Source organism: Gordonia asplenii (genome assembly GCF_012933505.1).
GTDB lineage: Bacteria > Actinomycetota > Actinomycetes > Mycobacteriales > Mycobacteriaceae > Gordonia > Gordonia asplenii.
On sequence record NZ_JABBNB010000001.1, the window covers coordinates 57,672 to 173,014 of the forward strand.

Sequence of the window (115,343 nt, forward strand, 5' to 3'; positions counted from 1 at the left end):
GGCACCGGGTTGATCGCGCAGTTCGCCCCCGACGCCGACGGACGTCATATCGCGCTGCGTGCCGATCTCGACGCGATGCCCATCGTCGAAGACACCGACCTCGGGTATGCGTCACAGCGCCCCGGCTTGATGCATGCCTGCGGTCACGACGGACACACCGCCACACTGCTGGTGGTGGCGAGATGGATGGCGGCACACGAAGCCGAACTGCCTGGGCCGGTGACGCTGCTGTTTCAACCCGCCGAAGAGGGCGGGCACGGGGCTCGCGAGATGATCGACGACGGCGCACTGGCCGGGGTCGACGTCGTGTTCGGCTGGCATAACTGGCCGGGTCTGCCGGTGGGTCGGGCGATCTGTCCGGACGGACCGGTCATGGCGGCCAACGGAACGTTCGAAGTTCGGCTGACCGGACGTGGCGGTCATGCCTCGCAGCCCGAAGCGACTCGCGATCCGGTGCTGGCCGCGGCGGCCGCCGTCGTCGCACTCCAGCAAGTGGTCGCCCGACGACTCGCCCCGCACACCGCGGCCGTCGTAGCGGTCACCTGGATTGCCGCGGACTCCGCGCCGACCGTCACGCCCGACGTCGCGGCGCTCGGCGGTAGCGTTCGGGTGGGGAGTACCGCCGATCGCGACCGGGTGTTCGAGCTGATCGCCGACGTCGCGCACGGAATCGCCGCGGCGCACGGCGTCGAAGCGACGGTGGAGGTGACCGCGCGGTACGGCACGACGGTGAATCACCCGTCTGCCGCCGCCGACTATCGTCGGACGCTCGCCGGTCGTCTGGGTGAGGACTGGGCCCGCCACGACGGTTTCGCGCCGGTCATGGCTTCGGAAGACTTCAGCTACTACCTTCAGCAGATTCCGGGTGCATTCGCGCTGATCGGAGCGGGCACCGACGCAGCGCCCCTGCACAACGCGCAGTACGACTTCAACGACGATCTGATCGACCCGGTCGCGCGCCTGATGGTCGACTTGGCCGGCGCCCCGGCGCCGGACTGATCGGAACTCATCCGAACCTGACGGCCGACAACATAAACCATCAATTTAGTTAGGAGAAGTATTAAATGGATTTCACCGCGTTCGACCAATGGGAGTCGGAGGTGCGCGCCTACTGCCGCGCATTCCCGACGGTGTTCTCATCCGCCTCCAATGCGCGTCAGACCGACGAGGAGGGTCGGACCTATATCGACTTCTTCGCCGGGGCGGGGGTCCTGAACTTCGGCCACAACAACCCGCGGATGAAACGCGCCATGATCGACTTCCTCGCCGCCGACGGCGTCGCGCACAGCCTCGACATGTACACCACCACCAAACGTGACTTCATCACCCGATTCCACGACGTGATCTTGGCGCCGCGCGGTATGGACCATCGGATGCAGTTCACCGGGCCCACCGGAACCAACGCCGTCGAAGCGGCACTCAAGCTGGCACGACTGGTGACCGGACGACGCGAGATCGTCGCCTTCAGTCACGGTTTCCACGGGATGACGCTCGGGTCTCTCGCCGCCACGGCGAACGAGGCGTTTCGCAAGTGGGCGGGCGTGCCGCTGCGCGACGTCGTGCGGCTGCCCTACGAGACGGCGCCCGGCGGCAAGACGGCACTGACCGATTACGCTGCCGCGCTTGCTGATTCGTCGAGCGGCGTCACCGCTCCGGCCGCCTTCCTCGTCGAGGCGGTACAGGCCGAAGGCGGGGTCAACGTGGCGAGCGCGCAATGGCTGCGCGACGTGGCGGCACTGGCCCACGACGTCGGGGCGTTGTTCATCGTCGACGACATCCAGGCCGGTTGCGGCCGCACCGGAAGTTACTTCAGCTTCGACGGATTCGGGCTGGATCCCGATGTGATCACCCTGGCCAAGGGCCTCGGCGGATACGGCACGCCGATCGCGATGAATCTGAACAAGCCTGAGGTGGACCGGCACTGGAGCCCGGGAGCGCACACCGGCACGTTCCGCGGTCAAGGGCTGTCGCTGGTGGCCGGCGCCGCGGCACTCGACTACTTCGTCGACGACACGCTCATGAACGAGGTCGCCGCGAAGGGCGCGGTGATGGCTCAGCGGCTCTCCGCCATCGCGGCCGAACACCCCGATCGCGACTGGGAGGTCCGCGGACGCGGCATGATGCAGGCGCTCGACGTCGGCGACGGTGCACTGGCCAAGCGGGTGCAGGCGCTCGCATTCGAGAGCGGACTGCTGATCGGACCGTGCGGCCCCGACGGTCGTGTCCTCAAACTCATTCCGCCGCTGACCATCGGTGACGCCGACCTCGCCGAGGGCCTCGACATCCTCGCCGCCGCGGTCGAAGGAGCCGCCGCATGAGGCTACGCGACGACATGACCTTTCCGATCGCCGAATACGAGCGCCGGATCGGCGAACTGCGGATGCGGATGGACAACCGCGGCCTCGACGCCGTGGTCATCACCGACCCCGAGAATCTGATGTATCTCACCGACTATCAGACCACCGGCTATTCGTTCTTCCAGGCGCTCATCGTGCCGATCGACGACGAACCGGTGATGATCACCCGGGCGATGGAGGAGTCCAACGTCGTCGCTCGTACCTGGGTGGAGCGGACCCGGCCCTATCCCGACACCGGTGACGCCATCCAGGAGCTCGTGCTCGCCCTCAATCAGTCGGGGCTGGGCACCAAACGCGTCGGCTACGAACGTAATAGCTACTTCTTCCCGGCCTATCAACAGGACCGCGTGCACACGTCGTTTCAGCAGGGCCTGCTGATGGACTGTTTCGGCATCGTCGAAGCCGGGCGGGCGAGGAAGTCCGACGTCGAGATCGAGGTGATGCGCAAGGCCGCCGCAGCGGCAGAGGCCGGCATGGCCGCCGGACTGGCCGCGGCGGTGCCGGGCAACACCGAGAACGACGTCGCCGCGGCGATCTCCGCGGCGATGTTCCGGGCGGGCGGGGAGTTCCCCGCGGTGATGCCCTATGTCGCGTCCGGACCGCGCAGCATGATCGGCCATGCGACCTGGGAGGGCCGCACCATCGAGCCCGGTGAGCACGTCTTCCTCGAGGTGGGTGGTTGCTACCGCCGCTATCACACCGCGCTGATGCGGACCGCCGTCAACGGGGAACTGTCGACGTCGATGCGGCTCGCGCAGGATCGGATGAAACTCGCGCTGGCCGAACTGCGGGCGGTGATGCGACCCGGGTTGACCGTATCCGACGCCGATTCTCTGGTGCGCCGGATCATTTCGGACAACACCGTCGACGCCCGGCTGGTGACGCGGTCCGGCTACTCGATCGGTATCGCGTTCCCGCCGTCGTGGGACGAGGGCTACATCCTGAGTCTGAACCCCGGCGATGCCCATGTCCTGGAATCCGGTATGACCTTTCATGTGATCCCGTGGATGTGGGGTGTCGACGGTGACAAGACCGTCGGCATCTCCGACACCATCCGCGTCACCGACGACGGCTGCGAATCCTTCTTCACCCTCGACGAGGACTTCACCGTGCACGAGTCCACGCAGAGCGCGCTTGCGCTGACGCGCGCCGACACCGAGGAGGATGCGTTGTGAGCACCCTGATCGCCACCGACCCGACGTCGGGCGAGATCGTCCGCGAGATCCCGGCCGCCACGGCGTCGGATATCGACAGCGTCATCGCGCGTGCGGAGGCTGCCTACATTCGTTGGGGCCGTGAGACTTTCGAACGGCGAGCACAACTCCTGCGCGACGTCGCCGCCCGGCTGCGCGCCGACGTCGACGAGCACGCGATGCTGATGACGGAGGAGATGGGCAAGCCGATCGTCGAGGCCCGGGCCGAAGTGGGGAAGGCCGCCTGGGCGGCGGATCACTACGCCGACAACGCCGAGCGGTATCTCGCGTCCGACGTCATCGAATCCGATGCCACCCGCAGCTACGTGCAGTACCTGCCGCTGGGGCCGGTGCTGGGCGTCCTCCCGTGGAACGCGCCCTACTGGTTGGCGTTTCGGTTCGCCGCTCCGGCGTTGATGGCCGGGAACACCACGGTGCTCAAGCATGATCCGCATGTCCCCGGTTGTGCCGCGGCCATCGATCGCGTCTTCCGCGAGGCCGGTGCCCCCGACGGTGTGTTCACGACCCTCCCGGCCGCGACCGCCGACGTCGAGCGGGTGATCCGCGATCGGCGGATCAAGGCGGTCTCGTTCACCGGCTCTGATCGTGCCGGTGCCGCGGTGGCGTCGATCGCGGGGAGCGAGATCAAGCCGTCGGTGCTGGAGTTGGGCGGATCCGATCCGTGCATCGTCCTGCGGGACGCCGATCTGGAGGCGGCCGCCGACGTCGTGGCACTGTCGCGGATCATCAACGCGGGACAGTCGTGCATCGCGGCGAAGCGCATCATCGTCGAACGGTCGGTCCACGACGAGTTCGTCGAGTTGTTACGGAAGCGATTGGCGGCGTTGGTCGTCGGCGATCCGCGCGAGGAGGCGACCCAGGTGGGTCCGATCGCCCGCGCCGACCTGCGCGACAATCTGCATCGGCAGGTCGCCGAGTCGGTGGCCGCCGGTGCCCGCTGCCTGCTCGGCGGTGAGATCCCCACCGGCGCGGGGTTCTTCTATCCGGTGACGTTGCTGACCGACGTCCGGCTGGGGATGGCGGCATGCGCCGAGGAGACGTTCGGCCCGGTTGCCGCGGTGCTCGTCGCCGTCGATGCCGAACACGCCGTCGACCTCGCCAATGCGACTCCCTACGGGCTCGCCGCGAGTGTGTGGTCCACGGCCGAGCGCGGTGAGGCGCTCGCGCGGGAGATCGTCGCTGGGCAGGTCGCGGTGAACGGCATCGTCAAGACCGATCCGCGCCTGCCCAGTGGAGGCGTCAAACGGTCCGGATACGGACGCGAACTGGGCAAGGCGGGCATTCACGAGTTCGTGAACGCGCAGCAGGTGTGGGTCGGCCCCAAACGTGACTGATTTGCGGTCACCGACGGGAATGATTCACCCGGCGACAACGGTTGACTCCGATGTCGTGGCGTCGAAATGTCGAAGGGAAGCCCTAAGTGTCTGAGAAGAATCGTGTCGATTTCTGGTTCGATCCGCTGTGTCCGTGGTGCTGGATCACCTCGCGCTGGATCCTGGAAGCCGAGCAGGTGCGCGATATCGACGTGAATTTCCACATCATGAGTCTGTCGGTTCTCAACGAGGACAAGGACATTCCCGACAGCTACCGCGAGATGCTCGCACCCGCGATGCGTCCGGTGCGGGTGCTCGCCGCCGCGGCAGCGCAGAAGGGCGACGAGATCCTCGCCCCGCTGTACGCGGCGATGGGCACGCGAATCCACAACCAGGGCAACAAGGATTTCGACGACGTCATCGCCGGCGCGCTCGCCGACGTCGGCCTCGACGCGTCGCTGGCCGAGGCGGCCGACTCCGAGGAGTTCGACGCCGCGATCCGCACCAGCCATCACGAGGGCATGGACAAGGTCGGGCCCGACGTCGGCACCCCGACCATCCACATCAACGGCATCGCGTTCTTCGGCCCCGTGCTCTCGCGGATCCCGCGCGGTGAGGAGGCGGGCACCCTCTGGGACGGCGTCGTCGCGGTGGCCGCCAACCCGCATTTCTTCGAGCTGAAGCGGACCCGCACCGAGGATCCCGAGTTCGACTGAGCCGGTAGATCCGATAGAACCGGCCCAGGTCCGACCCTCACGGAAGGTGTCGGAGCTGGGCCGTTGCGTCGGAACTGCGGGCTACGGTCTGGTCTGCGACTCCAGACCGTTCGGCAACGCACCGGGCGGCTGCGCGGCCGGATGCGGCGTGGGGACCACGGGCATCGCGTTGCCGTTGCCGATGCCGCGCTTGAGGACGCGGGGTCGTAGCAGAATCGACCCGCCGCGGGTGCGGTCGCGCAGCGCCGCGGCACGCCAGGTGAGGACCGGATGCGACGACATCGCGTTCACGATGAATACGAACAGACCCTTCTCGCGCGTCGCCCGGTCGGCGAACTCGTCGAAGTCGACGGCGGAGAGCATGTACTTGCCCGCCGAGAGGACGCCGATGGCGCCGGGTGCGCCGGACGGCTGGGTGTAGTAGCCGAAGTTGTCGGCGGTGTACTCCTGGGTACGCGACAGCAGCGACCCGAGGAACGGCACCTGCATGATGAGTCCGGTCGTCACCTGTCGCCAATACGACGTGTGCCCGGCGGCGATGTGTCCCACCTCGTGGCCGATGATGAACCGCAGCGCCTCCGGGCTGCGCGCCTGGCCACCGATCTCGAACAGATCGGAGTACACGACGATGAACCGGCGGAACCCGTGGCCCGACGCCATCGCGTTGATGGTGCCGTTGCCGCTCATGACATACGCATCAGGCACGTACTCGAGGCCGTAGCGCGCGGCGGCGTCGACGACCATCTGATACCCCTCGGGAAACTGCGTCGGTGTCATCTGGACACCGTTGACGCGCATCGACGCGAGCGTGGTCCCACGGATGAAGACGTACAGGATCGGCAGCAGCAGCGCGGACAGATACCACCCGCTGAGGTCGCCCAGCATCACCATCAGGATGGCGAAGGCGTAGACCGCGGCCGTCAGCAGCAGAATGACGACGAGCGTCGGGATCTCCCATGGATGCCGGTGCGGACCGTCCGCGTACTTGGCCGGCGGCAACCACTGCGACGGATAACCGGGCACCTGCGGTGGTGTCGCGGTTGCGGCGGCAGGCGATCCGGCCGTGCCGGGTACGACGCCGGGTACCGAGGGGATGGGGGTGACGGTGCTGGGATCGGGCGCCGACGTCGGCTCGCCGCCGGCAGCCGCAGCACCGCCCGACGACGCCTGGTGGGGGAGCGAAGGTTGTGGGTCCACGCCTCCAAACTATAGTGACGCCATGCGTGTCTATCTGGGTGCCGACCATGCCGGTTTCGAATTGAAGAATCAGATCGCCGAACATCTGACTGCCGCGGGTCATGACGTCGTCGACTGTGGAGCGCACGAATACGACGCGCTCGACGACTACCCCGCGTTCTGCATCGCGGCTGCTCAGCGCACTGTCGCCGACCCGGGAAGCCTGGGAATCGTGTTGGGCGGCAGCGGAAACGGCGAGCAGATCGCCGCCAACAAGGTGCCCGGCGCGCGCTGTGCGTTGGCCTGGAGCGTCGAGACGGCGCAGTTGGCACGTCAGCACAACAACGCGCAACTGGTCGGCATCGGCGGACGTATGCACTCGAAAGAAGAGGCGCTGGCCATCGTCGACGCATTCGTGTCGACGCCGTGGTCGGAGGAGCCGCGGCATCAGAATCGTATCGACATCATCGGCGAGTACGAGCGCACCGGCGTCGCGCCGGCGTTGCCGGAGTAGATGCCCGAAGGGCATACCCTGCACCGCCTCGCGCGGCGGCAGCAGCGGTTGTTGGGCGGGCAGGTCGTCGCGGTCACCAGCCCCCAGGGTCGATTCGCGAACGAGGCGGCGATCCTCGACGGGATGGTGTTCGCCGGCGCGCAGGCGTGGGGTAAGCATCTGGTGCAGTCCTACCGGCCGGCCGGCTCACGTAAGCGCGCGGACGAGCGTCTGGTACACATCCATCTCGGGCTCTACGGCGCGTTCACCGAGGAACCGACGCCGATGCCCGACCCCGTCGGGCAGATCCGGATGCGGGTCGTCGGGCGCGACGTGGGGATCGATCTGCGCGGACCCAACCAGTGTGAGTTGATGACGCCCGATCAGCTCGACGCCCTCGTCGGGCGGTTGGGGCCCGACCCGCTGCGGGACGACGCCGACCCGGCCGCCGCGTTCCGGGCGATCGCCCGATCGTCGAGGCCGGTCGGCGCACTGCTGATGGATCAGAAAGTGCTCGCCGGCGTCGGGAACGTGTATCGCGCCGAGGTTCTCTTCCGAGCCGGCATCGATCCGATGCGGATGGGAAAGTCGTTGTCGCGCAATGAGTTCGATGGAATCTGGCACGACCTTCTCGACCTGATGCCGATCGGTGTGCGGCGCGGCAAGATGCACGTGGTGCGCGCCGAACACGATCGTGGCGCGCCGTCGTACGCGCCGGACCGACCCCGCACCTACGTCTACCGGCGCGCCGGTGAACCGTGCCGGATCTGCTCGACGCCGGTGCTCACGTCGGTGCTGGAGGGGCGCAACCTGTTCTGGTGCCCGACGTGCCAGGGGTAGTGCGGGGGTCACGTCTGATCGGGCTCCCGTTTGGGCATTCGCAAACTCGTTGATTGGCGGATGCCGCCGATTCGTCGTGGGGCTGGGATCCCCTGTCACGCAATGGCTTCAGTGATTAGACGTGGCGGTTCGCGACGACGAAACAGCTGGCCTGTGGCAGCAGGCGGGGGTGAATCGGGGAATGCCTTGACACTCGACTTGGCGTAATGGCAACATTATGTTGGCAAACGCAAAGTGAGTGCGGTCACACCGTGACCGACTCTCGGCGAACGGAGAGTGTCATCGGCACCGTCGAACGACAGGCGCGGATCGTCGCAATGGTTCGGGCACAGGAGTCAGTTGAGATAGGTGAACTGACCAAGACGCTCGATGTCAGCCGCGAAACGGTGCGCAAGGATCTGTACCAGCTAGACCGTGCGGGTCTGTTGACCAAAGTACGCGGTGGTGCGGTGCTGACCTCGGGAAACCATGAGACGGCCTATGTGGCGCGGCGAACCAGCCACGCGGCGGCCAAGCGGGCGATCGCGCGCGCGGCGGCCCAGTTGGTCGGGCCCGCCGACACGGTGTTCCTCGACTACGGCACAACGACGTACGCGATCGCCGAGGAGTTGGTGCAGCTCGAAGGCATCACCGTCGTGACGAATGCATTGCCAATTGCCAACTTGCTGGTGCCAAATGTTGGGATCACCGTCATCCTGCCCGGTGGCGTCGTGCGCGCGAACGAGGGTTCCGTCTACGGTCCGCTGACCGAGAACAATCTCGCGCAACTGCACATGGACTGGGGCTTCTTCGGGTGCGGCGGTGTCCATCGAACCAACGGCGTGACGAACCACGACATGTTCGAGACAGCGATCTCGAGGTTGGCGATTGCCCATTCGACCAAGGTCATTCTGGTCGCCGATCACACCAAGTTCGGAGTTGCGGCGCAGAACAAGACCGCTGAACTCAACACCTTCGATCTGGTGATCACCGATTCACAGGCGCCCGCAGACATCCTCGGGCACCTTCGCGACATCGGAGTGCCGACCGACGTCGTCGATCCGTCAACGTCGGATCCAGAACCCGCTCAAACCGAAAGAGGAGAAGATTCCCAATGAGTATCGGCGAAAGAGACTCGCGCGCAGCGATTCTCGATGCTGCCCGGTTGCGTATCGAGGCCGAGGCGCAAGCGGTGGCCGCCGTGGCCGAATCGTTGACGGGTTTTGTCGATGCTGTGGCGCTGATCACCGCGGCGTCCGGCAAGGTCGTCACCGTCGGCGTAGGGACCTCCGGTCCGATCGCAGCGCGTCTCGCGCACCTGCTCTCGACGACCGGGACTCCGGCGATGTACCTCCACCCCGGTGACGCGCTGCATGGCGGACTCGGTGCGGTGACCTCCGGCGAGGTGGTGTTGGCGGTCTCCAAGGGCGGCAACTCCGCGGAGCTCAATTCGTTTGTCTCACTGGCGAAATCACGTGGCGCACAGATCCTTGCGGTCACCGCGTCGCCGGAGGCGGCACTCGCGCGTCAATCCGACGTGGTCGCGGTGATTCCGCAGACTGACCTTGCTGATCCCGGCGGCATCGCTGCGATGGGTTCGAGCATCGCGGTCGCCGCGTGGGGTGATGCACTGGCAACCGTTCTGATGCAGATCAGTGGTTACAGCTGGTCTCAGGTACTTGCGGCACACCCGTCGGGCGCCGTCGGCGAGAAGAGTGAACTGCCGGCCGCATTGCCTACTCTGTCGGACCCGGCATGAGCGGTTCAACTCACACGCGTCTCGTCGCCGGCGTGGATTCGTCGACGCAATCGTGCACGGTGGTGCTGCGCGATGCGGTCAGCGGCGCGACGGTCGCGTCTGGGTCGAGTGCACATCCGCCGACGACACCCCCGGTCAGTGAGCAGGATCCGTCCGACTGGTGGACGGCTCTGACACGAGCCATGTCGGCGGCACTCACCTCGGGAGAGATCGATGGATCCGCAGTCGTGGCGATGTCGGTGGCCGCTCAAGCACACGGATTGGTAGTCGTCGACGAAGCCGGACAGGTCATTCGGCCGGCGAAACTGTGGAACGACACCACCTCGGCGGAACAGGCGAGTCGTCTTGTCGACCGTCTTGGTCGTGATCAATGGGTTCAGCGGTGCGGCAGTGTTCCGCCGGCCGCATTCACGATAGCCAAGCTGGCCTGGCTGGCCGAGCACGAGCCCGACGCACTCGCACGAACGGCGCAGGTGATGGTGCCGGCCGACTGGCTCACGTGGCGACTCACCGGCGCGGCGGTCACCGATGCCGGGGACGCGTCGGGAACGGGCTACTTCGATCCGGTCCGACGTCGTTGGGATTTCGGGCTGCTCGATCTCGTCGACGAGACCCGGAACTGGACGTCGATGCTGCCCAAGGTGCTGGCGCACGACGAACCCGCCGGAACGCTCACTCCGTCGACCGCACAAACCTTGGGGTTGTCGCCGGCCACGGTTGTCGGGCCGGGCACTGCCGACAATCAGGCGGCAGCATTGGGAATGGGAGTGCTCCCGGGCGATGTTGTTGTGTCCCTGGGTACTTCAGGCGTGGTCTACGCCTGCACCACAGTTCCAGTCGTCGACCTCGCGGGGAGAATCAACGGCAATGCCGATGCCGCCGGCGGCTACCTTCCGGTGTTCTGCACGTTGAATGCGGCAAAGGTCACCGACATGTTCGCGCGTCTCCTGAACGTCAGCCATCAGGAGCTGAGCGACCTCGCCCTCGCAGCACCCGCCGACGATCCGGAGCGGCCCGTGCTCGCGGCGTTCCTCGACGGTGAGCGTGTCCCCGACCGACCCTCCGCCGTCGGGACGCTGTCTGGGCTGCGGTCGGGAACCACTCGCGAGCAGGTTGCGCGGGCTGCATACGAAGGAGTGGTTGCCGGGCTCGTCGGCGGCATCGACGCGTTCACCGGGCTCGGCATCCGAGTTGACGGTCGGTTGGCCGTCACGGGTGGAGGTGCCGCGTCGCCGGCCTATCGCCAGTTGCTGGCCGACTTGGCTGGGCGCCCGGTGTACGTCGTCGACGAACCCCAGACCGCGGCGGCCGGAGCCGCAGTGCAGGCCGCGGCCATCGTGGACGGAGTCGAGGTTCATGACCTCGCCCGTCGATGGGCGCCCTCCTGGAGGGTCGCAGCGACCCCGCGCAGCGGGGCTAATCGTGACGAACTACTGGACCGGTTCAGTCGTGTCGTGTCGTGGTCGGGGCTGGAGAACTGACTGCCACGAAGCGCCGTCCCACGACGTCGAGCGTGTCAAATCCAACAATGAAAGGTCGTGCGCGACATGAGAGCGGTCATCTACGAGGAGCCGGGCGTGATGCGGGTCGGCGAGAAAGCCGATCCTACGCCGTTGGCCGGTGAGGCAGTAGTCAAGGTTGGTGCGGTGGGAATCTGCGGATCCGATCTCAATATCGCCGCGGGCCTATTTCCGCCGACCCCGTTTCCCATCACCCCTGGTCATGAATTCGCGGGCGAAATCGTCGCGCTGGGCGCGCAAGTGGATTACCTGCGGATAGGCGATCGCGTTGCAGTCGATCCATCGCTGTTCTGCGGCCATTGTCGCTGGTGCCGGGTCGGGCGAGGCAACCTCTGTGAGAACTGGGGTGCCATCGGCGACACCGTCGACGGCGCCGCGGCCGAATTCGTCGTCGTGCCCGCGCGGAATTGCCACCATATTCCGGAGTCGATGTCGTTCGCGCAGGCTGCCGCGATCGAGCCGTTGTCATGTGCCGTACACGCAACTGCGATGGCGCCGCCACGTGTCGGCGAGTCAATTCTCGTAGTCGGCGGCGGAACAATGGGCCTACTGACCGGGCAGTTGTACCTTCGTGGGGGCGCAAGACGCCTCGCGCTGGTCGAACGCAAAGCGGACCGTCGTCCGATCGGCGCCCAGGTAGGTTTCACCGACACGTTCGCGGCCATCTCAGACGCACTCAGCGTGGAACCGGCTGGATTCGACCTCGTCATCGATGCCACCGGCGTACCCGCGGCAATCGAAGAGGCATTCGGTGCAATCGCCAAGGGCGGCAGGTTCGTTCAGGTCGGCGTCGCGCCGCCGGAGGCGAGCGTTCAGATTTCGCCCTACCGCCTCTACTACGAGGAGATCACCGTCGTCGGGTCGATGGCGGTCCTCGATTCCTATGCGCCGGCGCTCGACCTGATCGCGGGCGGCTTGGTGAATGTCGATGCGTTGTTGACGCATTGCGAAGACTTGGACGATTATCCGGCCGCGTTCGAGACGCTTCGCCGGGGGGAGGGGTTGAAAATCCAGCTGACTCCCTAGCCGTGCGGTGCGGGGCGTCGAGGTACGACTCGACGCCCCGCGATGCCGCGACATAACTCCCGTACGAATCCCTGTAGCAAGGAGCGATGCGTGACTACAGACGATAATAGAGGACGCCCGAAATCGGGTGACGTCGCTTATCGGGCGATCGATGTGAAGAAGCACTATCCGGGTGTGCGAGCACTCGACGGGGTCAGTTTGGAAGGCTACGCGGGCGAAGTGCTCGCCGTGTGTGGCGCGAATGGGGCGGGTAAGTCGACATTCGCCAAACTTCTGGCCGGCGTCGAGACTCCGACGGCCGGCGAAATCCACGTGACCGGATACGACCGTCCGGTGCGCAATGCAGCTGAAGCGGAGCAGGCGGGTGTCCTGATGATGCACCAGGAGCCGCTGATCATCGACGACTTCACCGTCGGCGAGAACGTCTGGCTGTACAAACTCCGGGCCGGATCTGATATTCGACCGTGGGCCCGCAAGACGGACACCAATAGCGCGCGAACCCGTGAAGTTCTGGCGACGGTCGGGTTGTCGAATCTGCGGACGCGCGATCGAGCGGGCGAGCTGGGCCCCGGTCAGCGGCAGATGTTGTCGCTGAGTCGGGCGGAGGTGAGCGCGCACAAGATCATGATCCTGGACGAGACGACCGCGTCTACCAGTGAGGAACATTTCAAGGACATTCTGGACTTGGTCGCGCGAGAGAAGGCGGCGGGAACTGCGATTGTGTTCGTGTCGCATCGCATGAACGAAGTGTTCGCGATGTCCGATCGGATTGCCGTGTTCCGGACGGGCAGACTCGTCGGGATCAAACAGACCGCGCAGACCGACCCGGATGAGATCACCACAATGATGATCGGCCGAGCACTCAAGGCGCTCGACAGGCCGAAACCCGTTGTCGTCGATGGTAGGCCGCCGTTGGTGAAAGTCCGTCAGCTGTGGGGCGGCAGCGCCCGCGGAGTGTCCTTCGACATCGCACGTGGCGAAATCGTCGGACTCTACGGTTTGGTGGGCAGTGGCCGTTCCTCGGTGGCACGGTCGGTCACCGGCCAGCGTTCTGCGGCGAGCGGCACGATCGAGCTCAACGCAGTCGCTGAACGGTTGAGTTCGCCGGGCGATGCTTTGAAGCGTCGAATCGTCTACGTGACCGAAGACCGACGATTGGAAGGCTTCGTCAAGGATTTCGACAACGGAAAGAATATGACTCTCGCCGCCCTGCCCGCGATGTCGCCGGGCGGGATCATCCGGGTAGCGGCCGAACGACGTCGGGCCGACGAGCTCATCGGGGAATTTCAAGTGAAGGGCGGTCGTACGACGCTGACGTCGACGCTGAGCGGGGGAAATCAACAAAAAGTGGTCGTGTCGAAATGGCTGGAGACCCAGCCTGACTTCATCGTCCTCGATGAGCCGACGAAAGGGATCGATGTCGGCGCACGCGCCAATATCTACGAGATCATTCACTCCGTCGCCGCACAGGGCTGTGCGGTTCTCGTGGTGTCGAGCGAAGCCGACGAACTGTTGTCGCTGTGCCATCGAATACTCGTGATGAGAAATGGCGAGGTCGTCGGCGAGTTCGATCCGACCGAGGCCGATACCGACGACTTGATTAGAACCGCGCTGGTCGGTCCCAAATCCAGCTCAGCAAATTCTTCCGCCGCGGGTGTCGAGCCCGCCGGCAATTCCCACGGAGGTAACTGATCATGGTCGCTAGTTCAACCGAGGCCATCGACGTCAACCGACCGCCCGATGAACTCAGTCGCGGCGGTGCGGCGCTTGCCTGGCTGAAGCAGCAGTACGCACTGTATATCTTGCTCGCACTTGTGATCATCGCATCCGTGTCGAGTTCGGCCTTTCTCACCGGAACGAACTTGACGAACCTGTTTCTGCAGGTGTCGATTATCGGCGTGGTGGTGCTCGCAGAGCTGATCGTGGTACTCACCGGAGGGATCGACATCAGCGTCGGGTCGAATCTCGGACTCGCCGCAGTGCTCGCGGCCGGTATGTTCGGCGGAAGTTCGATGTTCCTGGCGCTGCTCGTGGCACTGGTCGTCGGCGGTGTGGTCGGGTTCGTCAACGGATGGCTGGTCGCCTACCGAGGTCTCGAGCCGTTCATCGTCACCCTGGGTATGCTCGCCTTGGCTCGCGGACTCGTGTACGCCTACGGCGAGGGAATCCCGATAGTGCCTGGCGCCGCGGAATCCTTCGCACGCTTCGGTCAGTCCACACTTCTCGGCGTGCCGGTGCTGGCGTTGATCTGGGTGGCGATGATTGCCGTCATCGCCGTCCTTCTCTATCGCACGGTGTGGGGTCGACGGGTATACGCGATCGGAAGCAACAAGGCCGCCGCGCAGAGCTCGGGTGTGCCCGTGAAATCGACGCTGTTGTCGGTGTATGTTCTCGCCGGATTGCTGTGCGGACTGGGCGGCTGGCTGTTCCTGGGACGCTTCGCGAGTGGTACCGCGTTGGCCGGCAATCTGATGGAACTGGAGGCCATCGCAGCAGTGGTCATCGGCGGTGCCGCACTGTCCGGTGGGCGAGGAACTGTGTTCGGAGCAGTCGTCGGCACGTTCATCTTCCAAGTGATCGCCAACTTGCTCTCGCTGCTCAATGTGTCGTCATTCCTTCAGGACGCTTTCCGGGGTGGACTGATCCTCGTCGCTGTGACCCTGGCGACCGTACAGTTCCGTCGACGTAAGAAGCAGGTGCCCAGTACCGAGAGTGCAGCGTCATGAGGCGTCGATCTGATCGGCTACGCCGGCGCGTGGCAGGCACGATCGGTGCGGTAGGTCTCGTCGCAGTTCTCAGCGCCTGCGGCAGCATCTATCCCGATCTCACGCCGACCAATCAACCATTCGGCGGTGTACGTTCAAATGTGCGCGAGGTGACGATCGGTTTCGCGCAGCAACAAGTTCAGGCCCCATATTTCGCCGCGATGAAACAACTCGCCGATGAGATCGCGCGTAAGAAGGGATTCAAGCTCCTATTCCAGAGCGCCAACAAGGATCCGGCGATTCAACTCAACCAGATGCAGGCGATGCTGGCGCAAGGCGCAAGCGTGCTGATAGTGAATGCTACGAGCGTCAAGGGGCAGGTGTGGAACATGAAGCAGATCGGTTCGCAAGTTCCAGTGATTTACGTCGACACGGCGGTCCCCGGAACCGGTACGACTGCGGTCCAATCCAATTCCTTCGCCATCGGCCAGGGTGCGGGAAAACTTGCCGCAGAACGTTTCAAGGCAATGGGCAAATCGCAGATTTCGATGGTCGTCATCACCGGCTCGCCGACCGATGAATTCGTGGGTCCGGCCAGGCGCAAGGGGTTCCTGCAGGGATTGACCGACGGCGGTGTCAAGTACACGATCGAATCGGAACAAGACGGCCTTTACCAGCAGGACACCGGTCAGGTGGCCGCGGAAACGATGCTGGCCGCGCATCCGAATGTCGATCTGGTGATGGGACTCAATGATGCGATGGTGCTTGGCGCGTACAACGTGGTATCGGGGAACCCCAAGTATAGGAATGTGTATGTCGCTGCGGCTGCCGACGGGCAACGCGAAGCGCTCGCGCTGATCAAACGTGACGGGTGCCGCGGACGCTATCTGTCGACCGGGTTGAATTCGCCGAATCTTGCCACCGAGCAAGCACTGACCATAGCGATCGACATTGCGCTGGGGCACAAGAAGCCGTCGGACTATCCGCCGAATTCCTACACCCTGGCAGTCGGCATCGGCTGCAACAACGTCGACAAGTTCTATGATCCCAACAGCGTGTTCTGACGAGCACCACCACCAGCCCAGAGCGTGGGCGCGAGACCAGCGATACCGCCTCGCTCCCGCGTCTCTGTGCCGGTCCGTGGCCGGTCGACTCCGGAGTCTGATCGAGTGACCTGACCCGTTTGACTCGTGGCGCGATTGCTCGTGGGCCACAATGGGGCGGTCCGTACAGTCCCGGCGTCGAACGCCGACCCGATCAGGCTTTGGAGTAGAGCAGTGGATCATTACGACCTCGTCGTCATCGGCTCTGGCCCGGCTGGGCAGAAGGCGGCGATCGCCGCGGCGAAACTCGGGAAGCGTGCGGCCGTCGTCGAGCGGCGCGACATGGTCGGCGGCGTGTGCATCAACACCGGCACCATCCCGTCGAAGACGATGCGCGAGGCGGTGCTCTACCTCACCGGTCTCAACCAGCGTGAACTCTACGGTCAGTCGTACCGGCTCAAGAATGAGATCACCGTCGCCGACCTTTCCGCGCGCACGATGCACGTCGTCGGCAAAGAGATCGACGTAATCCAGAACCAGTTGTCGCGCAACCGGGTCAACCTCATCCTGGGCAGCGCGACGTTCGTGAGTCCGCACGAGATCGACGTCGAGGGTGCGAGCGGGGACCTCAAGAAGGTGACCGCCGACAAGGTCGTCATCGCCGTCGGGACCAGGCCGGCGCGCCCGTCCGGTGTCGACTTCGACGGTGCCACCATCGTCGACTCCGATCAGATCCTCGGCATGGACCACGTGCCGCCGTCGATGGTGGTCGTCGGGGCGGGCGTCATCGGCATCGAGTACGCCTCGATGTTCGCGGCCCTCGGCACCAAGGTCACCGTCATCGAGAAGCGTCCGTCGATGCTCGACTTCTGCGATCGCGAGATCATCGAGGCGCTGCAGTATCAGCTGCGTGAACGCGGCGTGACCTTCCGGTTCGGTGAATCCGTGCTCAGCGTCGAACGCCATCCGTCGGGCACACTCACCGTCCTCGAATCCGGCAAGAAGATCCCCGCCGACACCGTTCTCTACTCGGCCGGGCGGCAGGGCGTGACCGACGAACTCAAGGTCGACGCCGCCGGACTCACGCCCGACTCCCGCGGCCGACTCACCGTCGACGCCGACTGCCGCACCGAGGTGGGACACATCTACGCCGTCGGCGACGTCATCGGATTTCCGGCACTGGCCGCGACGTCGATGGAGCAGGGGCGTCGAGCGGCGTACCACGCGTTCGGGGAGCCGGTCGGTCAGACGCGCGCCGAACTGCAGCCGATCGGTATCTACTCGATTCCCGAGATCAGCTACGTCGGGCGCACCGAAGACGAACTGACGAAAGACAACGTGCCGTTCGAGGTTGGCATCGCACGCTACCGCGAACTCGCCCGCGGTGCGATCATGGGCGATTCCTTCGGCATGCTCAAACTGCTCGTCCACGCCGACCGGCGAACCTTGCTCGGCGTACACGCATTCGGTTCCAACGCAACGGAATTGGTCCACATCGGGCAGACCGTGATGGGGTGCGACGGCACCGTCGACTACCTCGTCGACAGCGTTTTCAACTACCCGACGCTGGCCGAGGGGTACAAGGTGGCTGCGCTCGACGCCGTGAACAAGATGCGCGCCATCGAACGGGTCCGCGCCGAGGGACACTCGGGCGATCTGGATCTCGACGTCGGGTAGCTGAGGCGCTCAGTCGGGCTGCTGGGCAGTGGTCTCCCGGAGCACGTCGATGGTGTGCTGCGCCTGCGTCGCCGGGTTCACGATGGCCAGTCGCAGCGCGGTCTGGCCCTTCCAGCGGGTGGGCACGCACAGCAGCAGTCCCTCGCGTGCGAGTCGGCTCGACCAGCGGTTGTAGTCGTCGTCCGACCAGCCGGGACGGTCGAAAACGAGCACCGACAGTTCCGGCGCGAGCAGCAGTCGCAACCAGTCGCACTCGTCGATGGCGTGGGCGATCGCGCGCGCGGTCGCGACCGTTCGCTCGATCGCCTCGGTGTACCGATCGGTTCCGTACACCGCCAGACTGAACCACAGCGGCAGGCCCCTGGCCCGACGGCTCAGGTGAATCGCGAGGTCGGCCGGATTCCAGGCCTCCCGATCGATGAGGTCCAGGTAGCTGGCGTGCTGCGCGTGCGCCGCGCGCGCCAGGGTGACGTCACGGTAGAGCAGTGCGCAGCAGTCGTACGGCGCGAACAGCCACTTGTGCGGATCGACGACGAAGCTGTGTGCCCGCTCGATCCCGTCGAACCGGTCGCGAACCGACGGCGCCGCGAGCCCCGCACCGCCGTAGGCGCCGTCGACGTGCAGCCAGATCTGGAATTCCTCGCAGACATCGGCGAGGTCGGCGATGTCGTCGACGACGCCGCCATTGGTCGTACCCGACGACGCGACCACGGCGAAGACCTCCGGATGCTCGGCCAATGCCGCGCGCGTCGCGGTGCCGGTCAGGTGCCCGCGATCGTCCTCGTCGACGAGAACCACCTCGACGTCCATCACCCGCGCCGCCGCCGAAATGGACGAATGGGCGTCGACCGTGCACAAGATGGCTCCCGCGGCGTCGCGGCCACGCAGGTGGCGGACATGGCTGCGCGCGGCGACCAGCGCGGACAAATTGCCCATGGTGCCGCCCGACACGAAGCAGCCGCCCGCGGTCGACGGCCAGCCGAGCAGGTCGATCAGCCACCCCAACGCCTCGTTCTCGGCGAAGATCGCCCCGGCTCCCGCCTCCCAGGTGCCCGCGAAGATGTTGAAACTGCTCACCGCCGCGTCGAACGCGCGAGCCGCCTGGGTGGGAGCCGCCGGAATGTAGGCGAGATTGTAGGGGTCGTCCTGCGCCCGGGTGGCGGGCGCGAGGACGTCTTCGAAGATGCGCAGCGCCTGCGCGCTGCCCAATCCCGCGGCGGTGATCGTCGTGCCCGCGTCCGCGGCCAGTTCGGACGCGGTGCGCGCGGTGGTCTTGGGATCCGACGATCGGGTGATCCGCCGCGAGATCAGCCCGACGACGTCGGCGACGATGGGGGCTTCGTCGCCCCACACGGGGCTGACGTGAGTATCCGGGACATGCGATGTCATCGTCCTATTGTCGACCCTGTATCGGTGCGGCAGACGGCTTTTCGCTCAGTCCGCCTGCACCTGTTTGATGGGACCGGTGAACCATTTCTTCACGCTGACGTGCCAGTAGATGTACAGCGCGATGAGCACCCCGCCGACCAGCAGCGGCGTGTAGTTCACATACTTCCATTCGAAACTCGGATCCCACGGCATGCCGCCGAGGCTGGTCGGGAACATCGCGATGATCGAGGTCAGGATGATCTCGACGATGGCGACCGGGGCCATCCAGCGGTGATGGCCGCGCAGATTCCACGAACCGATCTCGAAGTCGTCACCCTGCCGCCAGCGGTAGTAGATCGGCACCGCGAAGGCGAGATACAGCCCGACGACGCCGATCGACACGACCGCGAAGAAGGCGACCGGCACCGGGGCGCCGTTGATGTCGACGGCGACCAGTGCGGGCAATGTGATGATGGCCGCGATGATCGCGGTGATCATGACGGCGTTCGCCGGCACCCGCTTCGAGTTGACGGCCGACCACAACTGGTGACCGGGGACCGCGCGGTCGCGGCTGAACGCGAACAGCATGCGCGAGGCACTCGTCTGGCAGGCCATCGTGCAGAAGAACTGCCCCGCGGTGGAGATGAACAGGACGATCACCACCCAGTTGGTGCTCATCGCCTGCGAGAAGATGGTCGCAACGCTGCCGCCGCTCTTGGACACCGCGTCGGGGTCGTTGACGGCGAACAGGAAGGCCAGCAACAGAATCCAGCCGCCGATGGCCGAGTAGAAGATCGACTGCCAGATGCCTTTCGCCGCGGCGTCGGCGGCGCTCTTGGTCTCCTCGGACAGGTGCGCGGAGGCGTCGTAGCCGGTGATCGTGTACTGCGTGAGAATCGCGGCGATCGGCAGGACGAAGATCACCCAGCCGACTCCCTTTGCGCCACCGAAGATTCCACTGTTGTTGATCGTCTGCGTGAAGACGTCGGCGAAGCTCGCATGCTGCTTGGGGACGAAGAACAGAATCAGGATCACCGCCGCCGCGCCCGCGACATGCCACCACACCGAGATGTTGTTGATGATCGCCAGCAGGTGTGCGGAGAAGATGTTCACCACCGCGGCGATGACGAGCAGTGCGATGAAGATCAGGAAGGTCCGGGTGAGGCTGTAGCCGTCGAGCCAACTCTGACTGAAGGTGCCGATGGTCAGATCGAGAAAGGTCGCGCATCCGTAGGCGACCGACGCCAGGATCGCGATCAGCCCGATGAGATTGAGCCACCCCGTGTAGAAGCCCGCCTTGGCTCCGCCGAGTTTGGCTGCCCACCAATAGATTCCGCCCGACGTCGGGTACGCCGACACCAACTCGGCCAAGCACAGGCCGATGATCAGAATGAAGACCGAGACGATCGGCCAGCCCCAGGCGATGGCCGCGGGACCGCCGTTGTTCCAGCCGAGGCCGAACGAGGTGAAACATCCGGCGAGGATCGAGATGATGGAGAACGAGATCGCGAAGTTGGAGAAGCCGGACCAGGATCGTTGAAGTTCTTGGGTGTAGCCGAGTTTCGCCAAGTGCGCTTCGTCGGCGTTCGCCGGCGCTTCGACTTGTTCATGAGCTTCGGGCAAGGTGGGACTCCTTCGCGGGCGGACCGGGGGAAGGTCGGATGAAGTGCTCGACGAATGCGACATTAGGCGGTTAAAGGTCTGTTGTCCTACCTTTGGAGATGAAAGTCGTGTAAATCTAGTGGCGGCCCGTTCGGGTTCGGCCGCCAATGGTTGGCTTCTCGGCATTAGAGAGGACTTGTATGTCTCACGATTCGGCCCGCCCCGGTGATATGTCCCGTCGTCCCGGTCCGCTGGCCCTGCCCGAACTGGAACGTCTGATCGCCGCGGGCGATGTCGACACGGTGATCGTGGCGTTCGCCGACATGCAGGGGCGGCTTACCGGTAAACGTGTGTCCGCCCGACTGTTCTCCGAAGACGTTGCGGCGCACGGCTGCGAGTGCTGCAACTACCTGCTGGCCGTCGACGTGGACATGAACACCGTCAGCGGCTACGCGGCGTCGAGCTGGGAATCGGGCTACGGCGACATGGTGATGACCCCCGACTTCTCGACGCTGCGGCTGATCCCCTGGCTGCCGGGGACCGCGCTGGTGATGGCCGATCTGTCCTGGGTCGGCGAGTCCGGTCCGGGTGACCCGGTCGCGGTGTCGCCGCGCGCCATTCTCCGCCGGCAGCTCGATCGGCTCGCCGAGCGCGGCCTGCAGGCCTTCGTCGGGACCGAACTGGAGTTCATGGTCTTCGAAGACAGCTACCGCAAGGCCTGGGCCGACGGTTACCGCGGACTCACGCCGGCGACCGACTACAACGTCGACTACGCCATCCACGCGTCGACCCGAATGGAGCCGCTGCTGCGCGACATCCGCCGCGGCATGGACGGCGCGGGTATGTACTGCGAAGGCGTCAAAGGCGAGTGCAACCTCGGCCAGCAGGAGATCGCGTTCCGCTACGACGACGCCCTGGTCACCTGCGACAACCACACCATCTACCGCAACGGCGCCAAAGAGATCGCCGACCAGCACGGCAAGAGCCTCACCTTCATGGCGAAATACGATGAGCGCGAAGGCAATAGCTGTCACATCCACATCTCGCTGCGCAGCACCGACGGTGCCGCCGTCTTTGCCGACGACGCCGCGCCGAACGGCATGTCGACGATGTTCCGCCAATTCGTCGCCGGACAGCTCGCGACGCTGCGGGAGCTCACGCTGTTCTACGCGCCGAACATCAACTCCTACAAGCGCTTCGTGGACGGAAGCTTCGCTCCGACCGCCGTCGAATGGGGACTCGACAACCGCACCTGCGCGATGCGCGTCGTCGGGCACGGGCACGGCATGCGCGTCGAATGTCGTGCACCCGGCGGAGACGTCAACCAGTACTTGGCCGTCGCAGCGCTCATCGCAGGCGGTCTGCACGGCATCGACCAGCAACTCGAGCTCGGCGAGCCGTGCGCCGGGAACGCGTACACCGCTGGTGCACAACGGCTTCCGACGACGCTCGCCGAAGCGTCGGACCTGTTCGGCGGGTCCGCGGTGGCCCAGGCGGCATTCGGCGACGACGTCGTTGCACACTATTTGAACAACGCGCGCATCGAACTGGACGCGTTCAACAGTGCAGTCACCGATTGGGAGAGGGTCCGCGGATTTGAACGACTTTGATGAGGCGGGTCCGCTCATCGGAATGACGACCTACCGGCAGCGATCGCAGACCGGCGTGTGGGACGTGAACGCGAGCTTCCTGCCCGCGGTGTACATCGACGGTCTGACGAACGCGGGTGGCACGGTGCTGCTGCTGCCGCCGCAGCCGGTGACCACCGCCGTCGTCGAGCGGGTGCTCGACAGTCTGGACGGCTTGGTCATCACCGGCGGCTCCGACATCGATCCGGCTCGCTACGGCCAGGAAGCGTTGCCGACGACGGAGAAGCCGCGGGCCGACCGGGACGCGTGGGAGTTCGCGCTGCTCGACGCGGCGCTGCGGCGCAAACTGCCGGTGCTCGGAATCTGCCGTGGCGCACAGGTATTGAACGTCGCACTCGGCGGAACCCTGATTCAGCACCTGCCCGACGCGGTGGGGCACTCGGACCATCGGATCGGCAACGCGCAGTTCGCGCAGACGCCGGTCGCGACCGTGCCCGGTACCCGCGTCGCGGAGATGATGGGGCCGTCGAGCGTTGTGCGCTGCTATCACCACCAGGCCATCGACCGGATCGGCGACGGGCTGATCGCCAGCGCCCACGATTCCGGCGACGGCCTCGTGGAAGCGGTCGAACTCGATCCGGCCCGAGCGGGAGACCAATTCGCCGTCGCGGTGCAATGGCATCCCGAAGAGACCCTCGATCACCCCGCGCTGTTCGAAGGCATCGTCGCCGCCGCGACGCGCTCGCGAGATCTCAACGACTTGCACGACCTGCAGGAAAGGGCCGCCACGTCATGACCACCACGGTGATCAACCCCGCGACCGAGGAGGTGCTGCGGACCGTCGAGTTGCTCGACGCCGCAGCCGTCGACGACGCCGTCGCGCGCGCGTCGAGTGCCCAGCGCCGCTGGGCGGCCCGGCCTCCCGCCGAACGTGCGGCGGCGCTGCGGGCGTTCGCCGTCGTCGTCGACGCGCACATCGATGAACTCGCCGCGCTGGAAGTCGCCAACTCGGGTCACCCCATCGGGCAGGCCGAGTGGGAGGCCGGGCATGTCCGCGACGTCCTGCAGTACTATTCCGCGAGCCCGGAACGGTTGAGCGGCAAGCAGATTCCCGTCGCCGGCGGACTCGACGTGACCTTCCACGAGCCACTCGGCGTGATCGGCGTGATCACGCCGTGGAACTTCCCGATGACCATCGCCGCGTGGGGTTTCGCCCCCGCGCTCGCCGCGGGGAACGCGGTGCTGCTCAAGCCCGCCGAATGGACGCCGCTGACCTCGATCCGGCTCGGTGAGCTGGCCGTGGAATCCGGACTCGATCCCGACCTGTTCCAGGTGCTGCCGGGGCGCGGATCGGTGGTCGGGGAGCGGTTCGTGACGCATCCCGACGTGGCCAAGGTCGTGTTCACCGGCTCCACCGAGGTCGGTACCCGGGTGATGGCGGGCGCGGCGGACAAGATCAAGCGGGTCACGCTGGAGTTGGGCGGCAAGAGCGCCAACATCGTGTTCGACGACTGCGATCTGGAGCGTGCCGCGGCGACCGCGCCCTACGGGGTCTTCGACAACGCCGGCCAGGACTGCTGTGCGCGGAGCCGAATCCTGGTGCAGCGCAGCGTCTTCGACAGATTCATGGAGCTGCTGGAACCGGCGGTGGCCGGGGTGGTCGTCGGCGACCCGACCGATCGCGCCACCGAGATGGGCCCGCTCGTCTCCAAACCGCACTGGGAGTCGGTGCGCGGATACGTGCCCGACGACGCTCCCGTAGCGTTCCGCGGCACCGCGCCGTCGGGCGCCGGATTCTGGTTCCCGCCAACGGTTCTCACCCCCGAGCGGGCCGACCGCACGGTCCGCGAAGAGATCTTCGGGCCGGTCGTCGCGGTGCTGCCGTTCGACGACGAGGCCGACGCCATCGGTCTCGCCAACGACACCGCATACGGATTGTCGGGGTCGATCTGGACGGAGAATCTGTCCCGGGCGATGCGGGTGTCGCGGGCCGTCGACGCCGGGAATCTCAGCGTCAACTCGCACTCGTCGGTCCGGTACAACACGCCGTTCGGCGGTTTCAAACAGTCGGGGCTGGGCCGTGAGCTGGGTCCCGACGCACCGCTGGCCTTCACCGACACCAAGAATGTGTTCTTCGCCGTCGATCCGGCGTGATCACCCGAGACATCAACGGCCACCGGCCGATTCAGCACGTTCATCTTTGACAGGAGTGGTACATGGATCTGACTCAGCGACTGGCCGGCCGCGTCGCCGTCATCACCGGCGGCGGTGGCGGCATCGGCCTGGCGACCGCCCGGCGCATGCGTGCCGAGGGAGCGACGATCGTCATCGGCGACCTCGATCCGGTCACCGGCGGTGCCGCAGCCGATGAACTCGGCGGGCTGTTCGTCCAGGTCGACGTCTCCGACGAAGATGCCGTCAACCATCTCTTCGACACCGCTGCGTCGACCTACGGGTCGGTCGACATCGCCTTCAACAACGCGGGCATCAGCCCGCCCGACGACGACCTCATCGAGAACACCGAGCTGCCCGCCTGGCAGAAGGTGCAGGACGTGAATCTGAAGTCGGTGTACCTGTGCTGCCGGGCCGCGCTGCGGCACATGGTGCCCGCACAACGCGGGTCGATCATCAATACGGCGTCGTTCGTCGCGGTGATGGGTTCGGCGACGTCGCAGATCTCCTACACGGCCTCGAAGGGCGGCGTGTTGGCGATGTCGCGGGAGCTCGGCGTCCAGTTCGCGCGGCAGGGGATCCGGGTCAACGCGTTGTGCCCCGGACCGGTGAATACGCCTCTGCTGCAAGAACTTTTCGCCAAGGACCCCGAGCGAGCCGCGCGTCGTCTGATCCACGTGCCGGTGGGCCGGTTCGCCGAGCCGGAGGAGCTGGCCGCGGCGGTCGCGTTCCTCGCCTCCGACGACGCGTCGTTCATCACCGGGTCGAGTTTCCTCGTCGACGGCGGCATCAGCTCCGCGTATGTGACGCCGCTGTAGGCCACGATGTCCGCCGACGCCGTCGATCCTCGCCCGCGCACCTCGCCGCGCGAGGCGCTGCTGCGTCCCGTGCGCCTGGGAAATGCGTTCGAGGACACGGTCGGGCGGCTGTTGGCGATGATTCGCCTGGGCGTGCTGGCGCCCGGCGAATCGTTGCCGCCCGAGCGGGAGTTGGCGGCGCGACTGGGGGTGAGCCGGGACACGGTACGTGAGGCCATCCGGTCGTTGACCGGCGCCGGCTACCTCGTGTCGCGGCGCGGACGCTACGGTGGGACCTTCCTCACCGACGAATTGCCCACGCACACAGCCGAACTCGCGGGAATCACCCGCGCGGAGATCGACGACGCGGTGCGGTTGCGGGAGATCCTCGAAGTGGGCGCGGCGCGCATGGCGGCCGGGCGGACGCTGTCGGCGGCCGAGCGAGAAGTGTTGTGGGCCAGGCTCGGCGACGTCCGGGGCTGTGACGTCGTCGACTATCGCCGACTCGACTCCCGCCTGCATCTGGCCATCGTGGAGGCGGCCGGCGTGCCCTCACTGGTCCCGCTGGTCGCCGAGAACAGACTCGTCATCAACGGCTTCCTCGACCAGATTCCCTTGCTGGAGCGCAACATCGCGCACTCGGACGAGCAGCACGAGGCCGTGGTCCTGGCCATTCTCGCCGGCGACGGCGAGGCGGCTGCGGCCGCGATGGCCGACCACGTGGCGGGGTCGGCGGTGCTGCTGCACGGGTTCCTGGATTGAGGCGGCGCGATCGCCGCGTCTGTCGCACCTCACAGCGCCCTCTCAGCAAGGGCTCCCACTGCTCTCACCTCACATCGGCACGATCGATGGGGTGAATCCCTTACAGCAACAGCGTATTTCCGTGCTCGTGGTCGGCGGTACCGGTGAGTCGGGCCCCGACGACCGGCGATCCGGAGTCTCGGGCATGCTCGCGCATGTGACCGACAATCTCGATGAGCGATTCGACGCCGTGTGGGTCGGGTACCCGGCGAGCTACGGCCCGGCGCCGTCGTGGCAGGGGATGGCCTACGAGGACAGCGTCGCCATCGGCTGCGAGAACCTCGCCGCGGCCTTCGCCGCCACCGGCGGCCGAGTGATGATGCTCGGCTATTCGCAAGGGGCGGTGGTGGTTCGGCGGTTCGTCGCTCGGCTGGCCCGGACCGAACCGGCGGCTGTGCGGCGGATAGTCGGCGTCGGCCTGGTGGCCGATCCGCACCAGCCGTCGGGCGTCGTCGAGGGTTGTCACGGGTCGGGGGTGGCCGGGCCGGATGACGCGTCGGTGTCCGGCGCCGACGCCGTGCCCGCGTACTGGGTTGGAGCCGCCGACGATGTGATCTGCAATGCCAGTGCCGACTCGCTGATCCGCGACATCGCCGATCTCACCGGCAACCTGGGCGTGAACGGGACCGCGGCACTGGGAAGCTGGGTGACGTCGATGTGGGCGACGCTGCGCCGGAACGGATTTCAGAACGCGGCCCGCACCGCGGTGTCACCCGCGCAGTGGCGGCGCGACGGACGACGGCTCGTCGTCGCCGCCCGGGAGGTGGCGGGATATCTGCCGACGGTGATCAGCTGGCGCGGTATCAGATTCGACAACGACCGGGGTGGACGGCATACCTCCTACGGCGTCGAACCGTATCGGCGGCACTCGCTGACCGACCGGGACGCGACCGGTTGCGAGATCCTCGCGCGCTGGCTACAAGTGCAGGCCACCTTCGTCGAATATGTTGTACCGGTGGACGATTCGGCCAGGGCCGCGGCTTGAGCCGATTGCGGGACGGACGGAGAAACGGCTAGGGCCAGACCTCCGCGTGGAGGTCTGGCCCTAGAGCGCTGATTCGTGGGGAATCAGTTGCCGTCGTACTGTCCGCCGACGGTGCCGCGAACGACGATCGGGGTGCCACGGGGGATGTTGTCGAACACCCACTTGCCGTTGGCGGTCGAGACGTTGATGCAGCCGTGGCTGGCATTGCTCTTGCCCTGCTGGGCGACCGACCACGGAGCGGCGTGGATGAAGATGCCGTCGTTGGACATGCGGGTCGCGTACTCGACGTAGGTGCGGTAGCCCTCAGCCGAGTCGACCGGCACGCCGTAGGTCGACGAGTCCATGTACATGTCCCGGTAGTGCTCGCGGGTGTGGTACACGCCGTTGGGCGTCGGGTGCGCATTGGTGCCCATGGAGATCGGCATGGTCTTGACGACCTCGCCGTTGTGCCACCAGGTGATGGTGTGGGTCGAGTCCTCCGCGAGTGCGATCCAGCCGGTCGACGTCTTCACGTTCGGGATGCCGGGGGTTCCGGGGGTGTCCTCGGTCGTCGGAGCCGGCTTCGGCTTCGGCGTGGGCTTGGGAGTGGTCGGCGCACCGGGAATCTCGATCGGGGGCAGCCCCGGGATCACGGTGACCGGCGCTGCGGAGGCGAGTGCGGGCAGCGATACGATCACGGCGAGAACACCGACAATGGTGGTCAGAAGTCGTGTGAACAGGCGTGTGCGGCCTGATCGTTTGTTAGTCAGCACTGAGTCGAACCCTTACGTTTCGTTTGCAAAGTCGGACTCCGCGGACGGAGCCAGGCGCCTTTCCCCACAAATGCGCCTTTCTATCGTTACACAACTGTTGCCGATGGGCCAAAGTGTTAGTGGTAATTCGCTGTAGTGAATCGCCTCGAATCGAGGTTTGTCCTGCATACGGGGCGTGACCTGGGGTAACGGTGTGAGGCAAGCCACACCTTCTTTTGGCTAGTTAACTTGTTCTCGGTGTCACCAAACCGTTGTCGAAGGCGAACACGATCGCCGCGGCGCGGTCGCGAACACCCAATTTGGCGAAGATCGCACTGATGTGGCTTTTGACCGTGACGACCGAAATGACCAGCTCGCCCGCGATCTCGTCGTTGGACAGTCCGCGGCCGAGATGAGTCAGCACCGTCGTCTCGCGGGCCGTCAACCGGGTCAACCGCGCGTTGGTGGTATCCGGTGCGCCCTGGGGCGCGTCGGCGCATCGGTAGGTGTCGAGCACGCGGGCGGTGACCGCCGGATCGAGCACCGCGTCGCCCGCGGCGACGAGTCGGACCGCGCGAATCAGCTCTTCGGCCGACGAGTCCTTCAGGACGAAGCCGGCGGTACCCGCGCGCAGCGCCTCCGACAGCAATGCGTCGTCCCGGAAGGTGGTCAGCGCGAGAACCGGCGGCGGGTTCGGCGTCGAACGCAGCAAGCGGGTCGCCTCCATGCCGCTGACGCGCTTCATCCGCAGATCCATCACCACGACGTCGGGCCGGTGCGCCGCAACCGCGTCGAGTACCTCGTCGCCGTCGCCGCACTCGGCGACGACGTCGAAGCCGTCCTTGCGGCGCAGGATCCGGCGCAGCCCCGACCGGACGAGCTCCTGGTCGTCGACCAGCAGCGTGCGGATGAAGACGTCATCCATCGCTGGTCACCCGTGCGGTGTGGCGTTGTGTCACTCCGTCACCGTAGTCGTCGTCGAACAGGGGCAGGAATGCCTCGACTCGCCAGCGACCGCCGTGTCGCCCGGCCGAGACGTGCCCGCCGAGGAGTTCGGCCCGCGAACGCATCCCGCCGAGCCCGGATCCGCCCGGGTGGCGGCGCGCGCTGTCGGGGATGTCGTTGACGATGACGACCGTGACTCCGCTGCTCGTCGGCCCGATACTCACTTCGATCACCGAACCCGGTGCGTGGCGGCTGGCGTTCGACAGGGACTCCTGCACGATGCGATAGATCGTCAGTTCGGTGGTGCTGGTCAACGGTGTGGTGAAGGCACGTGCGCTGAACGCGACCGACGTTCCCGCGCGTCGGAAGGTGCTGACCAGCGCATCGAGGTCGGCGATGCCGGGTTGCGCGGACTCCGACTCCCCGTCGGTGCGCAACAGTTCGATCGTGCGCCGGACGTCGGTCATCGCCGCCCGACCTTGAGCTTCGGCGTCTTTGAGGGCGTCCAGCGCTTCGGAGGTGTCGCCGTCCTCCTGCAGGGCCCGGCGCGCGCCGGTGACGTTGAGCAGCACGATGCTCAAGGAGTGTGCGACGACGTCGTGGATCTCGCGCGCCATCCCGGCCCGGTCGAGTACCGCCTGCGACGCGCGGGCCTGCCGCTCGCGGCGCAGCAGGAGCAGCTGAGCCTGCAACAACCGTCCCACGGCGACGCCGAAGCACAGCATCGCGGCGATCAACCAGCCCTGTTCGACCCGTCCGGTCACCACTCCGGCGCCGAGAACCCCGGACAGCACCACGGCGTCGAAGACATTGGCGCGGACCGTCGCCACCGCCGACGACATGGTGATGGAGATGACCAGAAGCAGCGGGGCGGCGTCGGCGTGAATGGGTACGACCCAGAACAGGCCCACCGTCACCGACGTCATGATGGTCAACATCGGTTTCCAGATGTGCCGCTTGTGGAGCAGTCCGCCGATCATCGGCAGCCATCCCGTCCCGGTGGCCACCGCAACGGCGAGCCACTGCAGTCCGGAGGGTGCGATCGTCTGGGACAGGTGCGCGAATCGGTCGATAGCCGCGGTGACGACAGTGATGACGTATCCGCCGTAGGCGATGAGCAGATACGACGGCGGGTACTCGTAGCCCAACAGGGCCAGGGTCCGCCGGGTCCGCATCAGAAGCCAATGCACCCGCGTATTTTATCGCTGTTCACTCGGGCGCGAATCCGACCACGGGCGGAGCCCGACTCCGTCCGGCGGCGGGCGTCGTATTCCGTCCGTGGGTCGCTGACCTGCGCGTCGTCGACGACTACCGTCGAATCATGGAGATCACGGTGATGGCAATCGTTTTGACGGTGGTGAGCCTGATTCTGATGCACGATGGATCCGGGCTCGACTGGCAGGCGCGGGCGACGCGCATTGCGATGGATCGGCGCGACGCTATTCGCGACCGGCCGCTGCATCGGCGGCGACGTTTGCATTCGACACTGGGAGGTCTGCGATGACATCGACCATCGTGCGGGCGGGGCTGTCCGGCGAACACTGGTACCTCGCCGACCCCGACGCGATGAGCGGGATCATCGTCGGGAACTCGACGGCTCGTCCGCTCAGCGACGTCCCGACCGCGGCTGCCCGGCCGCTGACGGCGCTCACGCCCCGCTCGCTGCGCGAGTCGTTGCGGTTGGTGCTGCGGCAGGGTGACACGCTGTTCCACGACGCCGCGCAGACGTCGCTGTTGCGCTATCGGGTGATCGGAGCGGCGGGCCGCACCGTCGTGCTGTCCGACCCGGGGCACATCAAGTCGATCATGACCGTCGACCCGGCGATTGCGCCGTCGGCGACCAGGACCTCGCCGTTGCGGCCGATCATCGGTTCGCAGTCGGTCCTGACCTCCATCGGCGAGCGGCATAAGCGACAGCGCGCGATGCTGATGCCGCACTTTCACGGGCGCGCCGCGGCGAGCTATCGCGAGGCGATCGAGCGAGCGACCAGCCGGGCCATCGACGGGTGGCCGGTGGGGGAGGTGATCGAACTCGCCGACCTCGGGCAGCAGATCACCCTCGACGTCATCATGACCGCGATCTTCGGGATCGGCGACGACCGCGCGTCGACGCCGGCCGAAGCGGACCTGCGCTTTCAGGTGGTGCGGCTGCTGCGACGTTCGACGTGGCCGGTGGCCACCGCCGCGCAGTTGGTCAACGCGCGCAATCCCGAACCCGTCGGCTTCACCCGGTGGGCGCTCAAGCCGGTGGACGCCGCGATGTACCGGGTGATCACCGAACGCCGAAAGAGCTTGGGCGGCAACGATATTCTGTCCGTACTGCTCGACGCCCGGGACTCGTCGGGAGCGGCTCTGTCCGACGACGAGATCCGCGACGAACTGATGACGCTGGTCCTGGCCGGGCATGAGACGACGTCGAACACCGTCGCCTGGACCTTCGAACGGCTGACCCGACACCGCGAGCAGTATCTGCGCGTTCGGGAGCAGGTCCGCGCCGACGGTGGCGCCGACGTCGTGGAGTCGCTGATCAACGAGTCCATGCGCTCGCGGCCGGTGGTGCCGATCGTGGCGCGAGAGTTGTTGGCGCCCTGGGACTTCGGTGGCCAACGTATCGATGCCGGCACCGTCGCGCTGGTCAGTATCCTGCTGCTGCATCACCGCGACGAGATCTATTCTCGGCCGTTCGCGTTCGACAGCGAGCGGTTTCTGCAGACGCGGCCGTCGCCGACGACGTTGATGCCTTTCGGGGGCGGGAATCGCCGCTGCCTCGGTTCGGCGCTGGCGATGGCGGAACTGCGCACCGTCGTGACCGAGATTCTGCGGCGCGTCGACTTGGAGACCCATGAGCGCCCCGGCGAACGGCCGAGGCATCGCAATGTGACGATGATCCCCAACGACGGCGGCAAGGTGCGTGCGGTCGCGAAGGTGTGAGGCGGTTAGCGCGCGCCCTGCGCGCTGGCGGCCGCCGCGATGAGCAACGTGCGCAGTTGATTACGTTGTGCCGCAGTCAGATCGGCGAGGAGGGCGTCTTCGGCCGCGCGGACGCGACGCTGTGTGGACACGGCCAGGGCGGCGCCGTCGTCGGTCACCACGATCACGTTGGCCCGCCGATCGCGCGGGTCGGGTTCGCGCGCGACCAGACCGAGTTCGACGAGGCGGTCCAGATCGCCGACGATCCGATTCTTGTTGTAGCGCAGGGCGGTCGCGAGTTCCAGTTGGTTGTAGCGGGTCGAACGAGCGGTGATCAGGATCGCGTACTGCCACATGGTGAGGCCGGCCTCGGCCGCCGCGGCGTCCTCGGCGTCGCGCAGTGCGCCGGCGAGAGGTGCGAGGGTGGCGAGAAGGTCGGGCTGCTCGGGCATTCGAGTACGGTATCAGCTTGAAATAATCACCGTGCGGTGATTATCATCGTGTTATGACTACTATCTCAGAATTGACCATCGATCAACTGGCGCAGATGCACGCCCGGGTGTGCGCGGACGTCGCCGCGCTGCTAACACCCGACGTCGACCTGCGACGTTCGACGCCGTGTGCCGACTGGGATGTCGGCGCGTTGTTGGCGCATCAGATCGGACAGAACCGGGGCTTCACGCGAGCGGTGTCGACGGGAACGTCGGAGCCGAAAGACTTTGCGCCGGTGAAGTATTCGGCTGACGTATGGACCGAGTCGGTGCGGGCGTTAACCGACGCCTTCGCCGCGGCGACGGCATCGGAGCTCGTGGTGCTCGCCGAATTCGGTCCCGATCCGCTGCCTGTGACCTTCGCCGTCGCGGCTCAGCTTCTCGATATCGCCGTGCACGGCTGGGACCTCGCGCGCGGACTCGGGACCGACTACGAGCCCGCGCCCGACATCGTCGACGCGGTCGCGCAGATCGCGACCGTGGTGCCCGATGGCCAGGCGCGCCTGGCCGACGACGCCCAGTTCGCGCCCGTCGTCGAGTCGGCGACGGTCGGGACGTGGGCGGAGGCGCTCGCCCGGCTGGGTCGAGACCCGCAATGGGGGAGCTGAAACGAAATCAGGGCCGCTTCACTGAGGGAAAGCGGCCCTGACCTGGTTGAGCGGGTGACGGGAATCGAACCCGCGTAGCTAGTTTGGAAGACTAGGGCTCTACCATTGAGCTACACCCGCGAGCATGCGGTGTCTGGGATCGCCAGGCTCCGCGTGCGGAACAGAACCTTACAACGTCGCGCGCCGATTGCGAAATCGACCCCTCCGATTGGGAAACTCGGTGCCGGGCACCGTAGTATGACCACTTGGTTCTCAGCGTGATCGGCTTCGATCGGCTGGGAGACCGGGATGTGGCGCAGCTTGGTAGCGCATCCGCTTTGGGAGCGGAGGGTCGCAGGTTCAAATCCTGTCATCCCGACAACGCAGGACCGATCCGCGGCGTGCACGCGCCGCGTCGCGGCATCTTCTTTGTTTCTCTCAACAGTGTTTCTCTCAACACCCTCATCGACGTCCGGCGTCGATGACAGGATTGACCCGATCCTGCATCCCGGCACCTTTCCGCGCGCCGCGATCGATGCGCTCGCCGACGCGGGCGTGCTCGGACTGACGGTGCCGCTCGCACACGGCGGGCCGGGCGCCGGACTGCGGGTGGCGGCCGAGGTGGTCCGCCGACTCTCGGTGGAATGCGGATCGACGGCGATGATCGTCGCGATGCACTACAGCGCGGTCGCCCTGCTCGCCCATGTGGGGCACGGCGAATCACTGAAAGCCGTTGCGGCAGGGGAACATCTGACGACGCTCGCCTTCTCTGAGGCCGGCTCGCGCCGCCACTTCTGGACTCCGGTGAGCTCCGCAACGGCCGAGTCCGACGGGCGGGTGCGGCTCGACGCACGCAAGAGTTGGGTCACCGCCGCTCACGAGGCCGACAGTTACGTGTGGTCGTCACGACCGGCGTCGGAGCCTGGACCGATGACGCTGTGGTACGTCCCGACGACGACCGATGGACTGCACGTCGACGGCACCTTCGACGGACTCGGGTTGCGCGGCAACGATTCCTGCCCGGTCACCGCCGACGGCGTCGTGATCCCCGCCGCCGCGCGACTCGGCGACGACGGGGTGGGGCTCGACCTCGCCCTGTCGGTGGTGCTGCCGTGGTTCCTCACGCTCAATGCGGCGGCGAGCATCGGCCTCATGGAGGCGGTGACCGCGAGCACGGCTCAGCACCTCACCGGAACGCGTCTGACTCACCTCAATCAGTCACTGGCACAACAGCTTCCCGGGCGCACCCGCCTCGCGCAGGCGCGGATCGAGAGCGATCGCAACCGGGCTCTGCTCGAGGAGGCGGTCGCGGCGGTCGAGTCCGAACGCGACGACGCGCCGTTGCTGGTGCTGGAGGTCAAGGCATCGGCCGACGCCGGGTCGTCGTCGGTGACCGACCTGGCCATGGTGGCGTGCGGCGGCGCGGCATTCCGGCGCGAGTCGCCGGTGGAGCGCCGCTTCCGCGACTCGCGCGCCGCCCGGGTGATGGCGCCGACGACCGACGCGCTGCACGACTTCATCGGCCGCGCGCTGACCGGACTGCCGCTGCTCGACCCGCCCGCCGACACCGGTACCGACGCCCCCGGGGAGGCGGGCGCGTGAGCGAACTGCTGATCGGCTCGGTCGCCTACGATCCCAAGGTCGTCACCATCTGGGAGGGCTTTCGCGCGTACCTGCGCGCCGTCGACGGACCCGCGATCGACTACCTCCTGTACTCGAACTACGAACGACAGGTCGATGACCTGCTGTCCGGGCACATCGACCTCGCGTGGAACTCTTCGCTGGCGTGGGTGCGCGCCGAGCGTGCCGCCCGCGCCGCGGGCACCGAGGTACTGCCGGTCTTCATGCGTGACACCGATCGGGACCTGCGCTCGGCCGTCGTCGTACGCGCCGATTCCGAACTGACCGATGTCACCGACCTGCGCGGACGTCGAATCGCCGTCGGAGCGGTCGATTCGCCGCAGTCGACGCTGCTGCCGCTGTCGTACCTGCGTTCGGTCGGCGTCGAACCGGGCGTCGACGTGGAGGTGGTCCGCATCGACGTCGGAGTCGGTCTGCACGGCGATCACGTCGGCGGCGAACGCGACGCGATCGTCGCGCTGCGTGACGGCACCGTCGACGCCGCGTGCGTACTGGATGCCAACCTCCTCATGTTCGCGCGGGAGGGGACGGTCGCGTCCGGAGCGCTGCGGGTGCTCGGCCAGACGCCGAGTTTCGACCACTGCATGATGACCGCGGGGCCCGGCGTCGACGCGACTGCGCTCGCGCAGTTGACCGAGGCGTTCCTCGCGATGTCCTACGCGGACGCGCAGGTGCGACCACTGCTCGATCTGGAGGGACTCACCGCCTGGTTGCCCGGCCGGACCGACGGCTTCGGCCCGCTGCAACGGGCCGTCGACGAGAGCGGCTTCTACGACGAACAGGGGCGGGTGCGTGCCCGCGACTATCGACCTTGAGGACCTGTCGTTCGACGAGGGCGCGCATCTGCTGATCGCCCGTGGTCTCGCCGGGCTTTGTCCCGGTGACGTCCTGACGGTGTGGGGTGTCGGCGCGGCATTCGACCTGATGCTCGGTGCCTGGTGCCGCACCGCGGGGCATCGCGTCGACTCGCCGGACCCCGACCCGACCGTCGGGCGTCACCCGGTGCACATCATCAAGGGACTAAAGGAAGACCATCGATGGGCGCGAGCGGTGCGTGCCGGGCGGTCCGGTCAGCCGAGTGCCGGCGCCGACCGTAGGTGGGGACTGGCCGCGCGCGGTGCGCTGGTGGGGTCCGGCGGGCCCGAGCTCGACGTGCGCTGGGTCGAGCGCGACCTGGTGTGGGCCGACGTCGCGCCCACCCTCTACGCACGGGCGGCAGCCAACCAGTGGAACCCAGACACGGCCGTCGACTGGAACCGCGGGCCCACGTTGCCCGACGACGTCGAGGACGCGGTGGTGCAGGTGATGACGTATCTCGTCGAGAACGAGCAGGCCGCACTGATGATCCCCGCGCGCCTGCTGGGGTCGCTGCACCCGCAGTTCCGCGAGGTGATGCAGTTGCTGGCCGCGCAGATAGCCGACGAGGCCCGACACGTCGAGATCTTCACCCGCCGGGCATTGCTGACCCGCGACGAAATGGGCCGCTCCGGCGTCGAGGGACGGGCATCGCTGCAATCGTTGCTCGACGAGCCGGATTTCACTCTCGCGTCGTTTCTGCTGTCGGTGCTGGGTGAGGGCACCTTCGTCGATCTTCTCGGCTTCCTGCACGAGCATGCCCCCGACCCGGTGACCGCGCAGGTCACCGCTCTGGCCGCGCGTGACGAAGCCCGACACGTCGCCTTCGGCGTGGCGCACGCCGCGCACGTCGTCGACGTCGATCCGACGTTTCGCGGCCGGCTGCGCGGAGCCGTCGAACGTCGCCACGACGCACTGCGCGACACGGCGGGACTGTCGTCGGCGGTCTACGACTCGCTCGTCCTGCTCGCCGCCGGGTCGTGGGAGCCCGCCGCCGTCCGCCGCGGCTGGCGAGCGGTTCAGGCGCTGCAGGCGCGGATGGACGACGGCAGGCGCCGACGACTGTCGGTGATCGGATTCCCCGACGACGAGGCCGCCGAATTATCCGCGCTGCACACTCGCAATTTCATGTAAGTCGACGTCAGGTGGCTCCGCCGTCGATGACGTCGGGGAGTTGTGGCACGATGTAACCCCGAAGGGACAGGTGTCGTCCCCTGTCGTCGCACGGTCGTGCCGCCGGTCCCGGCGTCGGCGATCACGTAGCAGAGAATGAAGCCAAGGAGTTTACAGGCGTGAAAAGCACCGTCGAGCAGTTGAGCCCGACCCGAGTAAAGCTCAATGTCGAAGTTCCGTTCGAGGAACTCTCCGGAGACTTCGAGCGGGCCTACGCCGCGCTCGCACAGCAGATCCGCATCCCCGGCTTCCGCCCGGGTAAGGCCCCGGCCAAGCTCATCGAGGCCCGTGTCGGGCGCGATTCGGTGCTGGCTCAGGTCGTCAACGACGCCCTGCCGGTCAAGTACACCGAGGCCGTCTCCGAAGCAGGCGTCAACGCGCTCGGCCAGCCCGACATCGATATCGACGAGCTGAAGTACGGCGAGTCGATCACCTTCACCGCGGAGGTCGACGTCCGCCCCGAGATCGAGCTGCCCGACTACTCGACCCTCGCCGTCACCGTCGACGCCATCGAGGCCGACGACGACGCCGTCGCCGAACAGCTGGAGAACCTGCGCGCCCGGTTCGGCACCCTCAAGGGCGTCGATCGTCCGGTCGAGACCGGCGACTTCGTGTCGATCGATCTCGAAGCCACCGTCGACGGTGAGAAGGTCGACGAAGCGTCCACCGAGGGACTGTCGCACGAGGTCGGCAACGGCGAGCTGGTCGACGGCCTCGACGAGGCGCTCGTCGGCGTCGCCAACGGCGAGACCAAGGAGTTCACCACGACGCTCGTCGCCGGTGAGCACGCGGACAAGCAAGCTCAGGTGACCGTCAAGGTCAATTCGATCAAGGTGCGTGAGCTGCCCGCGGTCGATGACGAATTCGCCCAGATGGCAAGCGAATTCGACACCGTCGACGAGCTCAAGGCCGATCTGGCCAAGCGCGTCGAGCAGTCGAAGAAGACCGGACAGGCCAACGCGATCCGCGACGCCGTCCTCGACGAGCTCCTGGAGAAGGCGCCCTTCCCGCTGCCGGAGAAGGTCGTCGCAGCCGAGGTCGACGGACAGCTCGAGCAGGTGTTGCACAGCATCGGTCACGACGAGAACCTCTTCGCGCAGCTCCTCGAGGCTCAGGGCACCAGCCGTGAGAAGTTCGAAGAAGACGCCCGCGAGTCGGCGGAGAAGTCGGTGCGCACCCAGCTGCTGCTCGACGCCGTCGCCGAGAAGGCCGAGACCGAGGTCAGCCAGGACGAGCTGACCCAGCAGATCATCTTCCAGGCGCAGCGCTACGGCATGGCTCCGCAGGAGTTCATCGGCCAGCTCCAGCAGGCCGGCCAGATCGGCGCCGTCTACGCCGACGCCCGCCGCGGCAAGGCACTCGCCGAGATCGTCCGCGACGTCACCGTCACCGACAGCAACGGCAACGTCGTCGACACGAAGGAATTCTTCGGGCCGTTCGACGAGGAGACCGAAGCCGGCGAGGACGAATAAGTCGCCGCATCGCCGTTGACGCGCCGTCGTCCCGCGGCCACCTGATCGCAGGTGTGTCCCGGGGTGGCGGCGCGTTTGTCGTCGATGCCGTGCGGGTGGCGCCGCGTTCTGCTGTGAGCGAATAGCGGTGTCTTCGGGAGGGTTTCGTCGGTGGGATTGGTTAACCTCGGTGACAACGACGCAACACCTCGGCGGCGCATCCGCGTCGAAGCCAACGCCGAGCAGATATCCAACACGTAGTCGAAGGTAGGACCTTGTGAGCGAAACACGGCTGACCATGAGTTCGGGAGTTGCCGGACTGAACCTCACCGATTCGGTGTTCGAGCGCCTGCTGCGCGAGCGCATCATCTTCCTCGGAACGCAGGTCGACGATGACATCGCCAACCGTCTGTGCGCGCAGATCCTGCTGCTCACCGCAGAGGACCCGACCAAGGACATCAACCTCTACATCAACTCGCCCGGCGGCTCGGTCACCGCGGGCATGGCGATCTTCGACACCATGCAACTGTCCGAGTGCGACATCGCCACCTACGCGATGGGCATGGCCGCCTCGATGGGGCAGTTCCTGCTGACCGCGGGCACCAAGGGCAAGCGCCACGCCCTGCCGCACGCGCGCGTCATGATGCACCAGCCGTCGGCGGGCATCGGCGGCACCGCGGCCGACATCGCCATCCAGGCCGAGCAGTTCGCCCTGACCAAGCAGGAGATGAACCGGCTCAACGCCGAGCACACCGGCCAGCCGTTGGAGAAGATCGAGGCCGACGCCGACCGGGACAAGTGGTTCCGAGCCGAAGAGGCCAAGGAATACGGCCTGGTCGACCACGTCGTGACCCGCCTGAGCTCGAACTGACATCGGCATCGAAAGACAAGGAACAGACCCTCATGACTAAGTCCCTCCCGGATGCCGTTGCCGCCGGAATCGCCGATTCGACGCGGTTCATGCAGAGCATCGAGATGCGCTACATCCTGCCGCAGTTCATCGAGCACACTCCCAACGGGCAGCGCCAGTACGACCCCTACGCGAAGCTCTTCGAGGAGCGCATCGTGTTCGTCGGCACCCCGATCGATCAGACCGTCGCCAACGACGTCATGGCACAGCTGCTGGTGCTGGAGTCCCAGGACCCCGACCGCGACATCACCATGTACATCAACTCGCCCGGCGGCAGCGTGCCGGACATGCTGGCCATCTACGACACGATGCAGTACGTGCACTGCGACATCGTGACCGTGTGCCTCGGTGAGGCGGCGTCGGCCGCCGCGATCCTGTTGGCCGGCGGCACCCCCGGCAAGCGCGCGGCCCTGCCCAACGCGACCATCTTGATCCACCAGCCGCGTACCGGCGGCGCCTACCAGGGCCAGGTCTCCGACCTGGAGATCCAGGCCGCCGAGATCGAGCGGATCCGCAACCGCCTCGACGAGATCCTGTCGGGTCACACCGGCCAGCCGGCCGAGAAGATCCGCAAGGACACCGACCGGGACAACATCCTCACCGCCGCTCAGGCGAAGGAATACGGCATCGTCGACGAGGTTTTCGAGTACCGCAAGAAGTCCCTCAAGAAGTAGCAGCGTGTAGAACCGCCCGTTGCCGCCCGATCGGTGCGAGAATTGTTCTCCACCCCGACACGGGCGGCAATTGGCTTTAACGATCGAAGATCACCAGCAAGTAGGGGTACCGTCGAGGTACCGGCGACATATCGGTGGCGGCGTCGCGTGCGTCGCATCGAGTTCTTTGGAAGTAGGTACAACAGGCGATGGCTCGAATCGGAGACGGTGGCGACCTCCTGAAGTGCTCTTTCTGTGGAAAGAGTCAAAAACAGGTCAAGAAGTTGATTGCCGGACCCGGCGTATACATCTGCGATGAATGCATCGACCTGTGCAACGAGATCATCGAAGAGGAGCTCGCCGAGAACGGCGACGTGAAACTCGACGAGCTGCCCAAGCCGGCGGAGATCCGAGACTTCCTGAACAACTACGTGATCGGCCAGGACACCGCCAAGCGGACCCTCGCCGTCGCGGTGTACAACCACTACAAGCGCATCCAGGCCGGTGAGAAGAAGGACGCCCGCACCGGCGAGACCGTCGAGCTGATGAAGTCCAACATCCTGATGCTCGGGCCCACCGGCTGCGGCAAGACCTACCTCGCCCAGACCCTCGCCAAGATGCTCAACGTGCCGTTCGCCATCGCCGACGCCACCGCACTCACCGAGGCGGGCTACGTCGGTGAGGACGTCGAGAACATTCTGCTGAAGCTGATCCAGGCCGCCGACTACGACGTCAAGCGCGCCGAGACCGGCATCATCTACATCGATGAGGTCGACAAGATCGCCCGCAAGAGCGAGAACCCGTCGATCACCCGCGACGTCTCCGGCGAGGGCGTGCAGCAGGCGCTGCTGAAGATCCTCGAAGGAACCCAGGCGTCGGTGCCGCCGCAGGGTGGACGCAAGCATCCGCATCAGGAATTCATCCAGATCGACACCACCAACGTCCTGTTCATCGTCGCGGGTGCGTTCGCCGGGCTGGAGAAGATCGTCTCCGACCGAATCGGTAAGCGCGGCATCGGATTCGGCAACGCGGTCTCCACCAAGGACGAGGTGGACACCACCGATCACTTCGCCGAGGTGATGCCCGAGGATCTGATCAAGTTCGGTCTGATCCCCGAGTTCATCGGCCGCCTCCCGATGGTGGCGTCGGTGACCAATCTCGACAAGGCGTCGCTGGTCAACATCCTGTCGGAACCGAAGAACGCATTGGTGAAGCAGTACGCGAAGCTGTTCGACATGGACAACGTCGAGCTCGAGTTCACCGACGAAGCCCTCGAAGCCGTCGCAGACCAGGCGATCCACCGTGGCACCGGCGCACGCGGTCTGCGCGCCATCATGGAGGAAGTCCTCCTGCCGGTGATGTACGACATCCCCAGCCGCGACGACGTCGAAAAGGTCGTCGTGACCGGAGAAACCGTGCGCGACAACGTACTTCCGACGATCGTGCCGCGGAAGAATCGTCGTAGCGAACGTCGCGACAAGAGCGCGTAGGTCTGACGGCGACGCAGACGACGGTGTGAACCCAATACAAATCGGTCAACCCGAACGGAAAGTTCGTTCGGGTTGACCGATTTCTGTTGGGTTCATGCGGCGATGGATCCAAACGGACTTCTCGTGCGTCTAAGGATCATGTTCCCCTCAGACGAAACGGCGTGATCCGTCGCGAAGAGTTGCTGTCACTCGGCGGCACCGACAACGACATCAAGACGGCCCTCAAGACTGGGCTGCTCGAGCCTCTCGGCTGGGGCGTCTATGCGTTCGCCGACGACACACGGACGAAGGAACGCAAGTATCGCTTGATGGTCGACGCCGCGACGGTCACCGACGGCGCGGTGTTCTCCTATGAGTCGGCAGCAGCGATGCACGACCTGCCAATGCTGAAGCCTCCGCTCGACAGAGTGAGCATGACGTCGCTCACCACCGACACCGGCTATGTTCGGCCCCGACGGCACCTGCACCCGGGGCCTCTCGCGGACTCAGAGGTCACGACCCACGGCGCACGTCCCGTGACGACTCTGGAGCGGACCGTCTTCGATGTCGCACGTACCTCGCGCATGCGTCTTCCCGGTGCCCTAGCCGTCGTCGACGCCGGGTTGCGGATGGGGGCCGACGTCGACATCCTCACCGAGATGTCGCATCGCCGCGTCCGCGGGGTGGCGCTGTTCCGCAAGGCCCTCGAGTTCGCCGATCCGCTGTCCGAGAATCCCGGTGAATCGTGGGGACGGGCACAGATGATCGCCGCGGGTCTTCCGGTACCACGGTTGCAGCACACCTACCGGGATTCCCAGGGCTTCGTCGGGCGCACCGACTACGATTGGCGCGATCTCCTGGTCGGCGAGTTCGACGGTCTGGTCAAGTACCTCAACCATCGCCGCGAGGGAGAGTCGATCGAGCAGGCAGTCATTCGAGAGAAGCAACGCGAGGACCGATTGCGCGCGCTGGGCATCATGGTTATCCGCTGGGTCTGGGCTGACCTCGAAAATGAGCGCGTCGTGCCGAAGCTGTTTGTGTCGGGTTCTACTCCACGATCACCAACTCCTGTGTCGCGCGGGTCATCGACACATACCGGTCGACGGCGCCGAACCTTTCCGGTGACACCAGCACCACGAGGTCGAACTCCAGACCCTTCGACGTCTCCGGCGTCAGCGACGACACCCGGTCCCGGGCGCGGAACGTGGGATCGCCGATGACACAGGCGATTCCGTCGTCGTGGGTGTCGAGCCACTCGGTGAGCACCGCGTCGAGCTCCGACGTCGGGCGGTGACGTACCGGAAGTCCGTTGCTGCGGATCGACGTCGGGATGTTGGCGTCGGGCAGTGCCGCACGGATGATCGGAGCGGCCGCATCCATGATCTCCTGCGGCGTGCGATAGTTGACGCGCAGCTGCGCGACGTCGACGTTGCGTAAACCGTTGCGCTCCAGCCGATCCCGCCACGATTCGGAGAACCCGAGCCGGGCCTGCGCGCGGTCCCCGACGACGGTGAAGCTGCCCGACGGACACCGCGCCCGCAGCATCTGCCACTGCGCATCGGTCAGCTCCTGAGCCTCGTCGACGACGATGTGCGCAAAAGTCTCGGCGAAGCGGTCGACTCCCTGTTCCGGCAGCGCCGCGTCGTCGACGAGTGCGTCACTGAGACCGCCGCGGACGAACTGAGTGAGCAGACTCTCGCGGTCCCCCTCGGCGGCGATCATCTCGTCGATCACCTCCGACTTACGGCGCTGCTCGGCCGCCGCCGCAGCGGTGCGCTCTGCGGCGATACGTGCCGCCTCGCGGTCACCGAGTCGACGTCGCGCGGCGTCGAGCAGCGGGAGGTCGGCCAGCGTCCACGCCGCACCCGATGGGCGGTGCAGCAGCCGACGCTCCTCGGCACTCAGCCACGGCGCGCACATTCGCAGATACGCGGGCACGCTCCACAGGTCGCCGACGACATTTGCGGCGTCGAGCATCGGCCAGGCCCGATTGAGCGCTTCGCGCAGGTCATCGTCGGCGCGCACGATCGAACTCAGCGCCGCCGTCGGGATGTCGGAATGGCGGGAACCGAGGACGTCGAGCAGCTCGGACCGGATGATCTCGCGGGACTCGTTGTGCGGCGTCGACGATTCGGGAGCGGCGAAGGCCTGCGCCCAGTCCGCTGCGGTGATCTCCACCTCGCCCCAATCGGTGTCGAGTGTCAGGGGCGCAGTCGGCGGCTCCTCGTAGAAGGCGATGGCACGCTCGACGGCCCCCATCCATTGCGACGACGACTTCAGCTGCGCCACACTGGGATTCGACTCAGCGACGGCGTCGCCGCCCTCGGGAACCAGATCACGCAGCGTGCACATCGCAGCTCCCTCGGCGCCGAGGTCGGGCAGGATGTCGGCGACATAGGCCAGATAGGGGTCGTGCGGCCCGACGACGAGCACGCCACCGCGACGCGCCGACACCCGAGGATCGGAATACAGCAGATACGCCGCGCGGTGCAGCGCGACGACAGTCTTGCCAGTGCCCGGCCCGCCGTCGACGACGAGTGCTCCCTGCGACCCGGACCGGATGATCGCGTCCTGGTCGGACGCGATGGTCGCCAGGACATCGCGCATCCGCGGCGAGCGCCCGGCGTCGAGGCTGGCGAGGAACGCGGAATTGTCGTCGGGGACCAGGCCGGGACCGATGTCGGCGGTGAACACCTCGTCCCAGTAGTCGACGACCCGGAAGTCGTCTCCGTCGCGGCCCCAGCGGTAACGGCGCCTGCTCGACAGACCCATCGGATCGTCATGGGTGGCGCCGAAGAACGGCGCGGCAGCCGGTGTGCGCCAGTCGAGCAACAGCGCCCGACCATCCGGCGCGATGAGGCCGGTGCGGCCCAGGTAGGTGACCGTACCGTCGTCGCCGACCATGCGGCCCAAACACAGGTCGAGGCCGAATCGGCGCAACGTGCGCAGCTGCGCCGACAACTGGCGGATCTCGGCGTCGCGCTCGACGGCTTCCTTCGCCGCGCGCGTCGGCGCGCGACGCGCGGTGTCGAGGCGGTCGCCGACGGTGGCGATCGTCGACGCCAAGCCGGCCGCGATGGAACGGAAGTGGATGTCGTCGTCGCCGACGAGCTCGGGTGCGGCCTTGTCGGCGAGCCGCTGCGGTAGCCGGAAAGTGCTGGTGGTGGGTCTGCTCACATAACCTCCGTACGACGTGGCGACCGTCGGTCGAGCGCCACGACCTGCGATTGTGCGCCATCACCCGGGCCTTGCCGCAAGCCCCGGGGTGCGATATATGTTGATAGTGGCGGGGGATTCTTTTCGCTTCCTCAGCTGTCCCGGCTCCGCTGTCAGTGGCCCGAACCGCCTTCCCTAGAATTGACGGGTGACCAATGAAGCGCTGCCCAAGTCCTGGATTCCTGCTGACCATGAGGACGGGCTGTACCAAGGCTGGGTAGACGCGGGATACTTCAGCGCCGACGCCGCGAGCGAGAAGCCGCCGTTCTCGATCGTGATCCCGCCGCCCAACGTCAACGGTTCGTTGCACATGGGCCACGCCTACGAGCACGTGCTGATGGACGCACTGTCCCGCCGCCGCCGCATGCAAGGGTACGAGGTGCTGTGGCTGCCCGGAATGGACCACGCCGCCATCGCCATGCAGACGATGGTCGAGCGCAAACTCGCCGACGAGGGGGTCACCCGCGACGACCTCGGTCGGGAGGCTTTCATCGAACGCGTGTGGCAGGAGAAGGAAGCCATCGGCGGCACCATCGGCTCGCAGATGCGCAAACTCGGCGACGGCGTCGACTGGAGCCGCGAGCGATTCACCATGGACGACGGTCTCTCCAAGGCCGTGCACACCATCTTCAAGCAGCTCTTCGACGACGGGCTGATCTACCAGGCCGAGCGGCTCGTCAACTGGTCGCCGGTGCTCAAGACCGCCATCAGCGACATCGAGGTCAACTACGCCGACGTCGAGGGTGAACTTGTCAGCTTCCGGTACGGCTCGATGTCCGACGACGAACCGCACATCATCGTCGCGACCACACGGATGGAGACGATGCTGGGCGACACCGCGATCGCCGTGCACCCCGACGACGAGCGTTACCGCCACCTCGTCGGCGTCGAGTTGGCTCATCCGTTCCTCGACCGCACCATCCCCGTCGTCGCAGACGATTACGTCGACCCCGAATTCGGTTCCGGCGCAGTCAAAATCACGCCCGCCCACGATCCCAACGACTTCGCGCTCGGGCAGCGGCACAACCTGCCGATGCCGTCGATCATGGACGAGACCGCCGTGATCACCGGCACCGGAACGCAATTCGACGGCATGGATCGATTCGAAGCCCGCGTGAAGGTGCGCGAGGCGCTCGCCGAACAGGGCCGCATCGTCAAAGAAGTGCGGCCCTACCTGCACAGCGTCGGACATTCCGAGCGCACCGGTGAACCGATCGAACCGCGGCTGTCGATGCAGTGGTGGGTCAATGTCTCCTCGCTGGCCAAGTCGGCGGGCGACGCGGTTCGCAATGGCGAGACCGTGATCGCACCCAAGTCGATGGAGTCGCGCTGGTTCGGCTGGGTCGACGACATGCACGACTGGTGCATCTCCCGCCAGCTCTGGTGGGGGCATCGCATCCCGATCTGGTACGGCCCCGACGGCGAAGTGGTCTGTCCCGCCCCGGGGGAACAAGCACCTGCGGGCTACACCCAGGAGACCGACGTCCTCGACACGTGGTTCTCGTCGGGCCTGTGGCCGTTCTCGACGCTGGGCTGGCCGGCCGACACCGCCGACCTGCGCAAGTTCTACCCGACGTCGGTCCTGGTGACCGGTTACGACATCCTGTTCTTCTGGGTCGCCCGGATGATGATGTTCGGCACCTACGTCGGCGCGAAAGACACTGCGGGACTTGGCGATCGGGATGCGCGAGTCCCGTTCACGAGCCTGTTCATGCACGGTCTGGTGCGCGATGAACACGGCCGCAAGATGAGTAAGTCCAAGGGCAACGGCATCGACCCGCTGGACTGGGTGGAACGCTTCGGCGCCGATGCGCTGCGGTTCACCCTGGCCCGCGGCGCCAATCCGGGCAGCGACATCTCCGTCGGCGAGGACCACGCGTCGTCGTCGCGCAACTTCGCGACGAAGCTGTTCAACGCCACCAAGTTCGCGCTGATGAACGGCGCCCAGGTGGGCGAGCTGCCCGCTCGCTCCGAGCTGACCGACGCCGACCGCTGGATCCTCGACCGGCTCGATGAGGTTCTCGCAGAGGCGGATTCGGGTTTCGAGTCCTACGAGTTCGCCAAGGCCTGCGAGGCGCTGTACCACTTCGCCTGGGACGAGGTGTGCGACTGGTATCTCGAATTGGCGAAGGTGCAGATCAACTCGGGCGATCAGGCCCGAGCCGATGCCACCGCGCTGGTGCTCGGCAATGTGCTCGAGCCGCTGCTGCGCGCGCTGTCACCGGTCATCCCGTTCGTCACCGAGACGCTGTGGAAGGCACTGACCGGCGGGGAGTCCGTGGTGATCGCGCCGTGGCCGGTGGCCACCGGCGCCGCCGTCGACGCCGAGGCCCGCACCCGCATCGAAGACCTGCAGAAACTGATCACCGAGGTCCGCCGGTTCCGCAGTGACCAGGGCCTCGCCCCGAGTCAGCGGGTGGCGGCGCAGATCGACGGCCTCGACCGCGCGGGACTCGCCGATTCACGGTCGTACCTCGATTCGCTGGCCCGGCTGAACGTCGCCGGCGACGACTTCACCGCGACCGCCACCATTGAGGTGCGACTGTCGTCGACCACCGTCGTCGTGCGGATCGACACCTCCGGCAGCGTCGACGTCGAGGCCGAGAAGCGGCGTGCCGCAAAGGATCTCGCCGTCGCCGAGAAGGAGCTGGCGCAGACGTCGGGCAAGCTGGGCAACGAACAGTTCCTGGCGAAGGCGCCCGACGCCGTCGTCGAGAAGATCAAGGCCCGCCAGCAGTTGGCGCAGGAGGAGATCGTGCGGCTGACCGCGAAGCTGGAGTCGCTGGGCGAGCGAAGCGACGGGGAGTAACTGATGTCTCAGTCACCCACTCCCGAGGACCTCGACGAACTCAGTGTCGTCGAGGCGGAACTCGACACCCGGTGGCCGGAGACGAAGATCGAGCCGTCCTTGACCCGGATCAACGCATTGCTCGACCTTCTCGGGTCGCCGCAGCGGAACTATCCGGCGATCCACATCGCGGGCACCAACGGCAAGACGTCGGTGACCAGGATGATCGACGCGCTGCTCACCGCACTGCATCGTCGCACCGGACGCATCACCAGTCCGCACCTGCAGTTGGCGACCGAGCGGATCTCCATCGACGGACAACCGGTTTCACCGCGAACCTACGTCGACACCTACCGCGAACTGGAGCCGTACATCACGATGGTCGACGACTCGTCGATCGCGAGCGGCGGACCGCGGATGAGCAAGTTCGAAGTGCTCACCGCCATGGCGTATGCGGCGTTCGCCGAGGCGCCGGTCGATGTCGCCGTCGTCGAGACCGGCATGGGTGGGCGGTGGGACGCGACGAATGTCATCGATGCCACGGTCGCGGTGATCACTCCGATCGCGATGGATCACGCCGACTACCTCGGCGACACGCTGACCGCGATCGCCGGGGAGAAGGCAGGCATCATCAAGAAGGGCGACGCCGAGGCGCTCGTGCCGGTCGATCCGGTCACGATCATCGCCCAGCAGGCCTCGCCCGAGGTGATGGACGTGCTGTTGCGGGCCACCGTCGACGCGGAAACCATTGTGGCGCGACAGAATTCCGAATTCGCGGTGCTGGAGTCGAAGACCGCCGTCGGCGGACAGCTGCTGCGGCTGCAGGGACTCGGCGGCGAATATCCGGAGGTCTTCCTGCCGCTGCACGGCGCCCACCAGGCGTCGAACGCCGTCGTGGCGCTGGCCGCCGTCGAGGCGTTCTTCGGTGCGGGCGCCGACCGCCAGCTCGACGCGGAGGCGATTGCGGCCGGATTCGCCTCGGTCAGCAGCCCGGGACGGCTGGAGCGGGTGCGCAGTGCGCCGACGGTGTACCTCGACGCCGCGCACAATCCGCATGGGGCACAAGCGCTTGCGCGGGCGTTGACCGACGAGTTCGACTTCCGGCGGATCGTCGGCGTGATCGGTGTGCTCGGCGACAAGGACGTCGAAGGTGTGTTGGAAGCGCTGGAGCCGGTGTTCGACGGCGTCGTGCTGACCAACAACGGATCGCCGCGAGCCCTCGACACCGACAGCCTCGCCGACATCGCCCACCGGGTGTTCGGCGAGGAGCGCGTGCGCGTCGAGCCGTTCCTGCCCGACGCCGTCGAAGCGGCGATCGCCTGGGCGGAGGAGGCCGACGACGGCTCACCGGTCGCCGGGGCCGGCGTGGTGATCACCGGGTCGGTGGTCACAGCCGGTGCCGCACGGACATTGTTTGGAAAGGACCCGGCATGATGGCGACCACGGAGCAGCCGAAGTTCACCGCACCCGCGAACGATCCGTGGAAGGGTCTGCGCGGGGTGATGGCTGGCACGCTGATTCTCGAAGTGATCGTGTTGCTGCTGGCGATTCCGATCGTGGCGAACATCGGTCCGGGACTGAGCGCCGGGTCGGTGGTGTTCTTCGTCGTGCTCGCGGTGGCGATGATTCTGGGAGCCGGGATGCAGGGCCGCCCGTGGGCCCTCAAATTCGATCTGGCGCTGCAGATCGTGACGATCGCCGGCGCGTTCTTTCACTGGTCCATCGCCGCGGTGGGCATCATCTTCGGTTGCGTGTGGGTCTATATCGCCTACATCAAGCGCGACGTCGAGAAGCGTATCGAGCGCGGCGAACTGTACGGGCAGGAACCGATCGAGGAGTAGCAACTCGACCGGTCACTCTTCGTCGTATCGGTCGGCTTCCTCCGTGCGGGCCCGCGCGATCTCAGGTGCGCGGGCGGCGGTCGCCTCGTCGGGAAACGGTCCGAGACGATCGGGCGTGCCGCATTCGTTGCCCAGCTCCGGCTTCTGATGCCGCACGCAGAACCACCAGTGGTCTCCTTTAGCCATGCATCGAGCGTGGCACACCCAGGCCGCGAAACCGGGCGAATCCGAGAATCGACGCGACGTCGTGGGCGGGTGCGGTCGGTCGACGGGCGAAACCGACTCCGCACGCTCACCCATCGTGGGCCACCGCTACGATCTGACGCGTGACCGAACGCACCCTCGTCCTCGCCAAGCCCGACGCCGTCGCCCGTGGTCTCGTCGGGGAGATCATCCGACGCATCGAAGCCAAAGGCCTCACGATCGTCGCCCTCGACCTGCGCACCGCCACCGAAGAGGTCGCCGCGGGTCACTACGCCGAACACGACAGCAAGCCGTTCTACGGATCGCTGATCGAGTTCATCACTTCCGGCCCGCTGGTCGCCGCCGTCGTCGAAGGCCCGCGCGCGATCGCCGCCTGGCGCCAGCTCGCCGGCGGAACGGACCCCGTGGACAAGGCCACCCCGGGAACAATTCGCGGTGATTTTGCGCTGGAAACACAGAACAACTTGGTGCACGGCTCGGACTCGCCGGAGTCGGCGGCCCGCGAGATCGCGTTGTGGTTCCCCGGCCTGGAAGGCTGACCAGCGCGTTTCTGAGCGCCCACGGATTTTCTCGTCGTCGATTTCGCCGACCTGAATTCTTGAAATACGTGTGGTGTGGGATACTTGCGTAGCTGTCGTCGACATGCTGACCCGCCCGCGATGCGAGCGAGCCGGTACACCCAGTCGACACCGGCACAGGTGGCAGCCCCACCGCCGCGGTTCTCGTTGAAGAACACAGCGTGCGGGCGAGCCGAACGTCGTAGATTACTGCGAGGGACGGACGCATCGTCACCAGCAAGGCGTCAGCCGCGTGAAGAAGCCAGTCACCTCTGGCGAACGCGACGACAAGACGCGAAGACCACTTACCGGTCGATACCGACCGGCACAACCACACATAGGCAGCCCTCGCGCGGCCGCGTCAGCACTGGTTCGCCAGAAGTGACGCGCCCGGGGGCGCAAGGAGACGACGTGACCGATAATGGGTCGCCGACTGACGCGAACGCCGCGTCGGAGTCGGCGGAAGAATTTCCCGCCAAGCTGCGCGTTCACGCGCTGGCCCGGGCGCTCGGCCTGACCAGCCGCAAGGTGCTCGAACACCTCGCCGAGCTGGGGCACGCGGCGCGCAGCCCGCAGTCGAGCATCGACCGCGACATCGCCAACACCGTGCGGGACCGCGTGGTCGGCGAACAGCAACCCGCGCCGGAGACCGCCGATGTGTCGGCGCCGGCTGAACTACCAGGTACGACGGCCGCGGTGCAGGAAGCGCTGCCGATCGCCGACGACGCGCAGGCGCCGGAACCTGCTGCTGCGCCGGAACCTGTTGCTGAGCCGGAGCCTGTTGCTGCCCCCGAGCCCGCCGTCGACCCGACGCCGACGCTGTTCTCCGCTGCGCAGGAGCAGCGTCACGAGCCGCTGTTCGCGGCGCCGACGACGCCGGAACCCGCGACGTTCTCCGTGTCGCCGTTGTTCCTCCCGCCGGAGCCGCAGCAGTACGTCCCGGTGAAGCCGCGGCCCGAGGTCGTCGAACCCGAGGCGGCGCAACCGGCCGTCGAGCCTGAGGCCGACGAGGACGCCGAGACCGGCGACGATGCCAAGAACCTCGACGACGACTCGACCGACAACAATCGCAACCGGCGTCGCAGGCGGGGGCGTCGTGGACGTGGCCGCGGGCGTGGCGAGCAGGCCGCCGACGGGGACAACGAGTCCGACTCGGACGCCGAGGACACCGACACCTCCGACGAGTCGTCGGAGGCCGCCGCCACCGCCGAGGACGCCGACACCGCGCAGGACGCCGAGGACGGGGCGTCCGACGACGCAGACGATACCGACACTGACAGCGACGACGCGGAAGACAATGAGCCGACGTCGAAGCGCAGGCGTCGTCGTCGGCGCCGCAAGGGCGGTGGCGAGGATGCCGAGGACACGGCGTCGCCCGACGATCCGCCGAACACCGTGGTGCACGAACGCGAACCGCGCAGCAAGCGCGCGCGTGACGAGGTGCAGGGCATTTCCGGATCGACGCGCCTGGAAGCCAAGCGCCAACGACGCCGGGACGGCCGCGACGCCGGTCGGCGCCGCCCGCCGATCCTGAGCGAGTCGGAATTCCTGGCCCGCCGCGAGGCCGTCGACCGGGTGATGGTGGTCCGCGAACGAGGGCCGCTGGGTGCCGAGCAGCAGGGCGCGGTCGAGGACTACACCCAGGTCGCCGTGCTCGAAGACGGAGTTCTGGTCGAGCATTTCGTGACGACCGAGACGTCGTCGTCGATGGTCGGCAACATCTACCTGGGTCGAGTGCAGAACGTGCTGCCCGGCATGGAGGCGGCCTTCGTCGACATCGGCCGTGGCCGCAACGGCGTGCTGTACGCGGGTGAGGTCAACTGGGACGCCGCGGGACTCGACGGCGGATCGCGCAAGATCGAGCAGGCGCTCAAGCCGGGTGACAGCGTGTTGGTGCAGGTCAGCAAGGATCCAGTGGGGCACAAGGGTGCCCGGCTGACCACGCAGATCTCGCTGGCGGGTCGCTACCTGGTGTACGTGCCGGGCGGGTCGTCGACGGGTATCAGCCGCAAGCTGCCCGACACCGAGCGCAAACGATTGCGTTCGATTCTCGGCAAGCTCGTTCCCGAAGACGCCGGTGTGATCATCCGCACCGCCTCGGAGGGTGTCAGCGCGGAGGAACTCGGCGCCGACATCGAGCGGCTGGAGTCGCAGTGGAAGACCATCTCGTCGGCGGTATCCGACGCCGAGGGCAAGAAGGGGGTCGGCCCCAAGGCCCTGTACGAAGAGCCTGACCTGCTGGTTCGCGTGGTGCGCGATCTCTTCAACGAGGACTTCCGCAAGCTCGTCGTCGAAGGTCCCAAAGCCTGGAATCTCGTCGAACGTTACATCTCCGACGTCGCCCCCGACCTGATGGAACGCGTCGAGCAGTTCCAGAAGACCAGTCCCGACGGCCCCGACTCATTTGTGGTGCACCGCATCGACGAACAGCTCGCCAAGGCCCTCGACCGCAAGGTGTGGCTGCCGTCGGGCGGCACGCTGATCATCGAGCACACCGAGGCGATGACGGTCGTCGACGTCAACACCGGCAAGTTCACCGGGTCGGGCGGCAATCTCGAGGAGACCGTCACCCGCAACAACTTGGAGGCGGCCGAGGAGATCGTGCGTCAGATGCGCCTGCGCGACATCGGCGGCATGATCATCGTCGACTTCATCGACATGGTCCTCGAATCCAACCGTGACCTGGTGTTGCGCCGGCTCACCGAGGCGCTCGCCCGGGACCGGACCCGACACCAGGTCTCCGAGGTCACCTCGCTGGGCCTGGTCCAGATGACGCGTAAACGGCTGGGGACCGGGCTGCTCGAAGCGTTCTCCACCACGTGCACCTCGTGCGGTGGCCGTGGTGTCATCGTGCACGCCAACCCGGTGGAAGTTCGTCCCACCGACGACGCCGCAGCGCGCGGCGGCGACAGCGGTGCGTCCAAGCGGTCCCGCCGAAAGGGACGCAAGGGCGACGCCGCCCAGGACGCCGACGTCGCCAAGCCGGCGATCGTCGCCGGTCACCACCCGGCGGGGGAGCACCCGATGTTCCGGGCGATGGCGGCCCACGCACATGATCACGACATCGAGCACGTCGACCCCGCAGCGGCGAACGACGACCACGACATCGAGATGATCAGCCACACCGAGATCACCGCGGTGGCATCGGACGGCGTCGTCGTGGAGACGGTGATCGACGAGGTCGCCGGCGCGAGTGCGCCGACGGGGCGGGTCACCGTCGAATCGGCTGCGGCCGAGCAGGCCGCGGAGTCACAGCACGCGCCCGCTGCCGAGGAGCCCGCTGCCGAGAAACCTGTCGTCGAGAAGCCCGTGAATGAACCCGCCGTCGACGCGTCGCCGGCTGAGCCGGTCGCCGTCGAGTCGGCACCGGTCGTCGAAGCGCAACCCGTCGTCGAGGCCGAGCCGGTCGAGACTCCCGCACCACGTAGGCGGCGTCGGGCGGCTCGACGCCCGGCGTCGTCGACGGGAACGTCGACGACGATCGTGATCAGCGACGACGATCCGGTGGAGGCACCAGGCGCCCGGGTCACGACCTCGGGACCGATCGCCGGCGCGCCCGCACCGGTGGTCGCGCCGCAGCGTCGTCCCCGACGTCGTGCGGCGGGACGCCCCGCGGGCCCGCCGGTGGGTGACTGACATCACTGGAATCGAGGTGCGTCGGTTTGACCCAAATGGTCACGCTCCCGTAACCTTGACAAGTCGCCTCCCGCGTGCGGTCCATGCTGTGTCATGAACCAGACGTGGACCGTAGTAGGTATGAGGCAATGACGATGATCCGCTGATCTGATCATCCATTCGTGGATGTGAGTTCAGTGCGGCCCGAAATGGCCGGCATCGTCGCACGACCACATTGAACGAATAAGTAGTAACGACGTTAAGAGGAACGCTCCGATGGCAACGTACGCGATCGTCAAGACCGGCGGTAAGCAGTACAAGGTCGCGCAAGGCGACACTGTGAAGGTCGAGAAGATCGACAGCGAGCCCGGCGCCACGGTGGAACTGCCGGTCGCGCTCGTTGTCGACGGTGCAGAGCTGACCACCGATGCCGACGCGCTGGCCGCGCGTGCGGTCATCACCGAGGTGGTCGAGCACACCAAGGGTCCGAAGATCCGCATCCACAAGTTCAAGAACAAGACCGGCTACCACAAGCGCCAGGGTCACCGTCAGAAGCTGACGGTCCTCAAGGTCACCGGAATCAAGTAAGGAGACCCAGTCAGATGGCACATAAGAAGGGTGCATCCAGCTCGCGCAACGGTCGCGACTCGAATGCTCAGCGACTCGGTGTGAAGCGCTTCGGTGGCCAGCAGGTCAACGCGGGCGAGATCCTGGTCCGCCAGCGCGGCACGCACTTCCATCCCGGCGTCAACGTCGGCCGTGGCGGCGACGACACGCTGTTCGCTCTGGCCGCGGGTGCGGTGGAGTTCGGCAGCAAGCGCGGCCGCAAGACCGTGAACATCGTCCCGGAAACCGCGTCGGTCTAAGCGGATCCGCTGCACGAAGTTCGGCAATAAGCTCTGCGAACAGGGCGGGTAGGGTCCACGTGATCCGACCCGCCCTGTTTGTTTTTTCATCGGCAAGGAAAGAGGTGACCTGCGATGTCGCGGTTCGTCGACCGGGTAACCATTCACGTGTCCGCGGGTAACGGTGGGCACGGGTGCTCGTCGGTGCACCGGGAGAAGTTCAAGCCGCTCGGCGGACCCGACGGCGGCAATGGCGGCAACGGCGGCAATGTGCTGCTCGTCGTCGACCCGCAGGTGCATACGCTGCTCGACTTCCATTTCCGTCCGCACGCCAAGGCGGGCAACGGAAGTCCGGGGCAGGGCGACAATCGGGACGGCGCGACGGGTGAGGATCTCGTGCTCAAGGTGCCCGACGGCACCGTCGTGCTCGACGCCGACGGATCGATCCTGGCCGACTTGGTCGGTGCCGGAACGACTTTCGAGGCAGCTCAGGGGGGCCGCGGCGGTCTGGGCAATGCGTCGTTGGCCTCGCGCGCCCGAAAGGCACCCGGCTTCGCGCTGCTCGGCGAGGAGGGGAAGGAACGCGACCTCGTCCTCGAGCTCAAATCGGTCGCCGACGTCGGGCTGGTCGGGTTCCCGTCGGCCGGCAAGTCGTCGCTGGTCTCGGTGCTGTCCGCCGCGAAGCCGAAGATCGCCGACTATCCGTTCACCACCTTGGCGCCCAACCTCGGCGTGGTGCAGTCGGCCGGTGACGTCTTCACCATCGCCGACGTCCCGGGCCTGATTCCCGGCGCATCCACCGGGCGCGGTCTGGGCCTGGACTTTCTGCGCCACCTCGAGCGCTGCGCGGTGCTGGCACACGTAGTCGATTGCGCCACACTGGAATCCGACCGCGACCCGATCTCCGACATCGACGCGCTGGAAGCCGAGCTGGCAGCCTATCAGCCTGCCCTCGATGCCGATCACGGCCTGGGCGACCTCGCCGAACGACCACGCATCATCATTCTCAACAAGATCGACGTCCCCGAAGGCGCGGAACTCGCCGACATCGTCGAACCGGAACTGGCCAAGCGCGGTTGGCCGATCTTCCGGATCTCCGCGGTGTCGCGAGAAGGATTGCGCGAGTTGACATTTGCGCTCGCGAAGATGGTTCGGGAGTATCGCGAGGCACATCCGAAACAACAGGCACGCCGTGCCGTCATCCGCCCGAAGGCCGTCGACGAGACCGGCTTCACCGTGATTCCCGACCCCGATGAGCCCGGTGGCTTCATCGTGCGCGGCACCCGCCCGGAACGGTGGATCGCGCAGACCGCCTTCGACAACGACGAGGCCGTCGGTTACCTCGCCGACCGGCTCAACCGGCTCGGCGTCGAAGACGAACTGGTCAAGCAGGGCGCCCAGCCCGGTGCGCCCGTCACCATCGGTGCGGTGACCTTCGACTGGGAGCCGATGACCCCGATGGGCGACGACGTCCCGATCACGGGACGCGGCACCGACATTCGGTTGGATCGCAACGATCGAGCGGGTGCGGCGGAGCGCAAGGAGCAGCGTCGGCTGCGTCGTGCCGAACGGCACGGTGACGTCGAGTGAAGTCAGAGGTGCGTTCATTCATCGCCTCGGCCCGCAGCATCGTCGTGAAGATCGGGTCGTCGGCGCTGACTGATCTCCGGGAGGGCCTCGACACCGGGCGCCTCGATCAACTCGCCGACGCGCTCGAGGCGCGGATGCGGGCTGGGACCGACGTCATCGTCGTGTCGTCGGGTGCGGTGAGTGCGGGAATCGCTCCGCTCGGCCTGAAGAAGCGCCCCACCGACCTCGCGACCAAACAGGCCGCTGCCAGCGTCGGTCAGTTGGCGCTCGCGCATGCGTGGGGAACGTCGTTCGCGCGCTTCGGCCGGACCGTCGGGCAGGTGCTGCTCACCGCCGACGACATCTCCAACCGCGCGCATCACGCGAATGCCCAACGGACACTTGACCGATTGCGGAGCCTGCACGCGGTCGCCGTCGTCAACGAGAACGACACGGTGGCCACCAACGAGATCCGCTTCGGCGACAACGACCGTCTCGCCGCGCTGGTCGCGCACCTCGCGGGTGCGGACGCGCTGGTCCTGCTGTCCGACGTCGACGGACTCTACGACGGAGACCCGCGACGCGTGCTAGCGGGGCGTCCGCCGGCGAAACCAGTACCCGAGGTGGCCGGACCGGAGGATCTGGACGGCGTGATCGCCGGCGCCGGTGGAGCACTCGGCACCGGTGGGATGGCGTCGAAGCTGGCCGCGGCCCGGTTGGCCGCGGACTCGGGTGTGCCGGTGCTGCTGGCCGCGGCTGCCGACGCCGACCGCGCGCTATCGGACGCGTCGGTGGGCACAGCCTTCGCCGCGCGGGCCGAACGATTGTCGGCCCGCAAGTTCTGGGTGCGCCACGCGGCCGAGACGTCGGGCCGGCTGATGCTCGACGACGGTGCGGTACAAGCGGTTTCGCGGCGACGCTCCCTGCTGTCGGCGGGCATCGTGGCGACGTCGGGGCACTACTTCGACGGCGACGTCGTCGAACTGGTCGACAAGCGCGGCGTCATTCACGCCCGCGGAGTGAGCTCATATGGCGCCGACGACGTCGCCACCATGTTGGGCCATTCGACCTCGCAGCTGCCGGCTGAGCTACGACGCCCCGTGGTGCACGCCGACGACCTGGTGCTGGTGCACTGAGGGTCAATCGAGTGCCCGGCGGTGTCTACTCGGCGCACGCCAACCGGGGCAGTACCTCTTCGCAGAAATGATCCACCTTGTGCGTCGCGAACTCGTCGCCGCGAGTGGCTCCGCGGTTGATGATGATGACCGGCTTGCCGTCGCGGTGAGCGGCCCGGACGAAACGCAGGCCCGACTGAACGGTCAGCGACGACCCCGCCACCAGCAGCGCCGCAGACTCGTGGACTAGTGAGAATGCCTCGGAGACAACGGATTTCGAGGCGTTCTCGCCGAAGTAGATGATGTCGGGCTTGATGATGCCGCCGCATCGCGGGCAGTCGATCATGCGGAATTCGGCGGTGTCGGAGACCACCACGTCGGCGTCGGGTGCGACTTCGATCGCACCGCGGCCGGCCACTCGCGCGGCGAAGCCCGGATTGAGCGTCTCCAACTGGTCGGCCAGCCGATGCCGCGTCGTCCGCCAGTCACACGACATGCACCGAACGCGTCCGTAACAGCCGTGCAATTCGACGACGCGCCGGGTTCCGGCCTTCAGATGCAGCATGTCGACGTTCTGCGTGATCACACCGGTGAGCTGTCCGGCACGCTGCAGTCGAGCCAGGGCATGATGCGCCGCGTTGGGCTGGGCGGCGTCCATGTGCCGCCAGCCGAGGTGATTGCGCGCCCAGTAGTGGCGCCGGAAGTCGGGGGAGGACATGAACTGTTCGATGGTCATCGGCGTGCGCGGCGGAGCGTCAGGGCTGCGATAGTCGGGGATGCCCGACGCCGTCGAGATGCCCGCGCCGGTCAGCGCGACGACGCGGCGCCCGTCGATGATCGAGGTGATCCTGGTGATCGCCGACGCGAGGTCGTCGTCGGGATCGGTGGGGAGGGCCCGTTCACCGAGCTGCAACCGCATACGCACGCACTCCAGCGTAGCGCTGGAGTGCGTGCGGGCAGGCCGCGTCGTCTTCTAGCCAGCTCACCGCGTCGACGTCAGATAATGGCCGCGACTAGCTACTAACTCTGCGCCTCGGCGCGATGCTTGCCCAGTGCCGCCTCCGGCACCGGCACCGCGACCAACGGGTAGACGCCGTTCTCGTCATGGACCTCGGTACCTACCACCGGAGGATTGAACACGCACAGCATGCGCAGTTGAGTGGTTGCGACGACGGTGTGTCGTTCGTGACCGTTGAGCAGGTACATGGTGCCTGGGGCGAGCGGATACTCCTCGCCGGTTTCTCGGTCGGTCAACGTGCCTTCGCCTTCGACGAGCCATACCGCCTCGATGTGGTTGGCGTAGTGGAACTCGTTGACCGAGCCCGCCTTGATGGTCGTCTCGTGGAAGGAGAATCCGACGCCGTCGCCGCCCAAGACGATGCGCTTGGACACCCAATTGCCCTTGGGATCGGCGACGTCGCGATCGGTGCCGGTGATCTTGGCGGTCGTGCGAACGATCACGAGCGCACCTCCCGCACCGCACCGGCCAGGATGGCCAGTCCCGCGTCGAGGTCAGAGGTGTCAATCGTCAACGGCGGCAACAGTTTCACCACTTCGTCGGTCGGTCCCGACGTCTCTGCGAGCAGACCCGCGCCGAAGGCGATCGAACAGACCTTGCCCGCCTCGGATGCCTCGTCGAAGACCAGTCCCTGGACCATGCCGCGTCCGCGGTGGCTCAGGCCGTCGTAGCGCTCACAGAGCTCGGTGAAGGCCGTGGCGATCCGGTCGCCCTTGGAGACCACTTCGCGCGACAGCGTGTCGTCGGTCCAGTAGGTCTGCAAAGCTGTTGCGGCAGTGACGAATGCGGGATTGTTGCCACGGAAGGTGCCATTGTGCTCGCCGGGTGCCCAGACGTCGAGTTCGGGGCGAATCAACGTCAGCGCGAGCGGAAGTCCGTACCCGCCGATCGACTTGGAGAGGGTGACGATGTCGGGGGTGATACCCGCCTCTTCGAACGAGAAGAAGGTTCCGGTACGGCCGCAGCCCATCTGCACATCGTCGACGATGAGCAGGATGTCGCGGCGCTTGCAGAGATCGGCCAGCGCTCGAAGCCATTCCGTGCGTGCGACATTCACGCCACCCTCACCCTGAACGGTCTCGACGATGACTGCCGCCGGGCGATTCAGACCGCTGCCGGAGTCGTCGAGCACACGCTCGAACCAGGCGAAGTCCTCGACGACGCCGCCGAAGTAGTTGTCGAACGGCATCGGCGTGGCATGAACCAGCGGGATGCCCGCACCGGCGCGCTTCATCGAGTTGCCGGTCACCGACAGCGACCCGAGGGTCATGCCGTGAAAGGCATTGGTGAAGTTGATGATCGACTCGCGGCCGGTGACCTTACGGGCGAGTTTGAGGGCCGATTCGACGGCGTTGGTGCCGGTCGGGCCGGGGAACTGCACTTTGTAGTCGAGTCCACGCGGCGCGAGGATCACGTCCTGGAACGTCTGCAGGAAGTCCCCTTTGGCGACGGTGGACATGTCCAGGCCGTGGGTGATGCCGTCGTCGGCGATGTAGTCGATCAGCGCCTTCTTGAGGATCGGATTGTTGTGTCCGTAGTTCAATGCGCCGGCTCCGGCGAAGAAGTCCAGGTAGCTGCGGCCTTCGGTGTCGCTGATCCACGAGCCGCTGGCGCGGGTGAACACGGTCGGCCAGTTGCGGCAGTAGCTGCGCACCTCCGACTCGAGTTCGGTGAATACCGATTCGTTCACATGTGCATCAAGAAGTTTCATGGGTTTCTCCGTTATCTGCTTTCTCATTGGTTTCGTATCTTCACAATTTCCGAAGTGCGAGGGGGTGCGCGATCTACGGTGCGAGGGTGTAGAGGTCCTCGGGCTGATGGTCGCAGGCAGCGTCGCCGAGGGTGAAATCCGACGCGGCGAACAGGGAGGCGCGGGAGAAGGTCATCCCGCGGTCGGTGGCGACCGAGGCGAAAAGGCGTTGCGACGCTTCGTTATCCGGACTGATGGTGGTCTGCAGCGTATGCGCGCCCGCCGGTGCGACGGCGTCGAGCAGACTATGCAGCAGTCCCGCGGCGACGCCTGCGCCGCGGGCCGCCGCATCGACGGCGACCTGCCATACCATGACCACGCCCGGCTCGTCGGGCCGTAGGTAACCGGTGACGAAACCGACTGTGGCACCGTCGATGTCGGCGACGATCGACGTCTCGGCGAAGTCGTGACACCACAGCACATAAGCGTACGGGGTGTTGGTGTCGAGCACCTTGCTGTCGGCGGCGATCCGATGAATCCGCGCGCCGTCGGATATCCGCGGATGTCGGAAGACAACCTGGGACTGTGAACCTGGGGTCGTGCTTTGGGGGAACGGCCTCATACTGTTTTCGACGCTAACAATCTGGCCGAGTGGTGTCACTAGCGTTGCCGAATCGAGACACAATTACCCATTCTTCGCACTGTTCAGCGCTGAATGTGAAGTGGATCACATATTGGCCACTGCGGCGTCCGACTCGGGGCGATGGGACAATGGATGCCCTATGACCAGAATCATTGCCGGAACCCTCGGCGGGCGCAGATTGACCGTCGGTGGCGACAACACCCGGCCCACCTCGGATCGGGTCCGGGAGGCGCTGTTCTCGATGCTCGACGCGCGGATGGACCTCGACGACGCCGCTGTCCTCGACCTGTACGCGGGTTCCGGCGCGCTCGGTCTCGAGGCGCTCTCACGGGGTGCCCGACATGTGGTGTTCGTCGAGTCCGACCGCAAGGCCGTCGCCGCGATCCGAGCCAACATCGCGACCTGTGACGCGGGCGACCGCACGACGCTCGCCGGGCGGTCGGTCGCCGATTTTCTCGGCGGGCCGCGCCAGACGTTCGACCTGATTCTCGCGGACCCGCCCTACGCGATCGACGACGCGCTTCTGGCGCAGGTCTTGGCCGACGTATCCGATTTGCTCACCGACGACGGACTGCTCGTCGTCGAACGGGCCAAGCGCGCCCCGCAGACCTCGTGGCCGGGCGGGCTGGACGTCGTCGTGACGAAGAATTACGGCGACACCCGCGTCGAAGTGGCGGCGCGCCGGGCGGATCGGCCCGGGGCGAGCGGAGCGACGGGGGATCGTCCGGGGCGAGCGGAGCGACGGGGGAATCGTCCAGCCCGGTAGGTTGATCGGCATGAGCAAAGCGGTTGTGCCGGGTTCCTACGATCCATTCACCCTCGGTCATCGGTATGTCGTGCGGCGCGCGGCGTCGAGGTTCGACGAAGTGGTGGTGACCGTCGTCGTCAACCCCAACAAGCAGGGAATGTTCGGCATCGCCGAGCGCCTCGAACTGATCGCCGGCGACTGCGCCGACCTGCCCAACGTGCGCGTCGATCAGTGGACCGGACTGCTCGTCGACTATCTGGTGCGCGAATCCATCACGACCATCGTCAAGGGCCTGCGGTCGGAGACGGACTTCGCCTACGAGGTCCCGATGGCGCAGATGAACCGAGATCTCGCCGACGTCGAGACGATGTTCATGCTGACCGACCCCAAGTTCTCGCATGTGTCGAGTTCGTTGGTCAAGGAGGTCGCCAAGCTCGGCGGCGACGTGACGCCGTTCCTGTCGTCGCACATCTTCGATCGTGTGCAGGCGAAGCTGACCGGGGAGCGCACCGCCTAACTCCCAAACCCTCAAGTACAACTCGACACGCCGACCACTCTCGCCTCCCAGATCACATGAGTCACATTGGGCACAATGAACCCATCAATCACATCGCCAGATTGGGGTAGCTGTGTACCGCGTATTTGAAGCTCTGGACGAGCTCGTCGCCATCGTCGAGGAGGCCCGAGGTGTGCCGATGACGGCCAACTGCGTCGTGCCGCGCGGTGACGTCCTCGAACTGCTCGACGACATCAAAGACTCGATTCCCGGTGAACTCGACGACGCTCAGGACGTCCTCGATCAGCGGGACTCGATGATCGGCAACGCCCGCGATCACGCGGACAAGACCATCACGACCGCCGAGACCGAGTCGTCGGACATGATCGCGCACGCCCGCGCGGAAGCCGACCGGATGCTGGCCGACGCCAAGTCGCAGGCCGACCGGATGGTCAATGAGGCTGCCGCGCATGGCAAGTCGCTCGTCGACAATGCCACCGAGGAGGCTCGTCGACTCGGTCAGTCCGCGGCCCGCGAGTTCGAAGCGGTCACCGGGCGCGCCCGTGCGGAGGCGGCGCGCACCATCGACGCGGCCAACAACACCTACGACAAGTCGGTCGCCGACGGCATCGCCGAGCAACAGCGTCTGGTCGCCGAATCAGCCGTGGTCACGGCGTCGAAGTCGGAAGCCGATCGCATCATCGACGCCGCACACGCCGAAGCCGACCGGCTGCGTGGCGACTGCGACGTGTACGTCGACGAGAAGCTCGCCGACTTCGAGGAAGTGCTCACCGGGACACTGCGTTCGGTCAACCGTGGTCGTCACCAGCTGCGCACCGGCGCGGGCATGCACGACTACGTCGAGTACCCGCGCAGCGTCGACAACGATGAAGCGGAGCGCTCTGTACTCGCCGGCTGATCGCGGCGCGTATCCTCTCCTTCGTGGCTGATCACAAGGTATCCCCGAAAAAGGGGTGTTTCTCGATCGACATCCGGTCGCTCGGACGCCGCCCCGGAAGCATGAACGAAGTGCACCGGACGGTGTCGTCGCCGGAGCGAATCGGCGCCGAGATGATCGGCATCCCCGCCGACAGTGACATCGACCTAGACCTTCGGCTGGAGTCGGTGTCGGAGGGTGTGCTGGTCACCGGGACCGTCAGCGGTGACACCGAGGGCCAGTGCTCGCGGTGTCTGGAACCCGTCGAAGACACCGTCACCGTCTTCCTCACCGAGCTGTTCGCCTACCCCAACAGCGAGACCGAGCAGACGACCGACGCCGACGAGATCGCCCGGATCGTCGACGATCGGATCGACTTGGAACAGGCCGTGATCGACGCCGTCGGGCTCGAATTGCCGCTGTCCCCACTGTGTTCGGAGGATTGTGAAGGGCTGTGCACCGAGTGCGGCGTGCGGTTGGCCACCGCCGAGCCGGGCCACCATCACGACATCATCGACCCGCGATGGGCGGGTCTGGCCGGGAAGCTATCCGATCTGAACAACCCAGAGAAGTGAGGTCGACGCGATCGTGACGGGGGGAGACACGCCGAGAGCGACGATTCCGAGCGCCACCACCAAGGGGCGTGACACCGACGCCCTGCTTGCCGCGGTGGGGGCGGCGGTGTCCGACGATTTGTTGACCCTCGCGCTCACGCACCGGTCCTATGCGTACGAGCACGGTGGTCTCCCGACGAACGAACGCCTCGAGTTCCTCGGCGACTCGGTGCTCGGCGTCGTCATCACCGAGAAGCTGTATCTGGACTTTCCCGATCGGCCCGAGGGGGAGCTCGCGAAGATTCGTGCGAGTGTCGTCAACGGTCACGCGTTGGCCGCAATCGCCCGCGAACTCGGCGAAGGCGGCCTGGGGCGGCACCTCTACCTGGGCAAGGGCGAGGAGCAGACCGGTGGGCGCGACAAGGATTCGATCCTCGCCGACGGCCTCGAATCCCTTTTCGGCGCAATCTTTCTCGACCACGGCATCGCCGAGGTGAAGCGCGTGATCCTCGCCCTGTTCGACGACATCGTAGAGCGTTCCGGTGAACTGGGCGCCGGGCTGGACTGGAAGACCTCGCTGCAAGAACTGGCCGCGGAGAAGTCGCTCGGGCCGCCCCAGTACCAGGTCTCGTCGTCGGGGCCCGACCACGACAAGGAGTTCACCGCGGTCGCCGTCGTCGGCGGCGACGCCTTCGGGCGCGGCGTCGGGCGGACGAAGAAGGAAGCCGAACAGCGCGCCGCCGAGACCGCCTGGCAGGAGATCACCGGGCGCAGCGGGCAGGCCTGAGTCCTCGATGCCCGAACTTCCCGAAGTGGAGACCATCCGCCGCGGCGTGCAGATGCACGTCGTCGGGCGGACGGTCACAGATGTCGAAGTACTTCATCCGCGTGCCATCCGGCGTCATCTCGCCGGTCCCGTCGACTTCGCTGCGCGCTTGCAGGGCAAGACATTCACTGCTGCGCGACGTCGGGGCAAGTACCTCTGGCTCGACGCCGCCGGGCCGGGCGACGCCGTCGCCGCGGTGGTCCACCTGGGCATGAGCGGGCAGTTGATCATCGCCGCCGACGGCGCCGACGACCCTATCCATCTGCGCGTACGCGTGCACCTCGACGGCGACCAGTCGTCGGGCGAGTTGCGGTTCATCGACCAGCGCACCTTCGGTGGCTGGCATCTCGACGACTACGACCGCGACATCACCGGCGGCGTCGATGATGCGCTGCCCGCCAGCGTCGCGCACATCGCGCCGGACCCGTTCGACCCATTGTTCGACCGAAAAGCATTGCTGCGCAACATCTCCCGGCGTCATACCGAGATCAAGCGCGCGCTGCTCGACCAGACGCTGATCTCCGGCGTCGGAAACATCTACGCCGACGAATCGCTGTGGCGGGCCAAGCTGCACGGCACCCGCGCGACCGACAAGATCAGTCGGGCCAAACTCGACGAACTCGTCGGGCACGTCACCGACGTGATGGCCGAGGCGATCGACGTCGGCGGAACGTCGTTCGACGAGCTGTATGTGAACGTGAACGGGGAGTCGGGGTATTTCGACCGATCGTTGAATGCCTATGGGAGAGAAGGAGAACCGTGTCGGCGCTGCGGCCGCCCGATGCGGCGGGAGGCGTTCATGAACCGCTCGAGTTACTCTTGTCCGTCGTGTCAGCGGAAGCCGCGGTAAGGGAACGCGACCCGGCCGACGCCGGATGTGCGCCTGCGGAGTCCTGGGCGACGGCGAAGTGGCCGTCGTCGGTTGGGCTCCCGAGTTTCGGCTGAGACGTAGCCTCGATGCTCGAGCGGACAGTAAGGCACAACCGTGAGCCCGTATTCGATGGGGGAACCGCTCCGCAGTATGGATGCGATGGGCAAGACACAGTTAACCTTGATGCATGCCGAAGCCCGTCGCTACGCCCGAGACACTCGCTTTGCGCGAGCTCATTGAGGCGCGTAGAGGCGAATTCCAGGCACTGCTGGTCAAGTACGGTGCGACCAACCCGAAGCTCTTCGGCTCGGTCGCGCGCGGTACCGCTCACTCCGGCTCCGACATCGACATTCTCGTCGAGATGGACCCGAAAGACGGCAATCTACTCATGCGTGCTTCCGGGCTGATGGAGGAGACACGAGCACTGTTTGGTCGCGACGACATAGATGTGTTCCCGCTGCAGTTGCTCAAGCGTCCGATCTCGGCTTCGGCCCTCGTCGACGCAGTCGGGCTGTGAGTCGCGACGCCGGTCAGCGCATCGCGGACGTTCTGGTGGCCGTCGAGCGGTGCCGGCGGTATGTCGTTGCTCTGAACTTCTCGTTCATCAGTACTTCGGGGTCGATGTCGATGTTGTCCGCGATGTCGTCGATAACTACCTCCCACCGCTCGCCGAGGCGCTGCGGAGCCACGTCCCCGATGACTGATCCGATTCGGACCAGCCGCGGAGCGAACGTGACGCAATCTCGCAGCCGGTCGCTCGCGACGGGCGGACATGTGCCTGCTGCGGCGAGAGCATATCGACGTGTCCAACGTAAGTAGTCCGGGTATTTCGACCGATCGTTGAATGCCTATGGGAGAGAAGGAGAACCGTGTCGGCGCTGCGGCAGCCCGATGCGGCGTGAGGCGTTCATGAACCGCTCGAGTTACTCCTGCCCGTCGGACGCGGTAGGCCGACACCAATTGGGGGAGTCCGACGAGTGTGCCGTGATCGGTAAGAGCGCAGTCGTCAAGTCGTGACTCTGACGACGGACCGAGCCGTCGCGGACCGTCGCCCTTGACCAGCGCCGTTACATGGGGCTACTTCGTCTCGTTCGGGTGGCTCGTGTGCACCTGCTCGAGGAGTACCGTGCGCCCGTCGATGTAGAACCAGATGCGCGCGGTACCCCTCATCGTCGGTTTGTGTTGCCAGCGCTCATAGCTCTTCCCGCCACGCTGGATCGTGCCGAGCTCACCCTTCAGGCGGTAGTTCGTCGGCGTCGTGGATAGCGGCGTTCGGGTGAGAAAGTCCCAGGCGTCGGTCATCGGGTTGCGGATCGTCGCGACAAGATCCCGCCAGCCCTTCTGTGCATCCGTGGTGGCGAAGCGGATCTCGTACTCGACCCTCTTCGGAGGTCTGGGGACGAGCTCCCTTTTCATCGCGGCCACGGTCAGGGACGCTCCACGGTCCGGGTGGCATCTTCTTCGTCGAGCCACTCGACATCCGTTCTCCCCAGACCTGCCGCAACGGCGGTTGCCGTCTCCTTCCAGGATGTCAGCTCGGCGATGGCTATGTGCGGTTGATTGGTCGCGAACGACGCTCTCGCGGCATCGACGAGGTCCTGGGCGCAGGTCTCGCGGTCGGTCGGGGTGAGAGCCAGCATCCACGGGAAGGCCTTCGTCATGCGCTCGGCGAGCGTGCCCGCGTCATCCAGGGTCACGGTGATCAGCTGCGCGGCGAAGGTAAGCAGGCGCGCGCGTCCTTCGGCCTCGCGCTGCGACATCAATACCAGTGCCTCGCCGTCTCGGCGGGTCACCGTGACGGGATGGTCCTCGGCCTCGGCGAAGACTTCGGCGGAGTGTTTGCTCAGGTCCGAGGAGCGTCGCGTGGCGGCAGGGAGGCCAGTTGCAATGGTCATGACCACATGGTATTCGGAACGTGTTCGGAAGTCTAGCGAAGTGGGCTCCCTCGATAGCGGCGTCTGACCGGCTATTGTTGCTGGCAGCAGCGAGGAAGGGAGGCTGGGATCCAAGACGCCTCAACCAACGCGGCACGCGATCCTCATATCGGTTTCGCGCTATTGCGAGCCGCGCGAGAATTCGGTGGAATCGACCTCCCCGAGCCTGAGCGCACTGATATCGCCCGGGTCGTGGACTTCGAGTGTCCTAGACATGAATGCGGCCTCGGAGGTTTCGGGCTGAGTTGGCTGCGCGAGTGAGATGACCGACGTGACGGCGTCGCCGCGATGGCATGGATCGCACTCTCCGCGTACCCACCCCCAGGAACAAACCCACACCCTCCGTGTTGAATAGTCCCATGACGGAATTGTGGGTGGAGCGCACCGGAACTCGCCGATATACCGGACAGAGCTCGCGGGGCGCGCAGGTGTTGATCGGGTCGGAGGACGTCGAGGGCGTTTTCACACCGGGCGAATTGCTGAAGATCGCGTTGGCCGCCTGCACCGGGATGTCATCGGATCTTCCGCTGTCGCGTCGCCTCGGCGACGACTACGACGCCACCGTCCGGGTCAGTGGCGCCGCCGATCGCGACAACGAGTTGTACCCGCAGCTCGACGAGATACTGCAGGTCGACATGTCCGAACTCGACCCCGAGGCCGTGCAACGGCTGCTGGTCGTCGTCGAACGGGCCGTCGATCGCGTGTGCACGGTCGGCCGCACACTCAAGGCGGGAACGAAGGTCACGCTCGCGATCGAGACGGAGTAGCGCGTGACGGCGTCGCAGATCCGTATGACGGCATTCGTGCACGGCTACGTACAGGGTGTCGGTTTCCGCTGGTGGACACGATCGCGGGCGCTGGAACTCGGCCTCGTCGGCTACGCGTCGAATCAGGCCGACGGGCGGGTGCTGGTCGTCGCCGAAGGTGAGCGGGCGGCGGTCGACGCGCTCCTGGTAGCGCTGCGTTCGGGTCAGACGCCTGGCAAGGTCGACGCCGTCGTCGAACGATTCGACGACGCGCGTGGTGATCTGACCGGTTTCGTCGAGAAGTAGCTGGCGGCGGGGCAGAGCGACCGATGGTGTTGGGTTGGGTGTTTTGTCTCACCAGACCCCTCGTTACACCGAAGCTCGCGAGCTCGCTTCGGCACTCGGGGAGCGAGTGGTTGCGTCGGCACTCGGGGAGCAGGCTCGCTTCAGCGCTCGGGGCGGATGGTCGCCTGGGCGCTCGGGGGCGAGTGGTTGCTTGGGCAGTCGGGGAGCGGGTTGTCACCTCGGGTACGGCTGATGGCTTGAGTGTGTGATCCAGTCGTATGCAGACCAGCGGGTATTCTGTACGGTCGTGCACCTCAAGAGCCTGACCCTGAAGGGATTCAAGTCGTTTGCGTCGTCGACGACGCTGCGCTTCGAACCCGGCATCACCGCGGTGGTGGGTCCGAACGGCTCGGGCAAGTCGAACGTCGTCGACGCGCTCACCTGGGTGATGGGGGAGCAGGGGGCCAAAGCGCTGCGCGGCGGCAAGATGGAAGACGTCATCTTCGCCGGGACGTCGGGCCGGCCACCGCTGGGCCGCGCCGAGGTGACCCTCACGATCGACAACTCCGACGGCGCCCTGCCCATCGAGTACTCCGAAGTGTCGGTGACGCGGCGCATGTTCCGCGACGGAGCCGGCGAATACGAGATCAACGGCAACTCGTGTCGCCTGATGGACGTGCAGGAACTCCTCAGCGACTCCGGCATCGGGCGGGAAATGCACGTCATCGTCGGGCAGGGGCGGCTGGCGGCCATCCTGGAATCGAGGCCCGAAGACCGGCGCGCGTTCATCGAAGAGGCGGCGGGTGTCCTCAAACACCGCAAGCGTAAAGAGAAGGCCGTTCGCAAGCTCGACGGTATGCAGGCCAACCTCGCGCGCCTGACCGACCTCACCACCGAACTTCGACGCCAACTCAAGCCGCTGGGCCGACAGGCCGAGGTCGCTCGCCGCGCCCAGACGGTTCAGGCCGATCTGCGTGATGCGAAACTGCGTCTGGCCGCCGACGACCTGGTGAACCGGCGCACCGAGATGGCCGAACAGACCGCCGAAGAAGACATGCTCCGCGCCCAGCAGGACGAGGTGATGGCCCACCTCGACGCGTTCACGGCCGAACTCACCGAGCACGAGACGCACCTCGCCCAGGTCACCCCGGCGGCGGCCGCGGCGAGCCAAGGCTGGTTCCGGCTCTCGGCACTGGCCGAGCGCGTCGACGCCACCGTGCGCATCGCCACCGACCGCAGCCGCTACCTCAACGAGCCCAGCACCCGATCGTCGGGCACCGACCCCGAACGTCTCGACCAGCAGGCCGATGAGGCCGCGCTGCACGAGGCGGAACTCGGCGCCGCCGTCGAGATGGCGATGGAGGGCCTGGAAGTAGCGAAACTTGAACTGGCAGAACGGGAATCGGAGGCATCAGCGGCCGAGCGGGCACACCACGCGGCCGTCGCCGCGGTCGCCGACCGCCGAGAAGGCTTGGCACGCTTGGAAGGTCGGCTCGCAACCCTGCGCACTCGCGCGGATTCGGTTGGCGCAGAAGTCGATCGGTTGACGACGGCGATCGTCGCCGCTCGTGATCGCGCGGCCGCGGCGCAGCACGAGCTGGACGCCGTCGTCGCACGCGTCGGCGAATTCGAGAGTTCGGAGCAGGGCCTCGACGAACACCATGAGCGCTCGGTCCGTGCGCTGGAACACGCCGACGAACGCGTCTCGACGCTGCAGACCGACGAACGTGAGACCGAGCAGCGGATCGCATCTCTGTCCGCACGGATCGACGCCCTCGCCGTCGGCCTGGAACGCGGCGACGGCGGCGCCTGGCTGATCGAGAACGACGCCGATGGACTGATGGCACCACTGAGTGACCTGATCACCGTCGCGGCGGGTTACGAGACCGCGATCGCAGCTGCTCTGGGGCCGGCGGTGGATGCCGTCGCGACAGTCGACGCGCTTGCGGCGGTCCGGGCTCTCGAGGTTCTCAAAGCGGGCGACGGCGGTCGAGCGGCACTGATCGTCGGCGGTCTGAGCGCATCCGCGCGCAGCTATCCGGCGCTGCCAGGCGGCGGGCGGTGGGCTCGTGAACTCGTGACGTGCCCCGACGCCGTCGCCGGTGCCATCGACGTACTCCTCGGTGCGGTCGCCGTCGTCGAGACCGCTGAACAGGCGCTCGCCGTCGTCGACGCGCATCCGGGTGTCGTCGCGGTGACCGGCGACGGTGACCGTGTCGGGGCGGCAACTGTCGACGGCGGGTCATCGCACCGGCAGTCCAGCCTCGAAGTTCAGTCCGCGATCGACACCGCCACAGCAGAACTCGCGCACGCGCGCCACCACGTCGAAGAGGTGCGAGCGGCACTGTCGGGCGCACTCACCGAACAGCGAGAACGCGCCGACGTCGCCGAAGAGGCCCTCGCGGCACTTCATGAATCCGATTCGACGCTGGGCGCCGCATACGAGCAGCTCGCGCGTCTGGGCCATGACGTGCGTGCCGCCGCCGACGAGGCCGCGCGCTTGAATCGTCAGCGGGACAAGGCGTCCGAGGGGCGGTCGGAGACGATCGCCGAGATCGAGGCGGCCGAGGAGGAAGTCCTGATGGCCCAGGCCGTCGCCGACGACCCCGACGCCGTCGAACTGCCCGGCGCGGCCGACCGTGAGACGACGGCCGCCGCGGTCAACATCGCCCGTGGCACCGACATGGAATCTCGACTGACGTTGCGGACCGCCGAAGAACGGCTCGCGTCGGTACGCGGCAAGGCCGATTCACTGCGTCGCGCCGCGCGCAACGAGCGAGAAGCACGCGAGCGTGCGCGTCGAGCCGACGAAGCCCGACGCCGCGGCGCGGCCGTCGCGGCAGCGGTGGCGACGTCGGGAGCGCAGGTCGCCACCAGACTCGCTGCCGCTGTGGCCGACGCTCAGACCACCCGCGATCACCTGGAACGCGTGCGGTCACAGCGGACCGAGGCGCTCAACATCGTCAAAGAACGCGTCACTCAGCTGACCGCGCAGCTCGACTCGCTCCGCGACACCGTTCACCGCGACGAAGTCGCCAAGGCTCAGGCGGCACTGCGCATCGAACAACTCGAGGAACAGATCCTGGAGACGTTCGCGATCGCGCCCGACGATCTGATCGCCGAGTACGGCCCCGACGTCGCGATGCCGCCGTCGGCGCTAGAGATCCAGGAGTACGAAGACGCGAAGGCGCGCGGCGAACTCGTCGTCGCGCCCGCGCCGATACCCTTCGACCGCGCAACGCAGGAAGCCCGCGCGAAGAAGGCACAGAAGGACCTCAACACACTCGGCAAGGTGAACCCGCTCGCGCTCGAGGAGTTCGCGGCGTTGGAGGAACGGTACAACTTCCTCTCCGCGCAGCTCGAGGACGTCAAGGCGGCCCGCGCCGACCTGCTCGCCGTCGTCGAAGACGTCGACGCCCGCATTCTGCAGGTCTTCACCGACGCCTACGCCGACGTCGAGCAGGAATTCACCCAGGTGTTCGCGACACTGTTCCCCGGCGGCGAGGGACGCCTGCTGCTGACCGATCCGAGCGACATGCTCACCACCGGCATCGAAGTGGAAGCGCGGCCGCCGGGCAAGAAGGTCAAGCGGCTCTCGCTGCTCTCCGGCGGCGAGAAGTCGCTGACCGCGGTGGCGATGCTGGTGGCCATCTTCCGCGCGCGTCCGTCACCCTTCTACGTCATGGACGAAGTGGAGGCCGCGCTCGACGACACCAACTTGCGGCGCCTGATCACCCTGTTCGAGCAATTGCGGGAGCGGTCACAGCTGATCGTCATCACCCACCAGAAGCCGACCATGCAGGTCGCCGACGCTCTCTACGGCGTCAGCATGCGCGGCGACGGTATCACCACCGTGATCTCGCAGCGGCTGCGCGGCGTCGACCTCGACGTCCCCGTCACCGAGTAGCGGGTCGCCGGCACCACACCTTCCAGAGGCGACACTCGCCGAGCAGCTTCGTCGGCGGGTCCAACCCGCCCTGCCGCACCGTCGCCGCGACGAATCAGCGAGGATTGACCTATGAACAGCTCCATCATCATCGGCATCGTGGTCGCCGTCGTCCTGCTGATCGCACTGGTCTCGCTCGGCCTCGTGCTGTCCCGGCGTCGACGTATCTCGTTGTCGGACATCACGGCACCGACGGTCACCGACGAGAAGAAGGGCAAGCTCGACAAATCCGGTGGCTACGAGACCAACACCGGGTTCAGTTTCAGCCAGGGGCCCGCAACTACCGTCGCCGAACCGCCGAAGAAGCCGGTGCCCGAACCGAAGGTCGTGGTCAAGCCGCTGCCGGAGGTCGAGGAGCCGGCTGTCGGGGAGCCGGTAGAGGAGAAGCCGGCCGTCGAGAAGCCGGTGGAGGCGAAGCCGGTCGAAGAGATGCCGGTAGAGGAGAAGCCGGTCGCTGAGCCGACGGTCGCGGAGGAACCCGCCGCCGCAGAACCGGTCGTCGACGAGGTCGTCGCAGAACCCACCGTCGCAGAACCGGAGACCGTCGAAGAAGTCGAGGCCGAACCGGAAGCTGAACCGGAACCCACGGCGCCCACCGTCGAACTCGATGAGATCGCGCCCACCGCGGGTCGGCTCTCCCGCCTGCGCGGCCGCCTCTCCCGGTCGCAGGGAGCCATCGGCAAGGGCGTCCTCGGACTCCTCGGCGGCGGCGACCTCGACGAAGACTCCTGGGAGGAAATCGAAGACACCCTCCTGATGGCCGACCTCGGCACCACCTCCACGCTGGCCGTCGTCGAGAAGCTGCGTACCGAACTCGCCGCCAACAGCGTCCGCACCGCCGCCGACGCCCGGGCGATCTTCAAACGCGTGCTCGTCGAACAACTCCACCCCGAACTCGACCGGTCGGTGCGTGCCCTCCCGCACAACGACCACCCCGCCGTCATCCTCGTCGTCGGCGTCAACGGCACCGGTAAGACCACCACCACCGGCAAACTCGCCCGCGTCCTGGTCGCCGACGGTCGCCGCGTCCTGCTCGGCGCCGCCGACACCTTCCGCGCAGCCGCCGCCGACCAACTCCAGACCTGGGGCGAACGCGTCGGTGCCGACATCGTCCGCGGCAAAGAACAAGCCGACCCCGCCTCCGTCGCCTTCGACGCCGTCGCCACCGGCATCGACCGCGGCGTCGACGTCGTCATGGTCGACACCGCGGGCCGCCTGCACACCAAGACCGGCCTCATGGACGAACTCGACAAGGTCAAGCGTGTCGTCGAAAAGAAGGCCAAGGTCGACGAGGTGCTGCTCGTCCTCGATGCCACCGTCGGACAGAACGGCCTCATCCAGGCCCGTGTCTTCGCCGACGTCGTCGACATCACCGGCGTGGTCCTCACCAAACTCGACGGAACCGCCAAGGGCGGCATCGTCTTCCACGTTCAAGAGGAACTCGGCGTACCGGTCAAACTCGTCGGACTGGGGGAGGGCGCCGACGATCTGGCGCCCTTCGAGCCAGAGGCATTCGTAGACGCGCTGCTGTAATCGGCTCGCCTGTCGGGCGGCGCCGATCCCGCGCCGCCTCACACATGCCGACTCATCTCTTTGCCGACTCACCCCTTGTCATCAACTCCTGAATCATGGTTCAATTCTTCGTGGGAAGTTCTGAACTCGAATTCACTTCTTCGACGACAACAGGAGAACCATGCCGTACCGGCCCACCGACGCCACCCGCGCCACCGCGGCGGCCAAGCGCGTCGCGGTGCTGCGGGCCGCTCGCGCGCTGGTGGCCGAACAAGGATTCACCGGCACCACGGTGGCAGCCATCGCCGCGCGCAGCGGTGTCGCCGTCGGGTCGGTGTACTCGCATTTCGACAAGCGCGAGGCGCTGCTCGCCGAAGTCTTCCGCGATGCCGCGCGTTATGAACTCGCGCAGGTGAAGTCGGCGGTCGACGGGCAGTCCGATCCCGTCCGTCGACTCGACGCGTTGATCGAAGTGTTCGCCGAGCGCGCGCTGCGCGGCAGGCAACTGGCGTGGGCGCTGCTGTTCGAGCCGGTGATCCCCGCCGTCGAAACGGAGCGAATGGCGCTGCGGCAGTCCTACCGAGATCTCGGCACCGAAATCATCGCGGCGGGCGTGGCGTCCGGTGACTTCGACCAGCAGGACGCGCCCGTCGTCTCCTCGGCCGTCATGGGCGCGATCTCCGAAGCCCTCGTGGGAGCGCTGAATCCCTCTGCGGCGATGTCGGAGCCGACCGACGACGCCGCCCTCCTCGACACCATTCGCACGTTCTGTTTCCGTGCCCTCGGTGCGGAGAAACGACGTTGGAACGAAAATCCCACGGACACAACACTATTCGCGCCGACACCAAGGAATCGCCGATGACCCCCACCCACCTCGTGACCAACCAGGCCGCACCGCGCGCCGACGTCAACGAGTACCTCGTCAACCCGGCCCTGCGGGAGGCGGTCGCGTCCTACGGTGGCGACTGGGCGAGTGGTGAACTCACCGCGGTCGGCGCACTCGTCGGCCAGGCCGACTTCATCCACGACGCCGAACTCGCCAACCGCTTCACTCCCGAACTGTCCACCCACGACCGCTGGGGCAACCGCGTCGACGCCGTCGAATTCCATCCGGCCTACCATCGCATCTTCGGCGCGGCGATCGCCCACGGCGCTCACACCAGCTGCTGGGCGCAACCGCGCGCCGGTGCGCACGTCGCACGCGCGGCGTCGTTCATGATGTTCGCGCAGGTCGAGCCCGGACACTCCTGCCCGATCAGCATGACCCACGCCGTCGTGCCGTCGCTGCGCTCCGATCGCGACCTCGCGCAGCGGTGGCTCCCTCGCGTCTACTCGCGCGACTACACACCCGACCTCTCCGACCCCGCCAAGACGTCAGCCGTCTTCGGCATGGCGATGACCGAGAAGCAGGGCGGCTCCGACGTCCGCGCCAATACGACCACCGCCGTCGACGCCGGGGACGGCACCTACCGGATCGTCGGGCATAAGTGGTTCTGCTCGGCCCCGCAGTCCGACGCCTTCCTCGTCCTCGCGCAGGCTCCCGGCGGCATCACCTGTTTCCTGGTACCGCGCACGCTGCCCGACGGCACACGCAACGTCTTCAACATCCAGCGGCTCAAAGACAAGCTGGGCAACAAATCCAACGCGTCGTCGGAGGTCGAATTCGACCAGACCGTCGGCTGGCGACTCGGCGACGAGGGCGCGGGTGTCAAGACCATCATCGAGATGGTCAACCAGACCCGCCTCGACTGCGTCCTCGGTTCGGCGGCGGGAATGCGCCAAGCGGTTGCCGAGGCGGCCTGGCACACCCGGCACCGGTCGGCATTCGGTGCGCTCCTGATCGATCAACCGGCCATGACCTCGGTCATCGCCGACCTGCACCTCGAAGCCGAAGCCGCGACCTGGACCGGCCTGCGGCTCGCATCGGCCTACGACTCCGACGATGCGGCGTCGGTCGCATTCCGCCGCCTCGCGGGCGCGGTCACCAAGTACTGGGTCTGCAAGCGCGGCCCCGGGCACGCCTACGAGGCGCTCGAATGCCTCGGCGGCAACGGCTACACCGAAGGATTCCCGCTGGCCCGACGTTTCCGCGAGCAGCCGGTGATGGCCGTCTGGGAGGGGTCGGGCAATGTGATCGCGCTCGACGTCCTGCGCGCGATGGCCCGTGACCCCGAGTCGGTGCAGGCGGTCGACGACGAGATCGCCGCCGCACTCGGCGTGCACGCCGACTTCGACGCGCACGTGGCCAAGACCCGCGCACTCGTCGCACGGGCCACCGCCGACCCCGCCGCCGCACCCGCGCTGGCCCGGCGGCTCGTCGCCGCGCTCGCACTCGCGCTGCAGGCCTCGATCCTCATCCGGCAGGCCCCCACGGCGATCTCCGACGGGTTCGTCTCGGCCCGAATCGGCGCCGACGGCCCGGCGATGTACGGCGAGCTCGACGCCGGACTGAACCTCGCCGGCATCGTCGCGCGCGCCTGAACCCACTCGGGCGTTACATCACCGAAATACAAACCCGCGATTGGTTCACACGGCAGAAACGCTGGTGCACCATCGCCGAAACCCCACGACGACAGTCTTTTTGACAGGCGCCGACCCCATCCGGTGCGTTCGCTCAAGGAGGTTTCCACCGTGGTAGTGACTCAAACCGTGCTGGCGTTGCCAGACAGTGCATTCGGCGTGCCGGACTCCGGCGACACCGCTTGGATGCTCGCCAGTGCAGCGCTCGTGCTGTTGATGACGCCGGCACTGGCGTTCTTCTACGGCGGTCTGTCGCGCAGCAAGTCCGTTCTGAACATGATGATGATGTCGTTCGGCTCCATCGGCACCGTCAGTGTCGTCTACGTGCTGTGGGGCTTCTCGATGTCCTTCGGCAACGGGATCACCGGCGACGACGACATCTGGGGCATCTTCTCCAATCCGTTCGGGCTCTTCGGCTCCGATCAGCTCGCCGAGACGAGAGACGTCGTCAAGGGCGGCGCGACCGTCACCGAGGCGGTCACCGGCGGTCTGACGATTCCGTCGACGGTGTTCCTGGCCTTCCAGCTCACCTTCGCGGTGATCACGGTCGCGCTGATCTCGGGAGCCATCGCCGAACGTGTCAAGTTCTCCACCTGGCTGGTGTTCACCGTGCTGTGGGCCACCGTCGTCTACTTCCCGCTCGCCCACATGGTGTGGGGCGGCGGCATCATGTCCGGCTCGGAGCACGGTTTCGCGTCCTGGCTGTTCGGAACCGTGAAAGACGCGACCGGTAAGGTCAGCGCGGCCGTTCCGCCGATCGACTTCGCCGGTGGAACCGTCGTCCACATCAACGCCGGTATGGCCGGACTGGTTCTGGTACTCGTCGTCGGCAAGCGTCTCGGCTTCGGCAAGACGGCGTTCCGCCCGCACAACATCCCGTTCGTCATGCTCGGCGCCGCGCTCCTGTGGTTCGGGTGGTTCGGGTTCAACGCCGGGTCGGAGCTCAAGGCCGACACCAACGCCGGCATGGTCTGGATCAACACCACCGCCGCCACCGCTGCGGCGATGATCGGCTGGCTGGCGGTGGAATGGGTCCGCGACCGTCACCCCACCAGCGTCGGCGCGGCGTCGGGCGTGGTCGCCGGGCTGGTCGCCATCACCCCCGCCTGTGGTGCCTTGACGCCGGTCGGTTCGCTCGGTCTCGGCGTGATCGCCGGAGCGCTGGCCGCCGTCGCCGTCGGACTGAAGAACAAGTTCGGCTACGACGATTCGCTCGACGTCGTCGGTGTGCACCTGGTCGCCGGCCTGTGGGGCACGGTCGCCATCGGACTGTTCGCCAAGGAAACCGGCCTCCTCTACGGACACGACTACAAGCAGCTCGTCGTGCAGCTCGTGATCGCGGCCTTCGCGCTGACCTTCACCGGCATCCTCACCGCGATCATCGCGGTGGTCCTCAAGCCGCTCGGCTGGCGAGTCAGCACCGACGAAGAGGCACAGGGTATCGATGAGACCGAGCACGCCGAAACCGCCTACGAATATGCCTAGTGCCCCGTGTCGGAAATTCATTGGACGGTATGCCGCGGCCACCTGAACGCCTGGCAGCGTTGTCGTCGGTCGCGATACCTACCGGTATCGCTCCCTCCTCCGCCTTGCCAGCCGTCCAGCTGACTCACGGCAACCGGCCAACAATTTCCGACACGAGACACTAGGGCGCGTCTTCGACAGGGGATGCACCCGGGCATCGGCGCACTGACTACGCTAATTCGTATGGAGAGGACCAATTAACTCATGAAACTCATCACCGCAATTGTCAAGCCGTTCACCCTAGAGGATGTCAAAGCGGGACTCGAACAGGCCGGCATCGTCGGCATGACGGTCAGCGAAGTCCAGGGCTACGGCCGCCAGAAGGGCCACACCGAGGTCTACCGCGGCGCGGAGTACTCGGTCGACTTCGTTCCGAAGGTCCGCGTGGAGGTCGTCGTCGACGACACCGCGGTGGACCGGGTGGTCGAGGTCATCGTCGAGGCGGCCCGCACCGGAAAGATCGGTGACGGAAAGGTCTGGGTGTCGCCGGTCGACTCGGTGGTGCGGGTCCGTACCGGCGAGCGCGGCGCCGAGGCACTCTAGGGTGTGTCTCCCAATTCCCTTTGCGGTCCTCGGCGGCCCGCTGACCGCCTGGCCGCGTTGTCGTCGGTCGCGATAGCTGCCGCTATCGCTCCCTCCTCCGCCTTGCCAGATCGGCCATCGGATCCACCGATGCCTCGCAGAAGAATTGGGAGACACACCCTAGGAGCCCCGCACTCACCACCGCCAAGCCGAGAAAGGGCAACTTCGACAATGAGTACCTCCCCGATCGGCTCGGCCAAAGATCTGACGATCGCCCGCCGTAATCTGTTGGAGCGCAACGCGAGTGGCAAACTCGACGCCCCTGGGCTACGGCGGGCGCTCGGCGATCTGTTCGAATTCTGGCTGGCCACCAAGGCCACCGAACTCGGCATCACCGAACGCAGCGGATTCGCCATCGTCGCCGTCGGCGGCCTCGGGCGGCGTGAAGTGGTGCCGTACTCGGATCTCGATCTGATCCTGCTGCACGACGAGATGAACCCCGACCGCGTCTCCGACGTCGCCGACGGACTCTGGTATCCGCTGTGGGACGCCAACATCGCCCTCGACCACAGCGTCCGGACGGTACCGCAGGCACTCGCGGTGGCCCGCGACGACGTCAGCGCGGCTCTCGGCATGACCGAGGCCCGCCACATCGTGGGCGACGAGGATCTCTCGTCGTTGTTGATCGGTGGAATCCGGCAGCAGTGGCGCACCGATATCCGACGCCGACTGCCCGACGTACTGACTCATGCCCAAGCGCGGTGGCAGCGGGCCGGCGACATCGCCCACCGCACCGAACCCGACCTCAAGAACGGTCGCGGCGGCCTGCGCGACGTGCAGCTCCTCTCGGCGCTGGCCCTCGGCCAGCTCACCGACGGGATGGGGTCGCTGCGGGCCGACTCACCCGGTGCCGCACCGCAATTGGCCTACGCGCGGCTGCTCGACATCCGCACCGAACTGCATCGCATCGCCGGACGGGCGCGTGAGCAGGTGCGCGCGCAAGACGCCGACGAGATCGGAGCCGCGCTGCGCGTCGGCGACCGCTTCGACCTGTCTCGGGTCATCAGCGATGCGTCGCGCACGATCTCCTATGCCGTGGAGGTCGGCATCCGCACGGCGTCGAACTCGGTGCCCCGACGTAGCCTCGCCGCCTTGCGGCGCACCCCGGTCCGCCGCCCCCTGGATGAGGGCGTCGTCGAACATCAAGGGGAGATCGTGTTGGCGCGCAACGCAATTCCCAGCCGGGATGCCGGCCTGGTGTTGCGCGTGGCATCGGCGTCGGCGCGCACCGGCCTGCCCATCGGCGCGTCGACGCTCAACCGCCTCGCCGACTTCGCACCCGAACTGCGTGCGCCGTGGTCGACCGAGGCACGCGACGACCTGATCGGCCTGCTCTCGACCGGGCATCGCATTCTCGGTCCGATCGAAGCACTCGACCGGACCGGATTGTGGGGGCGCCTGCTACCCGAGTGGGGAGCGGTCCGCGACCTGCCGCCGCGCGACGCGATCCACACCTGGACCGTCGACCGGCACCTTGTGGAGACCGTCGCCTACGCCGCGACGATGACCACGCGGGTCGCGCGCCCGGACTTGTTGCTGCTCGGCGCGCTCATCCACGACCTCGGCAAGGGGCGCGACGCCGACCACAGCGTCGTCGGGGCCGAACTCGCGGTGGCCATCGGCCAGCGGATGGGCCTGTGGCCGCAGGACACCGAGACACTCGCGGCGATGGTCCGTCATCATCTGCTGTTGCCGCAGATCGCGACCCGCCGCGACCTCGGTGACCCGGCCACCGCGGCCGAGGTCGCTTACAAACTCGGCCATGACCGGCAGCTCCTCGAATTGTTGGCGGTTCTGGCCGAGGCCGACTCCAAGGCCACCGGACCCGGCGTGTGGGGCGACTGGAAGGCCTCGCTGATCGCCGAACTGGTCCGCCGGACCAGCGCGCTGATCGAAGGGGACGAGCCGCCCGCGCCCGAACCGTTGTCCGACGAGCTCAAGGCGCTGGCCGAAGCGGGCGGTTTCGCCGTCACCTTGACCCACACCCCCGACGGCCCGCACACCCATCTGGTGACCATGGTCGCGCCGGACCGCCCCGGATTGCTTGCGAAGATGGCGGGTGTGCTGGCACTGGCCGGACTACGGGTGCAGGCCGCCACCGTCAACGGGCACGCGGGCAGCGCCGTGAACACCTTCCGGGTGGTCCCACGGTTCGGCGAGCCACCACAGGATGTGCTCCTGCGCCAGCAGTTGATCGCCGCCGTCGACGGCAAACTCGACGTCGGGACGAAACTCGCCGAGCGCGCCGCCGCCGAGGAGACGTCGCGGCCGGTCGGGCTGAGCAAAGAAGAAGGCTTGCCGGCCCTGTTCGGCGTGGCACCGCCGAGGACGACGTGGACCCACCCCCGCGCCGACGTCTCCGTCCTGGAACTGCGCGCCCCCGACGCCGTCGGACTGCTCAGCAAGGTGACCGGAATCATCGAACGGCGTGGCGGGGAAGTGGTGTGGGCCACCGCGACCACGCTGGGCGGAACCGTCGTGGACAACTTCGGGCTGCGCCTGACCGGCGACGCCGAGCGGGCCAGGCAGCGCATCGAGGCCGAGGTCGTCGCGGCTACGTCGCCGCCTCGGGTGAACACCGACACTGACGACGTCGCAGATCAAGCGCTCACGTAGCCTAGAGGAATGTTTGATTCGCTCTCCGATCGCTTGACCGGTGTACTTTCCGACCTGCGCGGAAAGGGGCGCCTGTCCGACGCCGACATCGACCGGACCTGCCGGGAGATCCGCCTCGCACTGCTCGAAGCGGACGTCTCGCTGCCCGTGGTGCGCACGTTCATCGCCAAGATCAAAGAACGCGCCAAGGGCGCCGAGGTCTCCGGTGCCCTCAACCCGGCGCAGCAGGTCGTCAAGATCGTCAACGAAGAACTCATCGGCATCCTCGGCGGTGAGACCCGGCGGATCAGCCTCGCCAAGACACCGCCGACGGTCATCATGCTCGCCGGTCTGCAGGGCGCCGGTAAGACCACGCTGGCCGGCAAGCTGGGCAACTGGCTGATCAAGCAGGGCCACACCCCGATGCTCGTCGCCTGCGACCTTCAGCGCCCCGGTGCGGTGTCGCAGCTGCAGATCGTGGGTGAGCGCGCGGGCGTGCCGGTGTTCGCACCGCACGCCGGAACCGGCGTCGGCGGCGAGGGTGCCCTCGGAGTCAGCGCGGGCGATCCGGTCGCCGTCGCGCGGGCGGGCGTCGAGCAGGCCCGCACCGAGCAGCGCGACGTCGTGATCATCGACACCGCGGGCCGCCTCGGCCTCGACGACGAGTTGATGCAGCAGGCCTCCGACATCCGCGCCGCCACCGACCCCGACGAAGTCCTGTTCGTCGTCGACGCCATGATCGGCCAGGACGCGGTGACCACCGCCCAGGCCTTCGCCGACGGCGTCGGATTCACCGGCGTGGTCCTCACCAAGCTCGACGGCGACGCGCGCGGCGGCGCGGCACTGTCGGTGCGTGAGGTCACCGGCCAACCGATCATGTTCGCGTCGTCGGGGGAGAAGCTCGACGACTTCGACGTCTTCCACCCGGACCGGATGGCCAGCCGCATCCTCGGCATGGGCGACGTGCTGTCGCTCATCGAGCAGGCCGAATCCCATTGGGACGCACAGCAAGCCGAGGAAGCCGCGGCCAAGATCGTCGGCGGCGAACTGACCCTCGAGGACTTCCTCGAACAGATGTTGATGATCCGCAAGATGGGGCCGATCGGCAACATCCTGGGCATGCTGCCCGGCGCCGGGCAGATGAAGGACGCGATCGCCGCGGTCGACGACAAGCAGCTCGACCGCGTCCAGGCGATCATCCGCGGCATGACGCCCGCCGAGCGCGCCAACCCGAAGATCATCAACGCGTCGCGCCGCCTGCGTATCGCCAACGGTTCGGGCGTCACCGTCACCGACGTCAACCAGCTCGTCGACCGCTTCTTCGAAGCCCGCAAGATGATGGCGCAGATGTCCGGCCGGATGGGCATGGGCGGGATCAACCGCCGCTCCAAGAACAAGAACAAGGGCAAGGGCGGCAAGAAGGGCCGCGGCAAGGGACGTGGACCCACACCGCCGAAGGCGCGGGGAGGCTTCCCCGGAATGCCGGGGATGCCCGCGGGGTTCCCCGATCTGTCGGGCATGCCGGCCGGCCTCGACGAACTGCCGCCGGGCCTGCAGGGCATCGACTTCGACGCTATCGACGTCTCGAAATTCCAGCAGCCCAAGAACAAGTAGCGTCGCGACGATGAGTGACACCGCGGTCCGGCACTACGGCGGACGAGATCCTTTCACCGGTGAGCGCCTCGACCTGTGGGTGCACGACGGCATCATCGCCCGCGAACCGGTGCCCGGCGCGGTCACCGTCGTCGACGACGCCTGGCTGATCCCGGGGCTGGTCGATGCCCACAACCACGTCGGCATCGCCCCCGGACTCGGTGTGACCGTCGAGCAGGCGCGGGTCTCGGCCTACGCCGACGCGCGGGCGGGCACGTTGCTCATCCGCGAGGTGGGGTCACCGCTGGACACCCATCCGCTCGATGCAGATCCGTTGTGCCCCAGGTTCATCCGGTCCGGCAAACACATCGCGCGAACCAAGCGGTACCTGCGTGACTACGGCATCGACCTCGACGACCCCGACGAATTGGCCGCCGAGGTCACCCGGCAGGCCGCCGACGGCGACGGGTGGGTCAAGATCGTCGGCGACTGGATCGACCGCGACCTCGGCGATCTGGCCCCGCTGTGGACGTCGACCCAGCTGCGGGCCGCGGTGGCCGCCGCGCATGACGCGGGTGTCAAGATCACCGCGCACGTGTTCGGGACGGACGCGCTCGACGATCTGATCGACGCGGGCGTCGACTGCATCGAACACGGAACCGGGCTGCGGCCCGATCACCTCGACAAACTCGTTGAGCGCTCAATCGCCCTGGTGCCCACCATGATTCAGGTCGACAACTTCCCGGCGATCGCCGCCGGCGCCGACCGCTTCCCGACCTACCGGGCGAATATGCTCGCGCTGCACGACAATGCGAGCGAGGTGTTCGCGGCTGCCCGGGAGGCCGGGGTGGCGATGTTCGCCGGCACCGACGCGGGCGGCTTCGTCGAACACGGCCGCATCGTCGACGAGATCGAAGCCATGGCCGCACTCGGCTTCGGGCCGCGCGAGGCGCTGTGGCAGGCGTCGGTCGCGCCGCGGCAGTGGCTCGGTGCCGGGCTGCTCGACGACGGCGACCGTGCCGACTTCCTGGTGCTCGACGCCGATCCGACCGTCGACCCGAGTACCCTGCGCCGTCCGAAAGCGGTGGTGAGCTCCGGCGTCGAATTGACGTAGCGGGCAAATCCGATGTGAAGGCCCGGTTTCGACCCTCGATGAGCGTCGGAACCGGGCCTTCGCGTCGGAAATACAGATCCGGTGACAAATGTGACCAGGCGGGCTGGACGTTGATATTACTAGTTGGTAAGATAGCTCCAGCGTTGCGCGACCTGGTGTGAAGTTCTGGGGGTCGCCACGAGGTCGCCGGGGTCGCAGGCCCCGGCGATCGCCGTTGAAGTCGGTGTCAACGTCGGTGTGGTTACCCCGCGCGGGGTGGGGTAACCACACACACTTTCCGTCTCGCCCGCTCGGGGCGATTTCTCTTTCCGCCGGCAGATCTGGCAGAATTACCCGCTGGTTCGTCGGTCGCGGTTACGCACCGCCCGACGGTCACACCACAAGCACCGCAAAACCGGGCCCGCCATCCGGCGGCGTCGCTGAATTGCGCCGTGACCATCGAAGGAATACACATGGCTGTCAAGATCAAGCTCACCCGCCTGGGCAAGATTCGCAACCCGCAGTACCGCATCGTCGTCGCCGACTCGCGCACCCGCCGCGACGGCCGCGTGATCGAGACCATCGGCAAGTACCACCCGAAGGAAGAGCCGAGCCTCATCGAGGTCGACTCCGAGCGCGCACAGTACTGGCTGGGCGTCGGCGCACAGCCGACCGATCCGGTAGCCGCCATCCTCAAGGTGACCGGTGACTGGCAGAAGTTCAAGGGCCTGCCGGGCGCTGAAGGCACCCTGAAGGTCGCCGCGCCGAAGGCCAGCAAGCTCGACCTGTTCAACGCCGCACTCGCGGCCGCCGACAACGAGCCGGTCGCCGCCGCGACCACCCCGAAGAAGAAGGCCGCCAAGAAGGACGAGGCTGCCGACGAGGCCAAGGCCGACGACGCTGCCGCCGAGGGTGACAAGGCCGACGCGTGAGCGCAGTCGTCGCTGATGCCGTCGAACACCTCGTTCGCGGCATCGTGTCCAACCCCGACGACGTCCGGGTCGAGATGATCACCGGCCGTCGGGGCCGGATGGTCGAGGTGCACGTGCACCCCGACGATCTCGGCAAGGTCATCGGTCGCAACGGCCGCACCGCGACCGCCCTGCGCACCCTCGTCGGTGGCATCGGCGGCCGGGGCGTCCGCGTCGACATCGTCGACACCGACCGCTGACCGGCAGTACTTCAGGCGCGCACGTGGATCTCGTCGTCGGCCGAGTGGTCAAATCACACGGTATTCGTGGAGAGCTCGTCGTCGATGTGCGCACCGACGACCCCGATGTGCGCTTCGCGCCGGGGGTCACCCTGCGTGGGCGCGCCCCGCGCGGTGGTGGCGAGAACATCTATACGGTGGCAGCCGCCCGGAGTCATTCCGGGCGGCTGTTGCTGTCGCTTACGCAGGTCACCGACCGCACCACCGCCGACGCGATGCGCGGGGTGCTCTTCCTGATCGACGCCGCCGACGTCTCCTCCGGCGACGACCCGGACGAGTTCTACGACCACGAACTCGAGGGCGTGCAAGTGGTCACCGTCGACGGCGATCCGGTCGGCGTCGTCGAAGAAATTCTGCATCTCGGGGCGTCGGATCTGTTGTCGGTGCGTTCCGCCGACGGTCGGGAACTGTTGATTCCGTTCGTCGCGGAAATCGTGCCGGAGTGCTCCACCGAGCAGATCGTCATCGATCCGCCGGACGGCTTGCTCACTCCCGAGCAGTGGTGATGTCGGACCCCGCGCCGTCGACGATGCGCATCGACGTCGTGTCGATCTTCCCCGACTACCTCGAACCGCTGCGAGTTGCCTTGTTGGGCAAGGCGATCGACAAGGGACTGCTCAGCGTCGCAGTGCACGATCTGCGTGACTGGGCCACCGACGTACACCGCAGCGTCGACGACTCGCCCTACGGCGGCGGGCCCGGAATGGTCATGAAACCGCAGGTGTGGGGCCCGTGCCTCGACGACGTCTGCCCCGATGACGCGCTCCTCGTCGTCCCCACGCCGGCGGGCGTGCCGTTCACCCAGGCCACCGCGCAGCGCTGGAGTACCGAGCGCCACCTCGTCTTCGCGTGCGGCCGCTACGAGGGCATCGACCAGCGCGTCTTCGACGACGCCGCACGGCGGGTCCGCGTGGAAGAGGTGTCGATTGGCGACTTCGTGCTGATCGGCGGGGAGGTTGCGGTACTCGCAATGGTGGAGGCGACCGTGCGCCTGGTGCCCGGCGTCCTCGGCAACCCGGCGTCGCACCAGGAGGATTCATTCTCCGACGGACTGCTCGAAGGGCCGTCGTACACCCGCCCGGAGACTTGGCGGGAATTGTCGGTGCCGCCCGTGCTGCTTAGCGGCGACCACGCGAAAGTGGCCGCGTGGCGGCGGGAACAGTCTCTGCTGCGGACTGCTCAGCGACGTCCAGACCTGTTGTAACGCAACGTCTTCCGTCGATCGGTGACCCTTTTGTCCGACCCGTGGCATAAGGTGCGGGGAGGGTGGAGCCGGGGAGGCGTGATGAACGGGGAACAACTGCGGACCGAATTGGCGGGTCGGCGCGCGGAATTCGACAGACTCGCCGAGGCGACGTCGCGGCTGACCGCCGATGCGGCCAGTCGCGATCAGTTGGTGTCGGTGCAGATCAATGCCCGCGGGTTGCTGAGGAGTCTGCGAATCGAACCGGCGGCACTGCGACGGTATCGGGCCGACCAACTGGCTGCCGAAATCCTCGCGCTGGTACAGGCCGCCGACGAGAAGATCGCCGCGGTCCGGAACCGAATGATCGCCGCCACCGTCCAAGAAGGCAACGATTATTCGCAGCAGCCGGGAGGACAGTCACAATGACCGCCGAATCGACGATGATCCACGACGCCGAGTCGTGGCGCGGCACCGCAGCGCGACTGACGGTGTTGCGCGACGACGTCGCGGCGTTGGCACGCCAGGTCGCCGGCCTCGACTACGGTCCCGCGCTCGGCGGCGACGCGGGAGGCAGGAGCGCGCACGGCGACGTCGCCGCCATGCACGCGCACGTCGTCGATTCGCTGCGACGGTGTGCGGCACAGTTGGGTGCGTATGCCCACGACGTCACGCAGGGCAGTCGGCGGATCATCGACGCCGACGGCGGGTCGGGCGTTACGTCGGACGTGGGCGTTACGGTACCGATGTCCAACGAGTCCTGGAGAACTCTTGCGGTGCAGCAGGATTCGTATAGTCACGCCACGGTGCCGCCGATTGTCGATGAACTCGCGCCCGGCCGGTGGCCCACCGCCGACAGCGCCGGTCTCCTGCGCGCGGCCGCTGCGTTGCGAGGCGACGCACGGCAGTTGACCAACGTCGACCTGCTCGGTCCCGGACTCTCGCGCGGGCGCGCGGTCGACGCCATGTCCGACACCGTCGGATCGATCGTTCAAAGTCCCGACGGTGTCGTCGCATACGCGGCACGGTCGATGGTCGGTCTCGCCGATGCGCTGCAGTCCTACGCCGACGCGGCGTCGACGACCCGTGACCACATGTCCACGATCGCCGCGCGCGTCGACCTCGATCGAGCCCGCGGACGGCTGCTCGCTCAGCTCGGCGGCGAGTCGGCGCTCGTCGAACCGGCCGCGGCCGGACGGCTCGCGCTGTCGGAGTCGGCCGAGCACTACCGCAGTCGCGTCGAGGACATCGGTCGGCGGCATGAGCCGAGCGCATCGCCGGGTGGCGGTAGCCCGTCGGGCCTCGGCGCGGTGGTCGCCGGCGTGGGCGGGGCGATGGCCGGTGCCGGTGGCTCGGCGATCCGTCGTCGGGCGGCACGATCGCGGCCCGACGTCGACGTCGAGTACCTTCGACGCCGTGCCGAGCATCTCGCGCAGCGGTTGCCCGCGACGCTCGGTGTCGCGATGTCGGTCGGGATCGCGCTCACCGAAGCCGACGAACAGATCGTGGTCGTCACGACCAGCGACGACCACGACTACCTCCGTCCCGGTGTGACGCTGGAGTCCGACGAGACATTCGCCGGGTGCGGCCGCGCGCCGGAGCTGACGCTGTTGCACCTGTGTGCGCAACTTCGCGTCGACCTGGCCGCCGTCGCGTCGACCACCCCCGCGCCCGAACAGATCGCCGAGACCCTGGCGGCGCGGAGGGTGCGCGTCGTGGCACCACGGGGTGATTTCGTCCTGACCGGGTAGATCTGGCACAATAGACGGGTTGCTCGTCGCCGGTTGCCCATGTGGTCGCACGCGGCGGGTTGCGCCATGACATAGAGCATGAACCGGCTCGGCCCACTGCGCAGGCAGATCGCGGACGCCAGGTTCCTCTACTCACGCTAACGCAAGAACAGGACCGACACTTCAATGCAGACTCTGGATTTTCTCGACAAGCAGTCGCTGCGCGACGACATCCCCCACTTCTCCGCGGGTGACACCCTCGACGTTCACGTCAAGGTCATCGAAGGCTCGAAAGAGCGCGTGCAGGTGTTCAAGGGCATCGTGATCCGCCGTCAGGGCGGCGGCGTCCGCGAGACGTTCACCGTCCGCAAGGTCTCGTTCGGCGTCGGCGTGGAGCGCACCTTCCCGGTGCACAGCCCCAACATCGCCAAGATCGACGTGCTGACCCGCGGTGACGTGCGTCGCGCCAAGCTGTACTACGTCCGCGACCTGCGCGGCAAGGCAGCCAAGATCAAAGAGAAGCGCTGACCCGACTACTCTGGCGTCGTGGCTAATTCACCCGGCAGACACGCTTCAGACGACCAACACCCCGAGGCGAGCGAACCGCTCGCCCGGGGTGTTGTCGATGAAGGGGACCAGTCAGACAGTGCCCGCAAGCCGTGGCACACCAAGGACGATTCCGGCGACGGCAAGCGCGGCAAGGGCGGCAAGAACAAGAGCAGTTCGTTCCTGCGCGAGACGGCCATCATCGTCGGGTCGGTGCTCGCGGTCATGTTCGTCCTGACGACCTTCATCGGACGTCAGTACGTCATTCCGTCGGAGTCGATGGAGTCGACGCTGCACGGATGCGAGGGCTGCACCAACGACCGCATCGTGACCGACAAGCTGACCTACCGGTTCGGCGATCCGCAACCCGGCGACGTCGTGGTGTTCAAGGTGCCCGACTCGTGGGACGAGGCGTACGCGTCGACTCGGTCATCGAACGTGGTGATCCACAAGATTCAAGATGCGTTGTCGTGGTTCGGTTTTGCGCCGCCGGACGAGAACGACTACGTCAAGCGCGTGATCGCGGTCGGCGGGCAGACCGTCGAGTGCCGCAACGCTGCCGGAGTCGGCGTGACCGTCAACGGCAAGGCGCTGCACGAGCCCTACGTCGACATGGCGCTGCAACGCAAGGTCGGCGGCGACCAGTTGAACAGCTGCCTGGGACCGGACTTCGGCCCCGTCAAGATTCCCGACGGACAGGTGTGGGTGATGGGCGACAACCGGATGCAGTCGTCGGACTCGCGCTACCACATGGACTACCTGCCCGGCAGCACCGAGGCCCGCGGCTACAGCACCGGCGGCTGGGTCCCGGTGGGCAATATCCGCGGTAAGGTCCGCACCATCATCTTCCCGTTCTCCCGGATGGGCGGTGTCGGCGCGATCAATCCGCAGCAATGAGCGGTCGATGACCTCGAAAACCGGCGTCGTGCGCGCCGATCGATGGCCGCCGCGGTCGCCGGTGCGACGGGCGGCGAGCTTGCGCACTTTTGAATTCGCGTTGCACCGCAACGGGTTAGGGCCGGTCGCCGGCGTCGACGAAGCGGGGCGGGGCGCGTGTGCGGGACCCCTCGTCGTGGCGGCGTGCGTGCTCAAGCCGACGCAGCTGGTGTCACTCGCCGAGCTCGACGACTCGAAGAAACTGACCGAGAAGATGCGTGAAGCGCTCTACCGGTCGGTGACGAAGTATGCGTTGTCATATGCCGCGGTGGTCATTCCGGCCGCCGAGATCGACCGGATCGGCATCCACGTCGCCAACATCGAGGGCATGCGGCGGGCGATCAGCGGTCTGGACGTCACTCCCGGGTACGTCCTGTCCGACGGATTCGCGGTGCCGGGGCTCACCGTGCCGTCCTTGCCGGTGATCGGCGGCGACGGTGCCGCGGCGTGCATCGCGGGCGCCAGCATCATCGCGAAGGTGACCCGCGATCGCATCATGACAGCCCTCGACGACGACTATCCCGGGTACTCCTTCGCAGTTCACAAGGGGTACAGCACCAGCGTGCACATGGACAGCCTGGACCGGCTCGGCCCCTGCGCCCAGCATCGGATGTCCTACCGGAACGTCGCCGCACGGGCGCTCAACGCGGGAAGTAGGCTAGACGGATGAGCGCTGAGGACCTCGAAAAGTACGAAACCGAGATGGAACTCTCGCTATACCGTGAGTACAAGGACATCGTCGGGCAGTTCACCTACGTGGTGGAGACGGAACGTCGCTTCTACCTGGCGAATTCGGTCGAGTTGGTGCCCCGCAACGCCGACGGCGAAGTGTATTTCGAACTGCGGATGAGCGATGCCTGGGTGTGGGACATGTACCGGCCGGCCCGGTTCGTCAAGCAGGTGCGCGTGGTCACCTTCAAGGACGTGAACATCGAGGAGCTGGAGAAGCCGGAACTGCGGCTGCCGGACAACTGAGTGTTGCGACAGTGCCTGTGCGCGAGCCGTTTCCGAGTCTGCTGTTCGCGGCCGACCCGGGCGGACTCGTGGGCTGGCAACCGTATTTCGACGATCTGAACCTGCAGCCGGTGCTGTCCGCGGTGACCACCGACACCGTCCTGTGGCCGCTGTACTGCAGCGTGGTCGATCGGATGTCGATACGACTGCGGCACAGTGTGTTTCGTGACTTCGACGCCAATGCGGCGCTGGTCCGGGCGGTGGATGCGTTCGTCGCCGACATGGCCGAGGTGCGGCGCTTGTCGGCGCTCTCGCACCGCGTCCACAACCCGTACGAGGCGATGGGCTGGCATCTCGACGCCGGCGAGCACTACGTCGGCGCGGTGCGCCGACTCCTCGCGGGACTCATTGCGGCACAACCACAGTCGCCGCCGATGACCCAGTTGGCGGCCCGGCTGAGCGTGTTCGTCACCGAACCCGCGCACGCCGACATGGCCGACGCCGCCGCACGGATCCGGGCCGCCCTGGCGGGGCTGCGCTACAACATCGCGGTGTCGCGGGACAACGTGAGCGTCACCGGATTTCACAGCGAACCCGATTTCACCATCCGAACCAGGGCGATGCTGGACCGCTTTCTCGGCGATGGGATCGACGAGTTCTCCGCGCGGTTGCGCGCACCCGACGCCGGCGCGGAGGCCGTGCGGCACGCGGACCTCAGCGCCGTCGAATCGCAGATCCTCACCGGAGTGGGACGGCTGTTTCCGCAGGAGTTCGCCGATCTCGCCGCCTTCTGCGCCGACACCGCAGACATCGTGGATCCGCGTATCGCGGCAATGGAGGCCGAGCTGAGGTTCTTCACCTCCTACCGGGCGTTCATCGCGATGCTCACCGCGCACGACGAGCGCATCGAGTTCTGTTATCCGCAGATCGACGACGTTCCGCGGGCGTCGACCTGGATCGACGACGCCTACGACGTCGCCCTGCTGCTCAGCAACGTGCGTTCGGCGGATCCGGAACCGTTGGTGCGCAACGATTTCGGGTTGGAACCCGACGAGTGGGCGGCCATCGTATCCGGGCCCAATCAAGCCGGGAAGACAACCTTCGCGCGGATGATCGGCCAGGTGCATCACCTCGCCGCGATCGGTGTTCCGGTCCCGGCGCGACGGGCCCGCCTGCGCCCGATCGTCACGATCTTCACACACTTCGAACGTGCTCAGTCGGCGGTCAGCGATCGGGGCAGGCTCGCCGAGGAGTTGACGCGACTGGCCGACATCGTGCACCACAGCGACGCCGGGGCACTGGTGATCTTGAACGACAGCCTCGCCTCGACGTCGCGCGCGGATGCGGCGGCGCTGAGCAGCGCCGTGCTGGACAAGCTCAGCGGAAGCTGTGCGGCCTGCGTCTATGTGACGGCGGTCGGGGCGCCGGCGTCGTCGCGGGCGCCCGGAACGGTGAGTCTGGTCAGCGCGGTCGATCCCGACGACCCCGCGCGGCGAACGTTTCGGATCGAGCGCAGCTCGGCGCCCGGCACCGCGTATGCGACGGCGATCGCCGCGAAGTACCGGTTGACGTACGACGGCGTGCGCAACAGGCTTGCACCATGAGGGTCCGGCTGATGTTCGTCGATCGGGACTCCGACGTCACCGCCCGCGCCCCCGACGGCGCACACGAAGTGATCGCCGACCTCGGTTTGGCGCCGGTGATCGGTGCGATGGGCGGCGACGACCCGTATCTGTGCAAGGTCGCGACGGTTGCGCTGTTCGACGTGACCACCCCGGCGTCGATCATCTACCGGCAGCAGGCGGTGGCAGACGCGGCGTCGAATGTGCAGACCGTCCGCGCGGCGTATCGGTTGGCCGTCACAGCGGGCGATGAACTGAGCAAACACGTGCGGATCGCGATCGGCCGAACCTCGCCGGAGCGGTTCATGTACCGCTCGCGCGCCGCGGTGGAAATTCTCACCCGGCGGCTGGGCGAATTGGTCGCACTGGCGCGGGCACAGCGTCGGGGATTCACCTCACCGGCGTTCGTGGGGTTGTGGTCGTATCTGCTCGACACCTTCGACGACCGGTACCTGGCGCAGGTGCGCAGCCACCTCGGCGAACTGGAATTCCGGCGGGGGATCCTGATGAGTGCAGGGCTGGGGCGGGGGAACGCGCCGACCGACTACCTGGTGCGGGAACCACGGCGCGCCCTGGGGCGAGGCGTGATCGGGGGCGGATACGGATTTCGCGTCGATCGCCACGACGCGACCGCCAGCGAATTGCTCGGCGACGTGCGCGGCCGAGGACTGCACGAGGTGGCTGGAGTGCTCGCCGAGGCGGCGGACAACCTGGAACGGTTCTTCGCGATTCTGCAGTGGGAACTCGGCTTCTACCTCGGCGCGGTGCGGCTGTATTCGACCCTGGACGAACTCGGCGGACCGGTGTGCTTCCCGATACCGGGTGAGGCGGAGTCGACCCGGTGGCGATGCCGTGGCCTGTACGACGCCGGGCCGGTGCTGCGCAGGGTCGGGCCGATGGTCGGCAACGACGTCGACGCGTCGGGCACGAGTCTGATGATGGTCACCGGTGCCAATCAGGGCGGAAAGTCGATGTTCCTGCGCAGCGTCGGCGTCGCGCAGCTGATGATGCAGGCCGGACTGCCTGTTGCCGCAACGGAATTCATCGCGCCTGTCCGGTCGGGTGTGCATACGCATTTTCCTCGTGCGGAGGATCCGACGATGACGAAGGGACACCTCGACGAGGAACTGGAACGGATGAGCAGGATCGTCGACCGGCTGAGGCCGGGAGCGCTGATCCTGCTCGACGAATCGTTCGCGTCGACCAACGAACACGAGGCGACCGGCCTCGCGGCGGAGATCGTCGCCGCACTGATCGCATCGGGCCATCACGTCTGCTATGTGACGCATATGTACGAATTGGCGCGCCGATTCTACGACGCGCGCGTCGGGCATTTCCTACGGGCGCAACGACGCGACGACGAGTCGCGAACGTTCCGGCTGGTCGAATCGGGACCGATCGAAACGAGCTACGGGGCCGACCTGTACCGGGCGGCGTTCGGCGAGGAGTTGGGGGAATAGGACAGTTGTCTTACATTTTGTGAGACAGCTGCGCGACATGGAGTCACGGCGTGCGTGGTGACGCTCGGTCTCTGACAAGCCAACAGGTCGCCACCGTAAGTCGGTTATCCACAGGTCCGACTTGCGCGCTCCGATTCTCCAGCGGTCGTGTCGCCTCGTCATGTCATCGTCGACGCCATGGGGAGCAACAGCGCGCCGGCGTCGAATCGGCGGGGACCGATCGGGCAACTCGGCGAGCAGATGGCCGCGGCACACTGTGAGAAACTCGGCTGGGTTGTGCTGGAACGCAATTGGCGCAATCGGTACGGCGAACTGGACATCATCGCGGCCGACGGCGCCAAACTCGTCGTCGTCGAGGTGAAGACCCGCTCGACCGACAAGTTCAGTGACGCGGCGCAAGCGGTGACACCGGCCAAACTGGCCCGGATGCGCAGGTTGACCCGAATGTGGTTGGCCGCGCAGGAACGGCATTGGTCGGGAATCCGATTCGACGTGATCGCGGTGCATTTGAACCTGTCGGCGCCGCCCGGCGGTCAGCTGGTCGACCTCCGTCATCATCGCGGTGTGTACGCGTAGGAGCGGGCGATGTCGTTGGGGAAGGTGTATGCGATTGGCCTGAACGCGTTTTCGGCGTCGGTGGTCGAGGTACAGGCCAACGTCGGGCAGGGCCTGCCGGGGGTGACGGTCGGCGGCAACGTCGACGCCGGAATCCGCGAGTCGCGCGAACGGATCAGGGCCGCGGTGTCGAACACCGGGCACCGGGTGCCGGATCAGAAGATCACCATCATGCTGTTTCCGGCAGACCTGCCGAAGTCGGGGTCGCGGTTCGATCTGGCGATGGCACTGGCGATCATCGTCGCGGGCGGCGAGGTGGGCCAGGCGAAGCTGGCGACCACGATCTTCATCGGCGAGCTGGCGCTCGACGGGCGCATACGTCCGGTGCGCGGCGTTCTGCCGTCGGTGATCGAGGCACGTCGCGCGGGATTCGCGCGGGTCGTCGTACCGCGGGCGAATGTGGCTGAGGCGGCGCTGATTTCGGACATCGACGTCGGAGGTGCGGAGTCGTTGTTCGAGGTGCTGAGCTGGTTGGCGGGCGAGTGCGCACTGGATGTCGTCGCCGACGCCGAGCCGCCCGAGCCGCCACCGATTCCGGATCTGGCCGACGTCGTCGGGCAGTCGGAGGCGCGGTACGCGCTGGAGATAGCGGCGGCCGGCTTCCATCATTTGCTGATGACCGGACCGCCCGGGATCGGGAAGACGATGCTCGCGCGTCGGCTGCCCGGGATTCTGCCGTCGCTGGGAACCGAAGAGTCGTTGGAGGTCACCGCGATTCACTCGATCGCGGGCACACTGCCCACCAAGCATCCGCTCATCACCGAGCCGCCGTTCATCGCGCCGCACCACTCGACGTCGATCGCGGCGCTGCTCGGCGGAGGCACCGGAATGGCGGGGCCGGGCGCGGTGTCGCGGGCCCACCGGGGAATCTTGTTCCTGGACGAATGTGCCGAGATGGGGGCGAAAGTCCTTGACTCCCTGCGGCAGCCGATCGAAGAGGGGGAGGTGCGGATCGCGCGGCGTGACGGTGAGGCGCACTACCCGTCGCGTTTCCAGCTCGTACTGGCCGCTAACCCGTGCGCGTGTGCGCCGCCTCACGACGTGGACTGCATCTGCTCGGCGATCAGTCGACGCCGCTACCTGGGAAAACTGTCGGGGCCGCTGATGGATCGGGTCGATATCCGGGTGCGGATGGAGCCGCCGGGCAATATGGCGTTGGTGTCGGCCACGGGGGAGCCGAGCGACGTGGTGCGGGCGCGCGTCGTCGAGGCACGCGCCGCCGCGGCGCAGCGATGGTCGGAGTTCGGGTGGTTGACCAACGGAGAAGTGCCGGGATCGGCTCTGCGACAACACTTTCGATTGCCGCCGGCGGTGTTGCGGCCGATCGAGTTGTTTCTGCGGGACGGTCGGGTCACGGCCCGCGGGGCCGATCGTGCTCTGCGACTGGCGTGGACGCTGAACGATCTGCGCGGTGGTGCCGAGCCCACCGAAGACGATGTGGCACAAGCACTTCTGTTCCGTGATCGGGGAGGATATCGATGAGCACCTACACTGCCGAACAGCGCGCGTGGGCGTATCTGGCGCGCGTCGCCGAACCACCGTGTGGCTCAGTGCGTTTGCTCGTCGAAGAGATCGGCGTCGTCGACGCCGCGCGGGCTGTTTGTGCACAGATGCTCCCGCCCGGCTACGACGAGGTGACCGAGCTGACGCGCGCGCGGGCCGGATCTGATTTCACGACGAGCGATTTGGACGCCGCCGCGCGGATCGGCGCGCGATTGGTGACGCCCGACGACGCCGAGTGGCCGGGTTGGGCGCTGATGGCGCTGGCGCAGGCCGATACCGCGGAGCGCGGCGGACCTCCGCTGGTGTTGTGGGCGCGCGGCCCGGCGACACTCGATGCGATCTCGGATTCCGCTGTGGCACTTGTCGGTTCGCGAGCGGCCACTAGCTACGGCGAGTACGTGGCGTCGTCGCTCTCGGCTGGCATCGTCGGCGCGGATCGTGCGGTGATCTCCGGGGGAGCCTATGGGATCGACGGCGTCGCTCATCGGTCGGCGCTGGCGTCGGGCGGGACGACAGCCGCGGTGCTGGCGTGCGGCATCGACCGCGACTACCCGGCGGGGCACGCCCAGCTGCTTGCGCAGATCGCGACGTCGGGGGTGATCATCAGTGAATACCCGCCTGGCACAACGGCTGCCAAACACCGGTTCCTGACCCGCAATCGTCTGGTCGCGGCGTTGTCGTCGGGGGTGGTCGTGGTCGAGGCGGGACGTCGTAGCGGGGCGGCCAACACCGCGGCGTGGGCGCGCAAGCTGGGGCGACCGCTGGGCGCGGTGCCCGGACCGGTGACCTCGGCGATGTCGGTGGGGTGCCATCGGATGATCGGCGATGGGCTGGCGACGCTGGTGACCACCGCCTCGGAGGTGCTGTCGCTGGTCACGCCCGACGGTGCGGGTGGGCCCAACGACAGTCCAACGAGGTCGACGGATGCGCTGACACCCCTGCAGAAGCGGGTGCACGACGCGATCCCCGGGCGCGGCACGGCGACCGTCGAAGAGATCGCATTCTCATCGGCCGTCGACCTGTCCGCGGTCCGCTCTGCCCTTGCGGCGATGGATGTGGCGGGCCTGGTAACTCCGCACGACGGTGGTTGGAAGTTGTTGTGAGAGAAGGGCTCGCGCGTCCCGCTCGCCGAGTGCCGGGCATCGGTGTAACGAGGGGGCGCCCATCCCGCTCCCCGAGGGTCGGGTTGGGTTCTTCGTCTCACCGGACCCCTCGTTACACCGAAGCTCGCGAGCTCGCTTTCGGCACTCGGGGAGCGGGGAAGTTACCTCTCGGTACACCGTGATGGGTGCTCAACCGGCGGCAGCGACACCCGCGAGTTGCGCGCGCAGATCGTCGACGACGGCGCCGATCTGCTCGGCGCTCTCTGCGACGCCGAACAGGTAGTGATCGGGGCGGACCAGGGCCGAAAGATGATTGACCTCGGTCATGTGCGGCAGATACGTGCCGTCGAGATCGACGACATCGTCGTCGGTCTCGACGTCGGCCTCAGTCGCCACGAATCGGACGATCTTGGTTCCCAGACTGTCGAGGAACTGCAGCTGCTCGGCGCTCAGGTGCGCCCGTGCGTCGACGATCGAGGCCAGCACGAAGCCGGTGCCGACGACGTCGTCGAGCAGCCCGGTTCGACCGCGGAACGTCACCGAACCCTGGCCGCTGAGGCGACCGGCGCCGGTGCCCGCGGACCCGTCGGGGAGACGGTGCACCAGACCGTCGGTGAGTGTCGCCGGTGGAATCGGCGGCAGGATCTTCTCGGGGTCGCCGCCCTGTCCGGTCATGAATGCGTCCCGTTCGGCCACGGCAGCGGGATCGGTGACGCAGATGACCTTGCCCAGTTCGATCGAGAGTCCGACCGCATGCTGTACATGCCCGGCCCGTTCGGGGCCGTACGTGTCGAGGACGGACGCATCAGCCAGACCGCGCAGCACGAGGTCGAGTTTGAAGGCGACGTTCGCCGCATCCCGAATGCCCGAGCACATCCCCTGGCCGGCGAACGGCGGCATCTGATGCGCGGCGTCGCCTGCCAACAGCAGTCTGCCGGACCGCCATACGTCCGCCCACCGCGCTTGGAAGGTATACACGGCGTGCCGCTCGAGCTGCGAGTTCTCCGGTGTCAGCTGCCACGGCTCGAGCAGCTTCCACGCCATCTCCTCGGTGTTGAGCTCCTCGATGGTTTCGCCGGGCATCCGCATGAATTCCCACCGGCGTCGCCCGGGACCGCCGGACACGACACTGGTCGGCCGCTGCGGGTCGCAGATCTGCAGGTTCACCGGGTTCCAGTCGCGGTCCTCCTGCGGGATCACGTCGACGATCAGCCAGTCGAAGAAGAAGCCGAGGTCGGTCATCTGGGTGGGCATGTGTGAGCGCACGAAGCTGTTCGCGCCGTCGCAGCCGATGACATACGACGCGGTGAAGTTGGACTGTTTGATGACCGGACCGCGCGCGGTCACGACGACGGAATCGTCGTGCTGGGTCAGTTGAACGGCTTCATAACCACGGAGGATCCTGATGTTGTCATTCGCCTGTGCCGCCGCGACGAGTTCTGATTCCAGCGCGGGCTGGTTGAACATCGATGCGCGGGGCCAGCCCGACTCGCCCACACCGCCCCAGTCGAAGCACAGCAGGGTCTCACCGGTGGCGTTCTGCCATTCGTAGGTGGTCGCCGGTTCGGACAGGGTGCCGATCTGCTCTGCGAGGCCGGCACGGGCGAGCAGGCGAGCGACCTCGTCGTCGAAGTGAACGGCCCGCGGTTGGGGGTAGGCCTCGGGCCAGCGCTCGAGGACGGTCACCGACCATCCGTATCGGGCGAGGAACAGTGCGGTGGTCACACCGACCGGGCCGGCCCCGATGATGAGGACGTCGGAGGTGTTGCGGGTGGTGGCGTGAGTATCGGTGGAAGTCATAGTTTCTTGCCTAATTCGCGTTGGAGGGATGGTCGTAGAAGCCTTCGCCGGTCTTGGCGCCGAGTTTTCCGGCGTCGACGTACTGCCGCAGCAAGGTCCGGGGGCCGATGGGCAGGTGCGGGAACTCCTGCGCGTAGTGCTCTTCGATGTCGAGGACGACGTCGAGTCCGACTGCGTCCATCAGGGCGAACGGACCGACGCCCGCACCCATGTTGAGACGGAACATCGCGTCGACGTCGGCCGGATCGGCCACCCCTTCGGCGACCACCGCGAGCGATTCCCGCTTGATCGCCGCCCAGATCCGATTGAAGATGAATCCGGTACATTCCCGGCGCGCTTCGAAGGGGTGAATTCCGAACTCCGGCAACACCGTTCGCAGAGTGTCCAAGACCGCGGGGTCGGTTACGCCGTCGGACATGATGTCGGCGGCATTGGCCGTGGGCGGCATGTAGAAATGCAGATTGCACAGTCGGGTCGGGTCGCTGACCGAGTCGGCCATCAACCGGGACGGATACGACGACGAGTTCGTCGTGAAGATGGTGTCCGGCCCGGCCGCGGCGTCGATCTGCGCCCACATCGAGTGCTTGACGTCGAGCCGCTCGGGCACGGACTCGATGGCCAGCCAGGCGTTGTCGAGGGTCGATTCGACGTCGGAGCAGGCGGTGACGGTGCCGATGGTGCCGTAGCCGCGCTCCTCGACGACTCCGGGCAAGGTGTCGTGCACGTAGCGCACGGCGTCGTTCGCGGTCTCGGCGCTGCGGCTGTAGATGTTGACCGTCCCGCCGCGCGAGGCGAGCATCATCGCGATCCGTCGCCCGAGCGTTCCCGCCCCGAACACGGCGACCGGGCGATCGGCGATGTCGGCGAATGTGTACGAAAAGGGCATGGGGAATCTCCGGGTCGAGGGTGGTTGAGGACGTCGGGTTCGTGGTGTGGAAACCGGGGCCGCGCCGTTGTACGACGCGGTCCCAGCCGTTACTGCGCTCCACCGGTGTGCGGTGCGCAGTGGTCGACGGCGACTACTCGGAACTGTGCGATCCGGTCATCATCGCGGCCAGGTCTTCGGGCATCAGGAACGACGGCGGCGGGGGAGGACCCCAGTTGAACAGGCTCTTCGCACCCTCCCAGACACCCGGCTTCCACAGGGCGTCGTCGACGATGCAGTCGATGTCGGAGTAATACTCGGAGAAGTTGCCCGCGGGGTCTTTGAGGTACCAGAAGAAGTTCGAGCCGATGTGGTGACGCCCGAGGCCCCAGATGTGGCGTTCGGGATTGTCCTCCAGCATGGCCATCGCACCGCGGCCGATCTCGTCGATGTCGTCGACCTGCCATGAGGTGTGGTGCAGGAAGTTCACCGGCGCCTGCTGGACCAGCACGTTGTGATGGTCGGTCGAGCAGCGCATGAACGCGGCCAGCGAGGGAACGGTGTCACTGATCTTGAAGCCGATCCCGTCGGAGAAGAACTTCTGCGTCGCGGCCTGATCGGTGGATCCGATCACCACGTGACCGAGTTTGTGCGGCTTCACCCGGCCCTCACGTTCGATCCCGGGCGCTCGCCCGGCGCGGTCGATGCGGCCGGGCCCGTTGTACGGGGTCGCCGGTACCGGCTCCTGCGCGATGCGATCGGCGATGGAGACGACGGCTTTGAAGCCGGCGATCGGTTCGACGGCGGTCAGCGTGTCGCCGGTAAGCTCCGACGTCAGGTCGAGGGCGGCGAGTTGCCGTTGGATGCGGTCGAGGTCGTCGGAGTCGTCGACGCCGACGCCGATTTCGAGCAGCTTGCGCTGGTTGGAGTGGGCGAGGCGGAACTGTTCGCCGCCGTCGGAGGTGGCGAAGCGGTTACCGCCGAGTGGGGTGAGTCCGAAGTCGGTGTAGTAGGCCGCGGTGGCCTCGACGTCGGGGACGCCGACGGTGATGGCGGTGAGTCGGTGCAGAGGCATCGGTGGAATCCTTCCTATGCGGTTGCGGTGGTGTAGGGCTGGCCGGGAACGCATCGTTGGCGCAGTTCGCCGATGCCTTCGATGCTGGTGACGATCTCCTCACCGGCCCGAAGGAATCGGGGTGGCGTCATTCCGCCGCCGACGCCGCTTGGAGTGCCGGTGAAGATCAGGTCACCGGGCAGCAGCGGCAGGACGGCGGAGAGGCGTTCGATGAGGACGGGGATGGAGAAGATCAGTCCGCTGGTACGGCTGTGCTGGACAACGTCGCCGTCGATGGTCGCGGTGATCTCCAGATCTGCCGGGTCGTCGAATTCGTCGAGGGTGACCAGCGCCGGCCCGACTGGGGAGAAGCCGGGGAACGACTTGCCGAGGCTGAACTGCGGTGCGGGAGCGACGAGTTGGCGGGTGCGCTCGGAGAAGTCCTGCCCGACGGTGAGGCCGGCGACGTAGTCCCAGGCGTCGTCGACGGCGACATTGCGGGCGGTCCGTCCGATGACCACCACGAGCTCGGACTCCCAGTCGACGGTGTCGGTGGGCAGCTCCAGATCGCCGACCGGTCCCGCCAGCGACGTGCGGAACTTGGTGAAGACCGGCGGTTCGACGGGGAAGTCGAGACCGGACTCGATCGCGTGCTCGCGGTAATTGAGGCCGATCGCGAAGATCTGCGCCGGCTCGGGGACCACAGTCTGCAGGTCGGTGTCGTCGTAGGCCGTGCCGGCGGGAAGGTCTGCCGCCGCGGCCCACGCGGTGAAGTCTTCCCACTGCCCGTAGACCGCGGTCGGGTCTGATCCGAACCGGCCCTCACTGGCCTTCTCGACGTCGACGGCGCCGGTCTGCGTCAGCAGCGTCAAGCGCCCGGCGAGATTTGCGATTCGCATGTCTGTTTCTCCTTTGTTCGTTCCTGGCGGTCTGCACTGCGTCTGTGGTGACTGTCACAGTATGCACACAAAAACATCGGTAAAGCAAGTAAAAAAAGATATTTTGTCCGATAATCGCTGAGATGGTCGAATTGGGATACGCTGAAACCATGACAACGAGCACTGACAAGGCGACGCTCGCCGCGACGATTCACAACCGGCTCCGCGACGAACTGCTTCGCGGTGAGTTCTCGCCTGGGTCGAAGGTGCATCTCAGCGAGACCGCCGCGCGCTACGGCGTCAGTCCAAGCGTGTTGCGCGAGGCACTCAACAGGCTGGCTGAGCGCGGACTCGTCGTCGCCCTGCCTCAGCGTGGATTCTGCGTCGCTGAACTCTCGGTCGACGGCCTGCTGGATCTGTCCCGCGCCCGTACGTTGATCGAGGCGATGGCGCTGCGAGAATCAATTGCCGACGGTGACCTGGGCTGGGAGTCGGCCGTGCTCGCGGCGCACCACACGCTCCAGCGGACTCCGTTGACCGAGGCGGACGGTCGGGTCAATTCCGATTGGTCCGAAGCCCACCGGCAGTTCCACCATGTGCTCCTCGCCGGAGGAACCAGCAAAAAGCTGACGTCGATCGCCGATGACCTGCGGGACTGTTCAGACCTGTACATCCACTGGTCGAGGCTGCTTGCGCACGACGAGCAGCGCGACACCGCGGGCGAGCATCAGCAGATCGCCGAACTGACCTTGGCGCGTGACGCCGACGGTGCCGCGGCCGCGCTCGTCGCGCACATCGAACGCACCACTGAGGTGTTGATCGAGTACGCCCGATCGACTCCTGCCGAGTCGGATCGTGTCGCCACGGTCTGAGTCGGCACGACGACTGGTGTCGGCTGACGCCAGAACAATCGCAGGCCATCGACACCACGAACGCGCTGCCGCTCTTCCCGCGGTTGCGGTGAGCGCGGATCGCGCGTAAACCCGAATACCCGAGATCATCCCCTGCCACTCGGCTGGGGATGATTTCGCATGTCGGCCAGTGTGCTGTCGCGATGGGCGGATCGCTCGATCGCAGGCGAACTGATTTTGCCGAATGCCTTGACAGAACCGCGTGATGGAAGTCACCATTTTCTATGGCAGTGGAAAACAGTTTCCGCTTTATGGAAACTCGAAGCAAGGATTCAGCACAGTGACCCTGGAGTCGTTCAATCGCATGGACCGTGACCAGGCCGTCGACGTGGCTCGCCCCTGGGTGGACATCGACCGCTGGATAGACGCCGTGGTCGACGCCCGCCCGTACCGCTCGCTGGCCGAGGCCGTCGAGGTGGCACGCACCGCGCCGCAGTGGACCGAGGCGGAGATCGACGGAGCCCTCGCGCATCATCCCCGCATCGGGGAACGCGCCGCGGGTGTCGGCGCCGAGGCGTCGCTCTCGCGCGCCGAGCAGGCCGGCGTCGACCCGACCGATCGTGCCGTCGCAGATGCGTTGCTCGCCGGCAATCGTGCCTACGAAGAGAAGTTCGGCCGCGTGTTCCTGATCCGCGCCGCCGGGCGCAGCGCCCCGGAAATTCTCGCCGCGCTGACGACCAGGCTCGACAACACCGCCGACCAGGAGATCGCCGTCGTCGCACAACAATTACGCGAGATCGCAGTACTGAGACTCGAAGGAGCCCTGCAGTCATGAGTCAGATCACGACCCACATCCTCGACGCCGCGACCGGCCAGCCGGCGTCCGACGTCGCCGTCGAACTGACCGACGCCGACGGCACGGTCGTCGCAACGGGCGTCACTGGAGACAACGGCCGCATCACCGACCTCGGCCCGGACAGTCTCGCCGTCGGCGCCTATCGCCTGGTGTTCGCGACCGCGGAGTACTTCGCCCGAACCGAGCGGCCCACCTTCTATCCGCGCGTCACCATCGACTTCTCGGTCACCGACTCGCAGCAGCACTACCACGTACCACTTCTCATCAGCCCATTCGCCTACTCAACCTACAGAGGGAACTGATTATGTCCGCCAGCAGCAATATCGTGAGCAGCAATATCGTCCTGGGAGCGAACCAGTACGGAAAGGCTGAGGTCCGCCTGGTCAAGATCACCCGCGACACCGATCGTCACGAGATCGAGGACCTCAACGTGACCTCGCAACTCCGCGGCGACCTCGAAGCCATTCACACCGTCGGCGACAACGCGCACTGCGTACCCACCGACACCCAGAAGAACACCGTCTACGCGTTCGCCCGCGACGGCGTCGGCGCGCCCGAAGACTTCCTGCTGCGGCTCGGCAAGCATTTCGTCGACGACTTCGACTGGATCACCGGCGGCCGCTGGGCGGCGCAGAAGTACACGTGGGACCGCATCGTCGTCGACGGCAACGAGCACGACCATTCGTTCGTCCGCGGCGGCACCGAGACCCGCACCGCGGTGCTGACCATCGACGAGGGCGTCCCGACGATGATCTCCGGCCTCGAAGACCTCGCGGTGCTCAAGTCGACGGCGTCGGAGTTCCACGGCTTCCCGGTCGACAAGTACACCACCCTGGCCGAGACCCGCGATCGCATCTTGGCGACGTCGGTGACCGCGCGCTGGTGCTACAACACCACCGACCTCGCCTTCGACGACGTATTCGCCGACGTCCGCCGCATCCTGCTCGAAGTGTTCGCGACCAAATACTCGCTCGGCTTGCAGCACAGCCTGTACGCCATGGGCGAAGCGGTGCTGCAGGCGCATCCGGAGATCGACGAGATCCGCTTCTCGATGCCCAACCTGCACCACTTCCTGGTCGACCTCACCCCGTTCGACCTCGACAACCCCGGCGAGGTCTTCTACGCCGCCGACCGCCCCTACGGACTCATCGAGGCTGCGGTGCGCCGCGACGACGCACCCGACTCGGCAGCTGCCTGGGCCGGCGTCGCGGGCTTCTGCTAGCCGCTGATTGCCATGTGCGCCAAGGAGATTCACCGATGACTCGACACAAGTCCGACGCCTCACCGCGCCCCGAAGACGAGCGCCTGCCGCTCGGCACGACGTTCACCTTCGGTCTGCAGCACGTGCTCACCATGTACGGCGGCATCATCGCCGTCCCGCTGATCATGGGTACCGCCGCACACCTCAATTCCACCGACATCGCCCTGCTGATCACCTCGTGCCTGTTCGTGGGCGGCTTCGCCACTCTGCTGCAGACGATCGGCATACCGTTCTTCGGATCGCAGTTGCCGCTCGTGCAGGGCGTGTCGTTCGCCGCGGTGTCGACGATGCTCACCATCGTCAACACCGGCGGCGGGCTACCCGGCGTCTTCGGCGCGATCATCGTCGCGGCCGTCTTCGGCGTCGTCGTCGCCCCGTTCTTCGCGATGATCCTGCACCTGTTCCCACCCGTCGTGACCGGCACGATCATCACAACCATCGGCCTGACGCTGGTCCCCGTCGCGGGCGGCTGGGTGATGGGCGGCCAGGGGTCGCCGGGCTTCGGCAGCGTCAGCAACATCGGACTCGCCGCCTTCACCCTGTTGGTCGTGATGCTGCTGAGCAAGATCGGCAGCGGAATCATCTCGCGGCTGTCGATTCTCATCGGCATGATCGTGGGCACGATCTTCGCCGCGATCATCGGCAAGGCCGACTTCTCCAAGGTGTTCGACGGCCCGATCTTCGCCTTCCCGACGCCGTTCGCCTTCGGCATGCCGACCTTCAACGTCGCGGCGATCCTGTCGATGATCATCGTGGTCCTGGTCATCATGACCGAGACCACCGCCGACATCATCGCCGTCGGCGAGGTGGTCGGAGCCAAGGTCGACGCCAAGCGTGTCGCCGCGGGTCTACGTGCTGACATGGCCGCCAGCGCCATCTCGCCGATCTTCAACTCCTTCACCCAGAGCGCGTTCGCGCAGAACGTCGGGCTGGTCGCGGTGACCAAGGTGAAGGGCCGGTTCGTGGTCGCGGCCGGCGGACTGATCCTGGTGCTCCTCGGCGTGCTGCCGGTTCTCGGCCGGGTAGTCGCCGCGGTTCCGATGCCGGTCCTCGGTGGTGTGGGCATCGTGCTCTTCGGCACCGTGACGGCCAGTGGCATCCGGACGCTGTCGAAAGTCGACTATGTCGACAACATGAATCTGATCATCGTCGCGACGTCGCTCACCTTCGGTGTGCTGCCGGTGGCGGTCCCCAAGATCTACGATCAGTTCCCGGACTGGTTCGAGGTGATCTTCGGATCGGGCATCAGCTCGGCCGCGATCATGGCGGTGCTGCTGAACCTGCTGTTCAACCGGCTCAAGTTGGGCACGCCGAAGACACCTTCGGTGTTCGCGGCCAGTCCGACCCGCTACGTCCGCCGCGATGTGCTCGCCGCGCTGGAGACCGGCGACCGCGTCGAAGACGGCAAACTGGTCGACTGCGACGGCGTCGAGATCCCCGTCATCGACGACGACACAGCGTCCGCGCCGCCCGACACGTCCGCACGAGACGACGAGACCGGCACCTGAGCGCCTGAGGCGCTAGGACGACTCGCGGTTCAGTTCGACCGATACCGCTGCCGCGGCCTGACGCAGCAGCGGTACCGCGCGAGCCGCGAATGCGTCGTCGACGCGGGCGACGGGACCGGAGACGGAGATCGCCGTGGAGGTGGGGGCGTCGGGTACGGCCACCGCGAAGCAGCGCACCCCGACTTCCTGTTCCTGCTCATCGATCGAGTAGCCGCGCTCGCGGATCACCTCGAGCTCGGCGAGCAGGTCGGGGACCGTGGTGATGCTGTGTTCGGTGCGCACCGGCATGCCGGCCCGCCCGACGATCTCGCGAACCTCGTCGTCGGGGAGTTGAGCGAGCAATGCCTTGCCCGCGCCGGTGACGTGGGCGTGCACATGATGCCCGACCTCGGTGAACATCCGCATCGAGTGCTTCGAGGGAACTTGATAGACGTAGAGCACCATGTCCTCGTCGAGGACCGAGAGGTTCGACGTCTCGCCGAGGGTGTCGGTCAGCATCGCGAGCTGCGGCTTGGCCAGAATGCCGAGCTGCTTGCTCGCACATTCGCCGAACCGGATCAGTCGCGGCGCGAGGGCATAGCGCCGATTGGCGAGCTGGCGCACATACCCGGTGGCGACCAGGGTGCGCAGGAGTCGGTGGATCGTCGGCAACGGCAGGTCGCTCGCCTCCGCGAGTTCGGTGAGCGAGATCTGACCGCCGGCATCGGTGATCAGCTCCAGCAGTTCGAAGACCCGCTCGACGGACTGCACGACATTCGGTGCGCCGGCTGGTGCCATTGTTCAGACTCCCGACTGCGGCCTTGGACGCCGCGATGCTGTTCGACGCACAGGGTTTCCGCTACTCAAAGTTCCGCTGTTCAGAACAATTTCTCCATGATACGAGAAAGGCTCGACGCTCCCGTGCGGGGTGCCCGACCTCGTCGTGCCGTGTCGCAGATCTGCGAACGCCCTGGTCGTCTCCTCGACGACCAGGGCGTTTTTCGTTCCCGGGGGTTGACGGGATGGGTCGGGCATGCCTACGATTTTCACATAGCAAAAACTAATTCTCACATCGTGGAAAAAGTCCCAGTGTGGAGAAACCCAAGAAGGAGCGCCTGATGTCGTACACCGTGAACTGCTCGATTCTGCTCACCGACCTCCCGCTGCTCGACCGCCCCGCGGCTGCACGCGCGGCAGGCTTCGACGCCGTGGAATTCTGGTGGCCGTTCGCCGAATCGGTGCCTGCCGACGCCGACGTCGATCGCTTCGTCGGCGCCATCACCGACGCCGGGGTGGCTCTGACCGGCCTGAACTTCAACGCCGGCGACATGCCCGGCGGCGACCGCGGGCTGGTGTCGTGGCCCGCCCGCAGCGGCGAGTTCCGCGACAACATCGACGTCGTCGTCGGCATCGGGGAGCGGTTGGGCTGCCGGGCCTTCAACGCCCTGTACGGGAATCGGATCGACGGCGTCGACGCCGCAGCGCAGGACGATGTCGCGGCGCAGAACCTGGCGCTGGCCGCCGCTGCGGTCGGTCGCATCGACGGAACCGTGCTCCTCGAACCGGTCAGCGGAGCACCGGCGTACCCGCTGCTCACAGCCGCGGATGCGATTGCCGTCATCGACCGCGTGGCCGCTGAGTCGGGGACGTCCAACATCAAACTGCTCGCCGACTTCTACCACCTGGCCGTCAACGGCGACGACGTCGCCGCGGTCATCGAGGCGCACGCCGCCGACTTCGGCCACATCCAGATCGCCGACGCTCCTGGCCGCGGCGAGCCGGGCACCGGCGATCTGCCCCTCGACCGTTGGATCGCGCGCAGTCGCGAACTCGGCTTCACCGGCCCGGTCGGTCTGGAGTACAAGGCCACCGCGGCCGATCCCTTCGCGTGGCTGACCGCAGCCACCGCCTGAACCTCACTCCCACCCATTCGTAAGGACACGCACATGACGAACATCGCAGTCATCGGACTCGGCATCATGGGTCTGCCCATGGCAGTCAACCTGGTCGAGGCAGGCCACGACGTCACCGGATTCAACCGCTCGCCGCAACGCGTCGAAGCGCTCGTCGCCGCGGGTGGCAAGGGCGCGGCCAGCGTCGCCGACGCCGTGAGCGACGCCGACGTCGTGCTCACGATGGTGCCCGACTCACCCGACGTCGAAGAGGTCGTGACCGGCCCGGACGGCGTCTTCGCCAACGCGAAGCCGGGTGCGCTGTGGATCGATGCCAGCAGCATCCGCCCCGACGTCGCCGCGCGACTGGCCGTGGCGGCACGCGAGGCCGGCATCCGGCCCCTCGACGCCCCGGTCTCCGGCGGCGAACCCGGCGCGATCGACGGCGTGCTGTCGATCATGGTCGGCGGCGACGCCGACGACTTCGCCGCGGCGGCAGAGGTGCTCGGCGTCGTCGGGAAGACGATCGTGCACGTCGGGCCGTCGGGGTCGGGGCAGACGGTCAAGGCGGCCAACCAGCTGATCGTCGCGGGCAACATCGAACTTCTCGCCGAGGCGATCGTCTTCCTGGAGGCCTACGGAGTGGACACCTCGGCGGCGCTGACCGTCCTGGGTGGTGGCCTCGCCGGCTCCAAGGTCCTCGATCAGAAGGGCCAGAAGATGCTCGACCGCAACTTCGAGCCGGGCTTTCGGCTGCAACTGCACAACAAGGACCTCGGCATCGTCACCGCGGCCGCCCGCGAGGCCGGTGTCACCATCCCGCTCGGCGCCGTCGTCGCCCAATTGGTCGGCTCGCTGGTGGCCACCGGCGACGGCGGCCTCGACCACTCCGGACTGTTCACCCTCGTCGAGCGCCTGTCCGGCCGCTGACGAGTAATCATCCGACCACACCCCTGCAGGAGAATCCCATGCCTTTGATGCGTACCGTCGACGCCGCCGTTCTGATCATGGAGAAGGAGGGGGCGACCGAAGCCTTCGGTCTGCCCGGCGCGGCGATCAATCCGCTGTATGCGGCCATGCGCGCCCACGGCGGCATCCGCCACACCCTCGCCCGCCACGTCGAAGGCGCATCGCATATGGCCGACGGATACAGCCGCGCGGCCGACGGCAACATCGGCGTGTGCCTGGGCACGTCCGGGCCGGCCGGCACCGACATGATCACCGGCCTGTACGCGGCCTTCGCCGACTCCATCCCGATGCTGTGCATCACCGGCCAGGCACCGGTCGCCAAGCTGCACAAAGAAGACTTCCAGGCCGTCGACATCGCCTCGATCGCCGCACCGGTCACCAAGCTGGCGGTGACGATTCTCGAACCCGCCCAGCTGCCCGGCACCTTCCAGAAGGCGTTCGCGCTGATGCGCTCCGGTCGGCCCGGGCCGGTCCTGCTCGACCTGCCCTTCGACGTTCAGATGGCCACGATCGAGTTCGACATCGATCTCTACGAGCCGCTGCCGGTCAGCACGCCGCGAGCCTCCCGCAAGCAGGCCGAGCGTGCCCTGGACATGTTGACCGCGAGCGCACGGCCGCTGATCGTCGCAGGTGGCGGCATCATCAACGCCGGCGCGTCGTCGAAGCTGGTGGAACTCGCCGAACTGCTCGACGTCCCCGTCGTCCCGACGTTGATGGGCTGGGGCATCATCCCCGACGATCATCCGCTGATGGCGGGCATGGTCGGATTGCAGACTTCGCACCGCTACGGCAATGCGACGATGCTCGCCGCCGACTTCGTCATCGGGATCGGCAACCGCTGGGCCAATCGGCACACCGGCGGCCTGGACACGTACACCGCGGGACGAAAATTCGTCCACATCGACATCGAACCGACCCAGATCGGGCGGGTCTTCGCCCCCGACCTGGGGATCGTCTCCGACGCCGGGGCCGCCCTGGACGTGCTGCTCGACGTCGCGCGCGAACGCAAAGCCGCGGGCCGGCTGCCCGACTACGGTCAATGGGTCGCGCAGTGCGCGCACCGCAAGGGCACCATGCAGCGCAAGACCAACTTCGACGCCGTGCCGATCAAGCCGCAACGCGTCTACCAGGAGATGGACAGCGCTTTCGGACGGGACACCACCTACGTCTCGACCATCGGTCTGTCCCAGATCGCGGGCGCGCAACTCCTGCACGTGTTCGGTCCGCGCAAATGGATCAACGCCGGTCAGGCCGGGCCGCTCGGCTGGACCGTCCCGGCGGCGCTGGGCGTGGTGCGCGGCAAGCCCGGCGAGCAGGTCGTCGCGCTGTCGGGCGACTACGACTTCCAGTTCATGATCGAGGAGCTGGCCGTCGGCGCCCAATTCAATCTGCCCTACATCCACGTCGTCGTGAACAACTCCTACCTCGGCCTGATCCGGCAGTCGCAACGCGGATTCGAGATGGACTACCACGTGTCGCTGGCGTTCGACAACATCAACTCGCCGGAGACCCACGGCTACGGCGTCGACCATGTGAAGGTCGCCGAAGGTCTCGGCTGCCGCGCGGTCCGCGTCGACGATCCCGCTCAACTCGGGGCGGCGTTCGCGCAGGCCAAGGAACTGATGGCCGAGCATCGCGTGCCGGTGATCGTCGAGGTCATCCTGGAACGCGTCACCAACATCTCGATGGGCACCGAACTCGACAACGTGACCGAATTCGAAGACCTCGCCCAAACCGGGGCCGACGCGCCGATGGCCATCGTCGCACTGCTGGACTGATGGGTATGCGGATCGTCCTAGCCCCGGACAAGTTCCGGGGATCACTCACCGCGCCGCAGGTCGCCGACCATCTGGCCACCGGCCTACGGGCGGTCGTCGACGGGGTGGTCGTCGACGTCGCGCCGGTCGCCGACGGCGGTGAAGGAACCGTCGACGCCGCACTGGGCGCCTGCTTCACCAGCCGCACCGTGCCGGTCACCGGGCCCGACGGCGCTACCGTCGACGCCGCGTTCGCCGTCGACGGCACCCGCGCCGTGATCGAGATGGCCGCGGCGTCGGGATTGGACCTGGTCGCCCCGAGTGAGCGCGACGCCCTCGGGGCGACCAGCCGCGGCACCGGCGAACTGATCGGTGCCGCGCTCGACCTCGGCTGCACCGACATCGTTCTCGGTGTCGGCGGCAGCGCCTGCACCGACGGCGGCACCGGGATGCTCGCGGCGCTCGGCGCCCGACTGTTCGACGCCGACGGTGCCGTCCTGCCCGACGGCGGCGGAACCTTGACGCGATTGCATCGCATCGACGTGTCGGCACTCGATCCTCGACTCGCCACGACGACGTTCACGCTGGCCGGCGACGTCGACAACGTATTGCTCGGCGCGAGAGGAGCCGCAGCGGTCTTCGGTCCGCAGAAGGGAGCGAGTCCGGCCGACGTCGACGTGCTCGACGCCGGGCTGACCCGATTGACCCAGGTTCTCGCCGAGCAGCTCGGCCACCGCGCCGTCGACGTCGCCGCGGCACCGGGTGCAGGTGCCGCGGGTGGAGTCGGCTACGCCGCGATGGTCGTGCTCGACGCGCGGCGCCGCCCCGGCATCGACGTCGTGCTCGACGTCGTCGGGCTGGCCGATCGGATCGCCGGCGCCGACCTCGTCATCACCGGCGAAGGCAGCCTCGACGAGCAGAGCCTCGGCGGCAAGACGCCGATCGGTGTCGCGCGGCTCGCCGCCCGCGCGTCGGTTCCGGTCGTCGCGGTGTGCGGCCGCACGACGCTGACGCCGCAGCAACTCGCCGACGCCGGATTCGCGCGGACCTACGCGCTGACCGACCTCGTCGACGACACTGAGACAGCGATCCGCGACGCCGCCCGGTTGACGACGCGCACCGGGCAGCTGATCGGTCGCGGCGTGAACGAACTGATCGCGTCAAGGAGCCGCGTGTGAACGACCACTACGACCACTACGACCTCGTCGTGCGCGCCGAACGGGCGATCACCCCGACCGGTGACCAAGGCTGTGAGCTGGGCATTCGTGACGGCGTCATCGTCGCGCTCGAACCATGGGGCACCGGACTCGTCGGCAGCGAGGTGCTCACCCTCGCCGCCGACGAGATACTCCTGCCCGGCCTCGTCGACTCGCATGTGCACGTCAACGAACCCGGCCGCACCGAGTGGGAGGGCTTCGCCTCGGCGACCCGCGCCGCGGCGGCCGGCGGCGTCACGACGATCATCGACATGCCGCTCAACTCGATTCCGCCCACGGTCACCGTCGAGGCCCTCGACATCAAACGCGCGGTGGCCCGCGACCAGGTCTTCATCGACGTCGGGTTCTGGGGCGGCGCGGTACCGGGCAATACCGCCCAGCTTCGGCCGATGCATGACGAGGGCGTCTTCGGCTTCAAATGTTTCCTGCTGCACTCCGGCGTCGACGAGTTCCCGCAGCTCGACGTCGACGAGATGGAAACCGACATGAACGAACTCGCCGCGTTCGACTCGATCCTGATCGTGCACGCCGAGGATGCGTGCGCGATCGACGCCGCACCCGCGGCGAGCGGCGATCACTACGAGGACTTCCTCGCGTCCCGGCCGCGCGAGGCGGAGAACATCGCGATCGCGCAGGTCATCGACCGTGCTCGACGCACCGGCGTGCGGGCTCACATTCTGCACCTGTCGTCGTCGGACGCGTTGCCGATGATCGTCGCGGCGCGGGCCGACGGAGTACGACTGACCGTGGAGACCTGCCCGCACTACCTCACTCTGCTCGCCGAGGACATCCCCGACGGGGCGACCGCATTCAAGTGCTGTCCGCCGATCCGCGAGGACGCCAACCGGGAAGAACTGTGGCGGGCGCTGCTCGACGGCGTCATCGACTGCGTGGTCTCCGACCATTCGCCGAGCACCCTGGATCTCAAGGATCTCGGCAACGGCGATTTCGGTGTGGCGTGGGGCGGAGTGTCGTCGTTGCAGCTGGGACTGTCGTTGATGTGGACCGAGGCGCGGGAGCGAGGTGTCTCGCTGAATCGGGTCGTCGAGTGGATGTCGAGTGGGCCGGCATCGTTGGTCGGGCTGCCGCACAAGGGTGCGCTCGCGGTCGGCAACGACGCCGACCTCGCGATCTTCGCTCCCGACGAGCAGTTCGTGGTCGACGCGACCGCACTGCATCACAAGAATCCGATCACGCCGTATGCGGGTAAGGAGCTGTCGGGCGTGGTGCGGCGGACGTATCTGCGCGGACGGCAAGTCGACGGCGCCGAGCCGTTCGGTGAGCTGCTCCGACGTCGTGACGAGTAACGTCGCAAGGCAGGTACGGCAAACTCACCGATGCTGACCACATACGCGGACTCCGACCATAGCGACTTAGGCTTACCTAAGTTAGTTGGTGTATCGTGGTCGTCGCTTGTGATTTTTGCAGTGTTGCCCTGAAAGGAGGCCAGCGATGGCCCGACGTAAGAACACGATGACGGTGCTGCGCACCGAGAAGCTCGGCGCACACATGGTGCGGGTATACCTCGGCGGCGACGGCTTCGACGATTTCGTGCCCGCCCAGCTCGACGACGCCGGCGCCTGGGACACCGACATGTACATCAAATTCATCTTCGCGCCCGACGGTGTCGTGATCCCCGACGACTTCTCGCCGCGGGCCGGTCGTGACATGTTCGCGCCGCACGAGCAGCCGGTGCTGCGGACCTACACCGTGCGCCGCTACGACGCCGCCAACCGGGAGATCGCCGTCGACTTCGTCGTACACGGCGACGAGGGGATCGCCGGACCGTGGGCCGCGTCGGTGCAGCCGGGGGCGTCGATCGACTTCTTCGGTCCGGGCAGCGGCTACCGGCCGCGGGCCGATGCGCCGTGGCACCTGTTCGCCTCCGACGAAGCCGGCCTTCCCGCGGTCGCCGCGGCACTGGAAGCGTTGCCGGACGACGCGATCGCGAAGGTCTTCATCGAGGTCGCCGGGCCCGACGACGAGCTCGACCTGACCGCGCCCGCGGGCACCGAGATCACGTGGGTGCATCGCGGCGGCGGGTCGAACGAGGTCGCCGACGACGCGGCGGGCGATAACGCGCCTCTCATCGCGGCGGTCCGCGACGCCCAGTGGCTCGACGGCGAACCGCAGGTCTTCATCCATGGCGAGGCCCAGGCGGTCATGCACAACCTGCGGTCGTATATCCGCAAGGAGCGCGGCGTCGGAGCGAAGAATGCGTCGATCTCCGGCTACTGGCGTCGCGGACGCACCGAGGAAGGCTTCCGCGAGTGGAAGGCCGAACTCAAGGCCGCCGAATCGGCGCCGGCCTGAGCGTTCCGATCCGGTCACGACCGGAGTGTCGACGTTGCATCCGTGCCCGCCGACCGGTGTGCTGGTCGGGTGCCTGATTCGACGCCGGGGCGGCCCGGCCTGCTCGACGACTACACCGAGTTCCTGCGGTGGGAGAAGGCGCACAGCGAGCACACCGTCCGGGCCTACGTCGGCGACGCGCGAGCGCTCGTCTCTTTCGCGGGTGCGCGAGGCGTGGCCGTCGACGCCATCGATCTGGCCGTGCTGCGGGCCTGGCTCGCCGAAAGCACCCGACGCGGCGCCGCGCGGACGTCGATCACCCGACAGGTGTCGGCCGCACGGACATTCTGCGCATGGGCGACCCGCGAAGGCGTCTTCGCGATTGACCCCGCACAACGTCTCGTCGCACCCAAGGGGCGTCGAACGCTGCCGCCGGTATTGGCGAAAGACCAAGCTCGGGCGGTCATGTCGGCCACGCGGCCCGCGGGCGATGATGCACCGTCCGACGATCCCGTCGCTCTGCGTGACCGGGTCATCGTAGAAGTGTTGTACGCCAGTGGAATTCGCGTCGGTGAACTGTGCGGCCTGGACCTGCGCGACGTCGACGCCCACCGGATGGTGCTGCGCGTCATCGGCAAGGGGGACAAGGAGCGGATCGTTCCATTCGGCGAGCCCGCACGAAAAGCTTTGGGGGAGTGGATGACTCGCGGCCGCCCCGCACTGGCGAACGACAAGTCGGGGCAGGCGCTGCTCCTCGGCGCCCGCGGCGGACGTCTCGACCAGCGGATGGCCCGCACCGTCGTGACCGCCGCCGTCGACCGTGCGGGCGGGTCGCATATGGGTCCACACGGCCTACGGCACAGTGCCGCAACGCATCTCCTCGAAGGAGGTGCCGATCTGCGCGTCGTGCAAGAACTGCTCGGACACTCCTCGCTCGCGACGACGCAGCTCTACACCCACGTCAGCGTCGAACGACTGCGAGCCGTTCACGAGCAGGCACATCCGCGAGCATGACAGCCGTAACCGGCGGGCCGGTTACGCTGGACGCCATGCGCCGACTCCTGCTCCCGTTCGTGCTGCTCGCCACCGCGCTGGCGATCCCGGCTCCGGCCAGCGCGGCACCGGTGCCGCCGGTCTCGGCGACCGCCGCGGCAGAGGGACTGCTCGACGTCCGGTCCGTCGTGCCCGACGCCGTCGTCGACCTTCGTTATGCGACGCCGGACAACTTCGTCAAGCAGCAGCTCTATCCGACCGGCGCGCGCTGCCTGGTCCATCAGTCGATGGCGCCCGGGCTGCGGACCGCCGCCGACACGCTCCGCGCGCAGGGCGATCGGCTCGTCTTCTGGGACTGCTACCGACCGCATTCGGTGCAGGTGCACATGTATCAGGTTGTGCCCGATGCCAATTGGGTCGCCAAGCCGACCGCCTACGCGCGCAGCCATGAAGCGGGACGCTCGGTGGACGTGACTCTCGCCGCCGCTGACGGCCGACGCCTCGAAATGGGCACCGGCTTCGACGACTTCACCGCCCGAGCCCATGCCTACGCCACCGATGGGGTCGACGCCGCGGCCGTCGCCAACCGCGCTCGACTCCGCACGGCGATGCAGGCCGGCGGACTCTCGCCGTACAGCGGCGAATGGTGGCATTTCGACGGACCGGGCGCTGGCGTCGACCGACCGATCCTGCGCGCAGCCGTCAACTGACCGGCTGCACCGGTTTCAGTCGCACCCGCACGGCCCCGACCAGCGACAGGGGATTGACGTACTGCGCCGACGACCCGGCGCCGCGTCGGGCACCCCAGTGCAGGCACGCCGATGGACAGCCGTCGTGGCCGGCGGCGAGCCTGCCGATCACCTCACCACGCGCGACCGTCTGGCCGGCACGCACCGACGCCTCGACCGGCTCATAGGTGGTGAGCAGTCCGTCGGCGTGCCGGATCGACACCACCGGTTTGCCACCGACGTCACCCGCGAAATTCACCGTGCCGCTGCCGGCGGCGAGGACGGGAGAGCCGACGGCCGCCGCGAGGTCGACGCCGCGATGCCCGGACTGCCAGCGTTGCGCGGGCGGATCGTAGGGAGTCACCACCTGCGGGCGTGGCTGCAACGGCCAGCGGTAGGGACGTCGAGCGGCGTCGACGTCGGGCGGCGCGGTGAGCAGCGCCAGACACAGCGTCAGCAGAAATATCCGAAGAAGGTTCATGGTCTTTAGACGCAGCGGAGCGCCGATTGGATCCATCCGATTCTCTCTGGTTGAGCTGGGATTCCCCCGCTGGTTGAGCCGGGATTCCCTCCGATGGTTGAGCCGGGCCGAAGCGTTAGCGAAGGCCCGTGTCGAAACCCCCTTCCCCCGCTGGTTGAGCCGGGCCGGAGCGTTAGCGAAGGCCCGTGTCGAAACCACGCAAGTCGGCGGTGCCAGCGCAACCGATCACCTTTAGATAGTCGAGAAGTTCGTCTTGCGGTGGTTTCGACTCGCTGCGCTCGCTCAACCA

108 protein-coding genes, 2 tRNA genes and 1 pseudogene (1 of these 111 only partly in view) are annotated in these 115,343 nt (G+C 66.8%); 89 read left to right on the forward strand and 22 right to left on the reverse strand.

Annotated elements, in window-relative coordinates:
* The 5 genes from doeB2 to HH308_RS00260 form a co-directional block, all read left to right on the forward strand.
* Nucleotides 1-999: the 3' portion of a N(2)-acetyl-L-2,4-diaminobutanoate deacetylase DoeB2 gene (gene doeB2 / locus HH308_RS00240; protein WP_170192167.1), read on the forward strand. It extends 153 nt beyond the left edge of the window; only the last 999 of its 1,152 coding nucleotides appear in the window; its start codon lies off the left edge, out of view; it ends in the stop codon at nt 997-999.
* Between the two features lie 65 nt (nt 1,000-1,064).
* Complete coding sequence (locus HH308_RS00245) at nt 1,065-2,318, forward strand: aspartate aminotransferase family protein (protein ID WP_170192168.1); 1,254 nt, start codon at nt 1,065-1,067, stop codon at nt 2,316-2,318.
* Nucleotides 2,315-3,532: an ectoine hydrolase gene (gene doeA, locus HH308_RS00250; protein WP_170192169.1), complete on the forward strand. Its 1,218-nt coding sequence runs from the start codon at nt 2,315-2,317 to the stop codon at nt 3,530-3,532. The genes HH308_RS00245 and doeA overlap by 4 nt, the downstream gene beginning before the upstream one ends.
* Nucleotides 3,529-4,905, forward strand: coding sequence for an NAD-dependent succinate-semialdehyde dehydrogenase (locus HH308_RS00255; protein ID WP_170192170.1), 1,377 nt, complete (start codon nt 3,529-3,531; stop codon nt 4,903-4,905). The genes doeA and HH308_RS00255 overlap by 4 nt, the downstream gene beginning before the upstream one ends.
* Before the next feature lie 86 nt (nt 4,906-4,991).
* Nucleotides 4,992-5,600 carry a DsbA family oxidoreductase gene (locus tag HH308_RS00260; RefSeq protein ID WP_170192171.1) on the forward strand — a complete coding sequence of 203 codons (609 nt, stop codon included), beginning with the start codon at nt 4,992-4,994 and terminating at the stop codon, nt 5,598-5,600.
* Nucleotides 5,601-5,681: 81 nt separating this feature from the next.
* Here the strand turns inward: HH308_RS00260 and HH308_RS00265 are convergent, their stop codons facing one another.
* Entirely contained in the window at nt 5,682-6,797 is a 1,116-nt protein-coding gene (locus HH308_RS00265) for a M48 family metallopeptidase (RefSeq protein WP_170192172.1), read from the reverse strand.
* Nucleotides 6,798-6,819: 22 nt separating this feature from the next.
* Between HH308_RS00265 and HH308_RS00270 the strand changes: the two genes are divergently transcribed.
* From HH308_RS00270 to sthA, 10 genes are all read left to right on the forward strand, one after another.
* The gene (locus HH308_RS00270; protein WP_170192173.1) at nt 6,820-7,290 is read left to right on the forward strand and encodes a ribose-5-phosphate isomerase; all 471 of its coding nucleotides are present in this window, start codon (nt 6,820-6,822) and stop codon (nt 7,288-7,290) included.
* Entirely contained in the window at nt 7,291-8,109 is an 819-nt protein-coding gene (locus HH308_RS00275; RefSeq protein WP_170192174.1) for an Fpg/Nei family DNA glycosylase, read from the forward strand.
* Nucleotides 8,110-8,360: 251 nt separating this feature from the next.
* Nucleotides 8,361-9,206 carry a DeoR/GlpR family DNA-binding transcription regulator gene (locus HH308_RS00280; protein WP_211188012.1) on the forward strand — a complete coding sequence of 282 codons (846 nt, stop codon included), beginning with the start codon at nt 8,361-8,363 and terminating at the stop codon, nt 9,204-9,206.
* Nucleotides 9,203-9,847, forward strand: coding sequence for a KpsF/GutQ family sugar-phosphate isomerase (locus HH308_RS00285; RefSeq protein WP_170192175.1), 645 nt, complete (start codon nt 9,203-9,205; stop codon nt 9,845-9,847). Before HH308_RS00280 ends, HH308_RS00285 begins: the two co-directional genes overlap by 4 nt.
* Nucleotides 9,844-11,328, forward strand: a complete 1,485-nt coding sequence (xylB, locus tag HH308_RS00290; RefSeq protein ID WP_170192176.1) for a xylulokinase — start codon at nt 9,844-9,846, stop codon at nt 11,326-11,328. The genes HH308_RS00285 and xylB overlap by 4 nt, the downstream gene beginning before the upstream one ends.
* A 66-nt stretch (nt 11,329-11,394) precedes the next feature.
* Complete coding sequence (locus HH308_RS00295) at nt 11,395-12,393, forward strand: alcohol dehydrogenase catalytic domain-containing protein (RefSeq protein WP_170192540.1); 999 nt, start codon at nt 11,395-11,397, stop codon at nt 12,391-12,393.
* 90 nt (nt 12,394-12,483) lie between these two features.
* Nucleotides 12,484-14,085 (forward strand): sugar ABC transporter ATP-binding protein, encoded by a 1,602-nt coding sequence (locus HH308_RS00300; RefSeq protein WP_312870232.1) that lies wholly within the window; start codon nt 12,484-12,486, stop codon nt 14,083-14,085.
* A 2-nt stretch (nt 14,086-14,087) separates the two neighbouring features.
* On the forward strand, nt 14,088-15,119 hold the full coding sequence (locus HH308_RS00305) for an ABC transporter permease (protein ID WP_170192178.1): 1,032 nt from the start codon (nt 14,088-14,090) through the stop codon (nt 15,117-15,119).
* Between the two features lie 29 nt (nt 15,120-15,148).
* Nucleotides 15,149-16,162: a sugar ABC transporter substrate-binding protein gene (locus tag HH308_RS00310; protein ID WP_312870233.1), complete on the forward strand. Its 1,014-nt coding sequence runs from the start codon at nt 15,149-15,151 to the stop codon at nt 16,160-16,162.
* Between the two features lie 213 nt (nt 16,163-16,375).
* Complete coding sequence (gene sthA, locus HH308_RS00315; protein ID WP_170192180.1) at nt 16,376-17,818, forward strand: Si-specific NAD(P)(+) transhydrogenase; 1,443 nt, start codon at nt 16,376-16,378, stop codon at nt 17,816-17,818.
* A gap of 9 nt (nt 17,819-17,827) precedes the next feature.
* On the opposite strand, the gene HH308_RS00320 is transcribed toward sthA, so the two are convergent.
* Together HH308_RS00320 and HH308_RS00325 are read right to left on the reverse strand one after the other, a co-directional pair.
* Nucleotides 17,828-19,207, reverse strand: coding sequence for a pyridoxal phosphate-dependent decarboxylase family protein (locus HH308_RS00320; protein WP_170192181.1), 1,380 nt, complete (start codon nt 19,205-19,207; stop codon nt 17,828-17,830).
* A 45-nt stretch (nt 19,208-19,252) separates the two neighbouring features.
* Nucleotides 19,253-20,809 (reverse strand): amino acid permease, encoded by a 1,557-nt coding sequence (locus tag HH308_RS00325; protein ID WP_170192182.1) that lies wholly within the window; start codon nt 20,807-20,809, stop codon nt 19,253-19,255.
* A 209-nt stretch (nt 20,810-21,018) separates the two neighbouring features.
* Between HH308_RS00325 and HH308_RS00330 the strand changes: the two genes are divergently transcribed.
* The 6 genes from HH308_RS00330 (at nt 21,019) to HH308_RS00355 (ending at nt 27,132) form a co-directional block, all read left to right on the forward strand.
* Entirely contained in the window at nt 21,019-22,398 is a 1,380-nt protein-coding gene (locus tag HH308_RS00330) for a glutamine synthetase family protein (protein ID WP_170192542.1), read from the forward strand.
* Nucleotides 22,399-22,420: 22 nt separating this feature from the next.
* Complete coding sequence (locus HH308_RS00335) at nt 22,421-23,173, forward strand: gamma-glutamyl-gamma-aminobutyrate hydrolase family protein (protein WP_170192541.1); 753 nt, start codon at nt 22,421-22,423, stop codon at nt 23,171-23,173.
* Nucleotides 23,170-24,531 carry an aldehyde dehydrogenase family protein gene (locus HH308_RS00340; RefSeq protein ID WP_170192183.1) on the forward strand — a complete coding sequence of 454 codons (1,362 nt, stop codon included), beginning with the start codon at nt 23,170-23,172 and terminating at the stop codon, nt 24,529-24,531. The genes HH308_RS00335 and HH308_RS00340 overlap by 4 nt, the downstream gene beginning before the upstream one ends.
* Before the next feature lie 62 nt (nt 24,532-24,593).
* Nucleotides 24,594-25,367, forward strand: a complete 774-nt coding sequence (locus tag HH308_RS00345; protein WP_170192184.1) for a 3-oxoacyl-ACP reductase — start codon at nt 24,594-24,596, stop codon at nt 25,365-25,367.
* Between the two features lie 6 nt (nt 25,368-25,373).
* Complete coding sequence (locus HH308_RS00350) at nt 25,374-26,108, forward strand: FadR/GntR family transcriptional regulator (RefSeq protein ID WP_170192185.1); 735 nt, start codon at nt 25,374-25,376, stop codon at nt 26,106-26,108.
* Between the two features lie 82 nt (nt 26,109-26,190).
* Nucleotides 26,191-27,132, forward strand: a complete 942-nt coding sequence (locus HH308_RS00355) for a PE-PPE domain-containing protein (RefSeq protein ID WP_376767150.1) — start codon at nt 26,191-26,193, stop codon at nt 27,130-27,132.
* 83 nt (nt 27,133-27,215) lie between these two features.
* On the opposite strand, the gene HH308_RS00360 is transcribed toward HH308_RS00355, so the two are convergent.
* The 3 genes from HH308_RS00360 to HH308_RS30335 all read right to left on the reverse strand — a co-directional run bounded on the left by HH308_RS00360 (nt 27,216) and on the right by HH308_RS30335 (nt 29,998).
* A complete protein-coding gene (locus HH308_RS00360) occupies nt 27,216-27,881 on the reverse strand; it encodes a L,D-transpeptidase (protein ID WP_246284090.1) in 666 nt (221 codons plus the stop codon).
* A 226-nt stretch (nt 27,882-28,107) separates the two neighbouring features.
* Nucleotides 28,108-28,788, reverse strand: a complete 681-nt coding sequence (locus tag HH308_RS00365) for a response regulator transcription factor (RefSeq protein WP_170192187.1) — start codon at nt 28,786-28,788, stop codon at nt 28,108-28,110.
* Nucleotides 28,781-29,998, reverse strand: coding sequence for a sensor histidine kinase (locus HH308_RS30335; RefSeq protein ID WP_170192188.1), 1,218 nt, complete (start codon nt 29,996-29,998; stop codon nt 28,781-28,783). Before HH308_RS30335 ends, HH308_RS00365 begins: the two co-directional genes overlap by 8 nt.
* A gap of 131 nt (nt 29,999-30,129) precedes the next feature.
* On the opposite strand from HH308_RS30335, the gene HH308_RS00375 reads away from it, so the two are divergent.
* Both HH308_RS00375 and HH308_RS00380 read left to right on the forward strand, forming a co-directional pair.
* Nucleotides 30,130-30,312, forward strand: coding sequence for a hypothetical protein (locus HH308_RS00375; protein ID WP_170192189.1), 183 nt, complete (start codon nt 30,130-30,132; stop codon nt 30,310-30,312).
* A complete protein-coding gene (locus tag HH308_RS00380; protein ID WP_170192190.1) occupies nt 30,309-31,739 on the forward strand; it encodes a cytochrome P450 in 1,431 nt (476 codons plus the stop codon). Before HH308_RS00375 ends, HH308_RS00380 begins: the two co-directional genes overlap by 4 nt.
* Nucleotides 31,740-31,744: 5 nt before the next feature.
* Here HH308_RS00380 and HH308_RS00385 read toward each other — a convergent pair whose 3' ends face one another.
* Entirely contained in the window at nt 31,745-32,170 is a 426-nt protein-coding gene (locus HH308_RS00385) for a MarR family winged helix-turn-helix transcriptional regulator (RefSeq protein WP_170192191.1), read from the reverse strand.
* 53 nt (nt 32,171-32,223) lie between these two features.
* Between HH308_RS00385 and HH308_RS00390 the strand changes: the two genes are divergently transcribed.
* Nucleotides 32,224-32,817 (forward strand): TIGR03086 family metal-binding protein, encoded by a 594-nt coding sequence (locus HH308_RS00390; RefSeq protein ID WP_170192192.1) that lies wholly within the window; start codon nt 32,224-32,226, stop codon nt 32,815-32,817.
* Between the two features lie 49 nt (nt 32,818-32,866).
* Here the strand turns inward: HH308_RS00390 and HH308_RS00395 are convergent.
* Nucleotides 32,867-32,937 (reverse strand) — tRNA-Gly (locus HH308_RS00395).
* A 164-nt stretch (nt 32,938-33,101) separates the two neighbouring features.
* Between HH308_RS00395 and HH308_RS00400 the strand changes: the two genes are divergently transcribed.
* The 8 genes from HH308_RS00400 (at nt 33,102) to clpX (ending at nt 40,969) form a co-directional block, all read left to right on the forward strand.
* Nucleotides 33,102-33,175, forward strand: a tRNA-Pro gene (locus HH308_RS00400).
* Between the two features lie 65 nt (nt 33,176-33,240).
* Nucleotides 33,241-34,398: an acyl-CoA dehydrogenase family protein gene (locus tag HH308_RS00405; protein WP_170192193.1), complete on the forward strand. Its 1,158-nt coding sequence runs from the start codon at nt 33,241-33,243 to the stop codon at nt 34,396-34,398.
* Nucleotides 34,395-35,252: a phosphate/phosphite/phosphonate ABC transporter substrate-binding protein gene (locus HH308_RS00410; RefSeq protein WP_312870236.1), complete on the forward strand. Its 858-nt coding sequence runs from the start codon at nt 34,395-34,397 to the stop codon at nt 35,250-35,252. Before HH308_RS00405 ends, HH308_RS00410 begins: the two co-directional genes overlap by 4 nt.
* Entirely contained in the window at nt 35,230-36,426 is a 1,197-nt protein-coding gene (locus tag HH308_RS00415; protein WP_170192194.1) for a ferritin-like domain-containing protein, read from the forward strand. The genes HH308_RS00410 and HH308_RS00415 overlap by 23 nt, the downstream gene beginning before the upstream one ends.
* 158 nt (nt 36,427-36,584) lie before the next feature.
* Complete coding sequence (gene tig / locus HH308_RS00420) at nt 36,585-37,937, forward strand: trigger factor (RefSeq protein ID WP_170192195.1); 1,353 nt, start codon at nt 36,585-36,587, stop codon at nt 37,935-37,937.
* A gap of 277 nt (nt 37,938-38,214) precedes the next feature.
* A complete protein-coding gene (locus tag HH308_RS00425; RefSeq protein WP_170192196.1) occupies nt 38,215-38,787 on the forward strand; it encodes an ATP-dependent Clp protease proteolytic subunit in 573 nt (190 codons plus the stop codon).
* A 32-nt stretch (nt 38,788-38,819) separates the two neighbouring features.
* Nucleotides 38,820-39,500 carry an ATP-dependent Clp protease proteolytic subunit gene (locus HH308_RS00430; protein WP_170192197.1) on the forward strand — a complete coding sequence of 227 codons (681 nt, stop codon included), beginning with the start codon at nt 38,820-38,822 and terminating at the stop codon, nt 39,498-39,500.
* A 188-nt stretch (nt 39,501-39,688) separates the two neighbouring features.
* Nucleotides 39,689-40,969: an ATP-dependent Clp protease ATP-binding subunit ClpX gene (gene clpX / locus HH308_RS00435; protein ID WP_170192198.1), complete on the forward strand. Its 1,281-nt coding sequence runs from the start codon at nt 39,689-39,691 to the stop codon at nt 40,967-40,969.
* 1,026 nt (nt 40,970-41,995) lie between these two features.
* On the opposite strand, the gene helR is transcribed toward clpX, so the two are convergent.
* Nucleotides 41,996-44,125: an RNA polymerase recycling motor ATPase HelR gene (gene helR / locus HH308_RS00440; RefSeq protein ID WP_170192199.1), complete on the reverse strand. Its 2,130-nt coding sequence runs from the start codon at nt 44,123-44,125 to the stop codon at nt 41,996-41,998.
* Between the two features lie 187 nt (nt 44,126-44,312).
* Between helR and HH308_RS00445 the strand changes: the two genes are divergently transcribed.
* From HH308_RS00445 to HH308_RS00455, 3 genes are read left to right on the forward strand one after another with little or no spacing between them, the layout of a single operon-like run.
* Entirely contained in the window at nt 44,313-46,973 is a 2,661-nt protein-coding gene (locus HH308_RS00445; protein WP_170192200.1) for a valine--tRNA ligase, read from the forward strand.
* A 3-nt stretch (nt 46,974-46,976) separates the two neighbouring features.
* Nucleotides 46,977-48,386 carry a bifunctional tetrahydrofolate synthase/dihydrofolate synthase gene (gene folC, locus HH308_RS00450; RefSeq protein WP_170192201.1) on the forward strand — a complete coding sequence of 470 codons (1,410 nt, stop codon included), beginning with the start codon at nt 46,977-46,979 and terminating at the stop codon, nt 48,384-48,386.
* The gene (locus HH308_RS00455) at nt 48,383-48,793 is read left to right on the forward strand and encodes a DUF4233 domain-containing protein (protein ID WP_376767140.1); all 411 of its coding nucleotides are present in this window, start codon (nt 48,383-48,385) and stop codon (nt 48,791-48,793) included. Before folC ends, HH308_RS00455 begins: the two co-directional genes overlap by 4 nt.
* A gap of 12 nt (nt 48,794-48,805) precedes the next feature.
* Here the strand turns inward: HH308_RS00455 and HH308_RS00460 are convergent, their stop codons facing one another.
* Entirely contained in the window at nt 48,806-48,979 is a 174-nt protein-coding gene (locus HH308_RS00460) for a hypothetical protein (RefSeq protein ID WP_170192202.1), read from the reverse strand.
* A gap of 140 nt (nt 48,980-49,119) precedes the next feature.
* On the opposite strand from HH308_RS00460, the gene ndk reads away from it, so the two are divergent.
* The 6 genes from ndk (at nt 49,120) to proB (ending at nt 56,719) form a co-directional block, all read left to right on the forward strand.
* Nucleotides 49,120-49,536: a nucleoside-diphosphate kinase gene (gene ndk / locus HH308_RS00465; protein ID WP_170192203.1), complete on the forward strand. Its 417-nt coding sequence runs from the start codon at nt 49,120-49,122 to the stop codon at nt 49,534-49,536.
* A gap of 429 nt (nt 49,537-49,965) precedes the next feature.
* Nucleotides 49,966-53,190, forward strand: a complete 3,225-nt coding sequence (locus HH308_RS00470; RefSeq protein WP_170192204.1) for a translation initiation factor IF-2 N-terminal domain-containing protein — start codon at nt 49,966-49,968, stop codon at nt 53,188-53,190.
* A 255-nt stretch (nt 53,191-53,445) separates the two neighbouring features.
* On the forward strand, nt 53,446-53,757 hold the full coding sequence (gene rplU, locus HH308_RS00475; RefSeq protein ID WP_170192205.1) for a 50S ribosomal protein L21: 312 nt from the start codon (nt 53,446-53,448) through the stop codon (nt 53,755-53,757).
* Between the two features lie 14 nt (nt 53,758-53,771).
* On the forward strand, nt 53,772-54,035 hold the full coding sequence (rpmA, locus tag HH308_RS00480; RefSeq protein WP_007317429.1) for a 50S ribosomal protein L27: 264 nt from the start codon (nt 53,772-53,774) through the stop codon (nt 54,033-54,035).
* Nucleotides 54,036-54,149: 114 nt separating this feature from the next.
* Nucleotides 54,150-55,604, forward strand: coding sequence for a GTPase ObgE (gene obgE, locus HH308_RS00485; RefSeq protein WP_170192206.1), 1,455 nt, complete (start codon nt 54,150-54,152; stop codon nt 55,602-55,604).
* Nucleotides 55,601-56,719, forward strand: coding sequence for a glutamate 5-kinase (gene proB, locus HH308_RS00490; RefSeq protein WP_170192207.1), 1,119 nt, complete (start codon nt 55,601-55,603; stop codon nt 56,717-56,719). The genes obgE and proB overlap by 4 nt, the downstream gene beginning before the upstream one ends.
* A 25-nt stretch (nt 56,720-56,744) precedes the next feature.
* Here proB and HH308_RS00495 read toward each other — a convergent pair whose 3' ends face one another.
* From HH308_RS00495 to ectA, 4 genes are all read right to left on the reverse strand, one after another.
* A complete protein-coding gene (locus tag HH308_RS00495) occupies nt 56,745-57,623 on the reverse strand; it encodes a Sir2 family NAD-dependent protein deacetylase (RefSeq protein ID WP_170192208.1) in 879 nt (292 codons plus the stop codon).
* Between the two features lie 95 nt (nt 57,624-57,718).
* Nucleotides 57,719-58,159, reverse strand: a complete 441-nt coding sequence (locus HH308_RS00500; RefSeq protein WP_170192209.1) for an ectoine synthase — start codon at nt 58,157-58,159, stop codon at nt 57,719-57,721.
* Nucleotides 58,156-59,427: a diaminobutyrate--2-oxoglutarate transaminase gene (ectB, locus tag HH308_RS00505; RefSeq protein WP_170192210.1), complete on the reverse strand. Its 1,272-nt coding sequence runs from the start codon at nt 59,425-59,427 to the stop codon at nt 58,156-58,158. The genes HH308_RS00500 and ectB overlap by 4 nt, the downstream gene beginning before the upstream one ends.
* 73 nt (nt 59,428-59,500) lie before the next feature.
* Complete coding sequence (ectA, locus tag HH308_RS00510) at nt 59,501-60,028, reverse strand: diaminobutyrate acetyltransferase (protein ID WP_170192211.1); 528 nt, start codon at nt 60,026-60,028, stop codon at nt 59,501-59,503.
* 160 nt (nt 60,029-60,188) lie between these two features.
* On the opposite strand from ectA, the gene rsmD reads away from it, so the two are divergent.
* From rsmD to HH308_RS00555, 9 genes and pseudogenes are all read left to right on the forward strand, one after another.
* On the forward strand, nt 60,189-60,815 hold the full coding sequence (gene rsmD, locus HH308_RS00515; protein WP_170192212.1) for a 16S rRNA (guanine(966)-N(2))-methyltransferase RsmD: 627 nt from the start codon (nt 60,189-60,191) through the stop codon (nt 60,813-60,815).
* A gap of 10 nt (nt 60,816-60,825) precedes the next feature.
* Nucleotides 60,826-61,314, forward strand: coding sequence for a pantetheine-phosphate adenylyltransferase (coaD, locus tag HH308_RS00520; protein ID WP_170192213.1), 489 nt, complete (start codon nt 60,826-60,828; stop codon nt 61,312-61,314).
* Nucleotides 61,315-61,426: 112 nt separating this feature from the next.
* Entirely contained in the window at nt 61,427-62,212 is a 786-nt protein-coding gene (locus HH308_RS00525) for an ATP synthase subunit B family protein (protein WP_170192214.1), read from the forward strand.
* Nucleotides 62,213-62,235: 23 nt separating this feature from the next.
* Entirely contained in the window at nt 62,236-62,805 is a 570-nt protein-coding gene (locus HH308_RS00530; protein ID WP_312870239.1) for a YceD family protein, read from the forward strand.
* Between the two features lie 43 nt (nt 62,806-62,848).
* Nucleotides 62,849-63,571, forward strand: a complete 723-nt coding sequence (rnc, locus tag HH308_RS00535) for a ribonuclease III (RefSeq protein ID WP_170192547.1) — start codon at nt 62,849-62,851, stop codon at nt 63,569-63,571.
* 7 nt (nt 63,572-63,578) lie between these two features.
* Nucleotides 63,579-64,460 (forward strand): bifunctional DNA-formamidopyrimidine glycosylase/DNA-(apurinic or apyrimidinic site) lyase, encoded by an 882-nt coding sequence (gene mutM / locus HH308_RS00540; protein WP_170192215.1) that lies wholly within the window; start codon nt 63,579-63,581, stop codon nt 64,458-64,460.
* Nucleotides 64,461-64,668: 208 nt separating this feature from the next.
* Nucleotides 64,669-64,998 carry a nucleotidyltransferase family protein gene (locus tag HH308_RS00545; protein WP_170192216.1) on the forward strand — a complete coding sequence of 110 codons (330 nt, stop codon included), beginning with the start codon at nt 64,669-64,671 and terminating at the stop codon, nt 64,996-64,998.
* Nucleotides 64,928-65,185 carry a HepT-like ribonuclease domain-containing protein gene (locus HH308_RS29635; RefSeq protein ID WP_246284038.1) on the forward strand — a complete coding sequence of 86 codons (258 nt, stop codon included), beginning with the start codon at nt 64,928-64,930 and terminating at the stop codon, nt 65,183-65,185. The genes HH308_RS00545 and HH308_RS29635 overlap by 71 nt, the downstream gene beginning before the upstream one ends.
* 115 nt (nt 65,186-65,300) lie before the next feature.
* Nucleotides 65,301-65,498, forward strand: a pseudogene (locus tag HH308_RS00555) (zinc finger domain-containing protein); the annotation flags it as partial.
* 60 nt (nt 65,499-65,558) lie between these two features.
* On the opposite strand, the gene HH308_RS00560 reads toward HH308_RS00555, so the two are convergent.
* Together HH308_RS00560 and HH308_RS00565 are read right to left on the reverse strand one after the other, a co-directional pair.
* A complete protein-coding gene (locus HH308_RS00560) occupies nt 65,559-65,897 on the reverse strand; it encodes a hypothetical protein (protein WP_170192548.1) in 339 nt (112 codons plus the stop codon).
* A gap of 11 nt (nt 65,898-65,908) precedes the next feature.
* Nucleotides 65,909-66,376, reverse strand: a complete 468-nt coding sequence (locus tag HH308_RS00565; protein WP_170192217.1) for a prevent-host-death protein — start codon at nt 66,374-66,376, stop codon at nt 65,909-65,911.
* A 398-nt stretch (nt 66,377-66,774) separates the two neighbouring features.
* On the opposite strand from HH308_RS00565, the gene HH308_RS00570 reads away from it, so the two are divergent.
* From HH308_RS00570 to dprA, 26 genes are all read left to right on the forward strand, one after another.
* Nucleotides 66,775-67,182: an OsmC family protein gene (locus HH308_RS00570; protein WP_170192218.1), complete on the forward strand. Its 408-nt coding sequence runs from the start codon at nt 66,775-66,777 to the stop codon at nt 67,180-67,182.
* A gap of 3 nt (nt 67,183-67,185) precedes the next feature.
* Nucleotides 67,186-67,467, forward strand: coding sequence for an acylphosphatase (locus HH308_RS00575; RefSeq protein ID WP_170192219.1), 282 nt, complete (start codon nt 67,186-67,188; stop codon nt 67,465-67,467).
* A 286-nt stretch (nt 67,468-67,753) separates the two neighbouring features.
* Nucleotides 67,754-71,353, forward strand: a complete 3,600-nt coding sequence (smc, locus tag HH308_RS00580; RefSeq protein WP_170192220.1) for a chromosome segregation protein SMC — start codon at nt 67,754-67,756, stop codon at nt 71,351-71,353.
* A 111-nt stretch (nt 71,354-71,464) separates the two neighbouring features.
* Entirely contained in the window at nt 71,465-72,925 is a 1,461-nt protein-coding gene (gene ftsY / locus HH308_RS00585; protein WP_170192221.1) for a signal recognition particle-docking protein FtsY, read from the forward strand.
* A gap of 160 nt (nt 72,926-73,085) precedes the next feature.
* Nucleotides 73,086-73,766, forward strand: a complete 681-nt coding sequence (locus HH308_RS00590) for a TetR/AcrR family transcriptional regulator (RefSeq protein WP_170192222.1) — start codon at nt 73,086-73,088, stop codon at nt 73,764-73,766.
* Nucleotides 73,763-75,385: an acyl-CoA dehydrogenase family protein gene (locus HH308_RS00595; RefSeq protein WP_170192223.1), complete on the forward strand. Its 1,623-nt coding sequence runs from the start codon at nt 73,763-73,765 to the stop codon at nt 75,383-75,385. The genes HH308_RS00590 and HH308_RS00595 overlap by 4 nt, the downstream gene beginning before the upstream one ends.
* A 225-nt stretch (nt 75,386-75,610) precedes the next feature.
* A complete protein-coding gene (locus HH308_RS00600; RefSeq protein WP_170192549.1) occupies nt 75,611-76,909 on the forward strand; it encodes an ammonium transporter in 1,299 nt (432 codons plus the stop codon).
* 243 nt (nt 76,910-77,152) lie between these two features.
* Entirely contained in the window at nt 77,153-77,491 is a 339-nt protein-coding gene (locus tag HH308_RS00605; protein ID WP_170192224.1) for a P-II family nitrogen regulator, read from the forward strand.
* 210 nt (nt 77,492-77,701) lie between these two features.
* Nucleotides 77,702-80,146, forward strand: coding sequence for a [protein-PII] uridylyltransferase (locus HH308_RS00610; protein WP_170192225.1), 2,445 nt, complete (start codon nt 77,702-77,704; stop codon nt 80,144-80,146).
* Nucleotides 80,147-80,155: 9 nt separating this feature from the next.
* Nucleotides 80,156-81,739: a signal recognition particle protein gene (ffh, locus tag HH308_RS00615; protein ID WP_170192226.1), complete on the forward strand. Its 1,584-nt coding sequence runs from the start codon at nt 80,156-80,158 to the stop codon at nt 81,737-81,739.
* 10 nt (nt 81,740-81,749) lie between these two features.
* Nucleotides 81,750-82,832: an amidohydrolase family protein gene (locus HH308_RS00620; RefSeq protein WP_170192227.1), complete on the forward strand. Its 1,083-nt coding sequence runs from the start codon at nt 81,750-81,752 to the stop codon at nt 82,830-82,832.
* A 452-nt stretch (nt 82,833-83,284) separates the two neighbouring features.
* Nucleotides 83,285-83,743: a 30S ribosomal protein S16 gene (rpsP, locus tag HH308_RS00625; protein ID WP_170192228.1), complete on the forward strand. Its 459-nt coding sequence runs from the start codon at nt 83,285-83,287 to the stop codon at nt 83,741-83,743.
* Entirely contained in the window at nt 83,740-83,982 is a 243-nt protein-coding gene (locus tag HH308_RS00630) for an RNA-binding protein (protein WP_007317403.1), read from the forward strand. Before rpsP ends, HH308_RS00630 begins: the two co-directional genes overlap by 4 nt.
* 23 nt (nt 83,983-84,005) lie before the next feature.
* Nucleotides 84,006-84,527, forward strand: coding sequence for a ribosome maturation factor RimM (gene rimM / locus HH308_RS00635; RefSeq protein ID WP_170192229.1), 522 nt, complete (start codon nt 84,006-84,008; stop codon nt 84,525-84,527).
* Between the two features lie 23 nt (nt 84,528-84,550).
* Nucleotides 84,551-85,225, forward strand: coding sequence for a tRNA (guanosine(37)-N1)-methyltransferase TrmD (trmD, locus tag HH308_RS00640; RefSeq protein ID WP_170192550.1), 675 nt, complete (start codon nt 84,551-84,553; stop codon nt 85,223-85,225).
* An 81-nt stretch (nt 85,226-85,306) separates the two neighbouring features.
* Nucleotides 85,307-85,633 carry a YbaB/EbfC family nucleoid-associated protein gene (locus HH308_RS00645; protein WP_246284040.1) on the forward strand — a complete coding sequence of 109 codons (327 nt, stop codon included), beginning with the start codon at nt 85,307-85,309 and terminating at the stop codon, nt 85,631-85,633.
* Complete coding sequence (locus HH308_RS00650; RefSeq protein WP_170192230.1) at nt 85,630-86,955, forward strand: hypothetical protein; 1,326 nt, start codon at nt 85,630-85,632, stop codon at nt 86,953-86,955. Before HH308_RS00645 ends, HH308_RS00650 begins: the two co-directional genes overlap by 4 nt.
* Nucleotides 86,956-87,120: 165 nt before the next feature.
* The gene (gene rplS / locus HH308_RS00655) at nt 87,121-87,462 is read left to right on the forward strand and encodes a 50S ribosomal protein L19 (protein WP_170192231.1); all 342 of its coding nucleotides are present in this window, start codon (nt 87,121-87,123) and stop codon (nt 87,460-87,462) included.
* Nucleotides 87,463-87,480: 18 nt separating this feature from the next.
* The gene (lepB, locus tag HH308_RS00660) at nt 87,481-88,377 is read left to right on the forward strand and encodes a signal peptidase I (RefSeq protein WP_170192232.1); all 897 of its coding nucleotides are present in this window, start codon (nt 87,481-87,483) and stop codon (nt 88,375-88,377) included.
* A 7-nt stretch (nt 88,378-88,384) separates the two neighbouring features.
* Entirely contained in the window at nt 88,385-89,086 is a 702-nt protein-coding gene (locus HH308_RS00665) for a ribonuclease HII (RefSeq protein ID WP_170192233.1), read from the forward strand.
* On the forward strand, nt 89,083-89,391 hold the full coding sequence (locus HH308_RS00670) for a DUF2469 domain-containing protein (RefSeq protein ID WP_170192234.1): 309 nt from the start codon (nt 89,083-89,085) through the stop codon (nt 89,389-89,391). The genes HH308_RS00665 and HH308_RS00670 overlap by 4 nt, the downstream gene beginning before the upstream one ends.
* 11 nt (nt 89,392-89,402) lie before the next feature.
* Nucleotides 89,403-90,974, forward strand: coding sequence for a MutS-related protein (locus HH308_RS30340; protein WP_170192235.1), 1,572 nt, complete (start codon nt 89,403-89,405; stop codon nt 90,972-90,974).
* A complete protein-coding gene (locus tag HH308_RS00680) occupies nt 90,971-92,452 on the forward strand; it encodes a MutS-related protein (protein WP_170192236.1) in 1,482 nt (493 codons plus the stop codon). The genes HH308_RS30340 and HH308_RS00680 overlap by 4 nt, the downstream gene beginning before the upstream one ends.
* 177 nt (nt 92,453-92,629) lie before the next feature.
* Nucleotides 92,630-93,028: a YraN family protein gene (locus tag HH308_RS00685; protein ID WP_170192237.1), complete on the forward strand. Its 399-nt coding sequence runs from the start codon at nt 92,630-92,632 to the stop codon at nt 93,026-93,028.
* Nucleotides 93,029-93,037: 9 nt separating this feature from the next.
* Nucleotides 93,038-94,549: a YifB family Mg chelatase-like AAA ATPase gene (locus HH308_RS00690; protein WP_170192238.1), complete on the forward strand. Its 1,512-nt coding sequence runs from the start codon at nt 93,038-93,040 to the stop codon at nt 94,547-94,549.
* Nucleotides 94,546-95,673 carry a DNA-processing protein DprA gene (gene dprA / locus HH308_RS00695; protein ID WP_170192239.1) on the forward strand — a complete coding sequence of 376 codons (1,128 nt, stop codon included), beginning with the start codon at nt 94,546-94,548 and terminating at the stop codon, nt 95,671-95,673. Before HH308_RS00690 ends, dprA begins: the two co-directional genes overlap by 4 nt.
* Nucleotides 95,674-95,862: 189 nt before the next feature.
* On the opposite strand, the gene mhpA is transcribed toward dprA, so the two are convergent.
* From mhpA to HH308_RS00715, 4 genes are all read right to left on the reverse strand, one after another.
* Nucleotides 95,863-97,473, reverse strand: coding sequence for a bifunctional 3-(3-hydroxy-phenyl)propionate/3-hydroxycinnamic acid hydroxylase MhpA (gene mhpA, locus HH308_RS00700; protein WP_170192240.1), 1,611 nt, complete (start codon nt 97,471-97,473; stop codon nt 95,863-95,865).
* 10 nt (nt 97,474-97,483) lie between these two features.
* Complete coding sequence (locus HH308_RS00705; RefSeq protein WP_170192241.1) at nt 97,484-98,359, reverse strand: 3-hydroxyacyl-CoA dehydrogenase family protein; 876 nt, start codon at nt 98,357-98,359, stop codon at nt 97,484-97,486.
* Between the two features lie 133 nt (nt 98,360-98,492).
* On the reverse strand, nt 98,493-99,413 hold the full coding sequence (locus tag HH308_RS00710) for a VOC family protein (protein ID WP_170192242.1): 921 nt from the start codon (nt 99,411-99,413) through the stop codon (nt 98,493-98,495).
* Between the two features lie 14 nt (nt 99,414-99,427).
* The gene (locus HH308_RS00715) at nt 99,428-100,291 is read right to left on the reverse strand and encodes a fumarylacetoacetate hydrolase family protein (RefSeq protein ID WP_170192243.1); all 864 of its coding nucleotides are present in this window, start codon (nt 100,289-100,291) and stop codon (nt 99,428-99,430) included.
* A 149-nt stretch (nt 100,292-100,440) separates the two neighbouring features.
* Between HH308_RS00715 and HH308_RS00720 the strand changes: the two genes are divergently transcribed.
* The 5 genes from HH308_RS00720 (at nt 100,441) to HH308_RS00740 (ending at nt 104,746) form a co-directional block, all read left to right on the forward strand.
* Nucleotides 100,441-101,142: a GntR family transcriptional regulator gene (locus HH308_RS00720; protein WP_170192244.1), complete on the forward strand. Its 702-nt coding sequence runs from the start codon at nt 100,441-100,443 to the stop codon at nt 101,140-101,142.
* Between the two features lie 319 nt (nt 101,143-101,461).
* Nucleotides 101,462-101,956, forward strand: a complete 495-nt coding sequence (gene uraD, locus HH308_RS00725; protein ID WP_312870242.1) for a 2-oxo-4-hydroxy-4-carboxy-5-ureidoimidazoline decarboxylase — start codon at nt 101,462-101,464, stop codon at nt 101,954-101,956.
* Entirely contained in the window at nt 101,953-102,279 is a 327-nt protein-coding gene (gene uraH, locus HH308_RS00730; protein ID WP_170192246.1) for a hydroxyisourate hydrolase, read from the forward strand. The genes uraD and uraH overlap by 4 nt, the downstream gene beginning before the upstream one ends.
* Nucleotides 102,280-102,281: 2 nt before the next feature.
* Nucleotides 102,282-103,199 carry a factor-independent urate hydroxylase gene (pucL, locus tag HH308_RS00735; protein WP_211188014.1) on the forward strand — a complete coding sequence of 306 codons (918 nt, stop codon included), beginning with the start codon at nt 102,282-102,284 and terminating at the stop codon, nt 103,197-103,199.
* A 35-nt stretch (nt 103,200-103,234) separates the two neighbouring features.
* Nucleotides 103,235-104,746: a nucleobase:cation symporter-2 family protein gene (locus HH308_RS00740; protein ID WP_170192248.1), complete on the forward strand. Its 1,512-nt coding sequence runs from the start codon at nt 103,235-103,237 to the stop codon at nt 104,744-104,746.
* Between the two features lie 12 nt (nt 104,747-104,758).
* Here HH308_RS00740 and HH308_RS00745 read toward each other — a convergent pair whose 3' ends face one another.
* On the reverse strand, nt 104,759-105,523 hold the full coding sequence (locus tag HH308_RS00745) for an IclR family transcriptional regulator (RefSeq protein ID WP_170192249.1): 765 nt from the start codon (nt 105,521-105,523) through the stop codon (nt 104,759-104,761).
* Between the two features lie 320 nt (nt 105,524-105,843).
* Between HH308_RS00745 and HH308_RS00750 the strand changes: the two genes are divergently transcribed.
* The 8 genes from HH308_RS00750 to HH308_RS00785 all read left to right on the forward strand — a co-directional run bounded on the left by HH308_RS00750 (nt 105,844) and on the right by HH308_RS00785 (nt 114,555).
* Complete coding sequence (locus tag HH308_RS00750; RefSeq protein ID WP_170192250.1) at nt 105,844-106,638, forward strand: hydroxypyruvate isomerase family protein; 795 nt, start codon at nt 105,844-105,846, stop codon at nt 106,636-106,638.
* 33 nt (nt 106,639-106,671) lie between these two features.
* Complete coding sequence (locus tag HH308_RS00755) at nt 106,672-107,547, forward strand: 2-hydroxy-3-oxopropionate reductase (protein ID WP_170192251.1); 876 nt, start codon at nt 106,672-106,674, stop codon at nt 107,545-107,547.
* Nucleotides 107,548-107,585: 38 nt separating this feature from the next.
* The gene (gene gcl, locus HH308_RS00760) at nt 107,586-109,364 is read left to right on the forward strand and encodes a glyoxylate carboligase (protein ID WP_170192252.1); all 1,779 of its coding nucleotides are present in this window, start codon (nt 107,586-107,588) and stop codon (nt 109,362-109,364) included.
* A 5-nt stretch (nt 109,365-109,369) separates the two neighbouring features.
* Nucleotides 109,370-110,521, forward strand: a complete 1,152-nt coding sequence (locus HH308_RS00765; RefSeq protein ID WP_170192253.1) for a glycerate kinase — start codon at nt 109,370-109,372, stop codon at nt 110,519-110,521.
* Nucleotides 110,518-111,867: an allantoinase AllB gene (gene allB, locus HH308_RS00770; RefSeq protein WP_170192254.1), complete on the forward strand. Its 1,350-nt coding sequence runs from the start codon at nt 110,518-110,520 to the stop codon at nt 111,865-111,867. The genes HH308_RS00765 and allB overlap by 4 nt, the downstream gene beginning before the upstream one ends.
* Nucleotides 111,868-112,012: 145 nt before the next feature.
* On the forward strand, nt 112,013-112,873 hold the full coding sequence (locus HH308_RS00775; protein WP_170192255.1) for a siderophore-interacting protein: 861 nt from the start codon (nt 112,013-112,015) through the stop codon (nt 112,871-112,873).
* Nucleotides 112,874-112,942: 69 nt separating this feature from the next.
* Nucleotides 112,943-113,866: a tyrosine recombinase XerC gene (locus tag HH308_RS00780; protein WP_312870244.1), complete on the forward strand. Its 924-nt coding sequence runs from the start codon at nt 112,943-112,945 to the stop codon at nt 113,864-113,866.
* Nucleotides 113,867-113,901: 35 nt separating this feature from the next.
* Nucleotides 113,902-114,555 (forward strand): M15 family metallopeptidase, encoded by a 654-nt coding sequence (locus HH308_RS00785; RefSeq protein ID WP_170192553.1) that lies wholly within the window; start codon nt 113,902-113,904, stop codon nt 114,553-114,555.
* Here HH308_RS00785 and HH308_RS00790 read toward each other — a convergent pair.
* Nucleotides 114,548-115,090, reverse strand: a complete 543-nt coding sequence (locus HH308_RS00790; protein WP_246284042.1) for a M23 family metallopeptidase — start codon at nt 115,088-115,090, stop codon at nt 114,548-114,550. The genes HH308_RS00785 and HH308_RS00790 overlap by 8 nt on opposite strands.
* Between the last annotated feature and the right edge of the window lie 253 nt (nt 115,091-115,343).

Excerpts from the sequence above, each read along its gene's own strand:
- HH308_RS00685 (WP_170192237.1), top strand. The coding sequence starts at position 92,630 with ATGGGGAGCAACAGCGCGCCGGCGTCGAATCGGCGGGGACCGATCGGG.
- HH308_RS00565 (WP_170192217.1), bottom strand. The coding sequence starts at position 66,376 with ATGACCATTGCAACTGGCCTCCCTGCCGCCACGCGACGCTCCTCGGAC.
- rsmD (WP_170192212.1), top strand. The coding sequence starts at position 60,189 with ATGACCAGAATCATTGCCGGAACCCTCGGCGGGCGCAGATTGACCGTC.
- HH308_RS00595 (WP_170192223.1), top strand. The coding sequence starts at position 73,763 with ATGACCCCCACCCACCTCGTGACCAACCAGGCCGCACCGCGCGCCGAC.
- mhpA (WP_170192240.1), bottom strand. The coding sequence starts at position 97,473 with ATGACTTCCACCGATACTCACGCCACCACCCGCAACACCTCCGACGTC.
- HH308_RS00270 (WP_170192173.1), top strand. The coding sequence starts at position 6,820 with ATGCGTGTCTATCTGGGTGCCGACCATGCCGGTTTCGAATTGAAGAAT.
- HH308_RS00375 (WP_170192189.1), top strand. The coding sequence starts at position 30,130 with ATGGAGATCACGGTGATGGCAATCGTTTTGACGGTGGTGAGCCTGATT.
- gcl (WP_170192252.1), top strand. The coding sequence starts at position 107,586 with ATGCCTTTGATGCGTACCGTCGACGCCGCCGTTCTGATCATGGAGAAG.
- doeA (WP_170192169.1), top strand. The coding sequence starts at position 2,315 with ATGAGGCTACGCGACGACATGACCTTTCCGATCGCCGAATACGAGCGC.
- HH308_RS00295 (WP_170192540.1), top strand. The coding sequence starts at position 11,395 with ATGAGAGCGGTCATCTACGAGGAGCCGGGCGTGATGCGGGTCGGCGAG.
- ffh (WP_170192226.1), top strand. The coding sequence starts at position 80,156 with ATGTTTGATTCGCTCTCCGATCGCTTGACCGGTGTACTTTCCGACCTG.
- rpmA (WP_007317429.1), top strand. The coding sequence starts at position 53,772 with ATGGCACATAAGAAGGGTGCATCCAGCTCGCGCAACGGTCGCGACTCG.
- rpsP (WP_170192228.1), top strand. The coding sequence starts at position 83,285 with ATGGCTGTCAAGATCAAGCTCACCCGCCTGGGCAAGATTCGCAACCCG.
- rplS (WP_170192231.1), top strand. The coding sequence starts at position 87,121 with ATGCAGACTCTGGATTTTCTCGACAAGCAGTCGCTGCGCGACGACATC.
- HH308_RS00345 (WP_170192184.1), top strand. The coding sequence starts at position 24,594 with ATGGATCTGACTCAGCGACTGGCCGGCCGCGTCGCCGTCATCACCGGC.
- obgE (WP_170192206.1), top strand. The coding sequence starts at position 54,150 with ATGTCGCGGTTCGTCGACCGGGTAACCATTCACGTGTCCGCGGGTAAC.
- HH308_RS00335 (WP_170192541.1), top strand. The coding sequence starts at position 22,421 with ATGACGACCTACCGGCAGCGATCGCAGACCGGCGTGTGGGACGTGAAC.
- HH308_RS00380 (WP_170192190.1), top strand. The coding sequence starts at position 30,309 with ATGACATCGACCATCGTGCGGGCGGGGCTGTCCGGCGAACACTGGTAC.
- HH308_RS00570 (WP_170192218.1), top strand. The coding sequence starts at position 66,775 with ATGACGGAATTGTGGGTGGAGCGCACCGGAACTCGCCGATATACCGGA.
- HH308_RS00330 (WP_170192542.1), top strand. The coding sequence starts at position 21,019 with ATGTCCCGTCGTCCCGGTCCGCTGGCCCTGCCCGAACTGGAACGTCTG.
- HH308_RS00665 (WP_170192233.1), top strand. The coding sequence starts at position 88,385 with ATGACCTCGAAAACCGGCGTCGTGCGCGCCGATCGATGGCCGCCGCGG.
- HH308_RS00285 (WP_170192175.1), top strand. The coding sequence starts at position 9,203 with ATGAGTATCGGCGAAAGAGACTCGCGCGCAGCGATTCTCGATGCTGCC.
- HH308_RS00645 (WP_246284040.1), top strand. The coding sequence starts at position 85,307 with ATGAACGGGGAACAACTGCGGACCGAATTGGCGGGTCGGCGCGCGGAA.
- HH308_RS00690 (WP_170192238.1), top strand. The coding sequence starts at position 93,038 with ATGTCGTTGGGGAAGGTGTATGCGATTGGCCTGAACGCGTTTTCGGCG.
- HH308_RS00460 (WP_170192202.1), bottom strand. The coding sequence starts at position 48,979 with ATGGCTAAAGGAGACCACTGGTGGTTCTGCGTGCGGCATCAGAAGCCG.
- coaD (WP_170192213.1), top strand. The coding sequence starts at position 60,826 with ATGAGCAAAGCGGTTGTGCCGGGTTCCTACGATCCATTCACCCTCGGT.
- HH308_RS00765 (WP_170192253.1), top strand. The coding sequence starts at position 109,370 with ATGCGGATCGTCCTAGCCCCGGACAAGTTCCGGGGATCACTCACCGCG.
- HH308_RS00455 (WP_376767140.1), top strand. The coding sequence starts at position 48,383 with ATGATGGCGACCACGGAGCAGCCGAAGTTCACCGCACCCGCGAACGAT.
- dprA (WP_170192239.1), top strand. The coding sequence starts at position 94,546 with ATGAGCACCTACACTGCCGAACAGCGCGCGTGGGCGTATCTGGCGCGC.
- HH308_RS00750 (WP_170192250.1), top strand. The coding sequence starts at position 105,844 with ATGTCGTACACCGTGAACTGCTCGATTCTGCTCACCGACCTCCCGCTG.
- HH308_RS00430 (WP_170192197.1), top strand. The coding sequence starts at position 38,820 with ATGACTAAGTCCCTCCCGGATGCCGTTGCCGCCGGAATCGCCGATTCG.
- HH308_RS00775 (WP_170192255.1), top strand. The coding sequence starts at position 112,013 with ATGGCCCGACGTAAGAACACGATGACGGTGCTGCGCACCGAGAAGCTC.
- HH308_RS00705 (WP_170192241.1), bottom strand. The coding sequence starts at position 98,359 with ATGCCCTTTTCGTACACATTCGCCGACATCGCCGATCGCCCGGTCGCC.
- trmD (WP_170192550.1), top strand. The coding sequence starts at position 84,551 with ATGCGCATCGACGTCGTGTCGATCTTCCCCGACTACCTCGAACCGCTG.
- HH308_RS00650 (WP_170192230.1), top strand. The coding sequence starts at position 85,630 with ATGACCGCCGAATCGACGATGATCCACGACGCCGAGTCGTGGCGCGGC.
- HH308_RS00390 (WP_170192192.1), top strand. The coding sequence starts at position 32,224 with ATGACTACTATCTCAGAATTGACCATCGATCAACTGGCGCAGATGCAC.
- HH308_RS00720 (WP_170192244.1), top strand. The coding sequence starts at position 100,441 with ATGACAACGAGCACTGACAAGGCGACGCTCGCCGCGACGATTCACAAC.
- clpX (WP_170192198.1), top strand. The coding sequence starts at position 39,689 with ATGGCTCGAATCGGAGACGGTGGCGACCTCCTGAAGTGCTCTTTCTGT.
- ectB (WP_170192210.1), bottom strand. The coding sequence starts at position 59,427 with ATGAAACTTCTTGATGCACATGTGAACGAATCGGTATTCACCGAACTC.
- HH308_RS00245 (WP_170192168.1), top strand. The coding sequence starts at position 1,065 with ATGGATTTCACCGCGTTCGACCAATGGGAGTCGGAGGTGCGCGCCTAC.
- HH308_RS00790 (WP_246284042.1), bottom strand. The coding sequence starts at position 115,090 with ATGGATCCAATCGGCGCTCCGCTGCGTCTAAAGACCATGAACCTTCTT.
- HH308_RS00425 (WP_170192196.1), top strand. The coding sequence starts at position 38,215 with ATGAGTTCGGGAGTTGCCGGACTGAACCTCACCGATTCGGTGTTCGAG.
- pucL (WP_211188014.1), top strand. The coding sequence starts at position 102,282 with ATGTCCGCCAGCAGCAATATCGTGAGCAGCAATATCGTCCTGGGAGCG.
- ectA (WP_170192211.1), bottom strand. The coding sequence starts at position 60,028 with ATGAGGCCGTTCCCCCAAAGCACGACCCCAGGTTCACAGTCCCAGGTT.
- HH308_RS00340 (WP_170192183.1), top strand. The coding sequence starts at position 23,170 with ATGACCACCACGGTGATCAACCCCGCGACCGAGGAGGTGCTGCGGACC.
- HH308_RS00365 (WP_170192187.1), bottom strand. The coding sequence starts at position 28,788 with ATGGATGACGTCTTCATCCGCACGCTGCTGGTCGACGACCAGGAGCTC.
- HH308_RS00670 (WP_170192234.1), top strand. The coding sequence starts at position 89,083 with ATGAGCGCTGAGGACCTCGAAAAGTACGAAACCGAGATGGAACTCTCG.
- HH308_RS00680 (WP_170192236.1), top strand. The coding sequence starts at position 90,971 with ATGAGGGTCCGGCTGATGTTCGTCGATCGGGACTCCGACGTCACCGCC.
- HH308_RS00610 (WP_170192225.1), top strand. The coding sequence starts at position 77,702 with ATGAGTACCTCCCCGATCGGCTCGGCCAAAGATCTGACGATCGCCCGC.
- HH308_RS29635 (WP_246284038.1), top strand. The coding sequence starts at position 64,928 with ATGTGTTCCCGCTGCAGTTGCTCAAGCGTCCGATCTCGGCTTCGGCCC.
- HH308_RS00320 (WP_170192181.1), bottom strand. The coding sequence starts at position 19,207 with ATGACATCGCATGTCCCGGATACTCACGTCAGCCCCGTGTGGGGCGAC.
- HH308_RS00745 (WP_170192249.1), bottom strand. The coding sequence starts at position 105,523 with ATGGCACCAGCCGGCGCACCGAATGTCGTGCAGTCCGTCGAGCGGGTC.
- HH308_RS00545 (WP_170192216.1), top strand. The coding sequence starts at position 64,669 with ATGCCGAAGCCCGTCGCTACGCCCGAGACACTCGCTTTGCGCGAGCTC.
- HH308_RS00590 (WP_170192222.1), top strand. The coding sequence starts at position 73,086 with ATGCCGTACCGGCCCACCGACGCCACCCGCGCCACCGCGGCGGCCAAG.
- HH308_RS00740 (WP_170192248.1), top strand. The coding sequence starts at position 103,235 with ATGACTCGACACAAGTCCGACGCCTCACCGCGCCCCGAAGACGAGCGC.
- HH308_RS00600 (WP_170192549.1), top strand. The coding sequence starts at position 75,611 with ATGCTCGCCAGTGCAGCGCTCGTGCTGTTGATGACGCCGGCACTGGCG.
- HH308_RS00710 (WP_170192242.1), bottom strand. The coding sequence starts at position 99,413 with ATGCCTCTGCACCGACTCACCGCCATCACCGTCGGCGTCCCCGACGTC.
- HH308_RS00385 (WP_170192191.1), bottom strand. The coding sequence starts at position 32,170 with ATGCCCGAGCAGCCCGACCTTCTCGCCACCCTCGCACCTCTCGCCGGC.
- HH308_RS00755 (WP_170192251.1), top strand. The coding sequence starts at position 106,672 with ATGACGAACATCGCAGTCATCGGACTCGGCATCATGGGTCTGCCCATG.
- folC (WP_170192201.1), top strand. The coding sequence starts at position 46,977 with ATGTCTCAGTCACCCACTCCCGAGGACCTCGACGAACTCAGTGTCGTC.
- HH308_RS00605 (WP_170192224.1), top strand. The coding sequence starts at position 77,153 with ATGAAACTCATCACCGCAATTGTCAAGCCGTTCACCCTAGAGGATGTC.
- mutM (WP_170192215.1), top strand. The coding sequence starts at position 63,579 with ATGCCCGAACTTCCCGAAGTGGAGACCATCCGCCGCGGCGTGCAGATG.
- uraH (WP_170192246.1), top strand. The coding sequence starts at position 101,953 with ATGAGTCAGATCACGACCCACATCCTCGACGCCGCGACCGGCCAGCCG.
- HH308_RS00715 (WP_170192243.1), bottom strand. The coding sequence starts at position 100,291 with ATGCGAATCGCAAATCTCGCCGGGCGCTTGACGCTGCTGACGCAGACC.
- HH308_RS00785 (WP_170192553.1), top strand. The coding sequence starts at position 113,902 with ATGCGCCGACTCCTGCTCCCGTTCGTGCTGCTCGCCACCGCGCTGGCG.
- rplU (WP_170192205.1), top strand. The coding sequence starts at position 53,446 with ATGGCAACGTACGCGATCGTCAAGACCGGCGGTAAGCAGTACAAGGTC.
- HH308_RS00560 (WP_170192548.1), bottom strand. The coding sequence starts at position 65,897 with ATGAAAAGGGAGCTCGTCCCCAGACCTCCGAAGAGGGTCGAGTACGAG.
- HH308_RS00350 (WP_170192185.1), top strand. The coding sequence starts at position 25,374 with ATGTCCGCCGACGCCGTCGATCCTCGCCCGCGCACCTCGCCGCGCGAG.
- HH308_RS00620 (WP_170192227.1), top strand. The coding sequence starts at position 81,750 with ATGAGTGACACCGCGGTCCGGCACTACGGCGGACGAGATCCTTTCACC.
- HH308_RS00275 (WP_170192174.1), top strand. The coding sequence starts at position 7,291 with ATGCCCGAAGGGCATACCCTGCACCGCCTCGCGCGGCGGCAGCAGCGG.
- HH308_RS00305 (WP_170192178.1), top strand. The coding sequence starts at position 14,088 with ATGGTCGCTAGTTCAACCGAGGCCATCGACGTCAACCGACCGCCCGAT.
- ftsY (WP_170192221.1), top strand. The coding sequence starts at position 71,465 with ATGAACAGCTCCATCATCATCGGCATCGTGGTCGCCGTCGTCCTGCTG.
- xylB (WP_170192176.1), top strand. The coding sequence starts at position 9,844 with ATGAGCGGTTCAACTCACACGCGTCTCGTCGCCGGCGTGGATTCGTCG.